118 protein-coding genes (1 of these 118 running past the window's edge) are annotated in these 113,618 nt (G+C 61.5%); 74 read left to right on the top strand and 44 right to left on the bottom strand.

The genetic code is table 11. The features are described 5' to 3' along the window. Nucleotides 1-46: 46 nt before the first annotated feature. Nucleotides 47-397, top strand: a complete 351-nt coding sequence (locus tag IF204_RS10600; protein WP_194096846.1) for an ArsR/SmtB family transcription factor — start codon at nt 47-49, stop codon at nt 395-397. Here IF204_RS10600 and IF204_RS10605 read toward each other — a convergent pair. Then, nucleotides 363-1,238 (bottom strand): DMT family transporter, encoded by an 876-nt coding sequence (locus IF204_RS10605; RefSeq protein ID WP_194098204.1) that lies wholly within the window; start codon nt 1,236-1,238, stop codon nt 363-365. The genes IF204_RS10600 and IF204_RS10605 overlap by 35 nt on opposite strands. Then, nucleotides 1,235-2,113, bottom strand: coding sequence for a LysR family transcriptional regulator (locus IF204_RS10610; protein ID WP_194096848.1), 879 nt, complete (start codon nt 2,111-2,113; stop codon nt 1,235-1,237). Before IF204_RS10610 ends, IF204_RS10605 begins: the two co-directional genes overlap by 4 nt. 272 nt (nt 2,114-2,385) lie before the next feature. Here IF204_RS10610 and ffh point away from each other — a divergent pair, with 272 nt between their 5' ends. From ffh to rpmE, 12 genes are all read left to right on the top strand, one after another. Next, nucleotides 2,386-3,900, top strand: a complete 1,515-nt coding sequence (ffh, locus tag IF204_RS10615) for a signal recognition particle protein (protein WP_194096850.1) — start codon at nt 2,386-2,388, stop codon at nt 3,898-3,900. A gap of 3 nt (nt 3,901-3,903) precedes the next feature. Next, entirely contained in the window at nt 3,904-4,419 is a 516-nt protein-coding gene (locus tag IF204_RS10620) for a GNAT family N-acetyltransferase (protein ID WP_194096852.1), read from the top strand. Continuing rightward, nucleotides 4,416-4,982 (top strand): GNAT family N-acetyltransferase, encoded by a 567-nt coding sequence (locus IF204_RS10625; RefSeq protein WP_194096854.1) that lies wholly within the window; start codon nt 4,416-4,418, stop codon nt 4,980-4,982. Before IF204_RS10620 ends, IF204_RS10625 begins: the two co-directional genes overlap by 4 nt. A 9-nt stretch (nt 4,983-4,991) precedes the next feature. Then, entirely contained in the window at nt 4,992-5,291 is a 300-nt protein-coding gene (locus tag IF204_RS10630; protein WP_167635843.1) for a chorismate mutase, read from the top strand. 41 nt (nt 5,292-5,332) lie between these two features. Continuing rightward, the gene (rpsP, locus tag IF204_RS10635; protein ID WP_167635842.1) at nt 5,333-5,692 is read left to right on the top strand and encodes a 30S ribosomal protein S16; all 360 of its coding nucleotides are present in this window, start codon (nt 5,333-5,335) and stop codon (nt 5,690-5,692) included. Nucleotides 5,693-5,791: 99 nt separating this feature from the next. Then, a complete protein-coding gene (gene bluB, locus IF204_RS10640; RefSeq protein ID WP_194096856.1) occupies nt 5,792-6,421 on the top strand; it encodes a 5,6-dimethylbenzimidazole synthase in 630 nt (209 codons plus the stop codon). 1 nt (nt 6,422) lies between these two features. Continuing rightward, on the top strand, nt 6,423-6,938 hold the full coding sequence (gene rimM, locus IF204_RS10645) for a ribosome maturation factor RimM (protein ID WP_167635840.1): 516 nt from the start codon (nt 6,423-6,425) through the stop codon (nt 6,936-6,938). Continuing rightward, nucleotides 6,931-7,728, top strand: coding sequence for a hypothetical protein (locus IF204_RS10650; protein WP_194096858.1), 798 nt, complete (start codon nt 6,931-6,933; stop codon nt 7,726-7,728). Before rimM ends, IF204_RS10650 begins: the two co-directional genes overlap by 8 nt. A gap of 36 nt (nt 7,729-7,764) precedes the next feature. Then, nucleotides 7,765-8,559 carry a tRNA (guanosine(37)-N1)-methyltransferase TrmD gene (gene trmD / locus IF204_RS10655; protein ID WP_194096859.1) on the top strand — a complete coding sequence of 265 codons (795 nt, stop codon included), beginning with the start codon at nt 7,765-7,767 and terminating at the stop codon, nt 8,557-8,559. A gap of 658 nt (nt 8,560-9,217) precedes the next feature. Then, entirely contained in the window at nt 9,218-9,589 is a 372-nt protein-coding gene (locus tag IF204_RS10660; RefSeq protein ID WP_194096860.1) for a hypothetical protein, read from the top strand. Between the two features lie 261 nt (nt 9,590-9,850). Continuing rightward, the gene (gene rplS / locus IF204_RS10665) at nt 9,851-10,228 is read left to right on the top strand and encodes a 50S ribosomal protein L19 (RefSeq protein WP_167635835.1); all 378 of its coding nucleotides are present in this window, start codon (nt 9,851-9,853) and stop codon (nt 10,226-10,228) included. 12 nt (nt 10,229-10,240) lie between these two features. Beyond that, nucleotides 10,241-10,462 carry a 50S ribosomal protein L31 gene (rpmE, locus tag IF204_RS10670; protein WP_194096861.1) on the top strand — a complete coding sequence of 74 codons (222 nt, stop codon included), beginning with the start codon at nt 10,241-10,243 and terminating at the stop codon, nt 10,460-10,462. A 552-nt stretch (nt 10,463-11,014) separates the two neighbouring features. Here the strand turns inward: rpmE and IF204_RS10675 are convergent. Next, a complete protein-coding gene (locus IF204_RS10675; protein WP_194096862.1) occupies nt 11,015-12,373 on the bottom strand; it encodes a DEAD/DEAH box helicase in 1,359 nt (452 codons plus the stop codon). Nucleotides 12,374-12,709: 336 nt separating this feature from the next. Between IF204_RS10675 and IF204_RS10680 the strand changes: the two genes are divergently transcribed. The 20 genes from IF204_RS10680 to hypE all read left to right on the top strand — a co-directional run bounded on the left by IF204_RS10680 (nt 12,710) and on the right by hypE (nt 32,632). Continuing rightward, nucleotides 12,710-13,519 carry a division plane positioning ATPase MipZ gene (locus tag IF204_RS10680; protein WP_167635832.1) on the top strand — a complete coding sequence of 270 codons (810 nt, stop codon included), beginning with the start codon at nt 12,710-12,712 and terminating at the stop codon, nt 13,517-13,519. Nucleotides 13,520-13,664: 145 nt separating this feature from the next. Continuing rightward, entirely contained in the window at nt 13,665-14,987 is a 1,323-nt protein-coding gene (locus tag IF204_RS10685; RefSeq protein ID WP_322743279.1) for a sensor histidine kinase, read from the top strand. Next, complete coding sequence (locus tag IF204_RS10690; protein ID WP_194096864.1) at nt 14,984-15,976, top strand: NADH-quinone oxidoreductase subunit B family protein; 993 nt, start codon at nt 14,984-14,986, stop codon at nt 15,974-15,976. Before IF204_RS10685 ends, IF204_RS10690 begins: the two co-directional genes overlap by 4 nt. After that, nucleotides 15,973-17,400, top strand: coding sequence for a nickel-dependent hydrogenase large subunit (locus IF204_RS10695; RefSeq protein WP_194096866.1), 1,428 nt, complete (start codon nt 15,973-15,975; stop codon nt 17,398-17,400). The genes IF204_RS10690 and IF204_RS10695 overlap by 4 nt, the downstream gene beginning before the upstream one ends. Before the next feature lie 45 nt (nt 17,401-17,445). Next, nucleotides 17,446-19,653, top strand: a complete 2,208-nt coding sequence (gene hypF / locus IF204_RS10700; RefSeq protein WP_194096868.1) for a carbamoyltransferase HypF — start codon at nt 17,446-17,448, stop codon at nt 19,651-19,653. Between the two features lie 196 nt (nt 19,654-19,849). After that, nucleotides 19,850-20,938, top strand: coding sequence for a hydrogenase small subunit (locus IF204_RS10705; protein ID WP_194096870.1), 1,089 nt, complete (start codon nt 19,850-19,852; stop codon nt 20,936-20,938). Nucleotides 20,939-20,941: 3 nt separating this feature from the next. Continuing rightward, entirely contained in the window at nt 20,942-22,732 is a 1,791-nt protein-coding gene (locus IF204_RS10710) for a nickel-dependent hydrogenase large subunit (RefSeq protein ID WP_194096872.1), read from the top strand. A 10-nt stretch (nt 22,733-22,742) separates the two neighbouring features. Then, entirely contained in the window at nt 22,743-23,519 is a 777-nt protein-coding gene (cybH, locus tag IF204_RS10715; RefSeq protein ID WP_194096874.1) for a Ni/Fe-hydrogenase, b-type cytochrome subunit, read from the top strand. Between the two features lie 287 nt (nt 23,520-23,806). Next, on the top strand, nt 23,807-24,418 hold the full coding sequence (locus IF204_RS10720) for a HyaD/HybD family hydrogenase maturation endopeptidase (protein ID WP_194096877.1): 612 nt from the start codon (nt 23,807-23,809) through the stop codon (nt 24,416-24,418). Next, nucleotides 24,418-24,738, top strand: coding sequence for a HypC/HybG/HupF family hydrogenase formation chaperone (locus IF204_RS10725; protein ID WP_194096879.1), 321 nt, complete (start codon nt 24,418-24,420; stop codon nt 24,736-24,738). Before IF204_RS10720 ends, IF204_RS10725 begins: the two co-directional genes overlap by 1 nt. A gap of 7 nt (nt 24,739-24,745) precedes the next feature. Continuing rightward, on the top strand, nt 24,746-25,129 hold the full coding sequence (locus IF204_RS10730; RefSeq protein ID WP_194096881.1) for a thioredoxin domain-containing protein: 384 nt from the start codon (nt 24,746-24,748) through the stop codon (nt 25,127-25,129). Nucleotides 25,130-25,131: 2 nt separating this feature from the next. Next, nucleotides 25,132-25,965, top strand: a complete 834-nt coding sequence (locus tag IF204_RS10735) for a hydrogenase expression/formation protein (RefSeq protein ID WP_194096883.1) — start codon at nt 25,132-25,134, stop codon at nt 25,963-25,965. Next, the gene (hybE, locus tag IF204_RS10740; protein ID WP_194096885.1) at nt 25,962-26,744 is read left to right on the top strand and encodes a [NiFe]-hydrogenase assembly chaperone HybE; all 783 of its coding nucleotides are present in this window, start codon (nt 25,962-25,964) and stop codon (nt 26,742-26,744) included. Before IF204_RS10735 ends, hybE begins: the two co-directional genes overlap by 4 nt. Next, nucleotides 26,744-27,589, top strand: a complete 846-nt coding sequence (locus tag IF204_RS10745; protein ID WP_194096887.1) for a hydrogenase expression/formation protein HupK — start codon at nt 26,744-26,746, stop codon at nt 27,587-27,589. Before hybE ends, IF204_RS10745 begins: the two co-directional genes overlap by 1 nt. Continuing rightward, nucleotides 27,582-27,911: a hydrogenase maturation nickel metallochaperone HypA gene (gene hypA, locus IF204_RS10750; RefSeq protein WP_194096889.1), complete on the top strand. Its 330-nt coding sequence runs from the start codon at nt 27,582-27,584 to the stop codon at nt 27,909-27,911. Before IF204_RS10745 ends, hypA begins: the two co-directional genes overlap by 8 nt. Beyond that, nucleotides 27,911-28,729, top strand: coding sequence for a hydrogenase nickel incorporation protein HypB (gene hypB, locus IF204_RS10755; RefSeq protein WP_194096891.1), 819 nt, complete (start codon nt 27,911-27,913; stop codon nt 28,727-28,729). The genes hypA and hypB overlap by 1 nt, the downstream gene beginning before the upstream one ends. After that, nucleotides 28,726-30,195 (top strand): sigma-54-dependent transcriptional regulator, encoded by a 1,470-nt coding sequence (locus IF204_RS10760; RefSeq protein ID WP_194096893.1) that lies wholly within the window; start codon nt 28,726-28,728, stop codon nt 30,193-30,195. Before hypB ends, IF204_RS10760 begins: the two co-directional genes overlap by 4 nt. Nucleotides 30,196-30,198: 3 nt before the next feature. Then, on the top strand, nt 30,199-30,480 hold the full coding sequence (gene hypC, locus IF204_RS10765) for a HypC/HybG/HupF family hydrogenase formation chaperone (RefSeq protein ID WP_194096895.1): 282 nt from the start codon (nt 30,199-30,201) through the stop codon (nt 30,478-30,480). Further along, the gene (gene hypD / locus IF204_RS10770; protein WP_194096896.1) at nt 30,477-31,619 is read left to right on the top strand and encodes a hydrogenase formation protein HypD; all 1,143 of its coding nucleotides are present in this window, start codon (nt 30,477-30,479) and stop codon (nt 31,617-31,619) included. Before hypC ends, hypD begins: the two co-directional genes overlap by 4 nt. After that, a complete protein-coding gene (gene hypE / locus IF204_RS10775; RefSeq protein WP_194096898.1) occupies nt 31,616-32,632 on the top strand; it encodes a hydrogenase expression/formation protein HypE in 1,017 nt (338 codons plus the stop codon). Before hypD ends, hypE begins: the two co-directional genes overlap by 4 nt. Here hypE and IF204_RS10780 read toward each other — a convergent pair. Genes IF204_RS10780 through IF204_RS10805 form a run of 6 tightly spaced genes read right to left on the bottom strand, consistent with a single transcriptional unit; the run spans nt 32,629 to nt 38,737 of the window. Continuing rightward, on the bottom strand, nt 32,629-32,844 hold the full coding sequence (locus tag IF204_RS10780) for a formate dehydrogenase subunit delta (protein WP_194096900.1): 216 nt from the start codon (nt 32,842-32,844) through the stop codon (nt 32,629-32,631). The two genes, hypE and IF204_RS10780, sit on opposite strands and share 4 nt — an antisense overlap. Continuing rightward, a complete protein-coding gene (gene fdhD / locus IF204_RS10785; protein ID WP_194096901.1) occupies nt 32,841-33,626 on the bottom strand; it encodes a formate dehydrogenase accessory sulfurtransferase FdhD in 786 nt (261 codons plus the stop codon). Before fdhD ends, IF204_RS10780 begins: the two co-directional genes overlap by 4 nt. Next, nucleotides 33,623-36,544, bottom strand: coding sequence for a formate dehydrogenase subunit alpha (gene fdhF / locus IF204_RS10790; protein ID WP_194096902.1), 2,922 nt, complete (start codon nt 36,542-36,544; stop codon nt 33,623-33,625). The genes fdhD and fdhF overlap by 4 nt, the downstream gene beginning before the upstream one ends. Next, nucleotides 36,541-36,750: a DUF4287 domain-containing protein gene (locus IF204_RS10795; RefSeq protein WP_194096903.1), complete on the bottom strand. Its 210-nt coding sequence runs from the start codon at nt 36,748-36,750 to the stop codon at nt 36,541-36,543. Before IF204_RS10795 ends, fdhF begins: the two co-directional genes overlap by 4 nt. After that, nucleotides 36,747-38,264, bottom strand: coding sequence for a formate dehydrogenase beta subunit (locus IF204_RS10800; protein ID WP_194096904.1), 1,518 nt, complete (start codon nt 38,262-38,264; stop codon nt 36,747-36,749). Before IF204_RS10800 ends, IF204_RS10795 begins: the two co-directional genes overlap by 4 nt. After that, nucleotides 38,261-38,737, bottom strand: coding sequence for a formate dehydrogenase subunit gamma (locus IF204_RS10805; protein WP_194096906.1), 477 nt, complete (start codon nt 38,735-38,737; stop codon nt 38,261-38,263). Before IF204_RS10805 ends, IF204_RS10800 begins: the two co-directional genes overlap by 4 nt. Nucleotides 38,738-39,067: 330 nt before the next feature. Between IF204_RS10805 and IF204_RS10810 the strand changes: the two genes are divergently transcribed. Then, nucleotides 39,068-39,274 (top strand): hypothetical protein, encoded by a 207-nt coding sequence (locus IF204_RS10810; RefSeq protein ID WP_194096908.1) that lies wholly within the window; start codon nt 39,068-39,070, stop codon nt 39,272-39,274. Here the strand turns inward: IF204_RS10810 and trxC are convergent, their stop codons facing one another. Beyond that, nucleotides 39,275-39,700: a thioredoxin TrxC gene (gene trxC, locus IF204_RS10815; RefSeq protein ID WP_194096909.1), complete on the bottom strand. Its 426-nt coding sequence runs from the start codon at nt 39,698-39,700 to the stop codon at nt 39,275-39,277. A gap of 281 nt (nt 39,701-39,981) precedes the next feature. Between trxC and IF204_RS10820 the strand changes: the two genes are divergently transcribed. Together IF204_RS10820 and IF204_RS10825 are read left to right on the top strand one after the other, a co-directional pair. After that, on the top strand, nt 39,982-40,188 hold the full coding sequence (locus tag IF204_RS10820) for a cold-shock protein (RefSeq protein ID WP_167635823.1): 207 nt from the start codon (nt 39,982-39,984) through the stop codon (nt 40,186-40,188). Nucleotides 40,189-40,231: 43 nt separating this feature from the next. Beyond that, nucleotides 40,232-40,771 carry a DUF4329 domain-containing protein gene (locus IF204_RS10825; protein ID WP_194096911.1) on the top strand — a complete coding sequence of 180 codons (540 nt, stop codon included), beginning with the start codon at nt 40,232-40,234 and terminating at the stop codon, nt 40,769-40,771. Here the strand turns inward: IF204_RS10825 and IF204_RS10830 are convergent. Beyond that, nucleotides 40,765-41,340 carry an arylesterase gene (locus IF204_RS10830; protein ID WP_228069157.1) on the bottom strand — a complete coding sequence of 192 codons (576 nt, stop codon included), beginning with the start codon at nt 41,338-41,340 and terminating at the stop codon, nt 40,765-40,767. The two genes, IF204_RS10825 and IF204_RS10830, sit on opposite strands and share 7 nt — an antisense overlap. A 100-nt stretch (nt 41,341-41,440) precedes the next feature. Here IF204_RS10830 and IF204_RS10835 point away from each other — a divergent pair, with 100 nt between their 5' ends. Genes IF204_RS10835 through IF204_RS10845 form a run of 3 tightly spaced genes read left to right on the top strand, consistent with a single transcriptional unit; the run spans nt 41,441 to nt 45,170 of the window. Further along, nucleotides 41,441-42,112, top strand: a complete 672-nt coding sequence (locus IF204_RS10835; RefSeq protein WP_194096915.1) for an ABC transporter ATP-binding protein — start codon at nt 41,441-41,443, stop codon at nt 42,110-42,112. Beyond that, complete coding sequence (locus IF204_RS10840) at nt 42,109-44,619, top strand: ABC transporter permease (RefSeq protein WP_194096917.1); 2,511 nt, start codon at nt 42,109-42,111, stop codon at nt 44,617-44,619. The genes IF204_RS10835 and IF204_RS10840 overlap by 4 nt, the downstream gene beginning before the upstream one ends. Further along, entirely contained in the window at nt 44,616-45,170 is a 555-nt protein-coding gene (locus tag IF204_RS10845; protein ID WP_194096919.1) for a gamma-glutamylcyclotransferase family protein, read from the top strand. The genes IF204_RS10840 and IF204_RS10845 overlap by 4 nt, the downstream gene beginning before the upstream one ends. Nucleotides 45,171-45,201: 31 nt before the next feature. Here IF204_RS10845 and gltX read toward each other — a convergent pair whose 3' ends face one another. Next, nucleotides 45,202-46,521 carry a glutamate--tRNA ligase gene (gene gltX, locus IF204_RS10850; protein WP_167635818.1) on the bottom strand — a complete coding sequence of 440 codons (1,320 nt, stop codon included), beginning with the start codon at nt 46,519-46,521 and terminating at the stop codon, nt 45,202-45,204. A 166-nt stretch (nt 46,522-46,687) separates the two neighbouring features. Between gltX and IF204_RS10855 the strand changes: the two genes are divergently transcribed. Together IF204_RS10855 and IF204_RS10860 are read left to right on the top strand one after the other, a co-directional pair. Next, nucleotides 46,688-47,605: an MBL fold metallo-hydrolase gene (locus IF204_RS10855; RefSeq protein ID WP_194096921.1), complete on the top strand. Its 918-nt coding sequence runs from the start codon at nt 46,688-46,690 to the stop codon at nt 47,603-47,605. Nucleotides 47,606-47,670: 65 nt separating this feature from the next. Then, on the top strand, nt 47,671-48,618 hold the full coding sequence (locus IF204_RS10860; RefSeq protein ID WP_194096923.1) for a 1-phosphofructokinase family hexose kinase: 948 nt from the start codon (nt 47,671-47,673) through the stop codon (nt 48,616-48,618). 34 nt (nt 48,619-48,652) lie between these two features. Here the strand turns inward: IF204_RS10860 and IF204_RS10865 are convergent, their stop codons facing one another. From IF204_RS10865 to IF204_RS10875, 3 genes are all read right to left on the bottom strand, one after another. Continuing rightward, the gene (locus IF204_RS10865; RefSeq protein ID WP_194096925.1) at nt 48,653-49,246 is read right to left on the bottom strand and encodes an NAD(P)H-dependent oxidoreductase; all 594 of its coding nucleotides are present in this window, start codon (nt 49,244-49,246) and stop codon (nt 48,653-48,655) included. Between the two features lie 138 nt (nt 49,247-49,384). Further along, complete coding sequence (locus IF204_RS10870; RefSeq protein ID WP_194096927.1) at nt 49,385-50,068, bottom strand: SH3 domain-containing protein; 684 nt, start codon at nt 50,066-50,068, stop codon at nt 49,385-49,387. A gap of 134 nt (nt 50,069-50,202) precedes the next feature. Then, entirely contained in the window at nt 50,203-51,864 is a 1,662-nt protein-coding gene (locus IF204_RS10875; protein ID WP_194096929.1) for an NAD+ synthase, read from the bottom strand. Between the two features lie 147 nt (nt 51,865-52,011). On the opposite strand from IF204_RS10875, the gene IF204_RS10880 reads away from it, so the two are divergent. Further along, nucleotides 52,012-53,475, top strand: coding sequence for an MORN repeat-containing protein (locus tag IF204_RS10880; RefSeq protein ID WP_194096930.1), 1,464 nt, complete (start codon nt 52,012-52,014; stop codon nt 53,473-53,475). Here the strand turns inward: IF204_RS10880 and IF204_RS10885 are convergent. After that, nucleotides 53,472-54,995: a cryptochrome/photolyase family protein gene (locus tag IF204_RS10885; RefSeq protein ID WP_194096932.1), complete on the bottom strand. Its 1,524-nt coding sequence runs from the start codon at nt 54,993-54,995 to the stop codon at nt 53,472-53,474. The genes IF204_RS10880 and IF204_RS10885 overlap by 4 nt on opposite strands. Continuing rightward, entirely contained in the window at nt 54,989-55,630 is a 642-nt protein-coding gene (locus IF204_RS10890; protein WP_194096934.1) for an SDR family NAD(P)-dependent oxidoreductase, read from the bottom strand. Before IF204_RS10890 ends, IF204_RS10885 begins: the two co-directional genes overlap by 7 nt. A 320-nt stretch (nt 55,631-55,950) precedes the next feature. On the opposite strand from IF204_RS10890, the gene IF204_RS10895 reads away from it, so the two are divergent. After that, the gene (locus IF204_RS10895) at nt 55,951-57,510 is read left to right on the top strand and encodes a 2-isopropylmalate synthase (protein ID WP_194096936.1); all 1,560 of its coding nucleotides are present in this window, start codon (nt 55,951-55,953) and stop codon (nt 57,508-57,510) included. Between the two features lie 123 nt (nt 57,511-57,633). Beyond that, nucleotides 57,634-58,512 carry a hypothetical protein gene (locus IF204_RS10900; RefSeq protein ID WP_194096938.1) on the top strand — a complete coding sequence of 293 codons (879 nt, stop codon included), beginning with the start codon at nt 57,634-57,636 and terminating at the stop codon, nt 58,510-58,512. A gap of 17 nt (nt 58,513-58,529) precedes the next feature. On the opposite strand, the gene IF204_RS10905 is transcribed toward IF204_RS10900, so the two are convergent. Genes IF204_RS10905 through flhA form a run of 3 tightly spaced genes read right to left on the bottom strand, consistent with a single transcriptional unit; the run spans nt 58,530 to nt 62,447 of the window. Further along, the gene (locus tag IF204_RS10905) at nt 58,530-59,249 is read right to left on the bottom strand and encodes a sigma-70 family RNA polymerase sigma factor (RefSeq protein WP_194096940.1); all 720 of its coding nucleotides are present in this window, start codon (nt 59,247-59,249) and stop codon (nt 58,530-58,532) included. A 43-nt stretch (nt 59,250-59,292) separates the two neighbouring features. After that, nucleotides 59,293-60,327 carry a P-loop NTPase family protein gene (locus tag IF204_RS10910; RefSeq protein ID WP_194096943.1) on the bottom strand — a complete coding sequence of 345 codons (1,035 nt, stop codon included), beginning with the start codon at nt 60,325-60,327 and terminating at the stop codon, nt 59,293-59,295. 8 nt (nt 60,328-60,335) lie between these two features. Next, nucleotides 60,336-62,447, bottom strand: a complete 2,112-nt coding sequence (gene flhA, locus IF204_RS10915) for a flagellar biosynthesis protein FlhA (protein WP_407658941.1) — start codon at nt 62,445-62,447, stop codon at nt 60,336-60,338. Between the two features lie 189 nt (nt 62,448-62,636). Between flhA and IF204_RS10920 the strand changes: the two genes are divergently transcribed. Genes IF204_RS10920 through IF204_RS10940 form a run of 5 tightly spaced genes read left to right on the top strand, consistent with a single transcriptional unit; the run spans nt 62,637 to nt 65,823 of the window. Then, nucleotides 62,637-63,236 (top strand): LPP20 family lipoprotein, encoded by a 600-nt coding sequence (locus IF204_RS10920; protein WP_194096947.1) that lies wholly within the window; start codon nt 62,637-62,639, stop codon nt 63,234-63,236. Then, nucleotides 63,233-64,333: a hypothetical protein gene (locus IF204_RS10925; protein WP_194096949.1), complete on the top strand. Its 1,101-nt coding sequence runs from the start codon at nt 63,233-63,235 to the stop codon at nt 64,331-64,333. Before IF204_RS10920 ends, IF204_RS10925 begins: the two co-directional genes overlap by 4 nt. 1 nt (nt 64,334) lies before the next feature. Further along, complete coding sequence (gene flgA / locus IF204_RS10930; protein WP_194096951.1) at nt 64,335-65,057, top strand: flagellar basal body P-ring formation chaperone FlgA; 723 nt, start codon at nt 64,335-64,337, stop codon at nt 65,055-65,057. 36 nt (nt 65,058-65,093) lie between these two features. Further along, entirely contained in the window at nt 65,094-65,408 is a 315-nt protein-coding gene (gene flgM / locus IF204_RS10935; protein ID WP_167635802.1) for a flagellar biosynthesis anti-sigma factor FlgM, read from the top strand. Nucleotides 65,409-65,427: 19 nt separating this feature from the next. After that, nucleotides 65,428-65,823 carry a hypothetical protein gene (locus IF204_RS10940; RefSeq protein ID WP_194096953.1) on the top strand — a complete coding sequence of 132 codons (396 nt, stop codon included), beginning with the start codon at nt 65,428-65,430 and terminating at the stop codon, nt 65,821-65,823. A 70-nt stretch (nt 65,824-65,893) separates the two neighbouring features. On the opposite strand, the gene IF204_RS10945 is transcribed toward IF204_RS10940, so the two are convergent. Together IF204_RS10945 and IF204_RS10950 are read right to left on the bottom strand one after the other, a co-directional pair. Further along, complete coding sequence (locus IF204_RS10945) at nt 65,894-66,523, bottom strand: SEL1-like repeat protein (RefSeq protein ID WP_194096955.1); 630 nt, start codon at nt 66,521-66,523, stop codon at nt 65,894-65,896. A 1-nt stretch (nt 66,524) separates the two neighbouring features. Continuing rightward, complete coding sequence (locus IF204_RS10950) at nt 66,525-66,941, bottom strand: hypothetical protein (protein ID WP_167635799.1); 417 nt, start codon at nt 66,939-66,941, stop codon at nt 66,525-66,527. A gap of 191 nt (nt 66,942-67,132) precedes the next feature. On the opposite strand from IF204_RS10950, the gene IF204_RS10955 reads away from it, so the two are divergent. Together IF204_RS10955 and IF204_RS10960 are read left to right on the top strand one after the other, a co-directional pair. Further along, a complete protein-coding gene (locus IF204_RS10955; RefSeq protein WP_194096957.1) occupies nt 67,133-67,600 on the top strand; it encodes a hypothetical protein in 468 nt (155 codons plus the stop codon). Between the two features lie 51 nt (nt 67,601-67,651). After that, nucleotides 67,652-67,819, top strand: a complete 168-nt coding sequence (locus IF204_RS10960) for a hypothetical protein (protein ID WP_194096959.1) — start codon at nt 67,652-67,654, stop codon at nt 67,817-67,819. Here the strand turns inward: IF204_RS10960 and IF204_RS10965 are convergent. The 11 genes from IF204_RS10965 to IF204_RS11015 all read right to left on the bottom strand — a co-directional run bounded on the left by IF204_RS10965 (nt 67,804) and on the right by IF204_RS11015 (nt 78,789). Continuing rightward, a complete protein-coding gene (locus IF204_RS10965; RefSeq protein WP_194096961.1) occupies nt 67,804-68,013 on the bottom strand; it encodes a hypothetical protein in 210 nt (69 codons plus the stop codon). The two genes, IF204_RS10960 and IF204_RS10965, sit on opposite strands and share 16 nt — an antisense overlap. Beyond that, nucleotides 68,010-68,342, bottom strand: a complete 333-nt coding sequence (locus tag IF204_RS10970; protein ID WP_194096963.1) for a hypothetical protein — start codon at nt 68,340-68,342, stop codon at nt 68,010-68,012. The genes IF204_RS10965 and IF204_RS10970 overlap by 4 nt, the downstream gene beginning before the upstream one ends. Next, nucleotides 68,339-68,725 (bottom strand): flagellar export chaperone FliS, encoded by a 387-nt coding sequence (locus IF204_RS10975; protein WP_194096965.1) that lies wholly within the window; start codon nt 68,723-68,725, stop codon nt 68,339-68,341. The genes IF204_RS10970 and IF204_RS10975 overlap by 4 nt, the downstream gene beginning before the upstream one ends. A 114-nt stretch (nt 68,726-68,839) precedes the next feature. Next, nucleotides 68,840-72,151, bottom strand: a complete 3,312-nt coding sequence (locus IF204_RS10980) for an Hpt domain-containing protein (protein ID WP_194096967.1) — start codon at nt 72,149-72,151, stop codon at nt 68,840-68,842. 56 nt (nt 72,152-72,207) lie between these two features. Then, nucleotides 72,208-72,615, bottom strand: a complete 408-nt coding sequence (locus IF204_RS10985) for a response regulator (RefSeq protein ID WP_167635793.1) — start codon at nt 72,613-72,615, stop codon at nt 72,208-72,210. Nucleotides 72,616-72,678: 63 nt separating this feature from the next. After that, on the bottom strand, nt 72,679-74,601 hold the full coding sequence (locus IF204_RS10990; RefSeq protein WP_228069159.1) for a methyl-accepting chemotaxis protein: 1,923 nt from the start codon (nt 74,599-74,601) through the stop codon (nt 72,679-72,681). Between the two features lie 120 nt (nt 74,602-74,721). Next, complete coding sequence (locus tag IF204_RS10995) at nt 74,722-75,252, bottom strand: chemotaxis protein CheW (RefSeq protein WP_194096969.1); 531 nt, start codon at nt 75,250-75,252, stop codon at nt 74,722-74,724. An 18-nt stretch (nt 75,253-75,270) separates the two neighbouring features. Continuing rightward, on the bottom strand, nt 75,271-76,362 hold the full coding sequence (locus IF204_RS11000) for a protein-glutamate methylesterase/protein-glutamine glutaminase (protein WP_194096971.1): 1,092 nt from the start codon (nt 76,360-76,362) through the stop codon (nt 75,271-75,273). Next, nucleotides 76,362-77,177 (bottom strand): CheR family methyltransferase, encoded by an 816-nt coding sequence (locus IF204_RS11005; protein WP_194096973.1) that lies wholly within the window; start codon nt 77,175-77,177, stop codon nt 76,362-76,364. Before IF204_RS11005 ends, IF204_RS11000 begins: the two co-directional genes overlap by 1 nt. Then, nucleotides 77,174-78,376, bottom strand: a complete 1,203-nt coding sequence (locus tag IF204_RS11010) for a chemotaxis protein CheA (RefSeq protein WP_194096975.1) — start codon at nt 78,374-78,376, stop codon at nt 77,174-77,176. The genes IF204_RS11005 and IF204_RS11010 overlap by 4 nt, the downstream gene beginning before the upstream one ends. Nucleotides 78,377-78,480: 104 nt before the next feature. Beyond that, nucleotides 78,481-78,789 (bottom strand): hypothetical protein, encoded by a 309-nt coding sequence (locus IF204_RS11015; protein WP_167635788.1) that lies wholly within the window; start codon nt 78,787-78,789, stop codon nt 78,481-78,483. Nucleotides 78,790-79,148: 359 nt separating this feature from the next. On the opposite strand from IF204_RS11015, the gene IF204_RS11020 reads away from it, so the two are divergent. The 19 genes from IF204_RS11020 to IF204_RS11110 all read left to right on the top strand — a co-directional run bounded on the left by IF204_RS11020 (nt 79,149) and on the right by IF204_RS11110 (nt 94,449). After that, entirely contained in the window at nt 79,149-80,285 is a 1,137-nt protein-coding gene (locus IF204_RS11020; protein ID WP_194096977.1) for a sigma-54 interaction domain-containing protein, read from the top strand. Nucleotides 80,286-80,339: 54 nt separating this feature from the next. Beyond that, entirely contained in the window at nt 80,340-80,630 is a 291-nt protein-coding gene (fliE, locus tag IF204_RS11025; RefSeq protein ID WP_228069161.1) for a flagellar hook-basal body complex protein FliE, read from the top strand. 27 nt (nt 80,631-80,657) lie between these two features. Continuing rightward, nucleotides 80,658-82,346 (top strand): flagellar basal-body MS-ring/collar protein FliF, encoded by a 1,689-nt coding sequence (fliF, locus tag IF204_RS11030; protein ID WP_194096979.1) that lies wholly within the window; start codon nt 80,658-80,660, stop codon nt 82,344-82,346. Nucleotide 82,347: 1 nt separating this feature from the next. After that, nucleotides 82,348-83,367 (top strand): flagellar motor switch protein FliG, encoded by a 1,020-nt coding sequence (fliG, locus tag IF204_RS11035; RefSeq protein ID WP_194096981.1) that lies wholly within the window; start codon nt 82,348-82,350, stop codon nt 83,365-83,367. Nucleotides 83,368-83,370: 3 nt separating this feature from the next. After that, entirely contained in the window at nt 83,371-84,126 is a 756-nt protein-coding gene (locus IF204_RS11040; protein WP_194096983.1) for a FliH/SctL family protein, read from the top strand. Continuing rightward, nucleotides 84,123-85,457 carry a FliI/YscN family ATPase gene (locus IF204_RS11045; RefSeq protein WP_194096985.1) on the top strand — a complete coding sequence of 445 codons (1,335 nt, stop codon included), beginning with the start codon at nt 84,123-84,125 and terminating at the stop codon, nt 85,455-85,457. Before IF204_RS11040 ends, IF204_RS11045 begins: the two co-directional genes overlap by 4 nt. After that, the gene (locus IF204_RS11050; RefSeq protein WP_194096987.1) at nt 85,450-85,854 is read left to right on the top strand and encodes a hypothetical protein; all 405 of its coding nucleotides are present in this window, start codon (nt 85,450-85,452) and stop codon (nt 85,852-85,854) included. Before IF204_RS11045 ends, IF204_RS11050 begins: the two co-directional genes overlap by 8 nt. 49 nt (nt 85,855-85,903) lie before the next feature. Further along, nucleotides 85,904-87,418: a flagellar hook-length control protein FliK gene (locus IF204_RS11055; RefSeq protein WP_194096989.1), complete on the top strand. Its 1,515-nt coding sequence runs from the start codon at nt 85,904-85,906 to the stop codon at nt 87,416-87,418. 7 nt (nt 87,419-87,425) lie between these two features. Then, entirely contained in the window at nt 87,426-88,010 is a 585-nt protein-coding gene (locus IF204_RS11060; RefSeq protein ID WP_194096991.1) for a flagellar basal body-associated FliL family protein, read from the top strand. Between the two features lie 12 nt (nt 88,011-88,022). After that, complete coding sequence (gene fliM / locus IF204_RS11065; RefSeq protein ID WP_194098207.1) at nt 88,023-89,018, top strand: flagellar motor switch protein FliM; 996 nt, start codon at nt 88,023-88,025, stop codon at nt 89,016-89,018. Then, the gene (gene fliN / locus IF204_RS11070) at nt 89,011-89,295 is read left to right on the top strand and encodes a flagellar motor switch protein FliN (protein WP_167635778.1); all 285 of its coding nucleotides are present in this window, start codon (nt 89,011-89,013) and stop codon (nt 89,293-89,295) included. The genes fliM and fliN overlap by 8 nt, the downstream gene beginning before the upstream one ends. Before the next feature lie 64 nt (nt 89,296-89,359). Then, entirely contained in the window at nt 89,360-89,629 is a 270-nt protein-coding gene (locus tag IF204_RS11075) for a flagellar biosynthetic protein FliO (RefSeq protein ID WP_194096993.1), read from the top strand. Then, a complete protein-coding gene (fliP, locus tag IF204_RS11080; protein WP_194096995.1) occupies nt 89,626-90,363 on the top strand; it encodes a flagellar type III secretion system pore protein FliP in 738 nt (245 codons plus the stop codon). The genes IF204_RS11075 and fliP overlap by 4 nt, the downstream gene beginning before the upstream one ends. A gap of 2 nt (nt 90,364-90,365) precedes the next feature. Then, the gene (gene fliQ / locus IF204_RS11085) at nt 90,366-90,632 is read left to right on the top strand and encodes a flagellar biosynthesis protein FliQ (protein WP_167635775.1); all 267 of its coding nucleotides are present in this window, start codon (nt 90,366-90,368) and stop codon (nt 90,630-90,632) included. A gap of 46 nt (nt 90,633-90,678) precedes the next feature. Further along, nucleotides 90,679-91,443 (top strand): flagellar biosynthetic protein FliR, encoded by a 765-nt coding sequence (gene fliR / locus IF204_RS11090; protein ID WP_322743280.1) that lies wholly within the window; start codon nt 90,679-90,681, stop codon nt 91,441-91,443. Further along, nucleotides 91,436-92,584: an EscU/YscU/HrcU family type III secretion system export apparatus switch protein gene (locus IF204_RS11095; protein WP_194096999.1), complete on the top strand. Its 1,149-nt coding sequence runs from the start codon at nt 91,436-91,438 to the stop codon at nt 92,582-92,584. Before fliR ends, IF204_RS11095 begins: the two co-directional genes overlap by 8 nt. Nucleotide 92,585: 1 nt before the next feature. Next, on the top strand, nt 92,586-92,792 hold the full coding sequence (locus IF204_RS11100) for a hypothetical protein (RefSeq protein ID WP_194097001.1): 207 nt from the start codon (nt 92,586-92,588) through the stop codon (nt 92,790-92,792). A gap of 50 nt (nt 92,793-92,842) precedes the next feature. Next, the gene (locus tag IF204_RS11105) at nt 92,843-93,679 is read left to right on the top strand and encodes a hypothetical protein (protein WP_194097003.1); all 837 of its coding nucleotides are present in this window, start codon (nt 92,843-92,845) and stop codon (nt 93,677-93,679) included. 20 nt (nt 93,680-93,699) lie between these two features. Beyond that, the gene (locus tag IF204_RS11110; protein ID WP_194097004.1) at nt 93,700-94,449 is read left to right on the top strand and encodes a hypothetical protein; all 750 of its coding nucleotides are present in this window, start codon (nt 93,700-93,702) and stop codon (nt 94,447-94,449) included. Nucleotides 94,450-94,456: 7 nt separating this feature from the next. Here IF204_RS11110 and rpoN read toward each other — a convergent pair whose 3' ends face one another. After that, nucleotides 94,457-95,776 carry an RNA polymerase factor sigma-54 gene (gene rpoN / locus IF204_RS11115; protein ID WP_194097006.1) on the bottom strand — a complete coding sequence of 440 codons (1,320 nt, stop codon included), beginning with the start codon at nt 95,774-95,776 and terminating at the stop codon, nt 94,457-94,459. 184 nt (nt 95,777-95,960) lie between these two features. Next, nucleotides 95,961-97,445 (bottom strand): flagellin N-terminal helical domain-containing protein, encoded by a 1,485-nt coding sequence (locus tag IF204_RS11120; RefSeq protein ID WP_194097008.1) that lies wholly within the window; start codon nt 97,443-97,445, stop codon nt 95,961-95,963. A gap of 266 nt (nt 97,446-97,711) precedes the next feature. On the opposite strand from IF204_RS11120, the gene IF204_RS11125 reads away from it, so the two are divergent. From IF204_RS11125 to fliD, 3 genes are read left to right on the top strand one after another with little or no spacing between them, the layout of a single operon-like run. After that, nucleotides 97,712-98,476, top strand: a complete 765-nt coding sequence (locus tag IF204_RS11125; protein ID WP_194097010.1) for a motility protein A — start codon at nt 97,712-97,714, stop codon at nt 98,474-98,476. Nucleotides 98,477-98,479: 3 nt separating this feature from the next. After that, nucleotides 98,480-99,649: an OmpA family protein gene (locus IF204_RS11130; RefSeq protein WP_194097012.1), complete on the top strand. Its 1,170-nt coding sequence runs from the start codon at nt 98,480-98,482 to the stop codon at nt 99,647-99,649. A gap of 15 nt (nt 99,650-99,664) precedes the next feature. Further along, entirely contained in the window at nt 99,665-101,296 is a 1,632-nt protein-coding gene (fliD, locus tag IF204_RS11135; protein WP_194097014.1) for a flagellar filament capping protein FliD, read from the top strand. Between the two features lie 24 nt (nt 101,297-101,320). Here fliD and IF204_RS11140 read toward each other — a convergent pair whose 3' ends face one another. Continuing rightward, nucleotides 101,321-102,418, bottom strand: a complete 1,098-nt coding sequence (locus IF204_RS11140; protein WP_194097015.1) for a sigma-54 interaction domain-containing protein — start codon at nt 102,416-102,418, stop codon at nt 101,321-101,323. A 359-nt stretch (nt 102,419-102,777) separates the two neighbouring features. Here IF204_RS11140 and IF204_RS11145 point away from each other — a divergent pair, with 359 nt between their 5' ends. Further along, the gene (locus IF204_RS11145; RefSeq protein ID WP_194097018.1) at nt 102,778-104,214 is read left to right on the top strand and encodes a sugar phosphate nucleotidyltransferase; all 1,437 of its coding nucleotides are present in this window, start codon (nt 102,778-102,780) and stop codon (nt 104,212-104,214) included. Here the strand turns inward: IF204_RS11145 and IF204_RS11150 are convergent, their stop codons facing one another. From IF204_RS11150 to IF204_RS11185, 8 genes are all read right to left on the bottom strand, one after another. Next, a complete protein-coding gene (locus IF204_RS11150; protein WP_194097019.1) occupies nt 104,215-105,087 on the bottom strand; it encodes a transglycosylase SLT domain-containing protein in 873 nt (290 codons plus the stop codon). 27 nt (nt 105,088-105,114) lie between these two features. Beyond that, entirely contained in the window at nt 105,115-106,377 is a 1,263-nt protein-coding gene (gene flgL / locus IF204_RS11155) for a flagellar hook-associated protein FlgL (RefSeq protein ID WP_194097022.1), read from the bottom strand. An 18-nt stretch (nt 106,378-106,395) separates the two neighbouring features. Further along, a complete protein-coding gene (gene flgK, locus IF204_RS11160) occupies nt 106,396-110,493 on the bottom strand; it encodes a flagellar hook-associated protein FlgK (RefSeq protein WP_194097024.1) in 4,098 nt (1,365 codons plus the stop codon). 5 nt (nt 110,494-110,498) lie between these two features. Beyond that, nucleotides 110,499-110,819 (bottom strand): rod-binding protein, encoded by a 321-nt coding sequence (locus tag IF204_RS11165; RefSeq protein ID WP_194097026.1) that lies wholly within the window; start codon nt 110,817-110,819, stop codon nt 110,499-110,501. Nucleotides 110,820-110,828: 9 nt separating this feature from the next. Continuing rightward, nucleotides 110,829-111,944, bottom strand: coding sequence for a flagellar basal body P-ring protein FlgI (locus IF204_RS11170; RefSeq protein ID WP_407658942.1), 1,116 nt, complete (start codon nt 111,942-111,944; stop codon nt 110,829-110,831). Continuing rightward, nucleotides 111,944-112,606 (bottom strand): flagellar basal body L-ring protein FlgH, encoded by a 663-nt coding sequence (locus IF204_RS11175; protein ID WP_194097030.1) that lies wholly within the window; start codon nt 112,604-112,606, stop codon nt 111,944-111,946. Before IF204_RS11175 ends, IF204_RS11170 begins: the two co-directional genes overlap by 1 nt. An 11-nt stretch (nt 112,607-112,617) precedes the next feature. Continuing rightward, entirely contained in the window at nt 112,618-113,406 is a 789-nt protein-coding gene (flgG, locus tag IF204_RS11180; RefSeq protein ID WP_194097032.1) for a flagellar basal-body rod protein FlgG, read from the bottom strand. Between the two features lie 75 nt (nt 113,407-113,481). Further along, nucleotides 113,482-113,618 carry the 3' end of a flagellar hook-basal body complex protein gene (locus IF204_RS11185; protein WP_194097034.1) on the bottom strand. The gene runs 622 nt beyond the window's last position, so only the last 137 of its 759 coding nucleotides appear in the window; its start codon lies off the right edge, out of view; its stop codon occupies nt 113,482-113,484.

The following is a 113,618-nucleotide window of genomic DNA, read 5'->3' on the forward strand; positions in this document are numbered from 1 at the left end:
AACCGATTGGTTGACCTTTATCTACCGCACACCTTAATCACTTTTCATGGCCGCTTCGCTCGACACGATTTTCACCGCACTTGCCGATCCGACCCGCCGCACGATCCTCTCGATGCTGCTGGAAGACGATATGGCCGTGACCGATGTGGCGGAGCCGTTCCACGTCTCGCTCGCTGCGATTTCCAAACACCTATCAGTGCTCGCCGATGCCGGTCTGATCAGTCAGGAAAAGCGCGGCCGCGTGAAGTGGTGCAAACTGGAACCGGACGCCCTACGCGAAGCGAGCGTCTGGATGCAGTCGTTCGGGCAGTTCGACCAGCTGGACTTCGACAGTTTTGAACGGTTCCTCGTGTCCGAAGGCGTCAGTCCCGAAGAAGCAGAAGAAGCGCCAGAATAGTCAAACCGATCCCGCCGATGATCGCCAGAGGCGGCACGGATTGACCAAGCGCCAGTTCCCATCCCAGCACCCACGTCGGCGCGAGGTAGGTGTAGGCCATCACCTTGGCCGCAGGCAGGCGCAGCGAAGCGAACTGCAACAGCACCGCAGTCACCGCCGTCGCGAAAATCGACGTATATAATATAGTCACCCACACCAGAGGCGGCAGGCTTCCCCAGTCGGTTGCGCCGATCGCTCTCGCCCCGAAGAACGTCAGCACGACAGCCGCCGCCACGACGACGCCAAAAGTGAAGACCACGGCAGGCTCGCCGCGGTTCAGCTTGCGGACCAGCGGGGTATAAATGGCGTGAGCCACGCATCCCCAGAAATAGATGAACTCGCCCTTTCCGATCTGGAACCGCAGGAACGCGTCCCAGTCAGCGCGGAAAATCACCCACAGCGCCCCTGCCCCACCAATGGCCAGCGCCAGTGCGATGCGCGCGGTCATCATCTGCCGCAAGAGGATGTAACCCGCGATGGCCGAGATGATGGGGGTGAGGGTAAAGACTGCCGAAGCGCTTACCGGCTCTGCGGTCTTCAGGCCCTCGAACATAAGGACGAAGTAAAACGCAAAGATCCCGCCGAGCAGCAGGTAGCGCCACGTTCCCTTATAGTCGGAAGCCTTGAAAGTGCCCGTCCACCAGACCATGCCACCGACGATGCCGGCGCCGATCCAGAAGCGGAGCGCGTTGAGGGCCATGGGAGCAATATCGTTTGCCACCATGGCGCCCAATGAAAAGCTCCCGGCGACGAGCGCCGAGAACGTGAGCATTGCCAAGTGGCCCGCGAGTGACGGGCTCAGTTTTCCCAATTGCGCGACTCTTCTTTCAGGTACTTGAGGAAAGCTTGGACCTTGGGCGTGCGGTGGAGGTCGACGTGAGTGACCAGCCACAGACGGCTCGACCATTCATCACGCGGGTCCATAACGCATTCCACATCGGGCATGGTGCTCAGTTCGCACTTCGGCAGGAAGCCCAGACCCGCACCCGCCGCAATCGCGTCGCGCATCGAACGGTTATCCATCGTGCGGTAGGAAATGCGGTCGTGCGGCAAGTTCGCGGTCAGCCAACGGTGGAACGGCGCGCGGCCATCCATATCGTCGTGGCTGACGAAGTGGTGGTTAATGAGGTCCGCGTCGTCTTTCGGACGGCCGAACCTTTCGATGTAGGACTTCGATGCGACCAGACAGACCTTCTGTTCAAGGAACGGCTGCACCACGTTGTCGGGCTGGTCCGGCGGATTGCCCGCACGGATCGCAACATGGGCTTCACCGTATTCCAGACGGAACAGACGGTCGCCGGTCAGATAACGGACGCGCAGCTTCGGGTGCTGCGCTTGGAAACCGACGAGGATCGGCGTCAACATGGTCGAGAACGAGGCCAGCGAGGTGACGGTGAGGTCGCCATCCACCGCGTCGCCGCGTCCTTTGATGCGTCCCTGCAGCTGCTGGAACTGGTCATCGGTCATCTTTGCGACGTTCAGCAGGTCGGTGCCTGCTTCGGTCGGGGTGTATCCACGCGCATGGCGCTGGAAGAGCTTGACGCCGAGGCGTCCTTCGAGGGCATCAATATGCCGGATCACCGTAGCGTGGTGCACGCCTAATACTTCTGCGGCACCACTCACGGTTCCTAAACGCGCCACCTGATATGCGGTGCGCACTTCATCCCAATTTTGCATGAGTAAAACCTTAAATAGTCTGCGAGCTACTTTAGTGGGCACACTCAGGACTGCAAGACCGCACAACAGGCTATGTGTACCTTGACTCTAGGTGCGCACGCGCGTAGACGGCCAGCCAACTATCCCGGGAGCATGAGTCTTCCGGTCCCTTCCCTATATGGGGGGATCGCCGTCCACCAGCGCGTTGCGCCCGTGGGCGCGATTGTGGTTTGAGCGGTCGGCACCTATGTAGTCGTCCAACGATTGGTAACTGGTCTAGGAGGACCGTCGGCATGTTTGAAAATCTATCCGAACGCCTTGGCGGAGTCTTCGACCGTCTGACCAAGCAAGGCGCCCTGTCCGCCGACGACGTCAAGATTGCCCTGCGCGAAGTGCGCGTTGCCCTGCTTGAGGCCGACGTTTCGCTCCCCGTCGTGCGCAACTTCATCAAGTCGGTCGAAACCAAAGCTACCGGCTCTGCCGTCACCAAGTCGATCACTCCCGGCCAGCAGGTCGTCAAGATCGTCCACGACGAACTGATCCGCGTTCTGGCTGGCGAAGAAGACGCCGGCGCCCTGAAAATCGACACCCCGCCCGCTCCGATCCTGATGGTCGGTTTGCAGGGTTCGGGTAAGACCACCACGACCGCGAAGCTCGCCAAGCGCCTGAAAGAGCGCGAAGGCAAGCGCGTCCTCATGGCTTCGCTCGACGTCAACCGTCCGGCTGCGATGGAACAGCTCGCGATCCTCGGCACCCAGATTGGCGTGGATACCCTGCCGATCGTGAAGGGCGAAGATCCCGTTGCCATCGCCAAACGCGCCAAGACCCAAGCGTCGCTCGGTGGTTATGACGTCTATATGCTCGATACCGCGGGCCGTCTGCACATTGACGCAGAGCTGATCCAGCAGGCTGCCGACGTCCGCGACGTTGTGAAGCCGCGCGAAACGCTGCTCGTCGTCGACGGTCTGACCGGTCAGGACGCTGTGAACGTCGCAACTGAATTCGACGACAAGATCGGCGTTTCGGGCGTTGTCCTCACCCGTATGGACGGTGACGGACGCGGCGGTGCTGCGCTGTCGATGCGCGCGATCACCGGTAAGCCGATCCGTTTCGTCGGTCTCGGCGAAAAGATGGACGCGATCGAAACCTTCGAGGCCGAACGCGTCGCTGGCCGTATCCTCGGCATGGGTGACATCGTTGCCCTCGTCGAAAAGGCTCAGGCCACGCTGGAGGTCGAACAGGCCGAACGCATGATGAAGCGCTTCCAGAAGGGCCGCTTCAACATGAACGACCTGAAGATGCAGCTCGAACAGATGATCAAAATGGGCGGCATGGACAGCCTCGTCGGCATGATGCCCGGCATGGCCAAGCACGCTGGCAAGATCAAAGAAGCCGGCTTCGACGACATCATGCTGCGCCGCCAGATCGCTCTCATCAACTCGATGACCAAGAAGGAGCGCGCCAACCCCGACCTGATGCAGGCTAGCCGCAAAAAGCGCGTGGCCAAGGGTGCCGGTCTGGAAGTGTCGGAACTGAACAAGCTGCTCAAGCAGCAGAAGCAGATGGCCGAGATGATGAAGAAGATGGGCAAGATGGGCAAAGGCGGCGCGCTCCGTCAGGCCGTCAAACAGATGTTCGGCAAGGACGGTATGCCCGAAGGCGGTATGCCCGACATGAACGATCCCAAGGCGATGCAGCAGGCTGCAAAAGCTCTGGGTCAGCAGATCCCCGGCGGAATGGGCGGTCTGGGCGGCATGGGCCTGCCCGGCGGTCTGAGCGGCCTCGGCGGTCTGGGTAAGAAAAAGTAACCGATGACCGAAACCCTCGAAACCCAGCGCTTGATCCTGCGCAAACCCAAGGCGTCCGACCTTGACGCGGCGATGGCATTCTTTGCCTCGGACCGCTCGGTCGGCGTTGGCGGTCCGTTGCAGGAAGGTCAGGCGTGGCGCGGTTTCGCGGCTGAAATCGGTCACTGGGAAATCCACGGCTACGGCATGTGGGTCGTCACCCGCAAAGGCGACGACACCGCACTGGGCATGATCGGCCCGTGGTATCCGGCTGGCTGGCCGGAAAAAGAAATCGGCTGGATGATCTGGGACGAGAGCGTCGAGGGCACGGGCATTGCGACCGAAGCCGCGAAGGCGATCATCGACCACACTTGGTCCGTGCTGAAGTGGGACACGATCGTGAATTACATCGGCCCCGACAACAACCGTTCGATCGCTCTGGCTGAAAAGCTGGGTGCGAAGCGCGACCCGAATGCGGCCGTTCCGGATGGTAAAGATTGCCTTGTTTACCGTCACACAAAACCGGAGCACCTGTCATGAATCGTCCGTGGGAAGCAGATCCTCAGGGTCAGGCCGCCGTTGCGACCGACCGTATCGCAGGCTCGCTGCCGCGCATTGCGCTGGCACGTGTCACCCTGCGCGCGCCGTATATCTCGGACTTCGAGGACTACGCGAAAATCGTCTGCACCGAGCGCGGCCAGTACGTCGACGGCCCGATGAGCCGCGATGATGCATGGCTCGACTTCAACCAGCTGGTTGCCGGTTGGCTGCTGCGCGGCGCTGGTCTCTGGACCGTTGTGCGCAACGACGACATGAAGACCCTCGGCTTCGTCATGCTCGACCACGAGTTCGGCGATCCGGAACCGGAACTGGGCTTCCTCTTCCTCGAAGAGTTCGAAGGTCAGGGCTACGCACTCGAAGCTGCCCGCAGCGCCCGCAACAACGCCTACAATGCGCTGAGCTGGGAAACGCTGGTCAGCTACATCCACCCCGACAACGCCCGCGCCATCAAACTGGCCGAGCGTTTGGGTGCGGAACGTGACGAAAGCGCCGACTTCGGCGGCTGCATCGCCTACCGCTACCCCCGTGAAATCCCCGAGTAAGAGGACGCCATGACTGACGACGCCGTCGCCCGCGCAGCCGAGCTTCTGAAAGGCCACCGTGAAAGCATCGACCGCCTTGATGCCATTCTGGTTTTCACGCTCGCCGAACGCTTCAAGCACACGCAATCCGTGGGCAAGCTGAAGGCTGAAAACGACCTTCCGCCAAGCGACCCTGCACGCGAAGAAATGCAGATCGCACGGCTGACAGACCTTGCGGACAAGGCCGATCTAGACCCCGAGTTCGCTAAGAAATTCCTGAATTTCATCATTCAGGAAGTGATCCAACACCACAAACAACACCAATCCTGACGGCCTCGCCGTCACACTGCCATTCGATCAGGAGAAACATCATGGCTATCAAAATCCGTCTCGCACGCGGTGGTTCCAAAAAGCGCCCCCACTACGCAATCGTTGCTGCTGACTCGCGCATGCCGCGCGACGGCCGCTTCAAAGAGAAGCTGGGCACCTACAACCCGCTCCTCGCCAAGGATTCGGAAGACCGCGTAAAGCTCGACCTCGAGCGCGCTCAGTACTGGCTCGACCACGGCGCACAGCCGACCGACCGCGTTGCACGCTTCCTCGAAGCAGCTGGCGTTGTTGCTAAGAAAGAGCGCAACAACCCGAAGAAAGCTGTTCCGGGCAAAGCTGCTCAGGAGCGCGCTGCTGCTAAAGCCGCTAAGGCCGAAGAAGCCGCTGCTGGCGAAGAGTAATCTTCACGCCCGCTGCCCGGAGGGAAACCTCCGGGCAGTTTCTTTTTCGGCTTTTTCGCCGCGACCGTTCCCGCTACGGTCACCGCAAAGGAGCCGCACATGACCGGATTTGACGCTGACTTTCGCGATGAACTCTGGCGCCTGCTGCGGATGCGGCGCGACGTTCGCCACTTCCGCACCGACCCTGTAGATCCCGATGTTATCGATGATTGCCTGCGGAGCTTTTCGCTCGCGCCCTCCGTCGGCCTGTCCGAGCCGTGGCGCGTCGTGCGCGTCAATGATCCCGCCCGCCGTATCGCCGCGCGCGAAAATTTCCGCGCCGCCAACGCCGATGCACTCGCCGGATATTCGGGCGACGATGCCAAAATCTACGCCGGTCTGAAACTGTCCGGCATGGACGACGCCCCCGTGCAGATCGCTGTGTTCAGCGAAGACAACACGACCAAGGGCAAGGGCCTCGGCGCTGGCACCATGCCAGAGATGAAGGCCTATTCCTGCGTATCCGCCATCATGCAATTCTGGCTGCTACTGCGCGCCCACGGGATTGGCCTCGGTTGGGTATCGATCCTCGACCCCGAGCAACTGACCCGCGATCTGGATGTGCCTTCCCACTGGCGCTTGATAGGTTACTTCTGTATCGGCTACCCGCTCACCGAAGAGGAAAGCCCCGAGCTCGAACGGCTCGGTTGGGAAAAACGGCAGGATCTGCCCGCACTGCTGGAGAGATAACATGACACAGGATCGAGTTGTCGTCGGAGCCATCGGCGGCGCGTTCGGCGTCCGCGGCGAAGTGCGCCTGAAATCGTACTGCGCAGAGCCCGACGCGATTGCCGACTACACCCCGCTGTATACTGCGGATGGCCGCACCTTCCCGACGATCGTCGTGACCGGCGTCGCGCAAAACGCGCTGATCGTCCGCATGGATGGCGTCGTATCAAAAGAGGACGCGGACAAGCTTAAAGGCACGCAGGTCTTCGCGGATCGTGACAAGATGCCACCGCCCGCCGACGACGAATACTACTACGCCGACCTCATCGGCCTTCAGGTGTTCGATACCGGCGGCAACGACCTCGGCACCGTGAAAACCGTGATGAACCACGGCGCGACCGACCTCTTGGAAATCCATAAGGCGGGCTACAAATCGACCGTGCTGCTGCCCTTCACGCAGGCGGCCGTTCCGACCGTGGACATCGCCGCAGGCCGCATCGTCGCCGACCCGCCGGAGGGCCTGTTCCCCGATGAATAAGATGCCACGGATCCTGCTGCACCCCGGTTTCCACAAGACCGGCACCAGCTCGATCCAGCATTTTCTCTGGGTGAACCGCGAGAAGCTGGAACCGCACGTCCAGCTTCTCATGCTCCGTCATCTCAAACCCGTCACCTCGCTGGTCCATAATTTCTCGCGCACCGGCAATCCGCTTGTGCTGCTGGACCTTAGCGAGCGGCTCGACACTCTGCTGTCGCAGCTTCCCTTCGATGGCCGCGATATTCTGGTCTCGTGCGAGGCGCTCTGCGGCCACCTTCCTGGCTGGCCGAATGTCGACACTTACGCCGCCGCGCCTGTCACCGTCTCCTATGTCGCCAACTATCTGGCCGAGCATTTCGGTGCGATCGAAACGAAGGTGGTGCTCACCACCCGCGAGCGGTCGTCGTGGCTGTTCTCGGCCTATCGCCATCACCTCAAAGGCCACCGGCTGCGGATGGACTTCGACGAATTCGCCGCCGCATATAGCCCTGCCGCCGACTTCGCGCCGATTGTCGACGCGCTTCGCTCCGAACTGGGCGATGTCGTCACGACGCTTCCGCTGGAGGACACGAAGTGCCACGCTCTCGGCCCCGGTGGTGCACTGCTGGACGCGTTCGGTATCGACCCGAGCGGCTTTACCCCCGTCGGCAAAGGCAACACCGGCCCCAACGAGGCACTCTGGCGCGAGTTCCTGACCATCAACCGCTCCGGCCTCTCCGACGAGGAGGTCATCGCGGCCAAAGATGCCCTCGCCGATGAAACCCAACTTGGCGGGTGGCGCACGGCCTGAGTTCCCTTCGTCCCCGCTTTGCCGTATGAGCCAGCCATGACCGAAGATACGTCCAACAAATCGAACGGCCGCCGCGTGATGCGGCCCACGCTGAAACCCCGCGATCTGCTCACCGAGCAGCCGGAGTGGCACGGCGTCTGGACCGCGCAGATCATCACCCTCCTCCCCGATGCGTTTCCGGGGATGCTGGGGCAAAGCCTCACGGGCAAGGCGCTGCGCGAAAACCTCTGGGCGCTGCGGACGATCAACCTGCGCGACTTCGGCATCGGCAAACACAAGAACGTCGACGACACCCCTGCGGGCGGCGGCGCGGGCATGGTCCTGCGGGCCGATGTGCTCGACGAGGCGATCCAGACCGCGGGCAGCACCGCGCGCGGCAACATGCCCCTGATCTACCTCTCGCCTCGCGGCAAACGGTTCGATCAGGCGATGGCGCGCGAGTGGGCATCCTACGACGGCGTCACCCTGCTCTGCGGCCGTTTTGAAGGTGTCGACCAGCGCGTGCTCGACGCCTACCGCATTCAGGAAGTCTCGCTCGGCGATTTCGTCATGACCGGCGGAGAACTTGCTGCCCAAGCCATGCTCGACGCCACCATTCGCCTCCTGCCGGGCGTGTTGGGCAATGCCGAAAGCATCGAGGAAGAAAGCCACTCCAACGGCCTCCTCGAACACCCCCAATACACCCGCCCCGCCGAATGGCGCGGTCGCACCATCCCCGAAGTGCTCATGTCAGGCCATCACGGCAACATCGAAAAATGGCGCCGCGAACAGGCCGAAGAGATCACGAAGGACAGACGGCCGGACATGTGGGAGAAGTTTGGGGGCTCTTAATTACGTCCCAAAGGTCCAAAACCAAGAACAAATAATGATTAGAACCCAACTAGTGCCTAACAGGAGCAAAGTTGCTACCGGAACAACGACAAACCAAGTTCTCAACCGGCCATGGCGCTCAATTATATCATCTAGAACATTGATGAATGATAGGGCTGTCCACAACAAGGCTGCAACAGCAAACCACACCTGATCGAGCTGGAGTACTAACGCAATCCACGACATTATAGCAGAGACAACACTCGCGAACTTCGTAATGCAATCGATCCGCTTTTTTGAGAGATCTTTGCTGACAAATTTCCAGATTTTTCTAAACACTTCTTCCCCGAGATTAGTTGTTGCCGATGTATAGTCACAACGAGGGGACATATAGTTAAGCAATCTAAAAAATCACAACCCATAGATGTAGATAAATTTTGTTTTAATGTGGTCCCATTTGAATTTGGCTTCCTGTTGCCAGGCCACCCGCTTCGCGCAAGCTCTCGCCTTAGTTGATATTCTTGGGTCAACACTCCTCGACAACAGTTGATTTTTGCGAAACTCCAAACTGAAATTGCCCCCTCTTCGTATAGCCAGTGAGCGGTCCGCATAGTTTTGCGCGCGCCGCTCGCCAAAGTGGTTATCAATGGTTTGGTGCATTGATGAAGGAGCCGCGAAGATGAAGAGAAGCGTTCTGTCGCTTGCGTTGATCGCGCTGTCCGTTCCGGTGAGTGCTCAGGTGGTCGAGTGCCGCGCGATCCCTGCGGACAAGGACACGGATCTGCTCGAGTCCATCATCCGGATCTACACCTTCGAAGAAGAAACGCACTCGATCTTTGTCGAGGCCCCGACCAACTGGGGCGACACGCTGCCCTATCTCTTCGACTGCTCGGACACCTGCGATATGCTGCTCGTCTATGACGAGGAATACGAGTATTCCATCGACGTGACCTACGGGACTGTCTGGCCGCGCCTCGCGGTGATGGAAACCGTCTCGACGATTGATGACTTCGAGATGATCGACACCTTTATATTAAAGGACTGCCGCTGACCGGCGGCCCTTGCCCCCCGCCTCCCTTTGGCCTATACGCGCGACTGTCTAGGGGATCCGTGATTCCGCTAGGCCCGTTTTGTATTGCCGCATCCCTTTTTCTTCGAGGGGACAAGGGCGGACAAGGTGGCACCAAGTAAAGTCGCACTGAACTCTGGCGGGCGCTCCCGAATGGGAAACCAGCGGACCCGGTTGAAGGCCAAGAGCTCTGAGGGCGCAAGCAACCTTTGTGGAATAACCACAAGCAGATAGGAGCATCAGATGAATCTGATCGCACAGATCGAGGCTGAACAAATCGCCTCGCTCGGGAAGGAAATTCCCGATTTCAAAGCCGGTGACACCATTCGCGTCGGCTACAAGGTGACCGAAGGCTCGCGTACCCGCGTACAGATGTACGAAGGCGTATGCATCAGCCGCAAGAACGGCAAAGGCATTGCCGGCTCGTTCACCGTTCGCAAAATCTCGTTCGGCGAAGGCGTGGAGCGTGTGTTCCCGCTGTTCTCGACCAACATCGACAGCATCGAAGTTGTACGTCGCGGTAAAGTCCGCCGCAGCAAGCTGTACTACCTCCGTACCCGCCGCGGTAAGTCGGCTCGTATCGCTGAGGTCACCAACTACAAGCCGCTGGCTGAGAAGTAAGGATAGCTCGAGATGCGTAAAGATATTCACCCCGAATACCACTTCATCGACGTTAAACTGGTCGACGGCACCATCGTAAAGATGCGCTCGACCTGGGGCAAAGAAGGCGACCAGATGTCGCTCGACGTCGACCCTTCGGTACACCCGGCATGGACCGGCGGCACCTCGCGCCTGATGGACACCGGTGGCCGTGTTTCGAAGTTCAAGAACAAGTACGCAGGTCTGGGCTTCTAATCCCTTTCCAAGCGGAAACAGAAAACGCCGTCCCTCGGGGCGGCGTTTTTCTTTGTGCGGTATGCTCTGCAAAAAGCAGGCGGGCGGATGCCGTTCCACGGGGTTAGGCACCCGGCCCACCCACAGTTGGGTTCGGCGTGTGTGAGACCGAACCATCCAGGTCAGCAACCATCCCGTCGCTGACCCGACCTCCTCCCCTCTTCCCTAGGGGACGGCGTGACCCGGCAAATGCGTCATGCGCTCCGCCATACACCGGGCCACACCATGCGACCTGTCGACTGGTCGCAACTTTCGCCGTGCGTTCCCTGCGCCGATCAATCGGTGGCAGGGTGTTGCGCGGCTGTAACTGTGTCGTGCAGAGAGCTAACGCGCGGCCAGCGCAATTCGATCAGGTTTTCTTTTGAAAAACGCAGGTGTGATCGCGGAAATGGCCGAGCTCCGCCGATCACCCGCAAAAGGGGTGGCGGATTGTTGCAACATGTCGGGAAAATCGTTCCGCGTCAGGGAACCGGATGACAGGTGCCGATTACGGCACCTGTCGCCAGTGTGGTCTTAGTTTGCCTTGCGGCGACGCGGCGACGCAGCGCCACCCTTCGATGCAGCGTTCGGGTTGCCACCAGCACGGCGCTGGGCCGGCTTGCCTGCACCGCCACCGCGATGCTGCGGTTTGCCGCCTTGCTTTGGTGCGCCACCGGCTTTCGGAGCGCCGCGACGCTGACCACCGCCACCGCCACCGCCACGCTTGTTGCGCTGCTGCGGCTCGGCTGCTTTTTCTTCACCCTTTTCCCACGGACGGCCCGAGGCAACGGGGATCTCGGTCTTGATGGTCTTCTGGATGTCGCGCAGATCGCCCATTTCGTCCGGTGCGCAGAACGCTACGGCCTTGCCGTCATTGCCCGCACGCGCGGTACGGCCGATGCGGTGAACGTACTGGTCCGGCACGTTCGGCAGTTCGTAGTTATAGACGTAGCGCACGTCCGGAATATCGATGCCGCGGGCAGCCACGTCGGTCGCGACCAGAACGCGGGTCTTACCTGCTTTGAAGTCGGCAATCGCGCGGTCACGCTGGCCTTGGCTCTTGTTGCCGTGGATCGCCGCAACGCCGAAGCCTTTGGCTTCCAGCGAACGTGCGAGCTTTTCCATGCCCCACTTGGTGCGGCCGAATACGAGCGCGCGGTCGTCGCGGTGCTGGTCCAGCAGCTCGACAAGCAGGTCGAACTTGGCGGCCTTGCCGACGTAGTGGATCGACTGCTCGATCTTGTCGGCAGTCTGACCCGGAGGATTCACCTGCACGCGCTGCGGCTTGTTGAGATAGCTCGACGCGATCTCTTCCATCTGCTTGGGCATGGTGGCCGAGAACAGCATGGTCTGACGGCCATGCGGTAGCAGGGTCGCAATGCGGCGCAGCTGGTGGATAAAGCCGAGGTCGAGCATCTGGTCCGCCTCATCAAGGACGAGGAACTCGGTCGCATCAAGACGCAGTGCATTACGGTCGATCAGGTCCAGCAGACGGCCCGGCGTTGCCACCAGCACAGACACGCCCTTTTCGAGCTTGCGCATCTGGCCAACGATACCCGCACCGCCAGTGACCAACGCCATTTTCAGGTGGGTGCCGGCACAGAACGTTTGCAGGTTCTCGAAAATCTGCTTCGCCAGTTCGCGGGTCGGGGCGAGGATCAGGGTCCGCACCACTTTGGATTCAACGCGGCGACCGTCTTTCATCATCGCGTGCAGGATCGGCAGACCGAACGCAGCGGTCTTACCCGTGCCGGTTTGCGCCAGACCCATCACGTCATGGCCTTCCATGGCGAGCGGGATCGCTTTTTCCTGGATCGGGGTCGGAGTGGTGATGCCGTTTTCGGCAAGGTTTTCCAGTAGACGGGCCTGAAGCCCGAATTCTTCAAAAGTCATAGAATATCTTTCTGCCCGCAACACACGGGCTCCCTCAGGACGCCGAAGCCATCCTACAGGTGGTGACGCAGACTCGCGATCTGGCCGCATGCCAGACTGCCGTTACGCCACGGCCCCCTGCGTGAATGTGGGTCCGAAGTTTTTGTGGTATCCCCTTGCGTCTGTCTTATCGACGCGCTGCTCACGCCACAGGTGACGGATACCGATAGGCGTCACATGCGGATTCATCAGACAAATGTCAAGTGAATGAAGATTAAGCACACTATCCGCTTTACCTTTTCCTCTCTTCCGCGTGATCGTATAACCGGAGCCAAGCAAACTACGCGGGGAATGAACGTGGCGCATATTATTGTTGTCGGGAACGAAAAAGGCGGTGCAGGCAAGTCGACGGTGTCGATGCACGTTGCAACCGCGCTGGCCCGCATGGGTCACTCTATCGGCGTTATCGACCTCGACCTGCGTCAGAAATCACTCGGCCGCTACCTGCTGAACCGCAAGGAATTCTGCGCGAGCGAAGGCATCGATCTCGCCACGCCGAACTACTACGAACTGCCGGAGGTCGATCAGGAAGCCCTCAAGCCCGGCGAGAACGCTTTCGACCAGCGCCTCTCTAACGCCGTGAGCAAGATGGAGTCCGAGAACGAATTCGTTCTGATCGACTGCCCCGGCTCGCACACCCGCCTGTCGCAGGTCGCCCACTCGCTCGCCGACACCCTGATCACCCCGCTCAACGACAGCTTCGTCGACTTCGACCTTCTCGCGCATATCGACAGCGACGGCGAGAATATCACCGGCCCCTCCGTCTATTCCGAAATGGTGTGGAGCGCCCGCCAGCTTCGCGCGCAGGCCGGTCTGAAGCCGATCGACTGGCTCGTCGTCCGCAACCGCATGGGTGCGCAGGCGATGGTCAACAAACAGAAGATGGAAAATGCGCTCGACAAACTGTCCCGCCGCATCGGTTTCCGCACCGCGCCGGGCTTCAATGAACGCGTTATCTTCCGCGAACTGTTCCCGCGCGGTCTGACCCTGCTCGACCTGCGCGATATCGGCGTCACCCAGCTGAATATCTCCAACGTCGCCGCCCGTCAGGAACTGCGCGATCTGGTGAAGGCTCTGGACCTGCCGGGCGTTACGCCGGACTTCTGATTATCGGCCTTCCAGCCGACCAGCCGATTGCAAACGGTGCTGCCAAAACGGGTGCATCCCGATGCGGCAGCGCCGTTTTTCGTGACAGGAGGCGCTTTGACGCGGGGCGCGAAATGGATAATCTCTCCCTCAAGGGGAGAGCCGCGTGACCAACACCATCGCAAATACCGACAGCCTCGCGGCGAACGTCTCGGACGAGGCGTGGGTCGACGTGCTCAAGGCGATGGACCAGACTTACAACGAACTGGTCGAATACCAGAGCCAGCTTGAGGAACGGAACGCAGAGCTCGATGAGATGCGCGGCTTCATGTCCTCGGTCATGGCTTCGGTTTCGGACGTTCTCATCGTCGTCAGCCGTGACGGGATGATCGAACAGGCCGCGGGGTCTTTTGCTGCCCAGCTTGGCCGCGATCCGGAGACGGTGACGGGACAATCGCTTGCCTCGATCACGGGCGAGGAAGCCTTCAGCACCCTCAGCACAGCGCTCAGCCAAGTCATCACGACCCGTCGCCCGATGAGGTTCGAGGTCGAACTCGATACTGCTGGCGGCGCTGAACCGTTCGACGTGTCACTCGCGCCCCGCCTCGGCGAACGCGGCAAATCGGTCGGCGCAGTGCTCATTGGCCGCCCCGTGGGCGAGCTGCGCCGCGCCTATTCGGAACTCGAAGAAAGCCATCAGGCGCTGCAAGAAGCGCAGAGCCACCTCGTCCGCAACGAAAAGCTGGCGTCCCTCGGTCGCCTCCTTGCGGGCGTCGCGCACGAACTGAACAACCCGATTTCCTTCGTCTACGCCAACACCCACGCGCTCGAAAAATACGTTGGCCGCTTCGTGACCTATTTCGAACAGGTGCAGGCCGGCGCGAGCCGTGACCAGTTGATCGCGCTACGCAAAGACCTCCGCCTCGACCGCGAACTGTCAAACATGCGCATGGCTATCGACGGCGCCCGCGACGGTGCCGAACGCGTCCGCGATATTGTCGAGGATCTGCGTCGCCTGTCCTCCGACGGCACCGGCGAAATGACCGACTTCGATCTGGTGGAAACCACCCGCGTCGCCACCCACTGGGTCGCGCGCGGCACCAAGAAAGAAGCCCCTATCCGCACCGAGGCCCCGCTCTCGCTCATCGCGCGCGGTCGAAACGGGCATATCCAGCAGGTCATTATGAACCTCGTCCAGAACGCGCTGGACGCCATCGAACCCGCCGAAAATCCCGAAGTCCTGATCCGCATCGGCGAAGACGGCGACATGGCCTTTATCGAAGTTGCCGACAACGGCGCGGGCATCACCGAAGAGATCGCGCAGTCGATCTTCGATCCCTTCTTCACCACCAAACCCGTGGGCAAAGGCACCGGCCTCGGCCTCTCGATTTCCCACAAAATCGCAGAGGAACACGGCGGCAGCCTCCGCCTCATCCCCTCGGACCAAGGCGCGACATTCCGGCTCTCGCTCCCGAAAGGCGGCGCATGAATATCCTCTGGCTTCAGGCATCCGGCTGCGGCGGGTGCACCATGTCCCTGCTCTGCGCGGAAAAGCCCGACCTGTTCGACACGCTAGGCGGCGCTGGCATCGAATTCCTCTGGCACCCTGCATTTTCCGAAGCGACGGGAGACGAGGCCCGCCGCCTGCTCGCCGCTGTGGAAAGCGGAAAGCAACCGCTCGACATCCTCTGCGTCGAAGGCGCCATCGCGCGCGGGCCCCGCGACACGGGCCGCTACCAGATGCTGTCGGGCACGGGCCGTTCGATGATGGACTGGGTGCAATCGCTCGCCCCCCTCGCCCGCCATGTCATCGCCGTGGGAAGCTGTGCGGCCTTCGGCGGCGTCACGACCGCTGGCGGCAACCCCTCCGACGCGGTCGGCCTGCAATTCGACGGCACGCACGAAGGCGGCATCCTCAGTGCCGATTTCCGCGACCCAACCGGCCTGCCCGTCATCAACATCTCCGGCTGTCCGATGCACCCCGACTGGGTGACGGAAACGCTGCTCATGCTGGCCGGAGACGCGCTGACGCCCGCCGACCTCGACAGCTACGCCCGCCCGAGGTTCTTTGCCGACCACCTCGTCCATCACGGCTGCACGAAGAACGAATTTTACGAATACAAAGCCTCCGCCCGCGAACTGAGCGAGATCGGCTGCATGATGGAGCACCTCGGCTGCATCGGCACGCAAGCCGTCGGCGACTGCAACATCCGCCCGTGGAACGGTTCGGGGTCGTGCACACGTGGCGGCTATCCGTGCATCGCCTGCACCGCGCCCGAATTCGAAGAACCGCGCCACACCTTTACCGAGACGCCGAAAATCGCGGGCATTCCCGTGGGTCTGCCGTCCGACATGCCCAAAGCGTGGTTCATGGCGCTCGCGTCCTTGTCCAAAGCCGCCACGCCCGACCGCATCGCCAAGAACGCGACAAGCGACCGCGTGGCCATCCCGCCGACCCTGAGAAAGCCCAAGACATGACGGATCGCAACCTGCTGGTCGGTCCTTTCAACCGCGTCGAAGGCGACCTCGAAATCCGTCTGGACGTGAAAGACGGCGCGGTCGCCGCCGCCTACACAAACTCGCCGCTGTTTCGCGGGTTCGAGATGATGATGCTCGGCAAAGACCCCCGCGATGCGCTGACGATCACGCCGCGCATTTGCGGCATCTGCTCGATCAGCCAGTCCGCCGCCGCAGCCTTCGCGCTCGCCGATGCGGCGGGGGCCGAGATGCCGCCGCAGGGAATGCTGGTCGCTGCGCTGCTCCATGCGGTCGAGAATATGAACGACCACATCACGCATTTTAACCTCTTTTTCATGCCGGACTTCGCCCGTCCGATCTATGCGGGCGAGCCATGGCACGACGAGGCCGTGAACCGTTTCACCGCCACCCAAGGCTCCGCCACCCGCGCCGCTGTCGCCGCCCGCGCCGAATTGTTCAACATCGTCGGGCTCTTGGGCGGCAAATGGCCCCACACCCTCGCCATCCAGCCCGCTGGCGTCACCAAATCGCCCAGCACCTCGGACAAGGTGCGCATCCAGACCACGCTGCGCAGCTTCCGCCGTTATCTTGAGAGCGAGCTTCTGGGCGGTAAGGTCGAAGATTTCGCAGCGATTTCGACCAAGGAACAGCTTCAGAATTGGACCGCCGGAGATGCAGGCCGCTTCCTCCGCATCGGGCAGGCCGTTGGCCTCGATGACATGGGCTTCGGTCCGGGGCGTTTCATGTCCTTCGGCGCCTACCCTCTCCCCGGCAAGCGGGCGTTCAAGGCGGGCGTCTGGGACGGCGGCCTAAAGCCGCTGGACACCGCTTCCATCACCGAAGACCTGTCTCACGCATGGATGATCGGCCCCGACGCCCATCCTACGGGCGGCCAGACCATGCCCGACGAGGACATGCGCGACGACGCATATAGCTGGTGTAAGGCCCCCCGCCTCGCGGGCCAGACGATCGAGACAGGCGCCCTCGCCCGCCAGATCGTCGATGGACATCCGCTGGCGCTCGCGCTGGCTGACCACCCCTCCGCTTGGGCGCGGGTCGCCGGACGACTGTTGGAGATTGCCCGCACGCAGATGCTACTCGAAGACCTCGCCGCCCAGATCGACCCGAAAGAGCGTTTCATGGGCCACCGGGACTTGCCGAAAAACGGCGAAGGCGCAGGCATGATCGAGGCCGCCCGAGGTGCGCTCGGTCACTGGACGCGGTTCGAGAACGGCAAGATCACCGGCTACCAGATCATCGCCCCGACCACGTGGAATTTCGGCCCGCGCGACCGTAATGGCGTGGCCGGTCCCGTCGAGGCGGCCTTGGTTGGCGCGCCGGTGCGGGACGGCGAGGAAACCCCGATTGCCGTGCAGCATATCGTGCGCAGTTTTGACCCCTGTATGGTCTGTACCGTCCACTGAAGCAGCGGGGGCCAGCCCCCGCACCCCCGAGGTATTTCTATCAGAATGAAGACAGACGGCTTCGAGATACGCGTGCGGGGACAAGTGCAGGGCGTGGGGTTCCGGCCCTTCGTCTGGCAGCTGGCGCAGCGCTTCGGGCTGCGTGGCGAGGTGCTGAACGACGCCGAGGGGGTGCTAATCCGCTGTGACCGTCTGGATGACGGGTTCGTGCGGGCTGTTTCAGCGGAAAAGCCATTGCTGGCGCGGGTCGATACTGTGGAGGTTTCTGCCGCTGAGGTTGAGGTTGGTGAGGGGTTCGTCATCGCGGCGAGCGGCGCGGCGGGGGCCGAGACGCGGGTGACGCCCGATGCCGCCACCTGTGCCGACTGCGCTGCGGAGGTTTACGAGGACGGGCGGCGGCGGGGCTATGCGTTCACCAACTGCACGCATTGCGGGCCGCGGTTTACCATTCTGAAAGCGCTGCCCTATGACCGTGGGCAGACCACAATGGCTCCGTTCGAGATGTGTGTGGACTGCGCCGCCGAGTATGCCGACCCTGCCGACCGCCGTTTCCATGCGCAGCCTGTGGCCTGTCCTGTTTGCGGGCCGAAGGTCTGGATGGAGCCATCTAGTGGTAGCGAGCCGATTGCCGAAGCGGCGGAAAGGTTGCTCGTGGGTGAGATTATAGCTGTAAAGGGGCTTGGCGGGTTTCATCTTTGCTGTGACGCGACGAATGCCGATGCCGTGGCAGAGTTGCGGCGGAGGAAGCATAGACCGACGAAGCCGCTGGCGCTGATGGCTTCGATGGAGATCGTTGAGCGGTTTGCGGTAGTGGACGCGGCTAGCGAGGCGCTACTCAGCGATCCCGCTGCGCCGGTTGTGTTGCTCCCCAAGGCGGGCGACTTGCCGGATGCCGTTGCCCCAGACCAGAACCGTCTGGGCTGGATGCTGCCTTACACGCCGCTGCACCATCTTCTCTTGGATGCCGTCGAGCGACCGCTCGTGATGACCTCGGGCAATCTGTCGGGGGAGCCGCAGGTGATTGGCAATGATGAAGCGCGGGAGAAGCTGGGGCGCTTTGCCGATGCGTTTCTCATGCATGACCGCGATATCGCGCGGCGGCTGGATGACAGTGTCGAGCGCGCCGATCCGCCAATGATCCTGCGCCGTGCGCGTGGGCGCGTGCCGGAGACGTTGCCCCTACCCGGGGGTTTTAGAGATGCGCCGCAGGTCATCGCCTACGGGGCGCATGTAAAATCCGCGATTTGCCTCATCAAGAACGGGCAAGCGCTCCTGTCGCACCACCTTGGTGATCTCGATGATGCGCTGACGTGGGAGGAGTTCGTGGAGGCGGACGCCGATTATGCGGAGCTGTTCGATCACAAACCGCAGGTCGCCGCTTGTGACCTGCACCCCGATTACCGTTCGTCGCGCCATGCGGCGGGCAAGGGCCTGCCGTTGGTCGAGGTGCAGCACCATCACGCCCACCTCGCCGCCTGTCTGGGCGAAAACGGCTGGCCGCTGGATGGCGGCCATGTCGCGGCGATCATTCTGGACGGGATGGGCCTTGGGCCTGACCAGACGGTCTGGGGCGGTGAGGTTCTGCTGGGGGACTATCGCGAATACGAGCGCGCGGCGTGGCTACGCCCGACGCCGCTGGTCGGTGGGGACATGACCCAGAAGGAACCGTGGCGGAACGCGTTGGCGCAGCTTGATCTGGCGGGGCTACCCCTCGCCGACGACCTGTTCCCCGACAAACCGCTCGCGATGGCGCGGATGGCGATGGAGAAGGGGCTGAACTGTCCGCTGTCTTCTTCTGCCGGACGGCTGTTTGACGCGATGGCCGCTTGCCTTGGCATCTGCGCGGGCGGGCAAAGTTTCGAGGGCGAGGCTGCCATGACGCTCGAAGCGCTGGCGGAAAACGCCGCGCCCGCGACGCCCTACCCCTTTGGCGGCGCGCATGAAATCGACCCGACCCCGCTCTGGCACGCGGTGGCCGAAGACGTCAGCCTGAATACGCCCCGCGAAACGATGGCGCTGCGCTTCCACCTCGGGCTCGCCAAGGCCTTCGCCGATCAGGCCAAAAGGCTGATCGCAGAGGGGAAGGCGGACACCGTGGCGCTTTCGGGTGGGTGTATGCAGAATGGTCTCCTCCTCGGGCTTCTTCAGCGCGAACTGGATGGTATTCGAGTCATCCATCACACCAAGACGCCCGCCAACGACGGCTCCATCGCGCTGGGCCAAGCCCTGATCGCAGCGGCGCAAAGCATGTGACCACCTGAGCGGCAAGGCGGTTAGCATCGTGCCGCTCGCACCGGCAGCACAAACCGCCTAAGCCTATGTGAGCATTGCGGTATTCCGTTGTATGCACAAAAGAGAAACGCGCGGTACACACGCATCCCCTTCCCGTGAATCCTAGACCGATCATGCCCGCGACCCGTGGGCAGTGTCATAGTTCGGGGAGGGACAATTGCCGAATATCGAAACCTTTTACGAGGTGATGCGGAAGCAAGGGATCACGCGCCGCAGCTTCATGAAATACTGCTCGCTGACCGCGTCGGCGCTGGGTCTTGGCCCTGCGTTCGTGCCGCAGATCGCGCACGCCATGGAAACCAAGCCGCGTACGCCGGTCATCTGGGTTAACGGCCTTGAGTGCACCTGCTGCTCGGAATCCTTCATTCGCGGCGCGCATCCGCTGGCCAAGGACGTGGTCCTGTCGATGATCTCGCTCGACTACTCGGAAACGCTGATGGCCGCCGCAGGTCACCACGCCGAAGCAGCGCTGGAAGAGACCATCGAGAAGTACAAGGGCAACTACATCCTCGCCGTTGAAGGCAACCCGCCCCTGAACGAGGACGGCATGTTCTGCATCGTCGGCGGCAAGCCATTCGTCGAGCAGCTCAAGCACGCCGCCAAGCACGCCAAGGCCGTGATCAGCTGGGGCGCCTGTGCGTCCTACGGCTGTGTGCAGGCCGCCAAGCCGAACCCGACGCAGGCGACGCCGGTCCACAAGGTGATCACCGACAAGCCCATCATCAAGGTGCCGGGCTGCCCGCCGATCGCCGAAGTCATGACCGGCGTCATAACCTACATGCTGACCTTCGACCGTCTGCCCGAGCTCGACCGTCAGGGTCGTCCGGCGATGTTCTACGGCCAGCGTATCCACGACAAATGCTACCGCCGTCCGCACTTCGACGCCGGTCAGTTCGTCGAACACTGGGATGACGAGAACGCACGTAAGGGCTTCTGCCTCTACAAGATGGGCTGCAAGGGCCCGACCACCTATAACGCCTGTTCGACCGTCCGCTGGAACGAAGGCGTGTCCTTCCCGATCCAATCGGGCCACGGCTGTATCGGGTGTTCCGAAGACGGCTTCTGGGATCAGGGCAGCTTCTACAACCGCGTGACCGACCTGACCCAGTTCGGCATCGAAGCGAACGCCGACAAAGTCGGTCTGGCCGCTGCCGGTGTCGTCGGTGCGGGCGTTGCCGCACATGCCGCTGTGTCCGCTCTCAAGGCCGCTCAGCGCAAAGTCCAAGACAAGAAAGAGGAGGCGTAAGCCATGGTCGCAACTCCGAACGGCTTTGACCTCGACAATACCGGTCAGCGTATCGTCGTTGACCCTGTGACCCGTATCGAAGGTCACATGCGCTGCGAGGTGAACGTGGACGAGAACGGCGTTATCCGCAACGCAGTTTCCACCGGCACGATGTGGCGCGGTCTCGAAGTGATCCTCAAGGGCCGCGATCCGCGCGATGCGTGGGCATTCACCGAACGGATCTGCGGCGTTTGCACCGGCACCCACGCGCTGACCTCGGTCCGCGCTGTGGAAGACGCCCTCGGCATCGAAATTCCGGAAAACGCGAACTCGATCCGTAACATCATGCAGCTGAACCTCGAAATCCACGACCACGTCGTGCATTTCTATCACCTGCACGCGCTTGACTGGGTGAACCCCGTCAACGCCCTCCGCGCCGATCCGAAGGCCACGTCTGAACTGCAACAGATGGTCGGCCCGAACCACCCGCTCTCATCACCGGGATATTTCCGCGACGTGCAGAACCGCCTCAAGCAGTTCGTCGAAAGCGGTCAGCTCGGCATCTTCAAGAACGGTTACTGGGACAATCCCGCCTACAAACTGCCGCCCGAAGCGGACCTGATGGCGACGACCCACTACCTCGAAGCGCTCGATCTCCAGAAGGAAATCGTGAAGGTCCACACGATCTTCGGCGGTAAGAACCCGCACCCGAACTGGCTGGTGGGTGGCGTGCCCTGCCCGATCAACGTCCACTCGACGGGCGCTGTCGGCGCGATCAATATGGAGCGTCTGAACCTCGTGTCGTCGATCATCGACAAGTGCATCGAGTTCAACAAGAACGTCTACCTGCCCGACGTCATCGCCATCGGCGGCTTCTACAAGAACTGGCTCTATGGCGGCGGTCTGTCCTCGCAGGCGTGCCTTGCCTATGGTGACATCCCCGAGAACGCCAACGATTTCTCGCCCGAGCAGCTTCACCTGCCGCGCGGCGCGATCATCAACGGCGATCTGTCGACCGTTCACGATGTGGACGTGCGCGACCCCGAGCAGGTACAGGAATTCGTCGACCACTCGTGGTACGAATACGCCGAACCGGGCATGGGTTTGCACCCATGGGACGGCGTGACCCAGCCAAAGTACGAGCTTGGCCCGAACGCCAAGGGTACCCGCACCAACATCGAACAGCTCGATGAAGCGGCGAAGTATTCGTGGATCAAGGCCCCCCGCTGGCGCGGTCACGCGATGGAAGTCGGCCCGCTGGCCCGCTACGTCGTCGGCTACGCCAAGGGTCACGAGGACATCAAGGATCAGGTCGACGGCCTGCTGCGCACGATGGACCTGCCGTTCGAGGCGATCTTCTCGACGCTGGGCCGCACCGCTGCCCGCGCGCTTGAGTCCGAATACTGCGGCCGCCTGCAAAAGCACTTCTTCGATAAGCTGGTGACCAACATCAAGAATGGCGACGAAAGCACGGCGAACGTCGCCAAGTGGGACCCGTCGACCTGGCCGAAGGAAGCCATCGGCGTCGGCATGACCGAAGCACCGCGCGGCGCTCTGGGTCACTGGATCAAGGTGAAGGACGGCCGGATCGAAAACTACCAGTGCGTCGTCCCGACCACGTGGAACGGCTCGCCTCGCGACACCCAAGGCAACATCGGCGCGTTCGAGGCCAGCCTCATGAACACCAAGATGGAGCGCCCCGAAGAGCCGGTAGAAATCCTGCGCACCCTGCACAGCTTCGACCCCTGCCTCGCTTGTTCGACCCACGTTATGTCGCCGGATGGTGAAGAACTGACCACCGTCAAAGTCCGCTAAGGAGGAGACGATGTCAGAGAAATCAATTCACCGTCCAAATCCGGAGGTCGATCCGCTTCCCACTGCCCGTCTGACGGGCGACGCCACTGCGGCGGACATCGAAAGTGTCCGCCACCGCACCTCGGTGTTTGTCTACGAATGGCCCGTCCGCCTCTGGCACTGGGTCAATGCGCTCTGCATCCTGGTCCTGATTGTTACGGGCTGGTTTATCGCCAGCCCCCTGCCGACCATGACCTTTGCAGAGGCAACGCACCAGTTCGTCATGGGCTACAACCGCTTCGCACACTTCGCGGCGGCGCAAATCCTGACAGTCGGCTTCTTCGGCCGCATTTACTGGGCCATCGTCGGCAATCACCATGCCAAGCAGCTGTTCTATGTGCCCGTGCTGAACCGACACTGGTGGAAAGAAGTCTTCTTCGAACTCCGCTGGTATCTGTTCCTCGAAAGCGAGCCCAAGAAGTACGTGGGTCACAACCCGCTAGCACAGATCGCCATGTTCTTCTTCATGACGATCGGCCTGACGTTCATGATCCTGACGGGCTGGGCGCTCTATGCCGAAGGCGCGCAGGCGGGATCGTTCTCGCATGACGTGATGGGCTGGCTCATCGGCTGGATCGGCAACACGCAGCTTCTGCACTCGCTGCATCACCTCGGCATGTGGTTCATCGTGATCTTCATGATCATCCATATCTACGCCGCGATCCGCGAGGACATCATGTCTCGCCAGTCCATGGTGTCGACCATGATCTCGGGCACGCGGACCTTTAAGGACGACCGTCCGGACTAAGAGACTCCCCTTGATGAACGGACAGTCAGCGGGCGCTTCGGCGCCCGCTTTTCTTTTGCGGACACTGAGCGTCCAAACACCCGACCAATTGGCAACTTACTGACCACCATCCTACCCTTTAGAATACATCGGCATACCGAAATACCGCGATCTGTCAGGCACTTAACCAGTCAGCCCCGTTTGAACGAAATTCATGCACCAGCAAAACCGGAAGCCGTACTCTCAGTTCTGCGAACAGTCGGACAACACGATTCCGACACGAGGGGACAATTCAGGGGAGGAGCGAGATGGCACAACGTGTGCTCATCCTTGGCATCGGCAATGTGCTGTGGGCCGACGAAGGCTTCGGCGTGCGCTGCGTCGAGCGTATGGCTGACCAGTGGTCATTTCCGGAAAACGTACGTCTGCTGGACGGGGGAACGCAGGGTCTCTACCTGCTGCCGTTCCTCGAAGAAGCCGATGTGCTGATCGTGTTCGACGCGGTCGATTACGGCCTTGAGCCGGGCACGATGAAGATCGTCGAGGGCAACGAGGTTCCGGCGTTCATGGGCGCGAAAAAGATGTCGCTCCACCAGACCGGTTTTCAGGACGTCATCGCGACCGCCCGCCTGATGGGTTACTGCCCGCCCGACCTGCTGCTCATCGGTTGCCAGCCGGAAGAGCTTGAAGACTACGGCGGCGGCCTGCGCGACATCGTTGCGGCCCAGATCGAACCGTCGATCAAAATCGCGCTGGAAAAGCTCGCCTCGCTCCAGATCACGCCCGTGGCTGGCGAAGGCGACAAATCCCTGCTCGCCGACAAATCCATCCTGCGCAGCGCCTACGAGGACGGCCGCCCGTCGGAAGAAGACGCCTACCGCTACGGCGACGAACGCTTCCTGCCCGTCGAGGCCGAATAATGTGCGTCGGCGTTCCCATGCAGGTGCTGGCTGTCGACGGCATCACGGCGACGTGCTCTGACGGCAAGACCCGCGAAACCGTGGACCTCTCGCTCGTCGGCGAGGTTCCGGTCGGCACTTGGATCCTGACGTTCCTCGGTGCTGCGCGCGAAGTCATCTCTGCCGATGAGGCCGCCAAAATCACTGCCGCTCTCGACGGCCTCCGTTCGCTGATGAACGGCGGCGAACTTGGCGACGCCTTCGCTGATCTCGAAGCGCGCGGCCCCCAACTTCCACCCCATCTCGCTGCGGCACTCGCCGACGGCAAGACAACTGCCTGAGGCTGCAATGACACGACCACTCATCGACCGCCTGACCACAGAGTTCGGCTACCCCGTCCTGAGCAACGAACACGACATGGCAGAGTTCCTGTCGCGTGACGGCCACCACTGCCTGTTCATCACCGGCGATCCCGTCCGCAATCTGGAAACAAACGACGTCGCGGTGATCCTGCCCGAACTCAAGATGACCTTCCAAGGCGCCTTCGACTGCGCCGTCATCGCGCCCGAGTTCGAAGACAAAGCCAAGGAAATGACCGAAGTCTACAAGACCCCCGCGCTGGTCTTCACCCGCAAGGGCCAAGTCCTCGGCTCGATCCCGAAAGTCCGCGATTGGGACGAATACATGGGCCGCATTCCCCAACTTCTTGCACTGCAAACCGAAGGAGCCTGATGATGAGCAATTTTGTAATGCCCCCCACCGGCTTCGGCCCCGGATCGCAGCCTCTGGGAGAGGATGACGAGCTTCAGTACACCGTCATGCCGCAGGACATGCGCACCTACAGCCCGCACACCCCCGAGGTGGACGACGCATCGAAGGTCGCCGCAGGCACCGCGCTGATGCATGAGGTTGCCGCCGCCTGTGCTGCCTCGGCCAAGGATTTCCAGTCGCGCAGCTTCGATCTGTCGGGCATGGACGACGAAAACCGCCGTTTCATCGCCGACACGCTGGGCGAAGGTGAAGTGTCCATCCGTATGCGCGGCATTCCTGCCCTGCGCGCGCAGGAAACCTTCTTTGCAGGTGTCTGGCTGATCCGCGGCGAAGGCGTCGACCGTGTCGAGGTCGCCCCGATCCCCGCGCTCGCCATCGAACGCGCCTTCAACCCTGTGCGCCCCGCTGAACTGACCGCGGCGGTCAAACCCGCCGGCCTCGCCAATGCGCCCGCACTGCTGTCGGAACTGATCGACAAGTCGACCAGCTTTGACGGCGGCCCGATCCCGCACGTGATCAACCTCACGCTTCTGCCCCACACCGAACCGGACCTCGAATGGCTCGACGTGGCGCTGGGCGAAGGCTCCGTCACCATCCTGTCGCGCGGCTACGGCAACTGCCGCGTCACCGCGACCGCACTGCCGCATGTCTGGCGCGTGCAGTTCTTCAACTCGATGGACACACTGATCCTCGACACGTTCGAGGTGACCACCATGCCCGAAGTCGCGCTCGCCGCTGACGAGGACCTGCGCGACAGCGACGCGCGCATCCGCGACGTGATGGAGACCCTGAAATGAGCGGGTTCGAAGGCAGCTTCCTCGGCGCGAGCGACAAGATCAGCCGCGCCGCGATCATGGAGTGCAAGATCTGCTGGACCCCTTACGATCCGGCAGATGGCGACGATTACCGTCAGGTCGAAGCGGGCACCGCCTTCATCGACCTGCCCGAAGACTGGTCCTGCCCGAACTGTTCGGCGCCCAAGGAACAGTTCATGGTCCTCGAAGATCCGGGCGCGGAAAGCGTTGCCGAAGCCAACACGCTCGCCGCCGTCACCGCAAAACTGGAGGCCGACTTCCGCGAGGTCTGGCACGCCAAGATGCGTGACGTGCCGCTGGTCAACAAAGTGCTCCACGTTCAGGCCGTAGCCTTCCGTTTCCACGAAGGCCGCCCGCTCGGCATCCTTATCACCCCGTGGTTCATGAACCTGTTCCTCCTCCCTCAAGAGGGCGAGGACTGGTCCGGTCTGACCGTCGGCCACAAGGAGGTCATCGACTTCCCGTCGGGCGCCTATGAGTTCATCCACAACGTCCGCGAACAGTCGGGCGGCTACAAGGCCTGCTCGCTCTTCTCGCCGATGGGTGATTTCAACACGCAGGCCCAAGCCGTCGACGTCGCCCACGCCGTGATGAACGAGCTGTTCAAGGAAGAGAACCGCGCCGAAACGGACCGCCGCGAGGATATCCGCGCCGCCCGCGAAGCCGAACTCGCGCCCAAGGAAGAAGCCGAAGCGCCGGTCGATCCGACCCCGAGCCGCCGCAAGGTCATCACCGCCGGCATGGCGAGCGAGGCCGAATAATGACCCACTCCCGCGCAAAATTCGAAGCCGTCCCTGCACCGGAACTTCCGGTGGGCGAGCTCGTGCGCGGGAAGCCCGTGGCAGAGGTCGCCGACCTCCTGCCGCGTCTGTTCAATATCTGCCGCGCGGCCCAGACCGTTGCCGTGAAACGCGCGCTCGGCCAGACAGTCAGCGCCGAATGGCGAGACGCCGCCGCGAAAGAAGCCCGCCGCGATCACGCGCTGAAGCTTTGTATCACGCTGCCCGCCCGCCTCGGCATCGCGCCCTTGGCGTTCCGCCCCGCGTGGCTGGAAGAGCCGCGAACGCTCGTGGATGCGCTCGGCGGTCTGCCAGCCGACATCGAAGCATTCGACGCGCTCATGGCCTCGAACGCCGACATCGCGCCTGTCCTGCGCGGCGTCCACAAAGCATTCCCCGACCGTGCCTGCGCCACGGGCCAGTTGCCGCCTGTCACCGCCGAAACCTTTTTCGACGGCGTGCCGGTGGAAAACTCGCTCGCCGGTCGCCATGCGTCGCACCCGCTGATGGAGCAAATCGCGGTGCGCTACGGACACGGCCCGCTCTGGCGGACGGTCGCGCGGCTCGTCGCGCTAGCCGCCGACCCCGCCAAACCCCAAGGCCCGCTCAGCCCCGCCCCACGCGGTGACTACGGCCTAAAAATCCAGACAGAAAACGGCATCGTCACCGATGTGGTCCGCGTCACGCCGACCGATCACCTGACACTTCGCGGCGGCATCCTTGACCGCGCGCTCGAAACCCTGCCCCATGCGGATATGGCTCCGCTTCTGCTCGATATTCTCGACCCTTGCACGCCCGTCCAGATCAAGGAGACCGTTGATGCATGAAATGTCGCTCTGCGAAGGCATCCGCACTGTCATCGAAGGCGCCACGGATCGCCCCGTGACCAAAGTCCGCGTCGAAATCGGCAAGTTCGCGGGCGTCGAAAAGGACGCGCTGTCCTTTGCGTTCGATGTGGTGATGCGCGGCTCCGTAGCCGAGGGCGCGGAGCTCATCATGATCGACCTGCCGGGACGCGCGCTCTGCTACGACTGCGTGAAGGAAGTGGAAATCGAGCACCGATTGGACCCCTGCCCTGACTGCGGCGGCGGGAAACTCATGCCCCAAGGGGGCGACGAAATGCGGATCAAAGATTTGGAGGTGAAGTAATGTGCACAGTATGCGGTTGCGGTGACGCAAAACTCGAAGGTCACAGCCACGACCATTCCCATGGTCACGATCACCACCATCATTACCACGGCGACATCCATTTCGGCCAAGGCCCCGCTGGTGTCGAAGTTCCAGGCATGTCGCAAGAACGCCTGATCGAGATCGAGACCGACATCCTCGCCAAGAACGACCGCTACGCCGATGTGAACCGCGCAAAGCTGACTGCCCTGGGCGCTTTCGCGATCAACCTCGTCAGTTCCCCTGGTTCGGGCAAGACCACGCTGCTGTGCAAGACGATCGAGGCGTTGGGCGACGCCCCTCTCGCCGTGATCGAAGGCGACCAGCAGACCGCCAACGACGCCGACCGCATCCGTGCGACTGGCGCACCCGCCATTCAGGTCAACACCGGGAAGGGCTGCCACCTCGACGGTCACATGGTCGGTCACGCGATGGAGCACCTGAACCTGCCGCAAGGCGCGTTCCTCTTCATCGAAAACGTCGGCAATCTCGTGTGCCCCGCGTCCTTTGACCTTGGCGAGGACTGCAAGGTCGCGATCCTCTCCGTCACCGAGGGCGAGGACAAGCCGCTGAAATACCCCGATATGTTCACCGCCGCCCGCGTCGCGATCCTGAACAAGGTCGACCTCGCGCCCTACTGCGACGTTGACCTCGATCTTTACGAGGCGAACCTTCGCCGTGTGAACCCGACCATCGAAATCCTCCGCGTCTCGGCCCGCACCGGCGAAGGTATGCAGCAATGGATCGGCTGGCTGAAATCCCGCATTGCCGCGAAAACCGTGACCGAGGCTGCGGAATGACTTTGGCCACTGTCCTGCTTGTCGATGACGAGGTGCACAGCCTCGCTTCCATGCGCATGGCGCTGGAGGACGACTTCGACTGTCTGACGGCGGCCAACGCCGAAGAAGCCGTGAAGCTGATGGACGAGAACTACGTGCAGGTGATCTTCTGCGACCAGCGTATGCCGGGTCGCACGGGGGTCGAATTCCTGACCGAGGTCCGCGACCGCTGGCCCGAAACCGTCCGCATTATCATCACTGGCTACACCGAAACCAACGACATGATCTCCGCTATCAACGAGGCGGGCATCTACCAGTTCATGACGAAGCCGTGGCATCCCGACCAGCTTCTGATGACCGCCAAGAACGCCAGCCAGTTGTTCGAGCTCGCCCGCGAAAACGACCGCATGTCGCTCGAACAGAAGTACCTCCATCACACGATGGAGACGAAGCTGGAGCAGCAGCGTAAGGCCCTCCGCGAAGGGCTCGGCTTCGAGAACGTCCTGCGCGCACCCAATTCGCCGCTGAATTCCGTGCTTACCGCCGCGCGTCAGTATGCTTCCTTCGACGTGCCTGTCCTGCTGACGGGCGAAGCGGGCGTCGGCAAAACCCAGATCGCGCGGGCGATGCACTACACCTCGCTCCGCTCCGACCGCTCGTTCTATGAACTGAATTGCGCGGGCATGTCGGCAGAGATGATCGAACTGGAGCTCTTCGGCGCCAAGCGCGGCGCGATCCCCGGTCTTCAGACGAACAAGATCGGCCTCCTGCAAAAGGCCGACCGTGGGACACTGTTCCTCAACGGGGTCGAAAGCCTGTCGCCCGAGTTGCAACTGACGCTTCTGCGCGTTGTGACCGAAGGCGCGTTCCAGCCCGTCGGCGGCTATGAGACCGTCAGCACCAACATGCGCCTCCTCGCCGGTAGCCATGTCGATCTGCGTGCCCGCGTGGCCGACGGCCTGTTCCGCGCCGACCTCTACTACGCGCTGTCCGTGACAGAACTCAACATCCCGCCGCTCCGCGCGCGCAGCACAGATATCGCCGTGCTCGCCCAGAACCTGCTGTTCGAAGCGGCACAAGCCCACGGCAAACCAGTGCACGGCCTTTCGGATAACGCGCTGGATTTCCTTGAGAACTACGACTGGCCCGGCAACATCAAAGAGCTGGAAAACGAAGTCACGCGAATGCTGATCTTTGCGCAGGAGCCGATCCTCGGGCCGGAACTGATCTCGCGCCACATCCTTCAGGCCGACCCGTCCGAAGACGGTGCGGACCGCCGCGCCGAGGAAGTGCTGACCTCCGAAGGCACGCTCAAGGACCGCGTCGAACTGATCGAAATGCGCATCCTGCGCGAAACCCTGACCCGCCTGAAGTGGAACAAAAGCCGCGCTGCCGCCGAACTGGGCCTGTCCCGCGTCGGCCTGCGCGCCAAGCTCGACCGATACGGCATCACCCCGCCCCGCCGCGCTCCGGCAACAGAGGAATAACCCATGTGCCTTGGTATCCCCGGCCAGATCGTGGCCATTACCGATGAAGCCCGCATGATGGCGATGGCCGATGTGTCCGGCGTCAAACGCGAGGTGTCCTACGCCCCCGTTCTGACAGGTGACCCCGCCGATCTTGTCGGGCAGTACGCCCTGATCCACGTCGGCTTTGCCATGGCGCTGATCGACGAGGACGAAGCCGCCAAAACGCTCGAAGCCCTGCGCGACCTCGGAGAAGCGCAAGAAGAGCTCGAAGCGATGGCCCGCACCGAGGAGGCGCTGCAATGAGATACGTCGAGGAATTCCGCGATCCGAAAGCCGCAAAGGTTCTGCTGGCCGAGATCGAAAAGGTCACGAACGAGATCGGCGCGACCAAGGAAAAACCGGTCCACATCATGGAGATCTGCGGCGGCCACACCCACGCAATCTTCCGCTACGGTCTTGATCGCCTGACGCCCGAAGGTATCGAATTCATCCACGGCCCTGGCTGCCCCGTTTGCGTGCTACCTATGTCCCGAGTTGATGAATGCGTTGAAATAGCGGAGCTTGAGAATGTTATTTTTACCACCTTCGGTGACGCTATGCGCGTCCCCGGTACCCGTAAATCGCTGCTGCAAGCCAAGGCGGACGGCGCGGACATCCGCATGGTCTATTCCCCGCTAGACGCGCTGGAACTGGCCCGACGCAACCCTGACAGAGAAGTCGTATTCTTCGGCCTAGGGTTCGAAACCACTACGCCGTCGACCGCTCTGTCGATCCAGCAGGCCGCGCGTGAAGGACTGAACAACTTCAGCATCTTCTGCAACCACATCACCGTGCCTGAGCCGATCAAGGCGCTGCTCGACGACCCGCATATGGTGCTCGACGGTTTCGTTGGACCGGGCCACGTGTCGATGGTCATCGGCGTGCATCCCTATGACTTCATCGCCGAGGACTACGGCAAGCCGCTGGTCGTCGCGGGCTTCGAGCCGCTCGATCTGCTGCAATCGGTGCTGATGGTGCTCCGCCAGATCCGCGACGGCCGCGCCGAGATCGAAAACCAGTACGCCCGCATCGTGCCCGAGCACGGCAACCCCGTGTCCATCGCCGCGATGGCCGACGTCTACCAACGCCGTCCGTCCTTCGAATGGCGCGGCCTTGGCGAGATCGACGCTTCCGGCCTGCGCATCCGCGACCAATACAAAGCCTTCGACGCCGAAGAGAAATTCGGCATCGGCTACGCCGCCGGCCCCCGCAATGTTCAGGAACCCGAAGGCTGCGAATGCGGCGCCGTCATGACCGGCCGCATCAAACCCACCGCCTGCCCGCAGTTCGGCAAGGGTTGCACGCCCGAAATGCCGCTCGGCGCGCTCATGGTCAGCTCCGAAGGTGCCTGCGCGGCCTACTGGCAATACGGTGGACGCCGCGCTGTGGAGGCTGCCGAATGACGCTCCGCGATACCAAGGTCACGCTGTCACACGGCGGCGGCGGCAAAGCGATGCGCGACCTCATTTCCGAGGTGTTCACCTGCGCGTTTGAGCCGGAGAGCAAAGAAGACCAAGCTCGCCTGATGCACGACGCGCTCCTCCAGCCTGGTGCGCAACTGGCCTTCACCACCGACAGCTATGTCGTCACGCCCGTTGAATTTCCGGGCGGTGACATCGGCAAGATCGCGGTCTGCGGCACGGTCAATGACCTTGCTGTGGGCGGTGCGAAACCGCTCTGGCTCTCTGCCGCGTTCATCATCGAGGAAGGCACCGACATCGCCCTCCTTCGACGGATCGTGGCGAGCATGAAGGCCGAGGCGGACAAGGCTGGCGTGAAAATTGTGACGGGCGACACCAAGGTCGTCGGGCGCGGCTCTGCCGATCAGGTCTTCATCACCACATCGGGCGTGGGTGTCATCCCTGCGGATCGCAATCTGCGGGCGGACAACATCCAGCCGGGCGACGTTGCGATCGTCAACGGCGTCTTGGGCGATCACGGCGCGACGATCCTCGCGGCGCGGGGCGACATGATGCTGACCTCGGACCTCAAATCCGACTGCGCCGCGCTGGGGCATCTGATGGAGGCGACCTGCAACGCCGTTCCTGTGCGTGCCTGCCGTGACGCGACGCGCGGCGGGATTGCTTCTGCGCTGAATGAAATGGCCGAAGCCGCAGGCTGCGCCATCGAGATCATTGAGGAGGCCCTGCCCCTGCGCGCCGAGGTCAAAGGCACCTGCGAAATCCTCGGCCTCGATCCGCTCTACCTCGCGAACGAAGGCACACTGGTGCTGTTTGTCGCCGAAGAGCACGCCGAAGCCGCACTCGCGGCCATGCAATCGGTCGACACTGGCAAAGAGGCCCGCATCATCGGGCGGGCCAAGGCGGGCAATCCGCTCGTCACGATGCGCACCGCGTTCGGCGGCAGCCGCATCGTCGACATGCTCGTGGGCGAGCAGCTTCCGCGGATCTGTTAAGCGGGCTGCTTCACCAGTTTGCAGGCATCAAGCGCGAGGTCCGAAAGGCCCTCGCCGCCTGCCTCGCAATGGGCCAGCAGTTGCTCGCGCATCCGCGGCTCCCAGAAATCATTGATGTGCGCCGCGACGCCTTCGGCCTTCTGGTCCGTCGGCTGCGAGGAAAAGAACGTGGCGATCTGGTTCGCCATGTAGACCATCTTTTCGGTTTTCATGCGGTTATCCGTTCGGGATGGGTGTAAACGTCGAAACCGTCCCCGCGCGCGAGCGCAACGACGGTCAGGTTGGCTTGGTCCGCGACGCGCACCGCGTGGGCGGTCGGGGCGGAAACGGCAATCAGGATCGGCGCGCCAGCGATCACGGTCTTCTGGACCATATCGACCGACACGCGGGAGGTCAGGACAATCGCGCCGTCCGCAGGGTCGATACTCTCCTGGATCAGAGTCCCGATGAGTTTGTCGAGCGCATTGTGGCGGCCCACATCCTCGCACACAGCAACAATGCCATCACGCCAGAAACCGGCAGCATGAACCGCGCGGGTTTGGTCGTGGAGCGGCTGATGTTTGCGGAGTTCTTCGGTCGCGCGATTGACCTCCTCCGCTGTTAACACTTTGTTATTTTTGACAGTTGTCAACTCCCGGAGCGCCTGCTCCAGACTGTCGATCCCGCACAGCCCGCAGCCCACAGGCCCGAGCATCGAGCGGCGGCGGTCTTCCATCCGCTTGGCCGCGTCATCGCTGATCCACATGCGGACCTCAAAGCCCTGCGCGTGTTCGATGACCTCAAGGCTTTCGATTTCATCGACGGATTTCACCGTGCCTTCGGTCAGCGCAAAGCCTGTCCCGAAAGCCTCCAGCTTGTCGGGGGTCGCCATCATCACGGCTTGGGTGGTGCCGTTGAACACGATGGCCACGGGCGCTTCTTCGGGCAAAGCGCGCTGCATGTCCTGCAACGCGCCCTGCCATCTCTGGCCTGCTATGGATTTGCTCGGCGTCACTCTGCCGCCGGAAGGATACGGCGCGAGGCGGCGGCCTGCGCGTTGTAATCTTCCTGCCAGTCGGTCGGACCGTTCGACGGAGACACCTGAACCGCCGTCACCTTGTATTCGGGACAGTTGGTCGCCCAGTCGCTGAAGTCCGTGGTGATCACGTTGGCCTGCGTGTCGGGGTGGTGGAAGGTCGTGTAGACCACACCTGGCGATACGCGGTCGGTGATCGTGGCGCGCAGCGTGGTTTCGCCCGAACGGGACGCGAGCTTGACGAAGTCGCCTTCTTTGATGCCGCGCACCTCTGCGTCGTGCGGGTGAACCTCCAGCAGATCCTCGCCGTGCCAGACCGAGTTCTCCGTGCGGCGTGTCTGCGCACCCACGTTGTACTGCGACAGGATACGGCCCGTGGTGAGCAGCAGCGGGAAGCGCGGGCCGGTTTTTTCATCGGTCGCGACGTATTCGGTCACGATCAGACGGCCCTTGCCGCGTACGAAACCGTCGACGTGCATCAGCGGGGTGCCATCGGGGTTGTCGTCGTTGCACGGCCACTGGATGGAGCCGCGCTCTTCCAGCAGTTCGTAGTTCACGTTGGCGAACGACGGGGTGGTTGCTGCGATTTCGTCCATGATCTGGCTCGGGTGGGTATAGGTCCAGCCCGCGCCCATCGCGTTGGCGAGCAGCTGAGTGACTTCCCAGTCCGCATAGCCGTTCATCGGCGCCATGACCTTGCGCACGCGGTTGATACGGCGCTCGGCGTTGGTAAAGGTGCCGTCCTTTTCGAGGAAAGACGATCCCGGCAGGAAGACGTGCGCGTAGTTCGCGGTCTCGTTCAGGAACAGGTCGTGGACGATCACGCACTCCATCGCGGCGAGACCCGCAGCGACGTGTTTGGTGTCGGGGTCGGACTGGAGGATGTCCTCGCCCTGACAGTAGAGGCCCTTGAAGGTGCCATCGACAGCCGCATCGAGCATGTTGGGAATGCGCAGACCCGGTTCGGGATCAATCGGCACGCCCCATGCGTTCTCGAAGACTTCACGCACATCGGCGTTTTTGACGTGGCGGTAGCCCGGCAGTTCGTGCGGGAACGAGCCCATATCGCACGAGCCCTGCACATTGTTCTGACCGCGCAGCGGGTTCACGCCAGCGCCGTTGATACCGACGTTGCCCGTCAGCATGGCGAGGTTGGCGATACCGATGACGGTGGTCGAACCTTGGCTGTGCTCGGTCACGCCGAGGCCGTAGTAGATCGAGGACTTGCCAGCGGTCGCATAGGTGCGGGCCGCAGCGCGAACATCAGCCGCCGGAACGCCGGTGAGCATCTCGACCGCTTCAGGCGAATGGCGCTTATCGCTGACGAAATCGGCGTAGGCCAGATATTCGTCCCAGTCGCAGCGGGTGCGGATGTACGCCTCATCAATCAGGTTCTCGGTGACGATGACGTGGGCCAGCGCGGTGACAATGGCAACGTTCGTACCCGGACGCAGCGGCAGGTGGTGGTCCGCTTCGATGTGGTTCGATTTCACCATGTCAGTGCGGCGCGGGTCGATGACGATCAGCTTGGCGCCCTGACGGATGCGCTTTTTCAGGCGCGAGGCAAAGACGGGGTGACCGTCGGTCGGGTTGGCACCGATGATCAGCGCGCAATCCGTTTCCTCAACCGAGTCGAAGTCCTGCGTACCTGCCGAGGTGCCGTAGGTCTGGCCGAGGCCGTAACCCGTGGGCGAGTGGCAGACGCGGGCGCAGGTGTCGGTGTTGTTGTTGCCAAACACAGCGCGGGTCAGCTTCTGCACGAGGTAGGTTTCCTCGTTCGTGCAACGCGACGAGGTGATCACGCCGATCGACTTCTTGCCGTACTTCTCCTGAAGGCCGCGCATCTTGTTCGCGGCAAAGGTCAGCGCCTCGTCCCACGACACTTCCTGCCACGGCAGATCGACGCTTTCGCGGATCATCGGGCTCAGGATGCGGTCCTGGTGGGTAGCGTAGCCGTAGGCGAAACGACCCTTCACGCACGAATGGCCGCGGTTGGCCTTGCCGTGCTTGTATGGGGTCATGCGGATCAGCTGGTCGCCCTTCATCTCTGCCTTGAACGAACAACCAACGCCGCAATAGGCGCAGGTGGTGATGACGGAGCGGGTCGGAGTGCCCATCTCGATTACCGACTTTTCCTGAAGCGTCGCGGTCGGGCAGGCCTGAACGCAGGCACCGCAGGACACGCAGTCCGAGGTCAGGAAGGTGTCGTCTACAGCACCGGCGGACACGCGGCTTTCGAAGCCGCGCCCCTCGATGGTCAGCGCGAAGGTGCCCTGCACTTCTTCGCAGGCACGGACGCAGCGCGAGCAGACGATGCACTTCGCCGGATCGTAGGTGAAGTAAGGGTTGCTGTCGTCCTTGGGGATGTAGTGGTGGTTCCCCGGACCTTCGCGGCGCTTGGCGTCTGCCATCGACAGCGCGCCCGTTCCGGTCGGGTCGTAGTGGTTTTCGCCCGTGGTGTAACGCACATCGCGCAGACCGACGGCGCCTGCCTGATCTTGCAGTTCGCAGTCACCGTTGGCGGCGCAGGTCAGACAGTCGAGCGGGTGGTCGGAGATATAGAGCTCCATCACGCCCTTGCGGATCTTGGCGACCTTTTTCGACTGGGTATGCACGACCATGCCTTCGGCAACGGGCGTGGTGCAGGACGCGGGCGTGCCGCGGCGGCCCTCGATTTCCACGACGCACAGACGGCAGGAGCCGAATGCTTCGAGGTTGTCGGACGCACAGAGTTTGGGAATGTCGATGCCCGCCAGCGCCGAGGCACGCATGACGCTGGTGCCTTCGGGAACGGTGACGTCAAAGCCGTCGATGCTCAGGGTGACGGTCTTGTCCGACTTCGACGCAGGGGTACCGAGGTCACGGTCATCGCCCCACGGGATGATAAAGTCCTTCATTCGGCGCCTCCTTTGAGGACATAGGCCACAATCGCGTTGGCGTGCCCGTGACCCATGGCATGTTCGGTTTTCAGTTTCGACACGATCTCCATATGCTTGAGATCGCGGTTGGCTTTGACGATGTCGAACCAGTGATTCATCGGCTGGCCGTACTTCTTTTCGATCGACGGAAAGTAGGACGCAGGCCCTTTGACGGCATCGGTCATTCGGCTGCTTCCTTCACGCCCTGAAACTCTTCGGGGAAGTTCTGGAGTGCGGACATCACCGGATAGGGGGTGAACCCGCCGAGCGCGCAGAGCGAGCCGTCTTTCATGGTCTCGCACAGGTCGGTCAGCAGTTCGACAGCCTCGCCGTCGCCCTTGGCGATACGGTCGATGGTTTCAACGCCGCGTACTGCACCGATGCGGCACGGGGTGCACTTGCCGCAGCTTTCGACCGCGCAGAACTCCATCGCGAAACGGGCCATGCCGAGCATATCGGCGGAGTCGTCGAACACCACGATACCTGCGTGACCGATCAGACCGCCCTGCCCGTCGAATTCCTCGTATCCGAAGGGAGTGTCGAACTTGGACACGGGCATGTAGGCGCCGAGCGGGCCGCCGACCTGAACCGCCTTTACGGGGCGACCCGAGGCGGTACCGCCGCCGATTTTGTTCACGAGATCACCGAGCGGCATCCCGAAGGCGGTTTCGAACAGGCCGCCGAATTTGACGTTGCCCGCGATCTGGATCGGCATGGTGCCTTTGGAACGGCCGAGGCCGAAGTCGGCGTAGTGCTGGCCGCCCTTTTCAAAGATCACCGGAACGGTCGCGAGCGAGATCACGTTGTTGACCACCGTCGGGCGACCCATGAAGCCTTGGAGAGCCGGAAGCGGCGGTTTGGCCCGGACGGTGCCGCGCTTGCCTTCGAGGCTGTTGAGGAGGGAGGTTTCCTCGCCGCAGACATAAGCACCGGCACCGACCCGAACCTCGATGTCGAAGGTGTTGCCCGAACCCACGACATTGCCCAGCAGACCGTGGTCGCGGGCGATGGCGCAGGCGGAGGACATCACTTCGATAGCGTCGGGATATTCGGAACGGATGTAGACGTAACCCTTGGTCGCGCCGACGGTCAGACCGGCGATCACCATGCCTTCGATCAGGGTGAAGGGGTCGCCCTCCATGATCATGCGGTCAGCAAAGGTGCCGCTGTCGCCTTCGTCAGCGTTGCAGACAATGTACTTCTGTTCGGCCTGAGCGAGGCGAACGGTGTCCCACTTGATGCCTGTCGGGAAGCCCGCACCGCCGCGACCGCGCAGTCCGGAGGTTTTCATTTCGTCGATGAGTTGGTCGCCATTCAGGGTCAGCGCGCGGCGCAGGCCAGAGAGACCGCCGTGGGCTTCGTAGTCGGCCATGGAAAGCGGATCGATCTTGCCGACGCGGGCAAAGGTAAGGCGGTTCTGCTGGGCGAAGAACGGGATCTCTTCGACATTGCCGAGCCCCTTGTCGCTGTCGCCTTCGAAGATGGCTTTGACGTCCGCAGGGGTCACGGGGCCATAGCCGATGCGGCCTTCGGAGGTTTCGATCTCGACCAGCGGCTCCAGCCAGATCATACCGCGGGTGCCGTTGCGCACGATGGTGGCGTCGATGCCGCGCTCTGCGATTTCGGCTTCGATAGCTTTGACGACGCGGTCTGCGCCGAGCGCCTTTGCAGCGGCATCACGGGGGACGTAGATTTTCATGCGCCGCACTCCGTCAGGATTTCGTCGATACGTTCATTGTCCACGCGGCCCTCAAGCTGGCCATCGACCATGACAGCCGGACCGCAGGCACAGAGGCCGAGGCAGTAGACGGGCTCGACGGTGATGTTGCCGTTCGGCGTGGTCATGTGCCACTCGCCGCCGAGTTTGTTCAGGGCGTGATCGGCGAGCGCGTTGGCACCGACGGACTGACAGGCTTCTGCGCGGCAGATTTTCACAACGTGGCGGCCAGCGGGAGCTTCGCGGAAGTCGTGGTAGAAACTGATGACGCCGTGCACTTCGGCGCGGCCGATATTCAGAGCGTCCGCGATCACCTGCACCGCCATTTGCGGGACATGGCCGAACTGGCTCTGGATGTCATGGAGGATGGGCAGCAGCGGCCCTTCAAGCTGGCTGTGGCGCGCGATGATATCCTTGATATCGTCCTGCGACGGCATTGGCGTGACAACGTTCATACGAGACTCCCTGATCGGGTCTCAATGAACCTGAGTTATCTTCAAATCAATATCGTTTTTCCGTGCTTTGATAGGTGCAAACTATCATAACGAATCGTTTCGCGGCGGGTTCGGCTGCATTCCTACAATTTTAAGTAGTAATTCATCCCCAGCAGGCGCTCTGCACGTCATTTGCACAATTCCAAGAGGATAGGTGCACGGCCACAGCGGATAAGGCGGGGTGAACGGTGAGTGGCACTAACAGTAAATAAACTTCGTGATGTCAAAAAACGGTAACGAAAGCCCAGTACATCTTAAGCTGTATCGTTATCGTTGAGTGGAGTTTTTGAAATGGCCCTAGTAACTTTCCTTGCAGGTAGCTTTCTCGGACTTTGTCTGGCTGTTGCCGGAATCGTTTTCCTGAACCTCGGCGTCGTCGCCGCGTTCTCGATCTACCTGATCGCGGGTATCACTGCGCCTCTGAGCATGTTGATCATGCAGGCGCGCGGCCGCCGCGTTCGCGCAACGGCCAGTGTTCTTGCCCGCATCAACGGCTGATCAGGTCCCAGCCCAATCCGTGATTGCGCGGGACGGCATGGCGCCGGACTGACGCTTCACCTCGCGGCCACCCTTGAACTGGACCATCGTCGGGATGCCGCGGATATTGTACTTCGCGCCAGCTTTGGGTTCTGCCTCGGTGTTGACTTTGACCAGTCGCGCCTTGCCCGTTAGTGCCTGAGCGGACTTTGAAAATTCGGGAGCCATCATGCGGCACGGGCCGCACCACGGCGCCCAGAAATCCACCACCAGCGGAAGATCGTCGTTACGCGCTGCTTTTTGCAGCGTGTCGAAGTCGATCTCGACCGCTTTGTCGCTGATCAGTTTGGTCCCGCAGGTCGCGCATTTGGGTCCTGCCCCGAGTTTCTCGGACGGAACGCGGTTCACCTGACCGCAGTCCAGACACGTCACTTTCAATCCGGCCATTGTTGCCTCCGTCATACATTTCACATTTCATATGTGTATTCGGCGGAAAAGCGCAAGTGTGCCCCGCCGAAAGCGGCAAATACCCAACACCTACAGGAGAAACGCGAGACTGCCCACGCAAGCCCGCTTGATTGTGGAATAAACAATCATCATAGTACCCCGTGCGAGTTGCCTATTTCTACCTGCCTCCGACACGGCTTCAGTTAGACGCAAGGACTGACGAGCCGACCTTTCTGCATACTGCGAGAGAGGGTTACTAAACGTTTTAAGGAGAAATCACGATGGCAACCGGCACCGTGAAATGGTTCAACCAAACCAAGGGCTACGGCTTCATTGCTCCCGATGGTGGCGCGAAGGACATCTTCGTTCACATCTCGGCTATCCAGCGCTCGGGCCTGGAAGAGCTGAAGGACAACCAGAAAGTCAGCTTCGAACTGCAGACCGGCCGTGATGGTCGCGAGTCGGCAATCAACCTCGAACTGATCTGATTAGCTCTTGATAAAATTTATGGGCCCGTCACAATTCGGGCCCATGAAACGCCTCGCGACACTGACGTCCCTGCTGATTATCGGCCTTGGAATTACATTCAGCCAAGCCGACGATACCCCGCGCAGCGAAATCCAGCTGTTCGCAAGAAAAGTCTTCCAGAAAATCCAGCAGCAGTCCTTCGACCTCGAACGCGAGCTCTGCGCGTACATTGGCTATGGGCCTGACGGTCGGCTGATGTTGACCCGTGTCGCGGTCGGCACGGAAGCGACCTGCATTCTGCCAGTGCGGTCAGCGAAGATGGACGTGATCGCGTCGCTCCACACACACAGCACCTATAGCCCTGACTACCACAGTGAAGTGCCCTCGGCGCTCGATATGGAGTCAGACGAAGCATCGGGGACAGACGGCTGGATCGCAACGCCGGGCGGGCGGATGTGGTTTGTGGATTCGTCCGAAATGCGGGCCTATCAGGTCTGCGGCGCGGGGTGCCTACCGCAGGACCCGAACTTCATCGACGAACCTGTCGGCTCCATCAAACAGAGCTACACCTACAGCGCGCTAGTGAAGATGGAACGTCACTGAACGGTCTCGAGCCATTCGAGCACCTTCGGCCCCAAGTCCTCTACCGTGATCGCGACGCCCTTTGCCGACGGATGGATGCCGTCGCGTTGCATCAGGTCTTCGCGCGGCAGGCCGGATGCATTCATTGCGGCGAAGTAGTCGGGATAAAGCGGCACGTCGAATTCGGCGGCGAGGTCGGTGTACATGCCTTCGAACTGCTCTTTGTAATCCGGCCCGTAGTTGTTGGAAATCGCCAGCCCGACGAGCATCACGTCAACGTCCGCTTCCTGAGCCGCTTCGAGAATGCCGCGCAGGTTTTGGCGGCTGTTCGCCGGATCAAGCGCACGCAGGAAATCGTTACCGCCGAGGTTCACGATCATCGCGTCGACGTCATCGGTTAGCGTCCACGCCACACGGCGGAGACCGCCTGCGGTGGTATCGCCCGATACGCCCGCGTTCAGCACTTCGACATCCGCGCCGTGCGCGGTGAGCCACTCCTGCATCTGGGGAACGAAGCCTTCGTCACGCGGCAGGCCGTAACCTTGGGTCAGGCTGTCGCCCAATGCCGCAACGGTGATCGTGTCGGCCATCACAGGCGCTGTGCACAGGGCCAAAACTACAGCCGCGCCATTGCGTAGCCAACGAGCCGCCCCATATGCTTTAACAGCCATTACCGACCGGACATTTTCCATGACAGTTCTTTCCCTTCAGGACGCCTCGCTTTCGCTTTCGTCGAACGCGGGCAGAGTAGATATTCTCCACGGGATTACCCTTTCGGTATCCGCGGGCGAGAGCGTCGGCCTGATCGGACCGAGCGGATCGGGCAAGTCCTCGCTGCTCATGGTCATGGGCGGCTTGGAACAGGCCACGGGCGGCAAGGTGACTGCGCTGGACCAAGACCTGACCCGCATGGACGAAGACGCGCTTGCCCGCTTTCGTAGAAACAATATGGGGGTGGTGTTCCAGTCCTTCCACCTCATTCCGACGATGACAGCTGTTGAAAATATCGCGACCCCGCTGGAACTGGCCGGCGAAGCGGACGCATTCGACCGCGCAAGGGCGGAGCTTGAGGCCGTGGGCCTCGGCCACCGCGCGGACCACTACCCCAGCCAGCTTTCGGGCGGCGAGCAGCAGCGTGTAGCACTTGCCCGCGCCGCCGCGCCGCGCCCGCGCATCCTGCTGGCGGACGAGCCGACGGGGAACCTTGATGAAAGCACGGGCGCTGCGATTATGGACCTGCTGTTCGGCCTGCGCGACCGCCACGGCGCGACGCTGGTGATGGTGACGCACGCCCCCGATCTGGCGGCGCGGTGCGACCGCGTGGTGCGCCTGCGTGACGGGCGGATCGAGGACGCGGCATGAGCCTCGCGTATCGTCTGGCCCGCCGCGACCTGCGGGGGAGCCTGAAATCGTTTCGTATTTTCCTTGCGTGTCTGATCCTTGGCGTCGCGGCGATTGCCGCCGTCGGGACGGTGCGCAGTGCGATTACGGCTGGTCTGAAAGAACAAGGTGCGGCGCTGCTGGGTGGTGATGCGGAGGCGGAGTTCACCTACCGCTTCGCCCGCCCAGAAGAGCTGGCATATTTGCAGAGCATTTCCGAGCAGGTCTCTGAAACCGTCGATTTCCGGTCGATGGTCGTGGTGCAGCGCGAAGAGGCAGAGCGCGCATTGACGCAGGTGCGGGCCGTTGATGACCTTTATCCGCTGATAGGCGAGGTGACGTTGTCGCCCGAAATGCCGCTGGCGGATGCGTTTGCGGGGAACGGCGATTTGCCCGGCGGTGTGATGGAGCGCGTGCTCGCCGACCGTCTGGGGCTGAGCGCGGGGGATACGTTCCGCCTTGGCACACAGGATTTCGTGCTGTCGGCGGTGCTGGACACCTACCCTGACAATGCTGCTGGGGGCTTTGGTCTGGGGCCGAGGACACTGGTGCTGACCGAGGATCTGGCCGATGCGGGGCTGATTGCCGAGGGCACGCTGTTCAATACGCAGTACCGTCTGGACCTGCCAGATGGAGCTGACCTAGCCGCGCTGGAGCGGCAGACCGAGGGTCAGTGGCGCGATAGCGGGCTGCGCTGGCGCGATGCGCGGCGCGGTGCTGGCGGGACCGAACGGTTCGTGCAGCAGATCGGATCGTTCCTGATTTTGGTCGGTCTCGCGGGCCTCGCCGTCGGCGGTGTGGGCGTGTCGGCAGCGGTGCGGTCGTACCTCGCGGGCAAGCGCGACACCATCGCGACGCTGAAGACATTGGGCGCAGAGCGGCGGACCATTCTGGCCGTCTACGCCATCCAGATCGCGGTTCTGTCGGCCATCGGGATCGTCGCGGGGCTGGTGCTGGGGCTGTTGTTGCCGCTGGTGTTCTCGCCTTTGATCGCGGCGCAACTGCCTGTTCCAGCGAGCTTCCGCATCTACCCGATGCCGCTGATCGAGGCAGCGATTTACGGCGCGCTGACGGCGGCGATCTTTACCCTTTTGCCGATTGCGCGGACAGAGAACATTCGCGCGGCGGCACTGTTCCGCAATCAGGGCAGCGGGCGCTTACCGTTCCGCCATGTGCTCTACACGGGCATCCTCGTGGCGGCGCTGGTCACGCTAGCGGCGTGGTTCACGGATGCGGTGCGGCTGACGCTCTATACCTTTGGCGGGATCGCGGGGGCGCTGCTAGTGCTGGCGATTGCGGCGTGGCTCATCGGCTGGATCGCTGGTCGTTTGAATCCGATGGCGCGTGGCCGCCCTGCCCTCCGCGCGGCGCTGGCGGCCATCGCGGCGCAGAAGGGCGAGACGCTTTCGGTCGTGCTGTCGCTGGGCCTCGGCCTGTCGGTATTGGCCTCGGTCGGGCAGATCGACGGCAACCTGCGGGCGGCGTTTACGGACGAGTTGCCTTCGGTCGCGCCGAGCTACTTCTTCGTCGACATTCAGCCGGACCAGATGGAGGGCTTCCGCGAAAGGCTGGACACCGACCCTGCGGTCTCCAAGGTCGAAGCCGCGCCGATGCTGCGCGGGATCATCACGACGATCAATGGACAACCCGCCGAGAAATTTGCGAACGGACACTGGGTGGTGCGCGGGGATCGCGGCGTGACCTATTCAGAAGCGTTGCCTGAAGGCACGCGCCTGACCGCTGGCGAGTGGTGGCCTGAAGGCTATGACGGCGAGCCGCTGGTCAGTTTCTCTGCCGAAGAAGCGGCGGAGATCGGACTGCAATTGGGCGACACGCTGACGGTCAACATTCTGGGGCGGGACATTACAGCGACGGTCGCGAGCTTCCGCAAGGTGGAGTTCGACACGGCGGCCATCGGCTTTGTCATGTCGATGAACCCCAGCGCGCTGGCGGGCGCGCCGCATAGCTGGATCAGCACGGTCTACGCCGAAGAGGATGCCGAGGCGGCGATCCTGCGCGATCTGGCGAACGCCTACCCCAACATCACGGCGATCCGCGTGCGCGACGCGATCGACCAAGCGCTCGTGCTGATCGACGGGATCGCGGCGGGTGTGCGCTATGGCGCGCTGGCCACGTTGGTCACAGGGTTCCTCGTGCTGATCGGAGCAGCGGCGGCGGGGCAGCGGGCGCGGGTCTATGAGGCGTCGATCCTCAAAACGCTCGGTGCGACGCGCGGCACTATTTTGCGCAGCTTTGCCCTGCGCGCGGCATTCGTTGGGTTTGCGGCGGGCGTAGTGGCGCTGTTCGCGGGGATCGGTGGCGGCTGGACAGTCACGACGTATATTATGGATACAGATTTCCAGATCATCTGGTCCAATGCGCTGTGGATTATCGCCGGAGGGATCGTGGCAACACTTCTTGCCAACTTGACCTTCGCGCTCAGAGCCCTCAGCGTGCGGCCAGCCCGCAATCTAAGAGACCGTGAATGAACCATCCCCGCTTTTTCGGCTATGGCAGCCTCGTCAACTTTGACACCCATAGCTACCCCGAGCCGAAAGCAGCCAAACTGCAAGGGTGGCGCCGTGTCTGGCGTCATACCAATATCCGAGACTTCGCTTTTCTGTCGGTCGAGCCGCATGAGGGCACCGTTCTGCTGGGCGCGACCGCGCTGGTGCCGAACGCCGATTTCGAGGCGCTGGACGAACGCGAGTTTGCCTATGCCCGCCGCCCCGTCGCCCATCAGGTGACGCCGGAGCATGACGAGGTTGTCGTTTACGAGGTTGAAGAGGGCTACTTTGCCGAGCCGTCGACCGCGCATCCGGTGCTGCTAAGCTACCTTGACGTGGTCGTGCAGGGCTATCACCGCCTGTTCGGTGACGACGGGGTGAAGCATTTCTTTGACACGACGATGGGCTGGGAGTCGCTGCCGGTTCTGGATGACCGCGATGCGCCGCTTTATCCGCGCGCTTGTCTGCTGACGGACAAAGAAACCGCGCTGGTGGATGCCTACCTCAAAGAAAGAGGCCAGCCGCAAGGCTGACCTCTGATCGTTTTCGCGGTGGCCTTACGTTTTAGACGTAGGGCTTTACCTGCATCAACTGCATCACATCGCCCATGTCGGGGCCGTTTGTACGGCCGGTGACGAGCTTGCGCAGCGGCATGAAGAGACCCTTGCCCTTGCGGCCGGTCGCGTCCTTCACAGCGGTGGTCCAGTCTTTCCACGCATCGGGGCCGTAGGGCGCGTCGCCCAAGAGACCCAGCGCGGTGTCGACCATTTCCTTGTCTTCGTCAGCGACGAGACCCGGCGTGCCGTTCTGGAACAGGTTCCACCAGTCCTTCATGTCGGACATGAAGGTGATGTTTTCGCGAACGACATCCCAGAATTTCTCTGCCAGATCAGCCGGAACGCCGAGCGCCAGAACCTCGTCCTTCACATCGGCGAAGGGCTTGGCGGCGTTGATGCGTGCGGTGAGCGGCAGCAGGTCTTCAGTATCGAACTTGGTCGGGGCGGCGCCGAATTTGGTGACGTCGAAACCGTCGATGACTTCCTGAACGTTGGCGCGCAGTTCGACCGGATCGGCGGAACCGAGGCGGGCCATCAGCGACATGATCGCCATCGGCTCGATGCCCTTTTCGCGCAGGTCTTTCAGCGACAGGGTGCCGAGGCGCTTGGACAGCGCTTCGCCCTGCGGGCCGGTCAGCAGCGAGTGGTGGGCAAATGCCGGAACCGTGCCGCCGAGTGCTTTGATCATCTGGATCTGGGTCGCAGTGTTGGTGACGTGGTCGGAGCCGCGCACAACGTTGGTGATACCCATTTCCACGTCATCGACGACCGATGCCATGGTGTAGAGGAACTGGCCGCTTTCCTTGATGAGAACGGGATCGGACACCGACGCGGCGTCGATCGAGATATCGCCGAGGATACCGTCGTTCCATTCGATACGCTCGCGGTCGAGCTTGAAGCGCCAGTGGCTGCCGCGTTCGGCGCGCAGCTTGTCCTTTTCCTCTTCGCTGAGGTCGAGGGCAGCGCGGTCGTACACGGGCGGCTTGCCCATGTTCAGCTGCTTCTTGCGCTTGAGGTCCAGTTCGGTCGGGGTTTCGAAGCACTCGTACAGACGGCCCATTTCGATGAGCTTCTGCTTGGCGGCCTCGTAACGCTCAAGGCGCTTGGACTGGTACTCGATACGGTCCCACGAGATGCCGAGCCAGGTCAGCGCATCCTTGATGCCGTCGACGTATTCCTGCTTCGAACGCTCCTGGTCGGTGTCATCGATACGCAGGATGAATTCACCGCCGTTCTGTCGGGCGATGGCAAAGTTCATCAGGGCAGCGCGCAGGTTGCCGATGTGCATCCAACCGGTGGGCGAGGGGGCAAAACGGGTCGTGGTCATGACAATCTCCTATTGCGCCAAGGCCATTTCATATCGGCCCCCTTTTGTCCATATCAGCCTTATGCAGTTCGGCTTTGCGCGCCCAGATAACATCGGCGTCAGGTTTGTGGGCCGCAGCGGGGTTCGGGCTATCTTGCGGATCATCCAACCTTTGGGAGACCCCGCCATGAAACTTTCACGACGTCAGGCTCTCGGAGCCGCCGCAGCCGCACCCGCAGCCCTTGCCATGCCGCAAATCGTTCGCGCACAATCGGCTGAAACCGAACAAGAGGTGCCGATGATCGCTCCTTATCGCAGTGTGAATGTCGGTGACTTCAAAGTCACGACACTCCTTGCTGCCCACCGCCCGATGGACGACCCGCACGGCACGTTCGGCCTGAATGCCTCGGACGAGGATTTCGCGGCAGCCGCCGAAGCCAATTTCATTCCCGCCGATAGTTCGGTGAACTTCTTCACGCCCGTGCTGGTCGAAACCCGCAGCGACAAGATCCTGTTCGACACGGGACTTTCGCCGGAAGGTGTGACCGCTGCGCTCAAGGCCGCGGGACACGCGCCCGAAGACATTTCGACCGTGGTTCTGACCCACATGCACCCCGACCACATCGGCGGCCTGATGGGTGACAGCGCGACGTTCACCAATGCGCAGTACGTCACTGGCAAGACCGAGTTCGACTATTGGGCAGGTGCCGAGAACGAGACCTTCGAGACCAAGATGCGCCCGCTGGAAAGCAAGACGACCTTTGTCTCCGAAGGCGACAGCGTGGCCAGCGGCATCACCGCGCATGATGCGTTCGGCCACACGCCGGGTCACATGGTGTTCCGTCTGGAATCGGCAGGTCAGGCGCTGCTGCTCGCGGCTGATACGACGAACCACTACGTCTTCTCGCTTCAGCATCCCGATTGGGAAGTGCGCTTCGACATGGACAAGGCCAAGGCTGCCGAAACGCGCCGCCGTATCCTTGATATGGTGGCAGTCGATCGCATCCCGATGATCGGCTACCACATGCCCTTCCCCGGCATCGGTTACGTCGAGCAGAACGGCAGCGGTTACCGCTTCGTGCCTGTGTCCTACCAGTTGATGTAAGACATTTGCGGACACGGCAGGCTGCGCTAGGCTGACGGTATCGTCACTGCTGCGAGGAGGCCGCCGTGTCCGCTATACTCACCGTTACTCTGAACCCCGCGCTGGATATCGCGACCTCTGTCGACAAGGTCATCGCGGGTCACAAGCTGCGCTGCGCCCTGCCCGTCATCGATCCTGGCGGCGGCGGCATCAACGTTGCACGGGCGATCCGCCAGCTTGGCGGCGATGCGACTGCTTTCGTGGCTTTGGGCGGAAATACAGGCCGCCAGCTTGGCGAGCTGCTTGAGGCTGCGGGGCTTCCGCTGATCGTTCACGCCGCCCCCGGTGATACGCGGCAGAGCGTGGCCGTCACCGACCTTTCCATCAACGACCAGTTCCGCTTCATGCTGCCCGGCCCCGATTGGTCGGATGCGGATGTGGACGGCGCTTGCGCGGGTATCAAAGCCAACGCGCCCGATAGCGGCTTCGTCGTGCTGTCAGGCTCCGGCCCCTCGGGATCGCGAGCGGATTTGTATGCGCGGATCTGCAAAGACCTCAGCAACACGAGCACAAAGGTGATCGTCGATACTTCCGGCCCTGCCCTGACGATGATGGCGCTTGGGCAACCCGAAAGGCCCTATGTGCTGCGGATGGACCAGCAGGAGGCCGAGAGCCTGACGCGCTACGCCCTGCCCCGCCGCGGAGATACCGCTGATTTTGCAAGCAAATTGGTCGAACGTGGCGCGGGCGAGATTGTCATCATCGCGCGCGGATCGGACGGAAACGTGCTGGCGACGAAGGACGGGCGCTGGTTCTGCCCTGCGGTGAATACGGTGGTGAAATCGAAGGTCGGCGCGGGTGATAGTTTCGTCGGCGGGCTGACCTTGGCGCTGCAGAACGGGTGCGACCTGCAAACGGCGTTGTGCCATGGGTCGGCAGCGGCGTCGGCGGCCTGCATGACCGAAGGCACGCAGTTGTGCCTTCGCCATGACTTCGACGAATGCCTCGCGAGGTCGGAGGCGACCGCCCTATGAAAAACGGCCCCGCAAAGGGGCCGTTTCCAGAAACTTAGGCATTGAGTTTCGCGGTGATGTCCACGAGGCGCTTAGCCTGGTGGGCAACCGAACGGTGGCCGACTTCCGACAGCTCGCCCGGCTGGGACGAGAAGCCGTAGGGGTTGCCGCCGTCTTCGAACTTGACGCCATCGGTGTAACCCGGAGCGACGGGGATCATGCCGAAGTGCATGGCCGACACGTAGGTCTGCTGGATCGCGCCTTCGGTGCCGCCGTTTACGTTCTGGGCCGAAGCGGTGACGGTGATGGTCTTGTTGGCGAGAGCGCCTTCCATCCACAGCGGGCCGAGCGTGTCGAGCCAAGCGCGGGTCTGGCTAGCCATGCCGCCATAGCGGGTCGGCGACGACAGGAAGTATCCGTCAGCCCACTTCAGATCGTCCGGAGTGACGACCGGCAGCTCGGAAACGCGCTCTGCCTGAGCTTTCCATGCTTCCTGACCTTCGACAACTTCCGGCGGAGCGGTTTCGGCGATGCGGAGGACACGGACCTCTGCGCCTGCTTCTTCAGCGGCTTTGGCAGCGGCGGATGCGATGCCATAGTTCGTGCCATAGGTGGAGTAGAAAATTACTGCAATTTTCGGCGTAGCCATGATGAATTCCTCTTTGTGAGTTCTAAGCCAGAGTTAGGCCCGCCCGCGGTTCTTGTCGTCAGATATTACCGCTCGGACCCTGTGCGAAAATGCAAAACGACCCGCCAATGGCGGGCCGTTCGGTGCAATTTTGCTGAATTAGCCAGCAATGCGCACAATGGCGTTCGTTTCTGCGTCAATGGCAACATACTGGCCATTGATGTTCAGATAACGCAGACCTTCCTGCGGGGTCTCGTAGGTCACGATCTCGGCCGGAATACCTGCGCCGACAACGATCTCACCCGAAAGGTTTACCGGCTCGACCGGGTTGCTTTCGATGTAGGTCATGGTCTCGGTGGTCGGCTCTACAACTTCAGCCGCGCCAGCCGAACCCAGCAGACCGCTGGCAACGATGGCAGTGGTCGGGCCGCCCAGTGCGTAGGCGATCAGAGCACCGGCAGTACCGCCAGCGATGGCAGCGACGCCTTTATCTTCGTCGGTTTCTTCTTCGTTCACGTAGGTGACGGTCTTGATTTCGACCTGCTCGGGCTGCGTGTCGATGGTGGCGACGTTGTCACCTGCCTGTACGGTCAGGTACGGCGCATACGACCAGCCTTCGGTGCCGTCGTAGCTGACTTCGCACCATTCGTAGCCGTCGAGGCAGCCTTCAATGGTGGCCATTTCACCGGCGGGGATCACGCCGACCGATTCATACCATGCACCCGGGCCGCTACGTACGTTCAGATCGGTCGCAGCCGTTGCGTCAGCAGCTTGTGCCATTGCCGGAGCGGCTACGGCCAGAGCGATTGCGGAACCTGCGAGGGTGCGTTTGATGATAGTCATAATAGTCTCCAATTCTCTGTGGCAGCGGTGCGCCGCCGGATTGGAGAGAGAACAACTATCCCCCGAAAACCGTTCCTATGTCCTTAACAAGTTTCCTTCACGCCTCTGTCAGATCGGCGTGAGATCGCTCATTCTTAGGAGTTGTCGCGGAAGCGGTTTGCGATCGGGTAGCGACGGTCGAGCCAGAACGCACGCTTTGTCAGGCGGGTGCCGGGTGCCGATTGGAAACGCTTGTATTCGCTGATGTACAGCAGATGCTCCACCCGCTTGACCGTTTCACGCTCGAAGCCCAGCGCCACGCATTCCGCCACGCTCGCCTCGCGGTCAACGAGGAGTTCGAGGATCGCGTCGAGGATTTCGTAGGGCGGCAAGCTGTCTTCGTCCTTCTGGTCGGGACGCAGTTCGGCTGAGGGCGGCTTTTCGATGATCGAGACGGGGATGACCTCGCCTTCGGGGCCGCTCATCCAGTCGCGATGGTTGGCGTTGCGCCAGCGGCAGGTCTCGAACACGCGCGTCTTGTAGAGATCCTTGATCGGGTTGTAGCCGCCGTTCATGTCGCCATAGATCGTGGCGTATCCCACAGCGACCTCGGATTTGTTGCCGGTCGTCAGCAGCATTTCCCCGAACTTGTTCGACATCGCCATCAGCAGCAGACCGCGCAGGCGGGACTGGATGTTTTCTTCGGTGATGTCGGGCTTGGTGCCTTCGAAGATCGGCGCGAGCGTATTCGTGATCGCGTTGCGACCCTCGGAGATCGGCACGAAGTCGTAGTGGACGCCAAGGCGCTTTGCGATGTCTTCGGCGTCGTCGAGCGAGCCTTGCGAGGTGTATTCCGACGGCAGCATCACGCAGCGCACTTTCTCGGCGCCCAGCGCGTCAACGGCGATAGTGGCGACGAGCGCAGAGTCGATCCCGCCCGACAGACCGAGCAGAACTTTCTTGAAGCCCGTCTTGCGCAGGTAGTCGCGCAGGGTGAGGACCATCGCGTGGTAGTCCTGTTCCCACTCGGTCGGGAAAGTAATCATGTTGCCGGGGAGCGCTTCCCAGCCGCCATCTTCGGTGCGCTCGAAATCGACGTGAGCGATGGCCTCGACGAACAGTGGAAGCTGCACGGCAAGTTTGCCGCCACGGTTCAGCACAAAAGAGCCGCCGTCGAACGCCTGATCGTCCTGACCGCCGATGGTGTTCACGTAAACCATGGGCACATCGTTTTCGATGACGCGGGCGACCATGGTGCTCAGGCGGCGGTCGAATTTACCGCGATAATAGGGCGAGCCGTTCGGGACGACGAGCATCTCCGCGCCGCTTTCGACCATGGCTTCGGCCACGTCGGGATACCAAGCGTCCTCGCAAATCGGGGAGCCGATGCGAAGCTGACCGACGTCATAGGGGCCTTGGATGGCACCACGATTGAACTGACGGACTTCGTCGAACACGTTGTAGTTCGGCAGGAAGTGCTTGAGCTGACGCGCTGCGACGACACCGTTCTTGCAGATGAAGTAGGCGTTATAGAGACGTCCCTCTTCCGCGTAGGGGCCGCCGATTGCGAGGATGGGGCCGTCCGCGCATTCCTGCGCAAGCTGTTCGATGCGGGCCATGCAGGCGCGGTGGAACGCGGGCTTCATCACGAGGTCCTGCGCCGAATAGCCAGCGATGAACATCTCGGGCAGAGCCACCATTTCGGAGCCCGCCTCTTTGGCCTGCTTCCATGCCTCGACAGCTTTTGCGGCGTTGCCCTCGATATCCCCGACGGTGGGATTGAGCTGGGCAATAGACATACGGAACGTATCGGTCATCGGCTTCCTGCGCATCGTTGTTGTGGCAGATTTAGCAGAACACGCGCCAAGGGAAAGCCGAATGCGGCAGTAAACACTCCGCTAGGGCGTTGTAGGAATTGTTCTGGTCAATTAGCATCGCCCCGAGAAAACAGGGAAAAGACCATCATGAACCTGAAACAGGCGCTCCTTGGCAGTGTGGCGTTTCTGCTTGTCGGCCAGATGGCAGTGGCACAACAAGTCCAGACCAAACAATACGAAGACGGCGGGGTCTACGAAGGCCAGTTCGAAAACGGAAAGCAGAACGGGCAAGGCACTTACCGCCTGCCGAACGGCTATGAATATACCGGCGAATGGGTCAACGGCGAAATCCGCGGCGAGGGCACGGCGCGTTTTCCCAACGGTTCTGTCTATGTCGGTGAGTTCACCGCAGGAAAGCCCGACGGCAAAGGCAAGATCACCTTTGCCGATGGCGGCACCTACGAGGGCGACTGGCTCGAAGGCAACATCACCGGTATGGGCAAGGCGACCTATGCCAACGGCGTCGTCTATGAGGGTCAGTTCCGCAATGCCATGCACCACGGTGAAGGCACCATGACCAGCTCGGACGGGTATACCTACACCGGCACTTGGATGAACGGCGTTAAAGAGGGCGAAGGCATCATCACCTACCCCGACGGCACCGTCTATGAGGGCGAGCTGGCGCATGACGAACGCGACGGTTCGGGAATGCTGACGATGCCAGACGGCACGATCTACGAAGGCACTTGGGTCGACGGCCAGATCGAAGGCAACGGCAAGCTGGTCCAAGCCAACGGCGATATCTACGAAGGCACTCTTGTCGCGGGCAAACGCGACGGCATCGGCACTGTGACCTACGCCAACGGCGACGTGTATCAGGGCGGCTTTGACGCCGATCTGCGCCACGGTCAGGGCACGTTCCGCGGCGTCGACGGCTATATCTACATCGGCAACTGGGATCAGGGCGAGATTTCGGGCCGTGGTCAGGTCACCTACCCCGACGGCTCGGTCTACATTGGCCAGTTCGCGGCGGGCCTCGCCGATGGCACGGGCAAGATCACCTATCCCGACGGCTCGACCTACGACGGCCAGTGGACCCAAGGCGTCATCAACGGTACGGGCCGCGCGACCTACCCCAACGGTCTGGTTTACGAGGGCGAGTTCAAGAACGCCAAGAACCATGGTCAGGGCGTCATGACGGACTCGCACGGCTATTCGTATAACGGCGCGTGGGTTGACGGTCAGCGCGAAGGCGAAGGCAAAGCCACCTATGCCGACGGTTCGGTCTACGCAGGCACGTTCGTGGCAGGCCAGCGCGACGGCAAAGGCACGATCACCATTCCGGACAACCCCGCCACCGAAACCGACGAGACCTTCACCTACGAAGGCGAATGGAAAAACGGCGAGATTTCGGGCCAAGGCGTTGCGACCTACTCGAACGGTGACATCTACACCGGCACCTTCGTGGCTGGTCGCCGTCAGGGTGATGGCCGGATGCAATACGCCGACGGCGAGGTCGAACAGGGCGAATGGGAAGACAACGTGTTCGTCGACAGCGTCCTGCCCGTGACGCCCGAGGAAACCGAAACCGAGGAAGAGACCGCGAACTAAACGGTCTCCCCATCCTCCATCCGTTTCAGCCACGCATTGGCATCTGACAGGACCGTCTTGCGGCGGTCCTCGTCCATACGGTCCCACGTGCGGTACATATTGCCCATGCGCGGATTGTTTTCGAACCGCTGGCGGTGACGGTCGAGGAAATACCAGTAGAGCAGATTGAACGGGCAGGCATCCTCGCCCGTTTTTTCTTTGACCTTGTAGGCGCAACCCTTGCAGTAGTCGGACATGCGGTCGATGTAGGCCCCGCTGCTGACATAGGGCTTTGACGCGATGATCCCGCCGTCGGCGAACTGGCTCATGCCGATCGTGTTGGGCGCCTCGACCCACTCGAACGCATCGGCGTAGACCGACAGATACCATTCGTGGACCTGATGCGGGTCGATCCCCGCGATCAGGGCAAAATTCCCCGTGACCATCAGGCGCTGGATGTGGTGGGCGTAGGCTTCTTCCTTGGTCTGTTCGACCGCCTTGGAAATGCAGCGCATCTTCGTCTCGCCGCCCCAGTAGAACCACGGCAGATCGCGGTCGTGGCGCAGCGTGTTGTGGCTGGTGTAGTCGGGACCGTTCAGGAAATAGATACCCCTCATATACTCGCGCCAGCCGATGATCTGGCGGATGTAGCCTTCGGCGGAATTGAGCGGCACGTCACCGTTACGATACGCCTCCTCGACCCGCTTGCAGACCTCCAGCGCGTCCAGCAAGCCGATGTTGATGTACATCGAAATGATGGAGTGCCAGAGGAACCGCTCGTCCGCGAGCATGGCGTCCTGATAATCACCGAACTTCGGCAGCCCGCCCTTGAGCCAGTAGGTCAACTGCCGCCGCGCGCCCTCCTGATCGGTGGCATAGCGGAACGGACGAAGGTCGCCGAAGTTGTCGGGGAACTCCTTTTCGACGAGGGCCAGAACCTCTTCGGTAATTTCGTCAGGCGTGAATTCCATCGGGCCGTTGAAGTCGACATCATCCGGCGCCGCTTTGCGGTTGTCGTGGTCGTAGTTCCACTTGCCGCCCTCGGGATCGTCGCCGTCCATCAGAAGGCCCGTCTTGCGGCGCATCTCGCGATAGAAATACTCCATCCGCAGCGCCTTGCGCCCATCGGCCCATTCCTCGAACTCACGGTGCGAGGCAACAAAACGGTCATCGGGGAACTGGTGGATATCGAGCGGCGCATCCTCCAGCGCCGAAATCAGCCGCCATTCCCCAGGTTCGGTGGCGAGCACTTCGGACGCGCCGTATTCATCAGCGCGGCGCAGCAATTCACCGACGATGCTGCCGGAGTTCTCCTTGTCGTCGTAGCGCGTGTAGGCAACGGTGCGCCCGCCCTCCTCCAGCCGTTTCGCGAACTTGCGCATCGCGGCAAAGATCAAGGCGACCTTTTTGGGGTGATGTTTGACGTAGGACGCTTCGTCCCGCACTTCGGCCATGACGATGACATCGCCCTCGGCGGCCTCGCGCAGGGCCGACAGATCTTCGGTCAGCTGGTCCCCCAGCACGAGCACCAGCTTCACCACGGGATGGCCTTTCCTGCGTAGTCAAAGAACATCCCCGTCTGGTCCGGCGTCGCGCCCTCCAGAACTGCAGTCAGCTTCGCGGCAGCCTCCGCAGGGGTTAGCTTGTTCGCCTTGTAACCGGCGGTAAATTCCGTCTCGACCGTCCCCGGATGCAGCGCCAGAACCACCGAGCCTTTGTGCGTGCGTTTGAGTTCAATCGACGCCCCGCGAATAATCTGGTTCACAGCAGCTTTGGACGCACGATACGCGTGCCAACCGCCCAGCCCGTTGTCGCCAATTGACCCGACCCGCGCCGATAGCACTCCTACGCGTCCACCGCTCGCCAGCAATCGCGGCACATGACGCATCAACAGCGCAACGCCGATGGTGTTCACCGCCATCACATCCGCCATTTCCTGCGCGTCGATCTGCGATAGCGATTTCTCCGGCCCCTGCCCCGCGCTCAAAATGCCGACGGCGATCCAGATGACATCGAACGGCCCCGAAACACTGCCTAAGACCCGCTCAACAGATGCCGGATCGGTCACGTCCAAACCGTCGCCCGACCGCGACAGGCCGACAACCTCGCCGCCTGCTACCGCACAGAGCGCGGCACCGATACCGCCCGAAGCGCCTATGACTAGAATACGTTTCATAAATCCGAAGATAACCCGCAGCGCGCGCCGCTCCACCCTTCACTTTGACGAAAATACCTCGGGGGAGGCCGCCGCAGGCGGACGGGGGCAGAGCCCCTCTGATACCAAAGGCAAAAATCCCCCTTTCCCTCGGGTGAATCATAGGTATAGTCCCGCCCTATGACGCGCTTGGATCATATCATTGTTGCTGCCCGCACCTGCGGTGCCCTGCCCACGCGCGCCCTTCTACTCCTTAGCAGCCTCTGAGCGTGCCTGCCGGCGCGACCGCTCAGGGGTGTCCCAGCGCCGGGTAATGCTAAGGACAGACAAGGATTTATGACATGACCCAAGACCGCGTGTTGATTTTCGACACTACCCTCCGTGATGGCGAACAGTCGCCGGGGGCCACCATGACCCACGAAGAAAAGCTCGAGATTGCAGAGCTGCTCGACGATATGGGTGTCGACATCATCGAAGCCGGTTTCCCGATCGCTTCCGAAGGTGATTTCCGCGCCGTTTCCGAGATCGCCAAGCGGTCCAAGAACTCGACGATCTGCGGCCTCGCCCGTGCGAACTTCAAGGATATCGAGCGCTGCGCCGAAGCCGTGAAGCACGCCAAATCCGGCCGTATCCACACCTTCATCGGCACCTCGCCGCTGCACCGCGCCATTCCGAACCTCGACATGGACCAGATGGCCGAGCGCATCCACGAGACCGTGACCCATGCGCGTAACCTTTGCGACAACGTCCAGTGGTCGCCGATGGACGCCACCCGCACAGAGTGGGACTACCTCTGCCGCGTGATCGAGATCGCCATCAAAGCGGGCGCGACCACGATCAACATCCCCGATACCGTCGGCTACACCGCCCCGCGCGAGTCTGCCGACCTGATCCGCCGCCTGATCGAAACGGTTCCGGGCGCGGATGACGTTGTCTTTGCAACGCACTGCCACAACGACCTTGGCATGGCGACGGCGAACAGCCTCGCCGCTGTCGAAGCCGGTGCGCGCCAGATCGAATGCACCATCAACGGTCTGGGCGAACGTGCGGGTAACACCGCTCTCGAAGAAGTGGTCATGGCGCTGAAGGTCCGCAACGACATCATGCCGTTCCAGACCGGTATCGACACCACCAAGATCATGAACATCTCGCGCCGTGTTGCGACTGCGTCGGGCTTCCCCGTCCAGTTCAACAAGGCGATCGTCGGCAAGAATGCCTTTGCCCACGAGTCCGGCATCCACCAGGACGGCATGCTCAAGAACAAGGAAACGTTCGAGATCATGCGCCCCGAAGACGTGGGTCTGGCTGGCACGTCGCTGCCGCTTGGCAAGCACTCGGGCCGCGCTGCGCTGCGCGCCAAGCTGGAAAGCCTCGGCTACGAGCTGGCCGACAACCAGCTGAAGGACCTGTTCGTCCGCTTCAAGGACCTCGCCGACCGCAAAAAGGAAGTCTACGACGACGACCTGATCGCGCTGATCCGTCAGAACGACACCGTCGAAGACCACATCAAGCTGAAGTCGCTTCAGGTTGTTTGCGGCACCGAAGGTCCGCAGACTGCGGAAATGACGCTGGAGATCGACGGCGAAGAGAAGTCGGTCAAAGCAACCGGTGACGGCCCTGTCGACGCGACCTTCAACGCGATCAAGGAACTGTTCGCACATGGTGGCCGCCTGCAACTCTATCAGGTTCACGCTGTAACCGAAGGTACCGACGCGCAGGCCACCGTTTCGGTGCGCCTCGAAGAGGACGGCAAGATCGCGACCGGCCAGTCGGCAGACACTGACACCGTGGTTGCTTCGGCAAAGGCATATATCAATGCAATCAACCGCTTGATCGTCCGCCGCGAGAAATCGGCACCCGGTGAAGATACGAAGATCGTGAATTACAAAGATACGGTTTAATACGGATGGGGCGGCTTACGGGCCGCCCCTCTGCTTTTGAGACTGACCGGCAACCTAAACATGCCGCGCTGCCGTACGTTCTAGTGCAAAGAGTTTACGTTCAGCAGCGAAAGGCACTTTGCTATGCAAACGACATCCGAGACGGCCGCCCGTCCGTCGGCGGTCCCGCACCGTTTCTACACGACTAGCGACCTTCTGGATCTGGTCATTGCCCTGCGCGAGTATGATCCGAGCGCGGCGTCCCACACGCTGGTCGGTCTGCTGCGCCTTGCCAGCGAAGGCAAAGCCACCCCGTCCGAGCAGACCGCGCTGCGCATCGCCGGCCTCGCCGACCTTGAAGGTGGCCGCGACGTGGTCCTAAGCCAGATCGCACTCGATCTGCTCCACGATTTCTCGACCGGTGAGTACGAAGGCAAAGCCCGTCCGCGCCGCACCCGTCATATGGAAGAGGCCAAGCCGAGCGCAGGCATGGTCGAAGAAGAGAAGCCCAAGGCCGAAATCGAGCCTGTGGCGAAGCTCTGCATCGGTGGCACCAACTATATGATCGGCGAGATGTCCGACATCAACGTGCTGGTCTTCCGTCTGGACGCCGATAACACCGCCGAATGGGTGCAGCTGAAAAACAGTGTGGAAGAAGGCTGGTCGTCGGTTGCGGCCGAGATCATCTCTCTCACCCGCGATCCGGTGTTCGAATACATCCGTATGCATATGATCCATCGCCGCCACGTCAATGCGGGTCCGGACATCATGCTTTTCGACCTTTACGGCTACGAGTGGTTCCTCCGTATGAACGACGAAGGCTGCGCGGTGCGTATTGAGGGCATGGACTGGACACCGGTCGATGTCAGCGGATTCGATCCCGAAACCGAACTGGGCAAGATCGCTGTGACCGCGCTGATGGAAGCTGTACCGGACACCCGCGAAAGCTTTGCCGAAGATACCCAGAGCTGGGCCCGCCGTATCGCCGCTGGTGCGTCGATCATGCCGGCCTTCACTATCTGATAGGCGGAGGGGAGGGCTTAGTCCTCCCCTTCCATTTCCGCGATGAACTTGCGCAGGCGTTCGACCGCGGCTTTCTTGATCTGCGACACACGTCCTGTCGTTACGCCAAGCACCTTGGCGATTTCGTAGACGTTCAGTTCCTCGACATAATAGAGCTGTAGCAGCAGCGCCTCGCGTTCAGGCAACTGGCCCAATGCACGGCGGAGCATGGCCTTCATCTGCTGTTGTTGCAGATTATCCTCGACCGATTTGCTGTTGTCGGAGAACAGTTTGGACTGGTCAGTGTAAAGCTCGTCGAGCGATTTGACCTGTCCCGCAGCAAAGCGGGTTTCCCAGTCCTCGTATTCAGCGACGGGCAGCCCCATTTCGGCGGCCACTTCTTCCTTGGTCGGAGCCCGCATGAGCGCCTGTTCAAGCTTGGCCGTCGCAGCACGCGCCTTTTGTTGCATCAGGATCGTACTACGGCAGACGCTGGCGTTGTCCCGCAGGAAATCCACGATTGATCCGCGCACACGAATGGCGGCGTAAGAGGCGAACGACGCACCGGCTTTGGGCTGGTAGCGACGGCTGGCGTCGATCAGGCCCATATAGCCGACTTGCAGCAGGTCATCGATTTCCACCATGCGCCCGACGCGCCCGAACATGTGCCAGGCAATCTTGCGCACGATGTGCATATGGTCCGACACGAGCTTGTCGGGATCGACCTGCTGTTCGGCATATCCTTTCGTCAGCAGCATAACAGCTTCCTTTCACATTCAGTCAGCAGGTGAATTGCAAGTGTCATGCCCAACCCCTCGAAATCGGTGACAACCACCCCTCGGCAAGCTTGCGAATGTCATTTCGCTGCGGACGAGTGAGAGTATCGATCAAACCAGCCCCTGTTCCAAAGAAGGCAAGCGTACAGTTTGACGACGCGATTGCGCTGAGCTCCTCGGCGGTGAGGGCCCAATCATCGGTGCGGGTCAGACAAATACGCGGCGAAAGGGCCGCCCATTTTTCCGTCTGGCGCGCGATCATTCCCGGATGCAGACCGGCAGGCAGACACAGGATCACTTCGGCTCCACCGGCGATGGCCGCGACCTGTTCGGGGTCCATGCAATCGGGGATGTCGATGATCTGCGGCGCGTGGGCGTCGGCAGCGGAAAGTGTAGCGAGGAGCGTCGAGACGATCGGACGATCAATGTCGAGCCCCATGAGGCGGGACCAGCCCGCGAGGATATCACTGCCGAGCAGGCGTTCGCTGCGGGGTGCGATGATCCGCGGGCGCAGTCCGGCCCGTTCGGTCATCATCAACGCAGCCATACGTGCGGCGGTCAGCGATTTTCCGGCACCTTGCGGCCCCACGATAATGGTGCGAGCCGCCTGCCCTGCGGGTTGATCCGTCAGCAGACGCTGGCAGAGGTCGTTGAAGAAACCGTCCTCCTTGCCCTCGCCCTTACCCAGTTCGACCCAAAGCTCGGCGATGAAATTTGGCGTCAGCCCCGGCCAACCGCCCATGGGGGCGACGGGGCTTGCTTTGAACGCCGGTTGCTGCGGAGCTTCCACCCGTTCAGCCGTCACCACATGCTGCGGCTTTTCGGGCGTCACGGGGGGCTGGGTACGCGCGGCGAGAACCTCACCAAAGGTGCGGCCCTTGGTTTCAGGCTGGCGCGGCGGCGGAGGCGTTTTGGGTTTCGGCGCCTCGGTGGTCGCTCGCACCTCGACCTGCCCGTTCTTTTTCTTGGTCGAAATAATGTAGGCATCAAGGCCGAGGCGACGTTTCACCTCTTCCATAGCCAGAGCCGTATCGGATGCGCGGACAACAATCGTCGACATAGCTTACCTCACTGTTTCGGGCGCGGCAGAGTGGATTGACCGCCGATCACGGCGACCACTTCGACCTTGCGCATTTCGGGCAGTTCATTGATCCCGATGATGATGGCATCGGGCATGTGCGGGCGGATGAAGGCCGAGAAGGCGCGGCGCAGCACATTGGCGACAACCACGACCGAAGTCTTGCCTTCGCCTGCGGCCTTGTCCTGCGCTTCGGCCAGCGACGTGATGATCGTCTGGGCAAGGCCGCTGTCGATCACGAGGCCACCGTCGATATCGCCGGACTGGCGGGCGCGGATCAGAATCTGTTCCAGCTCTGGGTCCAGAGTGATGAGCGGCAGCGGCGAATTGATCGGACCTAGCTGCTGGAGCAGAAGCGGGGTCAGTTGCGGACGCATCGCCTCGGCCATGTCTTGGGCAGCGAGGTTGCGGCTCGACAGTTCGGCCAGACCTTCGAGAATGCGGCGCAGATCGCTGATCGGAATACGGCCCGACAGCAGGTGACGCAGCACGGCCGTCAGCGTGTGAAGCGGCACCAGTTTCGGGACAACGCTTTCCACAAGCGTCGGCGCGGTGTTGGCAAGGTTGTCGAGCAGCGCCTGCACATCGTCCGGACCGATAAGGTCGGCAGCGTGCGAGGAAATCGCCTGAGACATATGGGTGGCGATCACGGACTCGGGCTCGACGACCACATAATCGTCGGCCTCGGCCTCGGTGACCTGCTGCGGCAGAATCCAGATCGCGTCCATGCCGAAGGACGGGTCTTTGACCTCGATGCCGCGCAGTTTGCGGGTCGAGCTACCACCCGGCAGGGCCAGCTTGCGGTCGGGATACACGACGTCTTCGCCCACAATGCGGTGGCCGATGCGGATGCGGTACTGGTTGGGCGGCAGGCTGAGGTCGTCGCGGATGCGCACACCTGGAACAACGAAGCCCATCGCTTTGGACATTTCCTTGCGGATGCCGGTGATGCGGGACACGAGTGCGCCGTTTTCGCCGCCTGCCATCTGGATCAGGCCGTAACCGATCTGGAGCGAGATGGGCGCGTTGTCGGCCACGTCTTCGGGCACGATGCCTTCGCTCTCTTCGCCTTCGCCGCCAGCTGCGTCGCCTTGTTCGGGAGGCAGGACTTCACCGTCCTCGCCTTCGGCAAGATCGCGATTAAAGTAGGCCATCGCACCCGCACCGGCGGCAGCAATAATGAACAGCAGGTTCGGCATTCCCGGCACGATACCGAGCAGTGCCATAACGCCCGCCACAGGCACCCAAGCGCGGCGTAGGTTCATCTGCTTGCCGATCAGCTTGCCCATGTCGTGGCTGGAGGACACGCGGGTCACGATGACCGCGGTCGCGATGGACAGCAGCAGCGACGGGATCTGGGCGACGAGGCCGTCACCAATGGACAGAAGGATATAGGTCTGGGCCGCTTCGCCTGCCGAAAGGCTGTGCTGGATCGTTCCGATCAGGATGCCGCCAATCACGTTGATCGCGAGGATCAGGATACCGGCGATGGCATCGCCCTTCACAAATTTCGACGCACCGTCCATCGCACCGTAGAAATCTGCCTCAGCAGCAACGTCGGTACGACGACGTTTTGCCTCTTCGGGTGTCAAAAGTCCGGCATTCAGGTCGGCATCGATAGCCATCTGCTTGCCCGGCATCGCGTCGAGGGTGAAGCGTGCGGAGACTTCGGAAACGCGACCAGCACCCTTGGTAATGACGACGAGGTTGATAATCACGAGGATCGCGAACACCAGAAGACCGACAAGAAAGTTGCCCGCAATCACGAACTCGCCGAACGCTTGGATGACACGCCCCGCAGCGCCCGCACCGGTATGACCATCGGTCAGAACGATACGTGTCGAAGCGACGTTAAGCGCAAGGCGCAGGATCGTGGCGATCAGCAACACACTGGGAAAGCTGGAGAAATCGAGCGGGCGGTAGCTATGCAGCGCCACCATCAGCACCATCAGGGCGAGCACGATGTTCCCGACAAAGAAAGCATCCAGCAGCGTGACCGGCAGCGGCAGAACCATCATCGCCATCACAGCGAGGATGCCGACCGGAAGGGTCATGTCGCCAATACGGCCGATCATGGTGGGACGGGCTTCGGCGGCCATCAGTTCGTCCCCTGCTGCATTTTACCATTAAACATATTCATCAGTGCGTCGTTCCTGTGAGCGGCGTATCGGGGCTTGGCTTGCAAGAAGGATGCCACCGCAGGGTTGTGCGGCTTTCCCGACCCTCCCCGATTTCATGGCATGGCGTTTGCAGAGAACCGGCGAACCAAACCTCTGCCTATGGAGCACGCCTTGACCCGCTCGTTTCTGAAAATGCCCACGCTGATGGCCTCGCTTGGCCTGATGGGCGTGGCCGCTTGTACGGCCCCTATGTCCACGACCGTTCACCTGCCCGAAGACCCATCGGTCCGCGCAGCGACGGTCGCCCAGATCAAAGAAGACATCGACGCGATGGAAGGTGCCGGACATGGTGCGCCGGCGCGGACTGTTGCCAGCACCACCACCGTTTCGACGGGCGGTGGCGATATGGCGACGCCTGCACCCGTCGTCGTCGCAGAGCCCGCGATGATTACCGCCATCGGTTTCGCGCAGGTCTCCGGCCAGCCGGGCCGTACGCTGAATGAAAAGCGCCTTCTGGCGCTCCGCGCGGCCCGCGTCGATGCGATCCGCATTCTGACCGAGCAGGTGCACGGCATCTACGTTACCTCGACCACCACGGTTTCGCAGGCGCGTGTCGGCAACGACTCCATGTCGGCGATGGTCGAAGGCACCATTCGGGGCGCGCGCACCGTTCGCATCACGCCCAAAGGCACCGACGGTTACGAAGTCGAGCTGGCGCTTGATGCGTCGACCGTGGCTTACATCGTCAGCGCATTCCGGGGCGCACTGTGATCCGGCGGGCGCTGATCATCGTCGCTGCGCTGCTGTTTGCCACTACGGCGGCAGCGGAACGGACCGTCTGGGTCGAGGCCGAAGGCATCGGCTTTGTCAGCGCCCCCAATGACACCGACAGCGCCCGCCGCCGTGCGGTGGCGGATGCTTTGCTGAACGCAGCCCTGATGGGCGGCGCTTCGGTGCACGGCCATACGGTCGTCAACATGACCCGCGTGGAGCGTGACCTGACCATCGTTCAGGCGCTTGGCCGCGTGCTGCGTCACGAACAGATCAGCGCCGTGCTGAACGGCAATATGTGGCAGGTGCGGATCAAGGCACTGGTTGGAGACGAGGCGCAGACGATGTGCCGCGCGGCCAACCTGCTGCACGTTATTACCTACCGCCCCGAGGTTCGCGTATCCCCCAACGCGCCTGCATTTACTCAGGTCGTTGCGCAGGATGTGTTGCAGACGCTCTACGGCGTGCTCGACCGTCATCCGCAGACCGCGAGCCTGCGCATCACCGACCGCACCATGCCGCGCGGCCTTAGCGATATGCGTGCCCGCCGCGACTACACCGTGCTCACCCAAGGCGATGTGCGCCTGACAACGGGCGATTGGGGCTTCATCCCCGCGCTGGAGATTTACACCGTTGCCGATGGGCGCGGTCAGGCGATCGAGATGCGCCTGACACTCGACCTTGTCTCTTCAGATAATCAGGTCCATCGCCAGGAAATCATCCGCCGCACGAAGCTGCCCGGACCGACGCTGATCAGCGGGCTGGGTACGCTGACACAGAACACCCGCGCCCAGATGGTAGCGGAGCTGACGAGCGGCGTTGGCGCGGCCTTCGACGAACTTCTCGACATTCAAGCCTGCACTCCGCTGCAAGCGACCGTTACCATGTCCGGTAACGAACTCATCACCAACCTCGGCTCCCGTCAGGGTCTGAGCCGTGGTGCGATTGCCTTTACCATGGATCGCGGGAATAGCATCGAAATGCTGGAGATCGTGCAGATCACCGACCGCTACACCACGCTGCGCCCGATGGACCCGACCCGCCCTGCGAGCGCGTTTGTCGGCCGTCCGGTGCAGTTCGTGGAAACGGGGCTCTAAGATGCGCTGGCTCTGCGCCCTTGCCGTTATCGCCTCGCCCGCCTTTGCCGAAGGTGAGTATGCCGATGGCGTCAGCGGCATCGAAGCGGCAGAACTGGTCACGCTTGCGCTGACCGAGGCGGGCGTTTCGGGGGCCGAACCGACCGTGCCCGTTCGCCCGTTTCCGGCCTGCGATCATGCGCCGACGGTCAGCCCGAAATTTGATGGGTGGGAGACGGCGGAACTGCGCTGCGACAGCCCGTCGTGGTCCCGAAATATCCGCACCCGCGCGAGCGTTTCGCAGATGACGCCGCTCCGGCTCGAAATCACGAACAACGATGTTCCCGACGACCTCGGCCCGATGGTCGTGGCGCTGGCCCGCACAATGGGACGCGGCGAAATGGTGACGGCGGGCGATGTGCGTCTGCTGCCCCGCACCGCTCAAACGCCGCGCGATACTTTTAGCGAAATAGAACAAGTAGTTGGCCGCCGCCTGCGCTCCAGCATCGGTGAAGATCAATTTTTGCTCACAAGGCATCTTGATCCCGATTGGGCCGTCAGAGTCGGCACGCCAATTGCACTACAGATACAAGTTGGCCCGATTAATGTGATTGCCCCAGGCGAAGCACTACAAGACGGCCGCATTGGTGACGTTATAGAGCTTAGAAACATGTCTTCGGGCAAGATAGTTCGCGGCGTTGTAACCGGTGACAATATAGTGGCTTTACGGCCTAACATTATTTGACCAGCGGTCGTTACTAACGTCGAATGGAGGTCTGAAATGGTTGACTCAATCTCTCAATCCGGGGGCGCACAAATCAAGCGCACCGCCGATGACGCGGCCGCCCGCCTGCAAAAGGCGAAGGGCGGACCGACAGTGGGCCAGCCGGCTGCACCCGCGGCGCCGGCTGGAGAGAACGTGGAAATCAGCGCGCCAGTGGCGCAGCCGATGCCGGCCGAGCTGAAGTCGGGACCGCCCGTGGAAATGGAGCTGGTCACCCGCATACAGGAGGCGATTGCCAACGGCAGCTATCCTATCGATCTGGAAAAGATCACGGAGAGCCTGTTCCAAAGCTACCTCGAACTGAACAACTGACTACACCGGAGAGAACGGCATGACCTTGCCTGGCCCACAGACCCTCATGATCATCTCCGGCGGCGTTGCCCTCTTCGTGGTTTTGCTGACTGCAATTACCATCCGCCGTGTCCGCGCGAAGGCGGCTGCCGCCTCAGCAAAGGCGCAAGCCCGCGAGGAGCAGCTGATCGAACAGATTGACGTCCGCCTCGCCGCGTATGCAGGCCGCATCGAAGCGATGCAGGCACAGACAGCGGATCGCATCCACGACGATATCCGCGGCCTCCAGTCGGATATGGACTGGCTCGCCGGCGAGCGCATGATTGACGAAGCGATCAACATGGCCCGCACGGGTCAGCAAGCCAAAGACATCAGTGTGGAACTGGGACTTCCGCTCGATGCTGCCGAAGCCATCAGCCGCTTCCGCAAACACTAAGCAGACCACTCACGGGAACAGGAAAAGCCCCGCCGGTTTCGGCGGGGCTTTTTTTTGTGCTGTCGTTTTGTCAGTTGATAATGAGCCCGCAAGCCGGAGATCCGACGGGCGCAGCTGCACACCATTCGGCATATTTCTCGCGCAGCGCCAATTGCGCTTTGGTCTGGTCACGAGCGGACAGGCTTTCGAAGGTCGAGGCACGAACGGGCACAGCGCGCTCCATCCCCATGGCAACGGCCAGCGATTGCCAGACGTAGGTACTGACCATATCGGGGCGCGGCAGAAGCTCCGACTGGATGAGGGACATCTGGATCATGGCGCGGGCGTCGCCCTCGGCCACTTTGTCCGCAAGCTCGGCGGTCAGAACCTCGGCCAGCGCGGTGCGTTCGCCAGCAGTGATCGGAGCGGCAACGCGTGCGAGCAGAGCCTCGGCCTGCTGGACGCCGTTCAGTTTCGCGCGCCACGCCCAAGCGAAAGCGTCGCTCCAGCTTTGGGGGACACCCTCGCCCGCGTAGAACATCAGGGCGAGGTTGAACTGTGCGCGGCCATCACCAGAGCGGGCCAGATCACCGTAGATCGCCGCCGCTTCGGCAGCGCGGCCCGACGCGTAAGCATCAAGCGCCTCTTGCAGACCGGCACCTGCCATGGCGGGCGCGCTTAGGCTCATAACGACTGCGGTGGTGGCGAAAAACCGTTTCATCTTATTGCCCTGCCATCATCATCAGGCGCAGAGACATCAGACGGCGACGCTGGAGGCCCATGCGTTTGGTTTCATAGACAACGATCTGCGGGCGCGGAGTGCCTTCGGTCACGAAGTCGATCGAGATCGTGCGCGGCAGGTAGACGCCGTAAGCCGCGAGCGTTTCGACGGGGCTATGCGCAAACCGTTGGCGGAACTGATCGTCGATCCAGATGCGCGCGAGGGCGCGGCCCAGAATATCGGGAAGATACTTTTCGACTTCGCTCGCGTCATTGAGGTACGTCTCGTTCCGGACCAGATCGTAGTCGCGGGCGGCTTGCTCCGCTGCCTTTTCTTTCTTCCGAGCGTTCTGCGCAGCCACGCGCGCAGGAAGGTTCCGCGGCACGGGCACGAGCGATTTGTTCACTGGAATATTCATCGAAAAATCCGGTCGGGTGTAGGTGTCAGGAGGAATAACGGCGCAATCCCCGCCGATGTTAGGCGCAAAAGGATATTTTTTTGCGTTTTGACTATCCCATTGAATATGTGCGCATACCTGAGCGCGGGACCAACAGTTTTCCGATTTATGCCGTTATTGAGATAGAACCCAGATCTAACCAACGCGGACTGATGGACAGCAGCAAACTCCTAGGCTTTCTCGGCTTTGCCCTCATCATGGGGCCGTTCAGCTTCGGCATGGCGACGACACTCGCCCCTGCCGCGAAGCCCGAGCCGGTCGTGGTCGTTGCGCCGACGCCGTCCAAGCGGCCCGAGCCGATCTATGTGCCCTACGTGATGCCGCTCACGGTGACGCTGCCCAAATTCAATCGCAGTGTGTCGGTGAAGATCTCGTTCATGATGGACAGCGGAAGCCCCGCGATCGACGAGCTACAGGCACAGATGGACGCGTTCGACGGACGTGTGGATGCGGTACTGACCGGCGCGATAAACGAAGCCGAGGATGCGGTGAACGATATCGACCGCCTGAGGTCCGCTATTCCGCAGCTGATCCGTCACGCGATAAACGTCCAGCTGGGAACCGAAGAAGACCCCCAGCCGGTGCGGGAAGTGCTGCTGACCTCTTACGCGCACCAATAAACGGCACGCTTCTTGCTCCGGTTGGGTAACGCCAAACCGAGGAGCAAGACCATGCACCACCAGCCAAGCATTATTCCCGCCGAAAAGGCCGACCGTCCGCTGGCGAAGCAGGACGTTACCGAAGGCACGATGTATGTGGAGATCACTGTGAACGATGCGAAGGGCCGTCCGTCGACCCGCTACGTTCCGGTTGCCGAACTGGCTCAGCCTTTGCGCTGAGCCTTGTAGCGGCGATATTTGATGATGAAGCTGGGGATTCCGATCGCCGGCACCGCAAGACCGAATGCCATAGGTCCGGGAAGCCGGACCGCGGGCTCGTCACCTGCCCACGCGAAATAGGCCATCATAATCAGAAGGCCGCCCGCGAGGAGCAGGAACCCCCTGATGAAATTACAGATCCTGCAGGAGGTCATCGTTGTGACCCCGCCGTTTGCGCACGCCCGTAGGCGCTGTGCTTGCGTCCCTGAAGGCGGGACTGGCGCAGGGTGGCCTCGATGCGGGTGGAAGCATCACGCAGTGCTGAGCCGGTCTGTTTGAGGGTCGCGCGGACGAGCTGGTCGTCCTTATCTGATGCACACTGGACGAGCTGGTCGGACATGGCGCGAATACGATGGCTGAGGGATTGGACTTCAGCATGGTCGCCGTCGGTGGCGGCCGCCAGAAGAGTGTCGGTCAGGCCCGACAACAGCACCGCAAGCGCCGCAGGATTTTCGGCGTTGCGAGGTGCTACGCGCGGGGTCATTGGCTGTTGCTGCCGATCTGGTCCCACGCGGTCAGAATGCCGCCGATGTGTTCTGCGCAAGCGGCGAGGTTCACGCCTTCCTTGCGGGCGAACGCGTCCGCGACCTGCAAGCGGCAGTACTCGTAGACCTGGAACAGGTTGGTTGCGATGTCACCGCCTTGGTTGAAATCAAGGCTGCTTTGCAGGATGTAGATCGCAGTGAAAGCACGGTTCAGATGCTGGCTCGGAAACGGACGGCCAGCCTCTTGAGCGGTCGCCAGAATACGCAGGGACTTTTCAAGCTCACGAAGAGTTACGCCAATGATTTCATGGGGATCAGTGGGCTCGACCTGCTTCGCGGTCTCGATGCGTCGGTAGGACGACCGGGCGTTTTCGAATGTCATACGACACTCCTCCTGTTACCTGTGCTTTGCGACTGGCGCTTGCATACCTCAACGTCAGAAAGGCGATTTTGTTAAGCAAATGACGCCGTTCTTTCACGACGTCATTTGCAAAAATCATGCCGCTTCGGACGCGTCGGACAGCAGGGAATTTGTCGACAGAACCATGCCAACCTCACCGCCTGCCAGAAGGGCAATGCCATTGAGATTACGCATCTGGCGCAGGACTCCGCGCAGCGGACGGAGAAGAACAAGCTGCTGTCCGAGAAGGTCATCGACGGGGATCGCAAGGCGGCGTTCACCGACGCCGAGCACTACGAAGACACGGCGCTGACCGTTTTCGTCCTCTTCCTTCAGCGCCCGAACGGAGCTGTCGTTAAGGTGATGCACGGACACCATCGAGCCGTCCTCCATCCGCAGCATCACGCGGCCATTGGCGGCCGAGATCGGACGCAGCGCCTTGGGTTGCGGCTGGATGATGGTCTGGATCGTATCGACCGGAATGACATAGCGGATACCGCCGACGCCAACGACCATACCTTCGAGGACCACCATCGAAAGCGGCATCGAGATGTGGAACCGCAGGCCCTTGTTCCCCGGAAGAACGATCTTGCGCAGCTCTGCCGAGGTGGCTTTGAGCATCGGCGCCAGTTCGGCTTCGAGGTTGGTGGTGTCGGACGATTTTCCATCGTCGTCGATGGTCACCAGAACGCGTTCGTCGTCGCGCTGGAAGGCCATGTGGATCGCGTTCGGCGCAACGTCGTCGCCTGCGGACAGACGATCCGTTAGCATGGTGCGGAGCATCTTGCGCAGGTGCTCCATCAGGGTGACGTCGATCGACATCTCGCCGCCGGAGCTGGTCATGTTGGCCTGACCGCGGTTGCGGCGGGACAGCGTTTCCACGAGCGCTTCGAGCGGACGGATCAGAAGTTCGAGCGGTCGCGAACGGATCGCGACGGTCTGTTCCTGAAGGTGGGCAAGCTGACCGACGAGCTGGCTTTCGACCTGCACGGTTTCCTGCAGACGGGCCGAGAAATCGCCGACGATCTTGCGAACCATATCGCGGCTCTGCGCGGGGTTCTGGTCGGCGACACGGAGCGCGACTTCGATGCTTTCAGCAAGGCCGGTTTCGGCCAGATCAGAGAGCATGTGGTTGACCATCGCCTGGCTGGCAGCGACTTCGCTGATCGCTTCGAGCATTTCCGAGCTGAGGCCCGGCCCCTGCCCGATCGGTTGGTCGCCATCCTTGGAGGCGGGCCTATCCGCGCCGCCATCTTCTCCGCGCTGCTGGTCTTCGAGAGTATGCAGCAGTTCGAGATACTTGCCCGACGGGTCCATCTCGGTCAGCGCGGTGATGACCGACGCATTGTCCATCGGGGTCGAGACGAGGAAGTCGAACAGCGTTTCCGCATCACGGAACACCGTGACGTTGGTGATCGATTCAACGTTGTCGCCGCTGATCCATTCGAGGAAGCGTTCCGCAAGGGTCTCGTCGTTGTTGATGTCGGTGCGGATCACATAGAAATGGTGACCGGCCTCGATCGCCTTCGACGCGGCGCGTACGCTGTCGGGCGACAAAACGCGGTGGAATTCGTCGGGCAGCTGGAGGCGGCGTTCGATCGCGGTTGCGGTCAGGACACCTTCCTGGCTGAACGCGGCGGTCGATGCCTGTTCGAACAGGATATCGAGGTTCTGGGTGTCGGGGATCTCGCCCTGCTCCAGCGCGTCGAACACAAGCTCGATGGTGTCGATGAAACCACGCGCGATGTGCATGAGAATGCCGTCGAGCCCGATGCCCGAAGTCTGCACACGGCCGAAGAGGTCGATGAGCGACATCGCAAGCTGACCGGCAGTGCCAAGCTTGTGGTATTCGCAAGCGTGGAACACGAGGCGCATCTGGCGGGCAAATGCGCTGTACTGTTCGTCGACGTTCTCGCCCTTCTTGATGCCGTCGAGTGCGTGATCGACAGCCGACAGCGTGTCGAAGGCATGTTCGGCACACCAATGGCGCAGCAGTTCGGACGGGCTGACGGACGAAGCCGCAGCTTCCTCGGTCAGAACGCGCTCGACAGCGGCCAGTTCTTCGTAAAGACGCAGTTCGGCTGAACGGAACGCTTTGGCGCTGTTGACCTCGGTCAGGCGCTTTGCAGCGTCGGCAACACGGACGAGACCACGCTCGTCGGCCAGACCGACGACGAATTTCACTTCTTCGGAGTAAGAGCCGACTTCCGGTGCATCGCCGGTGGTCCAGTCGAGAGCGACCTTGGCCAGCTTGTGGAGAACATCCTTCAGACGGTCGAAGAAGGTCTCTTCGCCCTCTGCCGGAGCCGCAATGGGCTGCGGTTCGTCCGACAGGTCGAGGATGGTCAGTTCTTCGATCTTGAGAACCAGCGCGGCGATCTGTTCGATGCCGGTATCAGCGTCGGCTTCGGGTTGGTCCATGAACAGCTTGAGGACGTCGCACCAGTTGCTCAGGCCCATCTGGCCCGCAGCGTGGTGGAGGTCATCGGCCTGACGCTTGGCCAGTGCATAGGTGCCAGAGACGTCGCCTGCGTAGTCGCCCATGTACTGGCGGAACTTCGTCAGCGCGCCTTCGGCCATGCCGCGGAAAATGTCTTTGTAGGTCGGATCGTCGATCAGACGCTTCGGCGTGGACGGAGCGGCAGGCGCAGGTGCGGCTACGGCGGGTTCTTCGGCCGCGGGCTCTACGACGGGTGCTTCTGCGGCAGGTTCCGGTGCAGGGTCTTCAGCAACCACGGGGTCCGCGACGTCAGGCACGTCAGCGATGGTATCGTTCAGGTCGTCGGTCTGGGCGGCTTCGTCTTCGAAGAAGTCGTCGTCACCGAAATTGCTGTCCACATCACCCAGCGACGCCATCGCGTCCGAGATATCGGGCATCTTGGAAACAGGCGCGGCTGTTTCTTCGGGCTCTGCGACAGGCGCTTCTTCAACCACAGCTTCTTCAGCCGGAGCCTCAGCTGCAGGTTCTTCAGCGGCAGGCTCTTCGCCGATCGGTTCGTCCTCGCCCTTGCAGCGCGCAATCTTGCTCTTGAGCTGCTGCATCAGGTCTTCGGACGACGCGGGATCGACGTCCGAACGGCTGGCCGAGGTCTGTTCGAGCATATCGCGCAGAACGTCGGAGGCGAGCAGCAGGATGTCGATGATCTCTTCATCCAGCGGAACGCCGTCGTCGCGGACCAGACCGATGAGGTCTTCGGAGTAGTGCGCCCGGCTTTCTACAACCGCGAGCCCCAGGACGCGGCTATTACCTTTGAACGTATGGACAGCACGGAAGAGCGCACTGACGTGCTCGCCTGCTGTGGCTGCATCGCCGTCTTGGAGCGCGAGAAGTGCGGCTTCCATCTGGTCAAGGGATTGCGTCCCGTCGTCCAGATAGAGTGCCCAGATTTCGTCCATTTCGTCAGACATGACAGTCTCTCGTCAAAGGTTGCAGTAGAAAGTTCGGCGGGCGCACGCGCGCCCGATCAGGCTGTCGCGAATTGCGCGCGCATCACCCTTGCAAGTTCGTCGCCAGCCTTCTCTTCGAGGTCGTGCGAAACGGTACCAGAGGGCTTCGCCACGACGCCGTCGGCACCGAGTTCACGGGCTTTGGCAGCGTGTGCCGAGCCGGAAACGGCCACGGACGAGAGCATGACGATCTTGGCGCGGGTCTTGAGTTTTGCGTGACGCAGGAACTCGAGGCCGTCCATGACGGGCATTTCGATGTCGAGAAGGATCAGGTCGACGTTCGGCATGTCAGCCAGTTTGTCGAGTGCTTCCTGACCGTTACCGGCTTGGGCGATCACTTTGAAATCAGGCAGCGTCTTGATGAAGCTGGCAATGTAGAGACGCATCATCGCTGCGTCGTCGACGATCATTACGTTATGGGGCATTTACGTTCTCCTGTGGAAGATGACCGGCGGGATAGGAGGCCCGCCGACCGAGCTCGTTATTCGTTAGAAGTGTCCGAAACCGCGTTCGTCACGATCACTGTTGCGGTTGCCGCCGGTGCCGGTCTTTGCAGCCGGAGCCGGAGCCATGTTGGCGTTGCCCTGATTGGCGAGCATTGCCTGGATCTGGGCCATCATTTCCGGCGGAAGACCTTCGAGGCCCGCAGGGATGGCGGTCGACGTGTTCATGGCGCGCAGCGAGAAGCGTGCGATCTCGGAGCGGACATTTTCGGTTGCGGCCTGCATCTGGGCTGCCGAAGCGGCCAGTTCGTCCGCCTGCTGGCTGGTCGAGAGTGCCGACTTGGCGATCTCGCCCACTGCGACGTTGATTTGCGCCACACCGCGGGACTGTTCGTCCGAAGCGGTCGCGATGTCGCCGACCAGAGTGCGGACCTTTTCGATGTCATCCGCGATCGAGGTGAACGCGCTGGAAGTTTCGTCCGCGATGCGAACACCTTCCTGCACGCGGCTGGATGCGCTTTCGATCAGTTCGCTGGTTTCGCGGGCTGCCTTGGCGGAGCGGCCTGCGAGGTTGCGGACTTCCTGAGCGACGACTGCGAAACCGCGACCGTGCTGACCTGCGCGGGCTGCTTCAACAGCGGCGTTGAGCGCAAGCAGGTTGGTCTGGAACGCGATCTCGTCGATGACCTTGATGATCTTGGCGATGTCCTGGCTCGATGCGCGGATACCGTCCATTGCGTTGACCATCTCGCCGATCTTGACCTTGCCGTCCGACGCGACAACCGAAGCACCAACGACCAGATCGCGGGCCGAACCGGCTGCGGTGGCGTTGGATTTGACTTGGCTTTCGGTCTCTTCGGTCGAGGACGAAACCTCGTCTACCGAGGACGATTGGATCTGCGAGTTCGTCGCGAGCGCTTGGCTGGCGCGGCTCATCTGATCCACGGTCGAAACGATCTGGCCGACCTGCGTGTTGATGGTGTTGAAGGCGGAGTTCAGCGAACCGAACGACCCTTCGAAGGCACGCATGATCGAACCGTAGGCACCTTCGAAGCGGCGGGTATCGACATTCACGTCGAGGCGGCCCTGAACGATGCTGTTCGACAGGTTCTCGATCTCTTCGATGACGGCGCTGACGTGGTTGCTGATGCCGTCCAGTGTACCGAGAAGGGTGCGGAATTCGCCGCTGAAGCCTTCGGTGTTCGCCTGAACGTCGAGGTCACCGCGCAGGATGCTCTGACCCATGCGATCGGCTTCGCGCACGACACTGCGGAAGCGTTCACGAACGCTTTCCAGCGCTTCGTTGATGAAGGACTTTTCTCCGGGGAACTTCTCTAGGTCCGCATCAAAGTTGCCGTTCGCCAGTTCGGTCACGAAGCCGATTGCTTTCTTCTTCGTGTCAATGTGAGCGGTGACCATTTCGTTGACCGCATCGACAACGCGCGAGAATTCTTCGCCGAACTTCGTGCTGTCAGCAGAAACCGAGATGAAGCCTTCGGTGTGCTTGCGGGCCATCATTTCGAATTCGGCAGCAAGTGCTTTGCCTTCGTTCGCGTTGTTCACAACCGAGGTCTGGTCCTGCCATTCCACGAAGACACCGATGAGCTTGCCGTCGGCATTGAAGCGCGGCGTGCCCATGAATGCGTAGTGGTGACCACCGACGGACAGACCGCCGTGATAGGTCTCTTTCAGACCGCCAATCATGCGGCGCTGGTGAGCGGGGTTCTTGTGGAAGTCATCGACACAAGTGCCCACGAGTTTGTCGGCCGAGAAGTTCGGCAGATCCTTGCGGATGTCTTGTTCGACGTCTTTAAACAGCTTGGTCGCGGACGAGTTCACATAGCGGATGACCATGTTTTCGTCGGCGATGGTGACCGGCGTACCGATAAGGTCGAGCAGGTTCTGCGCCGACATGTCGCCGATGATGTTATCCAGTTCAGGAGTCATAGTCGGAGATTTCTCAGTCATTTCATCATTCCTAGGGGCGGGCTCGGGAGCAGGCTGCTTGGGGGAAGCCTTCGCCGTGCGAGTGATCTTGGAGGGGCTACTGCTGCTCTTTTTTTCAGTTTCGTCCGTCATGGTGCCTCGTCAGAGCATTTCTGCTGGCAACGAGATGTCGCTGTCCGAAACGAGGACCTGTACATCCAAGAGGATCGATACGCGCTCTCCGATCTTGCCGATGCCGGAGATGACCGAACGCCCGCCTTTTCCGAACTGGCCGTGTGCATCGACCTGGCTCGGCGGGATTTCGAGTACTTCGCTCACGCCGTCGACGATGAGGCCGATCAGGGCGTCAGCAACATCCATGACGATCACAACAGTGCGGTCATCGTAGGGACGTTCTTCCATGCCGAAACGCAGGCGTGCGTCCATCAGCGGAATGACTTTGCCGCGCAGGTTGATCACGCCCTTCACGTAGTGGGGCATGTCCGGCACGGACATGATGCGTTGCATACCGACGATCTCGGTCACAACGCCGATGCCGACGCCGTATTCTTCGTCCGCCAGCGCGAACGTGAGGTACATATCATCGACGTTATCTGCATCCGCGAATGCGGCGTCTCCCCGCGCGGCGGCCGCGTTCAGGGCATCTTCGGTGAGTTGAGCTGCTTCGGTCATAGCGGGGTTCCTTCAGCTTCAGGGTTGTTTCAGTGAGGGGCGCACAGGTGCCCCCATCGCGTGGGTCATGGCGGCGGGGATATCTTCGAGCGGCAACATCTTTGACGCGGCCCCCATCTGGTGAGCAGCCTGAGGCATGCCGTAGACGACACAGGTTGCTTCATTCTGTGCAAACGTCGCGCCGCCTGCGCGACGAATGGACAGCATTCCTTCGGCACCGTCGCGGCCCATGCCGGTCAGGATCGACGCCGAACACCGTCGGCCGCATTCTTTGGCGACCGAGTGGAAAAGTACGTCGACCGACGGACGCGAATAGCAGACCGGATCGCCGTCGATCAGCGAAACGCGGTAGCCCATCGAGAACCGGACGAGCATCATGTGGCGCGTCCCGCCAGGAGCCAGCAGAATGCGGCCCGGCTGGACGATATCGCCGTCTTTCGCTTCGCGGACATCCATCGGGCAGATGGTGTTCAGACGCGCGGCGAACGACGCGGTGAAACCTTCGGGCATGTGCTGCACGATCACGACGCCAGGCGAGTTCGCGGGGAACAGCGGCAACATGGTCGACAGCGCCTGAATGCCGCCCGTCGAAGCTCCGATCGCATGAACCCACGACGCAGCGCGGCCCGCAGGCACTTGGATCGGCGCAGCGCCGAGTGCTTCGGCAATCACGCGGCTCTTATTCGACGCCAGACCGGTCTTGGCCGTGGCAGCTTCGCGGATGCGCTGGCAGACATCGACCATCATGCTCGCGAGGCCGATGTTGGTGCCGCCCTGTGGTTTCGAGATGATATCGACCGCACCGGCTTCGACCGCTTGCAGCGCAACGCTGCGGTTGCCCGTGGTCGCCGACGAAATCACGATCGTCGGGATCGGCGTGGATTTCATATAGCTGCGCATGAACGTCAGCCCGTCCATGCTCGGCATTTCGAGGTCGAGCGTAATCACATCCGGACGCATCCGTTGCATCAGGTCGAGCGCTTGCTCGCCATTCGACGCAAAGCCGACCACTTCGAGGTCCGGCTCGCGATCAATGCCCATGGCCAGCACGCGACGGATCATGGCGCTGTCATCGACAATCAATACACGGATGGGCTGGGAAGACGGCATTATGCGGCACTCCCCAGAGGTTTACGGCTGATGCTGGTCGCGACGTTTTCCCAGCGGTTCGACAGTTCGCGAACGCTTTCGGTCACCGAAGTGATTAGGAAACCATCGGGCTCCGTCACATCGTAGATCGCATTGATAGTCGCCTTTTGATCAGCGACATCAAAGTAATAGAGGATGTTACGGCAGAACACGACTTGGAACGGCTGCTTGAACGGGTACGGCTGCGTCTTCAGGTTCAGACGGCGGAACGTGCAGCGGCTGCGGATCGCGTCGTTGACCTGATACTGGCCCATACCGACCGGCGTGAAGTATTTGTTCAGCAGTCCCGGCGGCACCTGTTCGAGCTGGCGCTGACCGAAGATACCGGCCTCCGCACGCTCGACGACCGGCGCACTGATGTCGGTGCCGAGGATCGACACGCGGCGCAGCGCATCCATGCCCAGCGCCTCGGCGATGATGATCGCGAGCGTGTAGGCTTCGTCGCCAGTGGAGCAAGCGGCGCTCCAGATGCGGATGTCCTGACGCTTTGCCAGCTTGGGCAGGATCATGTCGCGGAATTTGTCGAGCACATCCATTTCGCGGAAGAAATAGGTGTGGTTGGTCGATGCGGCGTGCATGACGGCCAGCTGGAGGTCGTGCTCCGCGCTGTCACCAAGGCGACGCGACATTTCGGCAAGACGCTCGATGTTGAACGCCCTCTGAACGCGGTTCAGGCGCTGAAGAAGGAGGTCCTTCTTCTGGTCGGTGTAGTGGATGCCACACCGTTGGCCGAGCCACGACCGGATTTGTTCGAAACCGGCTTCTTCGTTAATCATTTCGCTGCTCCTGCTGCCAAGCGCTCGCAATCGAGAACCAGCGCAACTTCGCCGGTGCCGAGCAGAGCGCAGCCCCAGCTCGCGCGGACGGAAGCGAGTTTGCCGACAAGCGGCTTCATGACGACCTGTTGGCGGTCGAGCACTTCATCCACCGGAATGGCGATCGGGCCGGTTGCGGTGTTGAAGACGACGAGGATCGGCGGCACCGGCTTCCGGCCCTCACCATGCGTTGCCTCGTTGAAGAACTCGTCCAGACGCACGATGGGGATCATCGTGCCCCGCAGCTTGAGAAGCTCACGGTTCTGGTCGGCCGAGACGTGCATCAGCTCTTCGCGGTCGGGACGGGCGATCTCGGAAACAACGTCGATCGGAACCGCAAACAGCGTCGCGCCGAGGCGCAGGATGATACAGTCGAGGAAGGCCAGCGACACAGGAATGAAGAGCGACACACGCGTGCCGTGTCCTGCCGTACTGTCGACAGCGATGCGGCCACGCAGTGCCACCATCGTTGCGTTCAGAACGTCCATGCCGACACCGCGCCCCGACAGGTTGCTGACGACTTCCGCCGTCGAGAAACCGGGCTCGAAGATCACGCGCCAGAGCACGGAGGGTTCGGGTTCTTCTTCTGGGCCAAAGAAGCCACGCTTGCGGGCGATGGCAAGGATCTTGTCCCGTGCAAGGCCGCGACCGTCATCTTCGACGACGATACGGACTTCGCTGCCGACCTGGCTCGCGGCCAGACGGATCTGCCCCCGTTCGCCCTTTCCGGCTGCGATACGTTCTTCGGTGCCTTCAAGACCGTGGTCTGCCGCGTTCCGCAGAACGTGCAGCAGAGGGTCATAGAGTTTATCGGCAACGAGTTTGTCGATGGCGGTATCACCGCCTTCGATGACGAGGTCGATCTTCTTCTTCGTCTGACGCTCAAGTTCCCGCACCATGCGGCGCAGACGCTTGAAGACATCATCCATAGGAACAAGACGGAGTTCGGTAGCGACGTCCTGGACTTCTCGGACAATCATGGTGAGGCGGTGGACAGCTGCATCGAAGGACGCCAGATCCAGACCCTGTAGGTCAGGCGAATGCACGGTTTCGGAAACGCTGAGAGAAAGCTCTCCAACGAGGTCCATCAACCGGCTGATTTTTTCTGACGACACCCGGACGAGACCGGTATCTGTCGATGTTTCTGGTTGTGCGCTCATCAATTAAGTCCTTGATACAGAAGCCGGAACTTGTCCGTTGTGGCGAGCCCGCCTCTGTCATTCATCTGCGGTCTGCAAGCTTCAGGCCAATTCGGAACAGCTTTTTACGCTGCTTCGTCGTCGCCACGCTCGTAGTTGTAGATGCACACCCCGTCGAAGCCCGTAGACTTGAACAGGAAGGTCTTCTTCATTGAATCCAGGAAGCCGCCGTGCTTCTTTTCATAGTTCTTGAGATCATTGACGTTCTGGAAGAACACATTGATCGAAACATCCCCCTCTTTGCTAATCACGACATTCAACCCTGTGAGGTTGCAGGACGGGATAGCATTGCCGAGCGCCTCGATGACAAACGGGGCAGCGATTTGCGCGGCATCGAGATTGGGGAACTTCAGGTGATAGGTTTTTGATAGCATTTGGCCCAGGTCCCTTGATCTGTCACGGGCCTAGAAACGGTGCATTCAACCGAAATGTGATATACCCGAAAGTATGGGGTGGGGCAGTTTTATACGGTTACTTCGGGTTAACTGCACCTTCGAGGCCCTAAAGACTCCTGTCGCGCTTGGGCCTTACCCTTTGGGAGTGTCAAGAAACCGGACTCTGACTTTTTACCGACAGCGCGGAGCCGACAGCTCGACACGCTTTTCTTCACAGTTCCTGCTTATCGGCACGGGAATTCCCCGTTTTAGGGCAATTTGCAAAAAAATTTGCGGCAAAATTCGGACGTGGCACGGTCTGTGCTTTTCCAACTGCGTACACCAACGCGGAGGGAGCCATGCCCCAGATCCATATCGTAGACGTCGAATTCACCGCAGCAGCTCAGATTGCAGAGCTTCTGGAACGCCGCCGCATTCAGATCGGGAAAGGAACCGTACAAGAGTGTGACAGTGAAGTTATCGTCGTCTCGTCCAAGGTGGAAGCTGCATCGGGCGGCACCCGCGGTCTGATCGACGCCGTCCGCAAGGTAGGCGCCAAGACCGTCATCATCGTGACCGAGGGCGCGACCCACTACGAGGAGGCCCCCGAACTGGGCGGACGTCTCGTACGTGTCAGCATCCCGACCATCGACGCGCCGCTTCTCCAGAACGCTGCGCTTCTGACACTGGGCAACATGTTGGGCGGCATCGTTGGTGCCATGGCCGCCGCAACGCCGTCGACCGCAAAGCTCATCGACCTGAGCCGCCGCGTCGCCCGCTCGGACGTCACCGTGTTCATCAACGGCCCGACCGGCTCGGGCAAAGAAGTCCTCGCCCGCCAGATCCACAGCGCATCGCGCCGCGCCGACAAGCCGTTCGTTGCCATCAACTGCGCCGCGATCCCCGAAAACATGCTCGAAGCGATCCTGTTCGGTCACGAAAAAGGTGCCTTCACCGGCGCATCGACCGGCAACAAGGGCATCATCCGCGCAGCCGACGGCGGCACGCTGCTGCTCGACGAAGTGTCTGAAATGCCGATGGGTTTGCAGTCGAAACTGCTCCGCGTGCTTCAGGAACGCGCCGTCACCCCGATCGGCTCGCAGACCGAAGTCGCCGTCGATATCCGCATCGTCGCCACCTCCAACCGCAACATGCCCGAAGAGGTTCGCGCAGGCCGTTTCCGCGAAGACCTTTTCTACCGTCTCAATGTGTTCCCGCTCGCCACGCAGGCACTGAACATGCGTAACGAAGACGTTCCGGTGCTTGCTGCGGTTCTGACCGCCCGTCACTGCCCCGCCGACATGAAGCTGCCGCTGCTGACTGCCGAAGCGCTCTGCGCACTTCAGGCGCACCACTGGCCGGGCAACGTCCGTGAGCTGGAAAACGTCATCCAGCGCGCGCTGGTTCTTTGTGAAAACGACCGCATCACGCCCGACGATCTGGTGATCGACGCCGGCGAGACCCTCAGCCTGCCCGACATGGCAGAGGCCATCTAAACCCCTCCTTAATAAAGGTATCGAGCAATGAGTATCGGAGGAATTTCCAGCAACATGTCTCCACTTCAGCTGCTGCAGGAAGCACAGCGCGAAGTGAAGAACCCAGCGGTACAGGCACCGCAGGGCGAGGATTTCCAGTCACGGGTGAAGGGGGCGTTCGAAGACCTCCACGCCGCACAGACACAAGCGCGCTCAAGCGCGACCGCATTCGAAATGGGCCAAGAACAGGACTTGGCCGGCGTGATGATCGACCAGCAGGTCGCGTCCCTTTCGATGCAGCTGACTTTGCAGGTCCGGAACAAGGCGCTGACTGCCTACCGCGACATCATGAACATGCCCGTCTGATCGGGACGGACAAACAGGAACTGAACTATGGCACTTGCTCCTACCCAGCAGCCCGCACAAGGCGGATCGCTTGTTTCGCAAGCTGGCGGAATGCTTTCGAACGTGTTCGCCATGACACGGCAACCCGCCATCCAGCGTGCGATGCCTGCCATCATGATCGTCGTGGTCATGGTCGCAGGTCTGCTGGCGTGGTCGCTGCTGTCCGCCCCTGCCCGTACCACGCTGTACCCCGGCATGGCCGAAGGCGATAAGGCGCAGGTGATGGAGACGCTGACGACCAACGGTATCAACGCCGTAGTCGACACAGCTACCGGCGACATTCAGGTTCCTTCTGCCGATTACTACCGTGCCCGTATGCTGCTGGCCTCTGCTGGTCTGCCGCAGAGCGTTCCTGCCGGTAGCGACGTGATCTCCGATTTGCCGATGGGCGCATCGAAGTCGGTCGAGAGCGCGCGTCTGCGTCAGGCGCAGGAATTCGACCTCGCCCGTTCGATCACCGAGATCGCTGCCGTCACCGGCGCCCGTGTTCACCTCGCGCTTTCCGAACGCTCGGCGTTCCTGCGTGACAGCCAGCCGCCGCGTGCCTCGGTATTCCTGCAACTGGCACAGGGTCGTGCGCTGGATCGTGGTCAGGTCGACGCCATCGTAAACCTTGTTTCGTCTTCGGTTCCGGGCATGGCCCGTGAAGACGTGACTGTCGTCGACCAGATGGGCCGTCTGCTGTCGCGCGGCTCGGACGATGCCTCGCTCATCCTGTCGGATCGCGAACTGGAGCACCGCGTCCAGATTGAGAACCTCTATCGTCAGCGTATCGAAGCGATCCTCGCCCCGATCGTCGGTGTCGATAACCTGTCGGTGCAGGTGACCGTGGACATGGACTTTACCCGCACCGAAACCACGGCAGAGATGCTGGACCCCAACGGCTCGGTCGTGCTGTCGGAACAGTCGTCCGAAAGCGAAAGCAGCCAGGGAAGCGCACGCGGCATTCCTGGCGCGATCTCCAACGCGCCGCCGCCCGATCCGACGCTGGCCGACGCCAACACCGCAGAAGCTGCTGCGGCCGCCGAAAGCTCGCCGACCAACCGCAGCTCGTCCTCGACCCGTAACTACGAAATCAGCCGCACCGTGACCGCGACCCAAGCACCGGGCGCGAAAGTGACCCGCATTAGTGCCGCTATCGTGCTGCGTCAGGAGCCGGTTGCCGAAGGTGAGGAAGGCGCGTCCGGTCCGGATGTCGAAGGGCTCGAACGTCTGGCGCGTAACGCCATCGGGTTCAGCGAAGACCGCGGTGACAGCCTGACCATCGTCGCGCAAGAATTCCAACCCATCGAAGTTGCCACCGTTTCGTCGGTGCGCGGCATGACCTGGCTGCCGGACCTGTTGCGTCAGGGTGCGATCATCCTCGCCCTCGCCATTGTCGGCCTCGGCGTTGTTCGCCCGCTGCTGGACCGTGTTCTGGTTCCGGCCAGCGATACGCTCGAAGTTGCACACGCTATGCAGGCCGCTGCTGTTGAAGTCGGCGAAGGCGAGACACTGACCGAAGTGCAAAAGCGCCTCGATAGCCGCCGCCGCGAGATGGCCGAAAGCGTAATGGGTGCCGAAGTCAGCCGCGAGGACAAGTTCGCCGCGATCCGCCAGCTGGCCTCCGACGACCCCGCACGTATCGCTTCGGTCCTTCATCGCATGATGGCCGATGAAATCGATCAGGTGAACTAAGATGGCTGACCTGCAAGAAAGACTGAAGAACGTCACGCGCACGCAAAAGGCCGCCGTTCTCATGATGTTGTTCGGCGAACAGGCTGCGGCATCGATCCTGCGCAACCTATCGCCGCGAGAGGTCCAGCATCTTGGCGCCGCGATGTACGGTGTCGGCGATATCGACAGCGATACGCTCGATGCCGTGGTCGAAGAATTCCTCGGTGCAGTGCGCGCCGAGACGGGTATCGGCCTTGGCGCAGCGGACTATGTGAAGACCGTGATGACCGATGCGCTGGGTGACGAAAAGGCCCAGTCGGTTATTTCCCGCATCAACCCGATGGACACGCAAAAGCCGATCGAAATCCTCGACTGGATGGACGCGCGCGCGATTGCGGAACTGATTTCGGACGAACATCCGCAGATCATGGCGCTTGTCATCGCTTGCCTCGATTATGCGCTGGCTGCAGAGGTTCTGACCCTCCTGCCAGACGACGTGCAAGGCGATCTGGTGAAGCGTATTGCATCGCTCAATACCGTCCAACCCGAGCCGCTGAAGGACCTCGAGCAGGTCATGCAGCGCAAATTCAAGCAGTCCTCGACCATGCGTGCCAGCCAGATCGGCGGCATCAAGGCGGCTGCTCGTATCCTCAACTTCACCCGCACCGACATGGAACAGCGCATCATGCGTGACCTGCGTAAGGGCGATAAGGATATGCAACAGTCCATCGAAGAAAGCATGTTCGTCTTCGATAACCTCATCAAATCGGACGACCGTTCGATGCAGACCCTCATGCGCTCGGTCGAAACCGAACTGCTGGTCCTCGCACTCAAGGGTGCGGACGAGGCGCTCAAGGAAAAGCTGCTGGCCTGTATGTCCACCCGCGCCGCCGCGAATATCCGCGACGAGATGGAGGCCATGGGTCCGGTACGTCTGACCGAAGTTCAGAACGCCCAGAAGGAAATTGTCGCAGTAGCCCGCCGTATGGCCGACGAAGGCACGATCGTGCTCGCCGGCCGTGGCGGCGAACAGATGGTGTAAAACATGGCAGATCAGGCAGAACGCACAATCCGTCCCGTCGATATCCTCGCGATGATCCGCGCCACGAACGGCGACGGGTTCAAGAAAAAGGATTATACCGACGGCACCAGCGGCGGCGCCTTTGCGCCCCGCTCGGCCCAGCAGACCGCCGTTGTCGTCGAAGATCCGTCCATCGCGCCTGTCACGCCGGAGCCGGTGATCGAACAGGTCAGCGGGATCAGCGAAGCCGAGGTCGGGCACCGCGTCGAAGCCGCCCGCGCCGCCGCTAAGGCCGAAGGGATCGCGGAAGAACGTGCGCGCCTGAATGCGGAAATCGCAGACGAACGCGCCCAGATGGCAGTGCTGCGCGCGACGATGCAAAATGTCATCAACCGCCTGTCCGAAGTGCACCCCGACGACAGCGCGAACCTCGCCGCGAGCATCGACCAAGCGGTTCGGCGCCTCGCCAGCGAACGCGCGGGCGTGCAAATTGAAGAGACGCCAGATGCGTTCCTCAAGCGGATCGAAACCCTCGCCGACCGCGTGAGCCAAGGCATCCGCGCCGTGAAAATCCGCCTGAACCCCGAAGATCACGCGGCGATCCTGCCCGAAGTCGCGGGGAGCGAAACAATTGATACGGCCATGATCTCGGTCGATGCCACGCTGGGCCGTGGCGACGTGATCGTACGCTGCGAAGCGATCCGCCTCGAAGATGTCATCGCGCCCAACAAGGCCGCCGACAAACCGATCCGCCCGCCGCAACCGGATGAAACCGAATGAACCCGCTTGTCGCCGATATCTCGGCCCGCGTGGGCCAGCCGCAGATCGCGCCGCCTACCATTACGGGCCGCGTGCTCAAATACGACGGCCTCATCGTGCAGACATCAGGCTTCCCTGCAACGCCCGGTGCGCTGTGCGAAATCGACACTGAAGCAGGCGATACCGTGAACGGAGAGATCATCGGCTTTGCCGACGGTCGGAACATGGTTTTCCTCGACACTCCCGGCGCGCCGATCATGGCGGGCGCGTCTGTACGGCTGCGCAATGGTGGCCGGATGGTGCCTGTCGGGCCGTCGCTGCTGGGCCGCGTCATCGACGCTGAGGGCCAGCCGCTCGACGGTCGCGCGCTTCCGTTCTGCGCAGACGAATGGCCGCTGGCGGGCAAACAGATGAACCCCCTCACCCGCACTGGGGTCGAAAAACCGCTGGACGTGGGTGTACGGATCATCAACGCCTGCCTGACTGTCGGTCAGGGTCAGCGTATCGGTATCGTCGCAGGCTCCGGCGTCGGTAAATCCGTGCTGATCGAGATGATGACCAAGTTCACTTCAGCAGATGTCGTGGTCGTGGGCCTGATCGGCGAACGTGCCCGTGAAGTCGGCGCTTTTGCCCGCTCGATCATGAAGGGCGAGGCTGCGAAGAAGCTCTGTATGGTTGCCGTGCCTGCCGACCGCTCGCCGCTGCTGCGTTTGCGGGCAGCACGTCGCGCCACCGCGATTGCCGAATACTTCCGCGATCAGGGCAAGCAGGTTCTGCTCATCATGGACAGTCTTACCCGCGTCGCCCACGCCCAGCGCGAAATCGGTCTGGCCTTGGGTGAACAGCCGACCGCCAAGGGCTATCCGCCTTCGGTCGTGTCGCTGATCCCGAACCTCATCGAACGCACCGGACCGGGCGAGCCTGGGCAAGGCGCAATCACTGCGATTTACACCGTTCTGGCAGATGGTGACGACACCACGAACGATCCAGTCGTCGACACGGCTCGAGCGATCCTTGACGGGCACCTCGTGCTCTCGCGCCGCCAGACGCAGATGGGCATCTACCCTGCGGTCGATATTCCGCAATCGGTCAGCCGCGTCATGAACGACGTTGTCAGCAAAGAACACAACGTCGCCGCGCTGCGCCTGCGCCAGCTGGTTTCGCTTTACATGGACAACCGCGACCTCATGCTGATGGGCGGGTATCAGGCGGGACAGGATGCCGACCTCGATGCCGCCGTACAGCTTTGGCCGCAGATCCAGGACCTCATCAAACAATCGCACGACGAACCTGCGCCCTTTGCGCAGAGCGTCGAACAGTTAATCAAAGTAGTCGGAGCACAGAATGCGTAACCGTAGCGATCTCTATTCGTTGATGGCCAAGAAAGAAGAGGCCGCCAAAGCCGCTGTTCTGTCCGAGGTCCGCAATCTGCAAGCCGCGCATTCGCGTGCCAGCGAACTGACGGAAAAGCTCCGCGATATTCTGAACGAACGTCAGGTCTCCGGCCCCGTGACTGCGGCGGAGCTTCGTTCGAACGCGCATCTGAACACCAAGCTGGCTGCTGAAGCCGCGAACCAGAGCGCGCGGGCAACCGAGCTTGCCTCGGCGCTCGACGCCACACGCCAATCGCTGGCCGCACAGAGCCAAAAGGCGCGTTTCTTGAACGATGCAGCCCAGCAAGCCCGCCGCGCCGAAGAAGAAGAGCGCGAAAAGCGGATGGAAGCATCGCGCATCACGCCGCGCCGCTGAGTGGCACGCTCATTGCAGTAACCGAGCAAAGATCAAACGGGATTTGCCGATGGAACCGATTTCGACAAGCGAACAGACCGTGACGCACACTCACGGGCGAGCCCATAAAGCTGCGGGTCGCTCCGCCGAGTCCGCGCTTTTCGACAAACTGTTCGTCCAGATCATGCCGACCACTGAGGGCGAAGCTGTTGAGGCCGGCGTGGCCGAGCTGCTGACCAATGGCGATGCGACCCAATCGGAGTTTGCCGAGCTTCTGCTGACCGATAGCGATGCAGGTACGGCTGGCGATGGCGACGAGACGTCGATCCTTGCCCTCCTCGCCCAGCAGACCGGAACGCCTATCATTGAGGGCGAAGGCGAAACGACCGAAATGCCCGTCGAGGTCGCCGCCGTTGCGGGCGAAATGGCTGTACGCGAAGCGACCGTCGGCGAAGAAATCATGCCGGAAATGGTCGCGGTGAGCGAGGAAGGTGAAGCCGTTGCCGATCCGCTGGTCGAACAGCTTGTCGGGTTGACGGATGAAGCGACCGAAGAAGTTGCGCCTGAAGTCGCCGTGACCGAGGTCGCTGTGGAAGCCGAGGTCGAGGTCGCTCCGGAAACCGCTGTCGCGGTCGCACCCGAGGTGAAAGCTCAGATAACGGAAACCGCTGAACCCACGAGCGAGACGGTTGAGGCGCCAGACGTCGCCGCCGCTCCGGAAGCCGAAACCGCTGATGCGCCTGAACAGGTCATCGCGGCCGCCGTTCAGGCTCCGCAGCAAGCCGCGCGCCGCACTGATGCGCCTGTCGCCGCGCAGACCTCAGCCCAGCAGGTTGCGGCCCCTCAGGTCAAACAGGCCGCGACCTCTCGCGTCGAACAAGCCAAACCGGCCACCGCGAACGCCGTCACTACCGATGAGTTCGTCACCGACGAGCTGGGAGAGACAACCCAAACCGCCGAAGTCGCTGCACCGAAGGCACCTCAGCGCCCGTCACGTTTTGCACAGATGATGGAAACGGCAACACCGGTTGCGCAGAAGGCCGCGACGACCGAGCAGCCTAAAGCTCAGCCGATGCCTGCCGTTCAAGTAGATGTGGGTAACACCGCAGCCGCTGAACCGACCAGCATGACGGACACGACACAGACAGAAAATTCGGACGTCCAGCCGCTCGATATGACCGCGCCTGGCTGGGAAGACCAACTGGCAACGCAGATCGAAGCCGAGTTCACAGAGGACGGCGGCAATATCGATATTGCCCTGACGCCTGATAACCTCGGCGCGCTGCGCATCCGCCTTGAGATGCGCGACGGCGCGGCCCATGTGACCGTCCTGACCGACAACGAACAGGCCGCACGGCTGTTCAACCAGTCCGAAGGCCGACTGAGCGAACTTCTGTCGAAATCGGGCCTCAGCCTGACAGGACAGAACGCCAGCGCCGATCCGCGCGGCGGACAAAACAACGCAGGACAACGCGGCCAGAATGGCCCGTCCGGCAATTATGACAATGGTAACGGCCAACAGACCGACGACGCGGGACAAGCCCAGCGTCAACAGGTCCGCGGCCTTGTGAACTTGGTGGCTTGAGGCACTCATGGCAGACGAAAACGAAGAAGAAAAGAAACCGGGGATCGTCGGAAAGATCGTCAAACTGCTGACGCGGCTTGTGATGGCCGCCGTGCTGCTGGGCGCCGGTTTCGCAGGCGGCTGGTTCTATTTCGCCAACCCGATGTCGCCTGCGCAAAGCGCGCTTTCATTGCTCGCACCCGAGCCGATCGACGAAGGTGCCGAAGGTGACGGCGAAGGCGAAGGGGACGGAGAGCCCGCTCGTATCCCGCGCGAGATGCCGGAAACGCCGCTGTTCGTGACGTCCTACTACCAGATGGACGAAGCGCTCACGACGAACCTGCACAACTCGCGTCAGTACCTCCAGATCGGCGTCGGCATGTCGACGCAGTACGGCGAACAGGTCACGGCGAACGTGGAAACCCACAAGGTCGCGATCCGCTCGGATATCCTCGGCGTGATGAGTAACTTTACCGAAGAGCAGGTTGCGGGCGCCGATGGTCGTACCGAGCTTGCATCCGCGATCAAAGATACCGTGAACCATCGTCTTGAGCAGCTCGAAGGGTTCGGGGGCGTCGAAGACGTGTTCTTTACCAGTTTCGTTCTTCAGTAAGTCGGAGCATCAATCGTGAAGTCACCTCGTAAACTGTCATCCAATGAAGTCGCGGCGCTTGTCGGCGGCCTCATGGATATGGACGGCGGCGGCGACGAAAACGGCGTCTCCTACCGCAGTTACCAGTTCGGTTCCGACGACCTTTCCCTGCTGGGTGAATTCCACGCCCTGCGTATGATCAACGACCGTTTCTGCCGGATCGCCCGCTCGGTCTTCATGCCGATGCTGCGTTTCCAGCCGCGTATTTCGTCGTTCCCGCCAGAAATCCGGAATTTCGACGACTACCGCGACAGTCAGGACCCTTTCCTATCGCTGACCAACAGCCGGATCGAAGAACTGCGCGGCAACCAGCTGATCGTCATTCCGCCGCAGTTCATCTCGCTGCTGACGGATGCCTACTACGGCGGCTCGATCACCGCGTTGCGCCCGGCCCGCTCGGAATTCACCGCGACCGAGCATCGCGTGATCGAGATCGTGACGGATAACCTCAATCAGGCGCTGCGACTGGCGTGGCGCGATCTGATGCCGCTCAACTTCTCGCTCGTCAGCCGCGAGGAAAACCTCCAGTTCGCGGCTTTCGTGGACGGTGACGAGATGGTCGTGAACTGTTCGTTCATGGTCCAGCTTCCCGACCTTGAGCCGGCGAGCTTCGATATTCTGTACCCGCTGCAAACGCTGAAGCCGATCTCCAGCCAACTGCGCAGCCGGATGCAGTCCGACTACGTGGCTGACGACAAATCGTGGCGCGAGCGGTTGACCCGCGCGATCCTGTCGATCCCGCTCAACGTGACCGCCGAACTGGTGGAGCCGACGATCTCGCTCGGCAAACTGAAGACCTTGAACAACGGCGATATCGTTCCGGCGAACCTGAGCGACAGCGTCACTATGCGTGTCGAGGGGATGCCGCTCTTCGAAGCGCACGCAGGCGAAATCAGCGGCAAATCCGCATTGAATCTGAGCAAGCGGCTGGACCCGACCAAGCTCAAGAAAGGGCGCACCTATGACTGAAGAAGCGACCAAGGAAACCGCTGAAAGCCTGCGTATGCTCGAAAGCATTCAGGTGAAGCTCACCGTCGAGGTTGGCCGGACCGAACTGACGATCCGCGACCTGCTGCGCCTTGCCGAAGGGTCGATCGTGGAACTGGACCGGCTGGCGGGTGATCCGCTCGACGTGCTGGTCAACGGCACCCCGATTGCCAAGGGCGAGGTTGTCGTGGTCGGTGAACGCTTCGGCATTCGCGTAGGCGAGATCATCGATCCGGAGAAACGCGCCGAAAGCGTCTGATCCCGCCTTCAGGCTGGCACAACTTTTGCACGTATCACGGCAGTAACCGTCATGGAGTCTGCCGATGAACGTCGTTCGCCCCGACCAGATCATCATTGTTGTCTTGTTTCTGGCCCTTCTGGGGCTGGCCTGGTTTGTTGTCCGGATGAAAGGTGCGGGTCTTGGCGCGAAAGTGCGTCAGGGTCGTCGGATCTCCGTGGCGGAAGTAACGGCGCTGTCCCCGACGGACCGCGCCATGATCATCAACGTCGATGGCGCTGATTTTCTTGTCTTGAAATCAAAGGGATCGCCCGCTTCACTGACCCGCCTCGACACGAAGGAGGTGGCGGAATGAAGCGCGTTCTCCTCGCTCTCGGCCTCGTTCTACTGGCATCGCAAACCCACGCGCAGGGGCTTCCGGCCCTGACTGCAACCGGTGATGGCGGCGATACAAGCTACTCGCTTTCCTATCAGATTCTGATCCTGATGACGGCCCTGACGGTGCTGCCGTCGCTAGTACTGGGAATGACGGCTTTCACACGCATCATCATCGTACTGTCGATTCTCCGACAGGCACTCGGCACCCAGCAGACCCCGCCGAACCAGGTTCTGATCGGTTTGGCACTTTTTCTGACGTTCTACGTCATGAACCCCACGCTGACCGAGGTCTACAACACCGCGCTGTCGCCTTACCTCGACGGGGCGCTCCCCGCGACCGAAGCGATCGAGCGCGGCGGTGCGATCATGCGCGGCTTCCTTATCGCGAACACCCGCGAAACCGACCTGCTGATGTTTTCGGACATGGCGAACCTCGGCCCCTACGAGAGCCCCAATGACGTGCCATGGTCGGTGCTGCTGCCGTCCTACATGACGTCCGAACTCAAGTCCGCCTTCCAGATCGGCTTCCTTCTGTTCCTGCCGTTCCTCGTCATCGACATGGTTATCGCTTCGATCCTGATGAGCCTCGGTATGATGATGCTTTCGCCTGTTCTGGTCTCTCTCCCTTTCAAACTGCTGCTCTTCGTTCTGGTTGACGGCTGGGCGCTGACGCTCGGCTCGCTGGCAGCAACCTACTCCGTTGGAGGTTAACAATGGATTTCGACGCGAATATCGAACACCTGCGCATTGCGTACTGGAAAATCCTGATGACGGCTGGGCCTGTGCTCGGCGTGGCGCTGGCCGTCGGTCTCGTCATTGGCATCCTTCAGGCAGCGACCTCGATCAACGAACAAACACTATCGTTCGTACCGAAGCTGGCGATTGTCATGCTGACGATGGCGCTGGCGTCGGGCTTCATGCTGACCACGATCACGGACTACTTCGCGTTCGTGTTCGAAACCATTCGCACGATGGACTGACGCGATGGAGGGTGGTGCATTCCTTCCCGGCGCGGAGTTGACTGACGTGGTCTTTTGGATCACGCAGTTCTTCTTCCTGTCGCTGCGGATCGGAGCGTTCCTCCTCGCTGGCCCCGGTTTCGGCGGCCGCTATGTCCCCTTGCCCGTCCGCATCGTCGCGACCATCGTGATGACGCTTCCGCTGGTCGGCAATGTGCCCGTCCCGACGATCGACCAGCTTTCGCAACTGTCGATGTTCAAGCTCGTCGGGATGGAGATCGCTATCGGCCTTGGCGCGGGTATTCTGCTGACCACACTGTTCGGTGCCGCCGCGATTGCGGGCGACCGGATCGCGAACACGGCGGGCCTTGGCTTTGCTGCGCAGCTTGACCCTTCTGCTGGCGGACAAACCCCTGTTGTGGCGCAGATTTTCGGCATCCTGCTACTGCTGATCTTCATCGGCACGAACGGTCATCTGACCGCGTTCCGCATCATCCTCGAAAGCTACACGCTGGTGCCGCCGATGGGGTCGTTCAATCCCTACGCGATGATCGACGCGATCATCATGGCGGGCGGCCAGATGTTCGCGCTTGCCGCGCGGATCATGATGCCGGTCGTCGCGGCGCTTTTGCTGATCAACATCATGATTGGCGTCTTCACCCGTTCGGCACCGCAGCTGAACGTTTTCTCTTTTGGTTTTCCGGTCACGATGACCGCCACGATTGTCCTGTTGTTCCTTACGGTTCCGGGCACGGCGGCGGCGTTTGACGTGCTGATCCACGACGCACTATCGCTCATGTCGGAAATGATTTTGGAGGTCGGCCGTGGCTGAGGACGATAGCGGCGAAAAGTCAAACGAACCAACCCCGCGGAAAAAGGAAAAAGCGCGGGAAGAAGGTAAGGTTGTTACCTCCAAAGAAATGTTCGTCTTTGCCTGCATCGCAACTGGCACGCTGCTGCTGGCGATGGTGCAGTCGATGTCCACCACCGTAGGCGGCATGTGGTCGAATTACTTCGTCATCCGCTCGGGCACCGATCTGGATCAACATCTGCTCATCATGCTTGGCCAAGCGTGGAAGCACGTTCTGGTCGTCGGTTTGATGGCGGCGGTGCCTATTGGTTTGGTCGTGCTTGGCCTGCAAGCCGCGATGGGCGGCATCCAGTTCGCACCGAAGGCCCTTGGCTTCAAACCCGAAAAGCTGGACCCGCTCAAAGGTCTGGCGCGGATGGTGTCGAAGCAGGCATTGGTCGAGCTGGTCAAAGGCATCCTGAAAGTGTCGATGCTCGCTGTCGTGGCGGGATATCTGCTTTACGGGATGCTGCCGCGCCTTGACCGTCTTTGGGCAACCGACGTGTCGACCAGCCTCAACGTGGTTCTGAGCGATACGGTCCTGATGCTCGGCGGGTTGTCTGTGGTGCTTCTGGTCATCGGGGCGATTGACCTGATCTGGCAGATGTATTCGATGAAGCAGCAGCTGATGATGACCTTCAAGGAAGTCCGCGACGAAGCTAAGGAAACCAACGGCTCGCCCGAACTGAAAGGCAAGATCCGCCAGAAGCAGTTCGAAATGTCCCGCCGAGGCGCGCAGGAACGTGCCGCGCTCAAGGACGTGCCGAAGGCTACCGCGATCGTCACGAACCCGACCCACTTCGCCATCGCGCTACGCTATGTTCCGGGCGAGATGCCCGCCCCTGTCGTGCTTGCCTCGGGCAAGGGTCACATGGCGCACGAGATCATCAAACTCGGCAAGAAGAAGGGCATCCACACCGTCCGTGTCCCGCTGCTTGCCCGTGCGCTCTACTTCACCACACAGATCGGACAGGAAATCGACGAGCGCCTCTTTACCGCCGTCGCTGTGCTGCTGGGTTACGTCTACCACGTCGACCGCGGCTACATGGGCGAAATGCCCGACATCGACCTGCCTGACGAACTGCACCTGAACGAATTCGGACGCCGGATGGACGAGGAATAATATGGGTACCAGTCGCAATTCACGCTCGACCGGAGAGATGATCTCTACTTTTGCCTTCGCAGGGATGGCGGCAAAGCTGACGTATAATGCGCTCGAATGGGATGGCGGGTTGTTGGCGCATACGGCCCTTTGGCTGAGCGCGATTGCCTGCTTTCTCGGCGCTTTGCGCTTCCCGCTTCAGGCAATCAAGGACCGCAGGCGCCGCTAGGTGGCACGGCCCTTGCAAGCCACTGACAAGCTCGATTTTCGGAGAACACCATGCCACCGCGTAAGCCCAAGCGTACAAGCTCGAAGCCTGACGACGAAGAAGAAATGACCGAAGCCGAACAGCTGACGGATTCGATCAATCGCGCGCTGGAATCGGCGCGTCTTGCTGACGACGCCGCACAGGATATCGAGACGATCAAAAAGGCGCACGACGCATTCGTGGTCAAAGTCCAGCAGTCGCAAAAGAAGCTCGGCGCGATGGCGATCGGTGCTCTGGTCGGCGGTCTTTTGGCCACGACCATTGCGGGCCTGATCTATTTCCGCAGTGTGAATGACCTGCGCGAGAATGCAGAACTTCAGGCAGAGGCGCTGGCGGCCATCGTCGCACAGACCGCCGCCCTGCAAGAGGTCGTCACCCAAGCGGGCAACCAGCAAGGCGCGATGCAGACCGTTCTGACCTCGCACATTGACGAGGCGACCGAACGTCTGTCCGCCGAAATGGCGCTGATGGCGACGCAGGCTCCTGTGCCCGAGCCGGAGGAAGCCGGAACGGACGACAACATGGTTCCGCAGATGATGAGCGGCGTGAATGACACCATCACGGCCAAGATCGATGAAGTGCACGAAGACCTTCTGGGCGCGATCACGGACCTTGATCTGTCGCTGACCAACATCATCACGGAAACCTCTGGCGGCATGGGTGACGAGACCCGCGCCCAGATGACGGAGATGATTGGCGAGCTGCGCACCGCGATTGCGGCGGCACAGACTGCGGCGGCCCGTCCGGCTCCGGCACCAACGCCGACACCGACGCGCGCGGCCACGACGACACGCCCCGCGCCGCGTCCGGCACCCGCGCCGGCACCAAACCCTTTCAGCATTCCGTAACACTGTCGTAAAGTCAGCACATGGCGGATGATCAGGTCGATGACGAAGCACCGGCCGCCGGCGCAGCGCCTCAAACAAAGGCTGCGCCGACGGGGACGGTGAAGCTTGCGAACCGCAAGCTGACGGCAGCGGGCAGTATGCTTGGGCTGCGCCCCGGCGATGTGCTGGCGGGCGTGAATGGCGCGCCTTTCATTGGCACTGTCCAGGACCTCAACGCGCGTTTCAAACAGAGCGGCGGCAAGCCTTTGGCGCTGAGCTTCAGGCGGGGGAAGATCGACCTGACCGTTCTTGCGGACCATCCGAACCTTGGCAAATGGGAAGCAACCGATCCCGTATCGGGATGGACGGGTGACGGTGATGATCCCGTGATGATGCGCAATTGGGAAGTGCTACGCGCCAGCGATGGCAGCTACGACCTCCATTCGCTTTCGCCCGATAACCTCGCGCTGTTCTTGCCGCCTGTCTGGCTGCTCAAGAGCCGCCTGTGGGTCGCGACCGCTGCGATTATCGCGGCACTGGTCACGGCGGGGATGATCTGGATCCCGCTGGCTGCCGTTGTCTACATTCTCGCGGGCCTGACGCTGCGCAAATCCGGCGCAACGCTCTATCGTCTGGACAGGATCAACATGGGCATGGCGCCCTACGCCATCGTTGCCGCCACGACCGAAGCAGGCGCGCACGCCGCCTACGGCAAGATCGATCCGAAGGGCAGATTCATGTTCGCCGCCCCCAAGGAGGAGACGGCGGAACACGAACTAACAGAGGACTAGGTAAAAATCAGGCAGCGCCCGCAACGACCGCGCGGCGGCGGCGCTGGACCGAGCTGGGGATGTTCAGCATCTCGCGATACTTGGCGACGGTGCGGCGGGCCAGTTCGGTGCCTTCGTCTGCCAGAGTTTTGACGATCGCGTCGTCGCTCAGTGGGCTTTCCGGATTTTCGTTCGACACGAGCTGCTTGATGCGGTGACGCACAGCGGCTGCCGAACCCGAGCTATCGCCCTTCGCACCCAGAGCCGCATTGAAGAACGCCTTGAGAGGCAGCGTGCCCTGCGGGGTCTGGATCAGCATACCGTTGGTGACGCGGCTGACGGTGCTTTCGTGTACGCCAACAGCATCCGCGATTTCGCGCAGGATCATCGGACGCAGGTGCGACGGGCCGTTTTCAAGGAACTCTGCCTGACGCTTTACGACTTCGGCGCCGACCTTCAGCGTGGTCATGTTGCGGTGCTCAACAGCGCGCTGGAGCCAGCGTGCGACGTTGACGCGATCCTCCGCCCACGCCTTGCCGTCAGCGGTGCGGCGGAGGCTCTTGATGGTGTCGTTGGTACGCACCTGTACGGTGGGAAGAGTCGAGCGGTTAAGGTCGATGTTCCAGCCATCCTCGCCCTTCGTCACAATAAGATCCGGCGGGCGCTGCGGGGAGACGGAACCTTCGTATACGGCACCCGGCTTAGGGTTGAGTCCGCGCAGTTGGCGCAGCACAGGACGAAGGGTTTCAAGGTCGGTGCGGCAAGCCTTCGACAGACCCTTGAGGTCGGCGTTGGCGAGCAGCCCGAGGTTGTTCAGTACACCTTCGAACACCGGCGACATGATGTCGAGGTCGATCGCTTGAAGGCGCAAACACTCGGCAAGGTCGCGAGCGAAGAAACCCGCAGGCTCAATGGCTTGCAACTTCGTGAGCAGTTCTTCGGCGTCCTCAATGGTCATGTTGCCAGTCATGGCAATCACTTCCAGAGGTTGACCCAGCCAGCCCGACGGCTCCAGCGCATCAAGGAAAGCTTCGGCACGCTGGCGGCAGGTGGCGCACAGATCAAGGCGGTCGATCTCTGCGGTTGCATGGGCGTAGATCGACGGACCCGGATCAGCGGCCAGATTGCCGATGCGATCCCAGTCGTCCGAGGCATTGCGCGACGACGACGGCAGAGCCGGCGCGGCGGGCAGTTTCACTTCGACGAACGGGTTTTCTTCTGCCTGTTCTTCGATGAACGAAGCGAGATCCTGGTTGCCGAGTTGAAGAAGATGAATTGCCTGTTGCAGCTGCGCGGTAACAACAAGCGACTGTCTCTGACTAACAATTTGGGACGTATTGAGCTGCATGGTTCTGACCTCCGATGAACCCAAACTGCAGCGATTCTGGAGAAATTTAAAAAAATCTATTTGACAGCCCTAAAATGACGGAAAACCGGTGTCGGAATAATGGCGTACACCAAATAAGTAATTGAAATAAAAGAAACCCCGGCGAACCAGTCGCCGAGGCTTTTTTTGAGGTGTCGGTTTTCCGTCAGCCGCGGAGCAGCTGGAGAACACCCTGCTTCGAGGAGTTCGCCTGAGCGAGCATCGCGGTCGCAGCCTGGCTGAGGATCTGGCCGCGGGCCAGGTTGGTCGATTCCTGAGCGAAGTCTGCGTCCATAACCTGCGACTTAGCGGCCTGAACCGAAGTCGAGATGTTGGTCAGGTTCGAGATAACCGAGTCGAGGCGGTTCGAAACTGCACCGAGGTCAGCACGGCTATCCGAAATCTTCGAGAGTGCGACGTCGATCACCTTCAGCGCGTCGTTGGCGCCTTCAGCGGTGGTGATGTCGACTTCCGAAACCGCGCTCAGCGACGATCCGAAGTGCAGGTTGGCTGCGGTGGTGTTGAGGAACGATTCCGAAGTGTTCGCAACGTCGGCAACGTCGGTAGCGACCGAGAAGGTGTTGGTCGACGTCATGTTGACCGAACCCTTCATGTTGACCGTGTCGGTGGTGCCGGCAGTGGTCGGGTCGAGGTCGAAGGTCGCAGCACCGTCACCCGAGGTGATGGTCATGGTCGACGAAGCGGTCGACGAAGCGAAGTTCTCGATCTTGATGTCGTCGCCGTCGACGTCCGACAGGACGATGTTGCCGTCGTCGTTGATCTCTGCGGTAACACCGGTCTGCGAGGACAGGTCGTTGATCGCGTCACGCAGCGATTCCAGACGCTCGCCGCCGTTCGGGTCTGCTGCCGGTACTGCAACTGCCTTGGTCGAGACACCGTTGATGTCGAACTGGACGGTCGAAGCGACAGCCGAACCTGCGGCTTCCGGACCTTCGAGAACTGCGGTGGTCTTTGCAGTAGCCGAGACGCCGGTCGACGACGAGATGCCGTTGATGCGGGCAGCGATGTCCTTGGCGGAGTCGGTTGCGGTGGTGGTCAGCGTTTCCGAACCGCGGTGGCCCGAGATGGTGACGGTTTCAGCGTCGAACGAGGTGGTCGACTGTTCCGAGGTCAGCTCGTGTGCACCGATGTCGGTCGCTTTCGCGCTGTCGACGTCGATCTGCATGGTGGTGCCAGCGTCGGCGCCGATCTGCAGCTGCTTACCTTTGAACGAACCGTCGAGGATGTTCATGCCGTTGAAGGTGGTGGTTTCAGCAACGCGGTCGACTTCTGCAATGAGCTGCTTGGCTTCTGCCATCAGCGAGCCACGGTCCGAAGCAGTGTTGGTGTCGTTTGCCGACTGAACTGCGAGTTCACGCAGACGCTGCAGCATGTTCGAGACTTCCACGTGTGCACCTTCAGTGGTGTCTACGAGGTTCTTACCGTCCGAAGCGTTACGAATTGCCTGGTTCAGACCCATGACCTGTGCAGTCATCTTTTCGCCGATGGCCATACCGGCGGCGTCGTCCTTAGCAGCGTTGACGCGCAGACCGGTCGAAAGGCGGGTCATTGCGGTGTTAAACTCGTCATTCACGCGAGCCATGTTGGACTGTGCGTTGATGGCGCCGATGTTAGTATTAATCGTAGTCATAGGTGCCTCCGATAGGGTTGGCGGGTTGTTGGTGACGCGCCGTGCAGCGCTTGTCATCCTCAACGGCTCCCTGAGAATTTGTTTAGCACGAAATGAAAAATTGTGCCGCGGCAGGACCTTACCGCTCTACTGACTCTATACGCACGTAAGCGGCACGGTTTTTGCCCACGTATCCGGCACCCGTTGCGCGTGGATTTTCGCGTGTCTGCTGAAATTCTTCAGCCACATGCCGTTAACCCATAAGCAACCGGAACCGGAGTTAGACTATGGATCTTGCATCGCTTATTGGCCTTATCGGCGCGATCGGAATGATCGTCGGCGCTATGATCAGCGGTGGCGGCGTTGGGCCGTTCATCGATGTACCTTCGATCCTCATCGTTTTCGGCGGGACGCTCTTTGCGGTAATGTATCTGCTGCCGATGGGTGTGTTCCTCGGACACTTCGGTGCGATGGCCAAATGCTTCATGCCGTCCACATTCAAGACCGATCAGCTGATCGAGAAGATGGTGGAACTATCGAACCTCGCCCGCAAGGACGGGATGATGGCCCTCGAAGGTCAGCAGGTCACCGACAAGTTCTTCGAGAAAGGCCTCCAGATGCTTGTCGACGGTGCGGACGAGCAGAAGATGGCCAAGCAGCTCAAGCAGGAAATCGAAGCGATGAAGCGTCGCCATGCCGCCAATCAGTCCGGCGTCAAAGCGTGGATCGACATCGGTCCTGCGATGGGCATGATCGGTACGCTGATCGGCCTCGTTCTGATGCTTGGCAACATGGCCGACCCCAAGGCCATCGGCCCCGCGATGGCGGTGGCACTTCTGACGACTCTATATGGCGCGTTCCTTGCGAACGTGCTTTTCGGTCCGATGCTGGCCAAGCTCGAAGGGTATTCGGCTGATGAAGTCGTCTACCGCGAACTCGTCATCGAAGGCCTTCGCGGCATCGCCAAAGGCGACAGTGGCCGCAACATTCAGGATCAGCTCGTCACTGCCCTTGCGCCGAAAGAGCAGCAGAAAATGGCAGAGGCTGCGTAAGCCATGGCAAAGCTCAAGGTCGTCCCCCCGCCTCCTCCCGAAGAGGAAGAAGAGCAGGAAGAATGCCCGAAGTGCCCACCTGTGGGTGCTCCTGCATGGATGGCGACCTTCGCCGATATGGCAACGCTGCTAATGGCGTTCTTCGTTCTCATTCTGTCATTCGCGGAATTCAACCAGCCGCGCTTCAAGATGATCGCAGGCTCGCTGCGTGAATCCTTCGGTGTGCAGCGCCTCGTGCCTGTCGTCGAAAGCCCCAAGGGCACGACCGTGATCTCTCAGACGTTCTCTCCGTCTCCGCAACCGTCGGTCACGCAGGAAATGACGCAGGACACCACCCAGCAGGACCAGCGCGAGGTGAAAACCGACGAGCCGACCGAAAACACCGAAAAAGAAACCGACCCGCAGGAACAGACCGAAGAGCAACAGCAAGAGCAGCAAGAGAAAGAGCAGCTCATGGAAGAGCTTCAGGACGCGCTGGAAGGCACGGACCTGTCGGTCGAGATGGATGGCGATCAGGTCACTGTAACCTTCCCAGAAGCATCGTCGGACCAGCCGATGGCAGAGCGCGCAGAACAGATGCAGCAGCTCGCCGACGCGCTGGAACAAACGGGCGCTACGGGTGAAGACGTCCAGATCAGCGGCCTCGCCAACGATCTGGGCCGTATCGCGGACTCAATGGGCGGCGCGGGTGAAGGCACGGGAACAGGCGATAGCCAAGCGGCGCAGCGCCGTGCGGGTGTGGCCGAGGCAAAGCTTGAAGTCGCACTGCAAGAACAGATCGATCAGGGTCTCGTCGCGGTGGAACGCGAGGACGACAAGATCTTTGTCACTGTCGGTGCTGGCGGCGCGTTCTCTTCGGGTTCTGCCGATCTTACCCCCGAAGCGCAGGAAATCATGCAGCGCCTCGCGCTTACCGCTGCGGGCAACGATGGCACGATCACTGTGACCGGTCATACTGACGACGTTCCTCTTTCGGGCGGTCAGTTCACAGATAACTGGGGCCTCGCCTCGGGCCGTGCCTCGGCTGTGGTGCGTGAACTTGGCGCCACTGGACTGATCGCTCCGGACCGTCTTTCGGCTGTCTCCAAAGGCGAAAGCGAGCCTGTGGCCAGCAACGACACACCCGAAGGGCGCGAGCAGAACCGCCGCATCGAAATCGAAATCGACTTCTAACAAGGAGCCATCGCAATGGCCGTCGATTATATTAGCACGCTGAACAAGAATGGCTCGGGCCTTAATCTGTCCGAGCTGGCAGGCAGCATCGCCGCCGCCGAAACCGCACCCAAGATCTATGCGGCCGAAAAGAAGAAAGCCGAAGCCGAGGTCGCAATCTCTGCCTACGCCCAGCTTCGCGCGGCTTTCGAGGATTTTGACGGCTCGCTCGCATACATGCAGGGCGCATCGGTGCTCAGCGCTCAGTCGGCCAGCTCCGCGATTTCGGTCGAAGTCACCGAACGTTCTGCCGTGACAGAGGCCACATCGAGCGTTGACGTAATTCAGACCGCAAAACGTCAGGTGCTCGAATTCACAGGCTTCACTGGGCCGGATGATATCATCGGGACTGGCGACATCTCCGTCGAATTCGGCGTGTGGACGGACGACAATACGACCTTCACCGCAAACCCGAGCTACCCCGGTAGCACCATCACCATTGGTGAGGGCGCGACGCTTCAGGACTTCGCCAACGCCCTTTCATCGCTCGACGGCGTCACGGCCAAAGTACTCGACCGCGGTGACGGCACCTATACGCTCGGCATCGTATCCGAAGAAGGCGCGGGCCGCGCCATGCGGTTCGAGACGACCAACGCCACCGGCGCACTCGTCGACTTCGACACCACGACCACCAACGTGGACAAACAGGTTCAGGCGGCGCAGAACGCCCTGCTGACGGTCGACGGGGTCACGATCTTTCGCGACACGAATGTCATTGATGATGCCATCGACGGGCTAACGCTCACGCTTAACGGTACGACCGAATTTCCGACCGGCGTGACGGTGAAGCGCGATGCGGAACTGGCATCCCAGATGCTTCAGACCTTCGTGTCGCAGATCAACACGACCATTCGCACGATCAAGGACATGACCGTCTACGGCACCGCCGACAACGACGCCGGCGACCTTGCCGGTGATCGCACCGCGCAGAAACTGCTCAAGGATTTCACCGACGTTCTGAAACAGCCGCTCACGGGCCACCGCGATGATCCTGTCTATATGGCCGACCTTGGCGTTGCGACCAATCGTGACGGGACGCTGTATCTGAACACTGCGCTTTTCGAGCGGGCATTCACCAACGACCCAGATGCGTTCGATCAGGTATTTCAGGACACGTTCCGTTCGGACAACGATGGTATCACGGTCAGCGGCACCGCGAACTCGTCCACCAAGTCAGGTTCGTACGATTTCAGCTTCGATCCTGATGCGGGCACCGTCCGCATGGGCAATTCATCCATGTTCGCGACCGCGCTGGACGACAACATGATCCGTTTCGTGGCAACGTCCGGCGATATGGCTGGCGTGGTCATGCTGATGGAGAACACCGCCACCACAGGAACGATCAGCTATGGCCGCAGCCTTGTGTCGAGCCTTCGCGAAGTGCTGGATGATGCGCTGAGGGTCAACGGCACGTTCGACAGCCGTGACACCTACTTCAACAACATCATGACGGAGCAGGACGCGGAGCTGAAAGAGGCCGAGGAGCGTACCGAGACGATCGAGACGCGTTACCTCAAGCGTTTCGCAGCTATGGAAACCGCAATTTCCTCGCTGAATGCGACGGGCGAATACCTCAGCAATCTCGTGGATAGCTGGAACAAAAGCTAAGCGCGTTCGGGACGGAGGTCGCTGTTATGCGACCTCGCGGTTCAGACCGTACTTCTTCATCTTTTCGATGAGGGTCGTACGGCGCAGGCGCAGCTGGGTGGCCGCACGGCTGACGCAATAGCTGGTCTTTTCCAGCGCCGTCTCGATCAGAGCCACTTCGATATCACGCAGGTAGACGCGCAGGTCGAGGTCTTGCCCCTCCGCATCGTTCAGGTAGCGGAACTGGTCCGGCGACGGTAGATCGTGGGTCTCCGGCATGACCGGATCGGACTGCGGCGCACAGCCGTCGATGTAGGGCATACCGGCGTTCAGCAGGAAATTCTTCACCATATCGGCGGTGACAACCTGACCAGGGAACATGACGGACGCGCGGATAAGCGTGTTGCGCAGTTCGCGGATGTTGCCGCGCCACGTGTGCGACTGAAGTGCGCGCATACCGGTGTCGTCGAACAGCGGCTCGTCAAAGGTGACGTCCTTCGCTTTGTAATCCTTAATCATGCGATCCAGGATGAGCGGGATGTCTGTGACCCGCTTTGCCAGCGACGGCAGACCGATCTGGAACAGGGCGACGCGGAAATAGAGGTCTTCGCGGAACTGGACTTCTTCCTGAGAGGTCAGATCGCGGTGGGTCGCGGTGACGAGGCGAAAATCGACGTCGATTTCCTGCATCGAGCCAAGGCGGCGGATTTTGCGGGTTTCGAGAACGCGGAGCAGCTTTACCTGAAGCGCGGGCGGCATGTCACCGATCTCGTCGAGGAATAGCGTACCGCCGCAGGCTTGCTCGAAACGGCCGATCTTGCGACCCTCAGCACCAGTAAACGCACCCTTCTCGTGGCCGAAGAGTTCGCTCTCCAGAAGCTCGGCGGGGATGGCGGCACAGTTTACAGCAACAAGCTCGCCTTTGCGGCCCGAAACGGCGTGCAGTGCTTCTGCAACCAGTTCCTTGCCCGTACCGGTTTCGCCCTGCACCAGCACCGGAGCCACCGAAGCACCGACCAGTGCGATGTGCTGCTTGACCTGCTGCATGACAGGGGACGTCCCTGCAATGATACCGTCGACGACAGCGATAGCGCTATCATTGCTGGGCGCGCCGAATTGTACGTTTGTCCAATGCTGTGTCATGGTACCGTCCTTACTTATTGAATTTCCGACAGAGTGTCGGGCCACTGACACATCATCCCACAACCGCAGAGTTATTTAGACTCTGCATCAGAGGGACTAAAAACCGCGTCGGACTAGGCTTTCATCTCATCGAATACCGCAAATTAACCTTACGGATAGTTTGACACTGCGCTTACCTGAAATTCAGGTGTGATTCAGCCTTGGCCGTGGCAGCGATGCCAACTGCACCTGTCGAGAATCGGACGACCGTCGATTCGGCGTGGAATAGGTATCCTATCCCTCTGTAAATTGGACAGTTTTGCAAAATAAGCGCATGAATCGCGGCCAAGCCGTGAAACCCGCCTACGAAGGAGGAACGGATGTCGCTTCGCTCTGTATGTCCCGTCATTCTCTGTAGTGGCCGCGACCAGAACTTCTGGCCGGTATCGAGCGACGCCTTGCCTCAGCAGTTCGCAAAAACAGGCGATGCGCCCAGTGCTTTCCAGCAATCGTTGAAGGCTGCGTTCGAATTGGGCCTCGGACCCGCAGTGGTTGTAGCATTGTCGGATCACCGTCACCTCGTCGATGACCAAATCGCGGAATACGGCATTCCGGTCCGTGCGGTCGTTGGCCTGCCCGAAGATCGCGGCACATCAGCGGCGGCTTGCGCGGCGACGGAAATCGTCGCGGCAGAAAACCCTGATACGTCGATGCTGCTGATGCTGGCCGACCGTCAAGTGATCCAACAGCGGTCCATCGCGGATGCTATTTCCGCCGGTTATCACCTGTCGGACAGCGGGCAGTTCGTGTCCTTCGGCTTCCCGCCGGGTGCCGGGGTACCGCGATCCATTGCGATCGAACTGGCGCAGGGAACGTCTCTCTCGACCTCTCCGCAGCCAGTCGCTCAGTTCCTGCCAACCTCGGATACCGCCGTGGCAGGAGAGATCGCCGCGACGGGTCGCTACATGTGGGGAATGCAGCTCGTGCTCGTGGCGGCTAAAACACTGCGCGGCATTTACGGTCGCCACGCCGCCCCGATCCGCGCCACTGTCCGCCGCGCTGTCCGCGAAGGTCAGGTGAATGGCAAATCCCATACTCTCGGGGCGTGCTACAGCGCCGCCGATGAGACGAGTTTCTTCACCTCGATCATGCAACACCAGCAGGGCACCGTCGTGCCGCTGGCGTCGGGGACTTCGACGGTCGGCAACTGGCGTGAGGTTTGGCAAAGCGCCGAGAAGGATCGCAAGGGCGTGCGCGTCGAAGGCAATGCTCAGGCGCACGGGTGCAACGATACCTACCTCGCCAGCCAGTCGGACGGGATGCAGGTTCTCGGCATCGGGCTGAGCAACATCGCCGTGGTCGCCACACGCGACGCCGTGCTCGTGATGGATATGGACAAGACCGAGGAACTGCCGACCGTGGTCAGGCAGATGGAGGCGCGACACTCGTCCAAGTCACAAGGCCCTGTGCTCCAGCTTCATCCGTGGGGCAGGACCGAGATGCTACAAACCGGCCCGACCCATCGCCTGCGCTGGGTTATTATCAAACCCGGTTGCCGCATTCCCACCCGCTCTCACCTCAACCGCAAAGAGAACTGGGTTGTGGTCGAGGGGACAGGCCGCGTCGTCCGTAATGGCGTCACGGAACTTATCTGCGAAAACGACTCTGTGCTGATCGACAAGGGTCAGGAATACAGCATCGAAAATCCGGGCAAGGCGACGCTGAAACTGGTCGAGGTCCAGACGGGACCGTACCTTGGCGATGACGATCAGGAAGTGCTCGACACCGTCTACGAGACCGCCGACGCCGAAGAATAACTACTGCGCAGAGCCGAAGAGTTCGCGGAACGCTTCGATCTTGTCCCAGTCGCGTTGAAGGCGCGGCGGCAGGCTTTCGCGGCTGGCCAACACGCGGTTATCGGTGACACGCCAACGACCCTCGGTGCGCGTCTCTTCGGTCGGCGCACTCAGCACCACAGCAATCGGCGCGGCCTCGTCATAGGTGCCACGCGCACGCGGGCGCGGAGCATGTTCGGGCGCGCCTGATTGCGGCGCATCGTCTTGGCTGTCGTCTTCGCTGGCGAGATAGACCTCGACCGTCGGCGCCATAGCGACGAGCGGCATTGGGCTGCGGGTCAGGAAACCGCGCTGCGGCTCGGGGAGCGGCACGGGATCTTCCTGCCGGATTTCAGCGATGATCTGATAGACCCGCTCGCGATACGCGCCGCCGCGATCCGTGTTGCGGGAATGGTAACTGGCTGTCGCGGCATCCCATCCGCCAAGCTGATTGTAGAGCTCGGCCATGAACTGCGCCCCGTATCGGGTGTTCAGATCGGGATCGAGCATATCGGCCAGCGACGGGAAATTATCGTGGTGCCAGCGATAGTTAATCTGCATACAGCCCACGTCGATGTTCGTCACACCCTCGGCCACGGCTTGTTCCAGATAAGCCAGCGCCTCGGCTCGGGTATCGAAATACATGCTCCGCCCGCCTTGGTTCAGCGTCCAAGGCCACGCGCGGCGATCAACGCCGTCTATGGCGTAACCGCTTTCCATACGCGCCACAGCGGGGAGCAAGGTTTCGGGCAGTCCTGCCTCCTGCCCCGCAACGGCGGCCAGTCCCTCGCAATCGGGAAGGTTGGCCAGCGCGGGCGTTGCCACAAGGGCAAAGAGGGGAACAAGAAATCTCATGCCCCTGCCCTGCAAGTCCCGCGCCACTCAGCGCAGGAAGTCAAAGAGCGACGTCTGCGTGATTTTTACATAGGTCTGCTGCGAGGCATCGCGTGTCAGAAGCAGCGTCTGCAATTCCGTCACAGCCTTCGCGATGTCGAGGTCTTCGAGGCCCGCGACGGCTTCGTCGATGCGCAACTGGCGGAAGTCGAGCGCTTCCTGCTGCGCGTCTACGGTGGCGCCCATCGCACCAACTTCGGCGCGCATGGCAGCGAAGTGACCGACAGCTGCCTGAACCTGCAAGAGCATTGCATCCGATGACATCGTCACCGCCTTAAGCAGGATCGGGTTCTTTCCTGGCTGGCCACGGAATTCGAGCTGCTGGAACGAACCGATCGGCCGCTGCGGGTTGTCGGAGCGTTTGAAATTCGCCAGTTCAAACTCGCTTTCCGAATTCAGGATGATGTCTTTGCCGTCGGCCGACACCTCTGCGGTGACGCCTGTCGTGGCGCTGTGCGCGTTGATCACGTCAACCATAGGCTGCGGCAAGCCTGCCACCAACTCCGCCTCGATATCGACCGAACCCTCCGGCCCGTTGATGGTCATGGAGATCGTCTTGGTCGTGCGGTCCGCATCCAGAACCAGCTTGCCGCGGCCCGTCACAGCCACCGCGTCGTCGGCCTCGTACATAGTGGTGTCCATGCTATCGACCAGCTTGTCTACGATGCCGAACACACTCGTACGGTCGCCTGCGAGTGGCGCGGTCATGAACAGTTCATCGCCATTGAGACCGACCGCCATCGTCAGCGTTTCTGACAGCCGCTGGGACGGACGCCCGCCGTCCCCGACGTATTGCACACCGTCGTTCGTCTCCACGAACGCGGGCGCGGCGGAGTATCCGGCGAAAAGCGGCTGGCCAAGCGCGTCGGTGCGGTTCGCGATCTCGACCAGCGAGGTGCGGAGTGTTTGCGCCTCGGCCCTGATACCTTGGATACCTTCGGCGGGCAGCGTGCTGTTACCCGCTTGGATCGCCAGTTCGGTCAGGCGGCGCATGATGGTTGCGGCATCTCCGATGGCTTGGTCCGACAGGCTGATCCTGCTCGCGGCCTGATCGGCGGCGTTAGTGAAATGATCAAGCGCCGCGCGTTCCTCTTTCAGCGCGGAAAGCTGTGAGGCGCGCATCTGGTCGGCAGAGGCTCGCGGGTCGTTCTTGCCCGACGAAATCTGTGCCTGAAGATCCGACACCTTCGCCTGCACGCGGCTGAACGAGCGGGTGGCGAGGTCGGTGAAAAGCTGGTTACTGACCGTCATGGCGTCCTCTTTCCGGTATTAAACGCGGATCGTGCTGAGAAGGGTGTCGAAGAGATCGTTGGCGACCGCGAGGATCTGCGCGGAGGCCTGATAGGCTTGCTGGTTCTCGACCAGACGCGCGGCCTCGACGTCGAGGTTTACGGAGGTCCGGTCGTCATAGACGCGCTCGGCGCTTTCGCGGGCCACATCGGTGACGGAGACACGCGCCTTGGCTGCAGCCACGACTGCGCCCTTTTGGGCCTGAAGCGCGGCGAGGATACGGCCAAAGCCGCCCTTGCCCGTGGTCGGGTCTGCGCTGCGCAGGTCGGACATCGCGTTGATGTTGCGGCTGTCACCGACAAAGCCGGAGTTGGCGACGAGCGAAAAGCTATCACCGTTTTCAGGCTGACCCGTCATCGCGAACTGGATGTCGTTCAGGATCGCCGAATTGTTCGCGTCGAGCGATTTCTGCGCAATCGTGTGTCCGGTTTCATCGTCCACGAGGCGCACGGTGCCCGCGACGCCGTCCACCACTTCAACACGGACAGACGACGGGAATTCCGAAACTTCGCCAGCCTCATATCCGCCTGCGAGGCGTAGCGGCGGGGCGCCGGTGATGAAGACGATCAGGTCTTCGTCAGGCAGGTCGGAAAGGCTGATGCGTTGGGATGACAGCGCCGAAACGGACATATCAGCGTCGATCGCCGCGCCATCCGTCGCGGTAAAGGTCAGGCTGTCGCCATCCACCTTCGCGCGCATACCGAGCGTAGCAAAACCTGCCGCCGTGCCGCCTGCCGTTTGCGGAATACTGACAGGGCCGACGCTGGCTTCGAATTCAAAGCTCAACTGCCCTGCGTTCATGCTCGCCGTGCCGGGGAAACCTGCGGGCAAAGTCGCGCCTGCGGTGGAAACGCCGACCGTGTAGATCGTGCCGTCGACGTCGATGTCCAACGTGGACGGCAGGCCGCCCGCGTCCATCGCGCCGCCTTGGATGGTGGTCGTCGCGCCAAGGCCAGCCAAGAGGCCGAACGCCGCTGCGCCCGAGGCTCCGGCAGGAACGCGCAGCGCCTCGCCGTTCAACGTGCCGTCGTTCACGGTGATCTGCAGCTGGTTGGATGCATCGAAGCTGGCCGACAGGCGACCCTCTTCAGGGCCAGTAATAGTGATCGCACCGCTCGCGCCCATGCGCAGAACATAGGCCTCCTCGCCCAGCATGACCGTTGTGCCAGCGCCCGTTACGGGAAGCGAGGCAACAGCTGCGCCCGTCAGCGACGACTGCGGCGCGGTCGCCCGCATTTCGGCGGCGAGTCCGGCGGCTCCGCTCGCGCCGGTGTAGCTGACCGAAAGCCCGCGTACGTCGACGCTGTACTTCGCGTTCGGCGCCATCGCCGCGAGCCCGTCGAGGCTGCTCGCCCCGCCATCCAGCGCGTCATCACCCGCAAAGGTGAAAGTCTGGATCGATCCGGCTTGGCCGTAGGATTGGGTGACAAGACCGCCCACCAGCGGATCGACGTTGGACGCGTACATCGTAGCGCCATAGCCAACACCAAAAGCGCTCGGCGCTTCGATGGTGACGTGGCCGGTGAAGTTGACCGCATCATTCCCAGCGCCCAGCGTCACGGCATTACCGGCGGGAAGGCCCTGACTATCGGCCTCCTGAATGGTCATGGTGCCGCCGCCTGAGTGGGCGAATTGCTCAATCTTGATGTTTTCGCCGCCCTCGTGGACCAGCACGATGCGATCACCGTTCGGCGAAAGCTGCGCGGAAATACCTGTCGAGCCGAGGCGGTCGTTGATCTCGTAGGCGAGCGTGTTCAGATCACCGTTCACCACAAGCGCAGAGATGTTCAGCGCGGCGGTGTTGTCTCCCTCAAGACGGAACGCAACGGTGCCGTCGCCGGTAATTTGCAGATCCAGCGTGGTGCGGGCCGAGGCGTTCATTCCTTCGACACTATCATTGAGCATCACGGCAGCACGGGCCGCGGACATACCTGCCGACAGGTCGATGGCGAGGTCTTCGCCTTCAACATAGGACAGGGTCAAGGTTTCGGGCGAAGATGCGCTCCCGACGGCAGGTGACGCCCAAGTTTGCGGGGCGGCCAGCGGGACTTCGACAACGTGCGCACCCGGCAGGGTTTGCTGGGACACGGTCGCGCCGCGATAGCCGGTCGCGCCTTCGGGGTAGAGGTAATCGTCGATATAGCTGGCACCAGCAAGGAAGCCGTTGGCTTCGGTGAGCATGTTCGCCGCCGTTGCCGCATCAAGCGCCGTGCCCGCAATCTGCACGCCGTTGCGGGTGAAGACCTGAACGGTGCCGCCCGACGGTTCGGACAGTTGGAGCAGGCCGGAGACATTGCCCATCCCGCCCGACAGCGTTGCCGCCGCGCCAAAGTCGCCATCGCCGAGCGCGAGGGTCAGAACGCCATCGGTGCCTGCTGCGTGAACGCCGAAATCGGCGAGCGTTTCGCCAGATGCGGTCGTCAGCGTGCCATTGTTCAGGGCAGCCGCGAGGTCGGCCACGGTCGCTTGGCCTGCGAGGGTAAATGTCTGCGTCGTGCCGCCTGATGTGAAGCTGAGTGAAGACACCCCGCCGGCATCCGCGTCGTTCAGAACGAAGTCCATCGTCGACTGTTGGCCGAGCGCCGAGAGGTTCAGGCTCTTCGCGCCCGCAGGAACGTAGCCAACGACTCCAGCAGACAGGAGGCTCACCGCATCCGCGCCGTTCGACGTGGCGGTCAGAGTCGCAGCAAGGTCATCGACGGCGGGCGTTGCGACCGGAACGCGGGCCATCACGGCGGAGCCAGAGCCGAGGTTGGACGCATCGGCGACAACCAGCGAAGACGCCGCCGCCGCGAACTGCTGCGGCTCGGTCAGGACCATCGCCATGTCGACGGCACGCCCCGAAACAGGCGTAATTGTGTAGCGGTCACCGTTCGCAGGCGTACCGCTAATCGTCAGCGTCAGACCGTCCATCACGAGGATATTGGCACCGCTGGCCAGCACATTGCCATCCGCGTCCTGCGCCGTCCAAGTGCCTGCGGCATTGTCGCGAACCAGTTCGAACTGCGGAAGCTCCGCCGCCTGATCGCGGCTCGTGATGGTGAATTCGATATAGGCCGTGCCGCGATTACCGGCGGAGGCATCGGCGGTGAAGCCGATCATATTGAACATCTCTCCACCGACATTGCCCTGCTGGTCGATGCCGCTGGCGTGGAGTGCGTTGATATCCCGCGTCACGCGCCGCGCGAAGGCATCGAGCTGGATCATCGCTTCGTCCAGCGCGCCGATGGCATTGCGGTAGCCCTGAATCAGACCGCCGGAAATCTGGGTGCTCTGCTTGGTCTCGCCGTCACGGGTGATGTTGAGGCGCAGGTCGGTGTCGGCCTCGACCGCGACGGTGGAGGCTTCTTCGTTGTCGGCCAGCATCGGCCCGCCCAGCGTATCGCCAAGGCGCACAACGGCGCGGCCGAACTGGTCGATCTGGGTGTTGGTGCCGGTGATCTCGGAGATGTCGTTGAGCAGACGGTCGCGCTCGTCAAACATCGGGTTAAGGCCGCCGTTTTCGTTGGTGGCGCCCGACAGTTCGAGTTGTAATTTGGTCAGCTGGCTGAGCTTCTCGTTGAGCATCCCCACCGCTGTGTGCGCTTGAACCACAACGTCCTCGCGCAGCTTCAACAGGCCCGTTGCAACATCTGCGATCGAGGTCGCCATCGCGCGGCCCGCTTCAAGGGACGACTGGCGCAATGCGATGTCGGACGGATTGCCCGAAAGGGTCGAAAGAGAACTGAAGAACCCGTCGAGGCCCTTTGCGATGCCGCCCGTGGTCGGCATGAAGAGGTCTTCGATGGCGAAGGTCACATCCGCGAACGCCTCGGCAGAGCTGAACGCGCTCGCAGTTGAACGCACGCGCTCGGACAGGAACGCGTCGTAAGAGCGGCGCACGTCATCAACGATGACGCCTTGCCCGCCAGAGTTCTTGGACACGGCAGACATCTTGCCGCCGCGCACTTCGTGGATCTGGATGTCGCGGCGGGTGTAGCCGTCGGTGTCCGCGTTCGCGATGTTCTCACCGGTGGTGGTGAGAGCCGCGCGATATGCCATGACAGCGCTGGTGCCGATATCGAGGAGGTTAGGCATCTACATCACCCCTTGTAACGCACGAGCGGCGACAGCTGGCGGACGACGGCATCTGCGATGCCGAGGTTCGAACTGCCCGAAACGGCTTCGGAAATTTTCATGTCGAACAGGCTCTGCGCAGAGCGCACCGCGCTGCTGCTGGTGAGGTCGTCAGAGTAAGCCTCGGTGCGCGCCGATTTCAGCATCGTGTTGATGAAGATGGCTTCGAAGCCTTCAGCTGCGGCGCGGAGTTCATCCCGCGCCGCAGCCTCCCCATCCTGCGCGCTCTGCACGGAGCGGCCGGAATCTGCTGAAACCATGAACTGACGGACTGCACTGACTTCCATGATACTACCTCAGATGACGACGAGTTCTGCCCGTAGGGCCCCTGCTTCGCGCAGGGCTTCGAGGATCGCGACCAGATCACCGGGTGCGGCGCCAACTGCGTTTATGGCATCCACGAGCGAGGCCAGCGAAACGCCCGGATCAAAGAGGAACGCCTTGGCCGGATCCTGATTGAGGTAAAGCTGGCTATCGGGGGTGATGGTCGGCTGCCCGGGAGCGATGACCGTCTGATTATCGTTCATTGTGACGGTGGCGTTCTGATCGACGTTGAAGTCTTCGTTGATCTGTACCGTCAGACCGCCATGCGTTACGGCGGCGGGTGTGACGAGGACTTCGCCACCGATGACAACCGTGCCTGTACGGCTGTTCACCACAACCTTCGCCGCCGGAGCGTCGGGGGTCACTTGGATATTCTCGATCAGGCCCATGAAGGAAACGCGTTGATCAAGGTCGACAGGCGCACGCACCTGAATGGATGTGCCGTCGAGCGCGACAGCCACACCGCCGCCGAACACATTGTTGATCGCTTCGGCCACGTTTGCGGCGGTCGAAAAGTCACTGCGGTTCAGGTTCAGGATGAGGCTTTCGGAGTTCTGGAACGGGCTCTCGACCATACGTTCGACCGTACCGCCGTTCGGCACGCGGCCCACGGTCGGGATATTCACGGTGAGCGACGAGCCGTCCTCTGCCGACAGACCCATGCCGCCGACGATGAGGTTGCCCTGCGCGATGGCGTAGATTTCGCCATCGGCACCCATGAGCGGGGTCATCAAAAGCGTGCCGCCCTTGAGCGACTCCGCTGCGCCGACGGTGGACACGGTGACGTCGATTTCCTGGCCCTCCTTGAGGAAAGCGCCAAGTTCAGCAGTCACCATCACGGCGGCTGCGTTGGATGCGTCGATGTCACCGACTTCGACCGCGAGGCCCATGCGGGACAGCATCGACTGCATGGATTGCAGCGTCAGACCGCTGTCGCCGTCGCCCGTGCCGGAGAGGCCCACGACAACGCCGTAGCCGACCAGCGGGTTGGAACGGACGCCGGCCACCGTGGCCATGTCCTTGATCCGGTCAGCCGTGGCCGTCGTCGCTGCGACCAGAAGGCCGAGGGACAGGAGGACCGCACGGATCATAGCGGGGAGACCGTGTTCAAGCCGCGGCGCAGCCAGCCCGGACGGGCAGCATCGGCGCTATCGCCTGCGCCAACGTATTCGATGCGGGCATTCGCGATGCGGTCGGACGGAACAACGTTATCAGGGCCGATATCTTCGGGACGGACAACGCCTGTGATACGGATGAATTCTGCGCCCGAGTTCAGTGTCAGACGCTTTTCGCCCATGATTTCCAGCATACCGCCGGGAAGTTGGCGGACGACCTGAACGGTCATGCGGCCACGGAGCGAATTCGACTGGTTGGCCGAGCCGTTGCCGTTGAAGCTTTGCGTCGTGCCGTTGGTCAGCAGCGCATCGTCAAAACCGCCGGTGAGGATGTTCGGCAGGTCCATCTGGTAGCTGGAGCTGCGCGCCGACGTGGCGGTCAACGACTGCGATGCGGTGAAGCGTTCGCTGAGTTCGACGGTCAGCACATCGCCGATCTGGGCGGCGCGGCGGTCCTGAACGAACAGGCCTTGCGCGTTGGTCGAATAGATGCTGCCGGTCGGCTGACGCTCGGCCTGATACATCGGTTCTTGCAGGTACACCGGCTCGTAGTTCTGGGACTCGACTTCCTGAACGTAGGTCGAGCATGCCGTGGTGAGAGAGAGTGCCGCGAGAATGGGGAGAGCTTTTTTCATCGTGTGTCCTATCAGAGCTTGTTGGACATGAAGCGCAGCATTTCGTCCGCTGCGGAGATGGACTTGGAATTGATTTCGTAGGCGCGCTGGGTCTCGATCATGTCGACGAGTTCCTGCACGACGTTCACGTTCGAGCTTTCGAGCATGCCTTGCGCGATAGACCCCGTGCCGTCCTCGATGGGGGCGGTCACGATCGGCTGGCCCGATGCGACAGTTTCAACGAGGAAGTTTTCACCGATCGGCTCAAGGCCGCGCGGGTTGGCGAAGTTCGCCAGAGTGATCTGGCCGATTTCATCCATTTCGGTCTCGCCCGGCATCAGCACTTTGACGACGCCGTCGTTAGCAACGCTGATCTGGGTAACACCGACAGGGATCTGGATTTCGGGCTGGACGACATAACCGCTCGCGGTGGTCAGCGTACCTTCGGAGTTCATCGAGAACGCACCGTCGCGGGTGTAACCGATACGGCCATCCGGCATCAGAACCTGGAAAAAGCCCGTGCCTTGAACAGCGAGGTCGAGGGCATTGCCCGTGTCGGCAAGCGCGCCTTGGGTGTAGAGTTTATCGGTCGAAACGACGCGGACACCGGTACCGACGGCAAGTGCGCTGGTCAGCTGTGTGTCTGTGGATGTCTGGTCGCCGCCAGGTCGTGAAACCTGATAAAGCAGGGTTTCGAAGTTGGCTCGGTCCCGCTTGAAACCGGTCGTGTTCACGTTCGCGAGGTTGTTCGCGATGACCTGAAGACGGGTTTGTTGTGCGTTCAAGCCTGTCTTGGCAACGTGCATTGCGCTGGTGGACATTTGCGGCTCCTTCCGGGGTTCCTTATTCACCCGTTAAGCTGCAAACCCCGTGCCACCTCGGGGATCAGGCCAAGATTATTCGGGCGCGCGCATCAGCGTCGCACCAGCCTCGTCGAGCGTCTTGGCCGTTTCGATCATCTTGGTGTTCATTTCGAACCCGCGTTGTTGATCGATGAGGGCAATCAGTTCCTCGGTCGGGTTGACGTTGGAGC

The sequence above is a fragment of the Marivivens aquimaris genome (assembly GCF_015220045.1).
In the GTDB taxonomy this organism is placed as follows: Bacteria; Pseudomonadota; Alphaproteobacteria; order Rhodobacterales; family Rhodobacteraceae; genus Marivivens; species Marivivens aquimaris.

Coding starts and splice junctions, on each gene's coding strand:
- fliN (WP_167635778.1), top strand. CDS start 89,011: ATGACTGAAGAAGCGACCAAGGAAACCGCTGAAAGCCTGCGTATGCTC.
- IF204_RS10675 (WP_194096862.1), bottom strand. CDS start 12,373: ATGACTTTTGAAGAATTCGGGCTTCAGGCCCGTCTACTGGAAAACCTT.
- IF204_RS10825 (WP_194096911.1), top strand. CDS start 40,232: ATGAAACGCCTCGCGACACTGACGTCCCTGCTGATTATCGGCCTTGGA.
- IF204_RS10910 (WP_194096943.1), bottom strand. CDS start 60,327: ATGTCGACGATTGTTGTCCGCGCATCCGATACGGCTCTGGCTATGGAA.
- IF204_RS10905 (WP_194096940.1), bottom strand. CDS start 59,249: ATGCTGCTGACGAAAGGATATGCCGAACAGCAGGTCGATCCCGACAAG.
- IF204_RS11150 (WP_194097019.1), bottom strand. CDS start 105,087: ATGAGATTTCTTGTTCCCCTCTTTGCCCTTGTGGCAACGCCCGCGCTG.
- IF204_RS11020 (WP_194096977.1), top strand. CDS start 79,149: ATGCCCCAGATCCATATCGTAGACGTCGAATTCACCGCAGCAGCTCAG.
- IF204_RS11060 (WP_194096991.1), top strand. CDS start 87,426: ATGGCAGACGAAAACGAAGAAGAAAAGAAACCGGGGATCGTCGGAAAG.
- IF204_RS11125 (WP_194097010.1), top strand. CDS start 97,712: ATGGATCTTGCATCGCTTATTGGCCTTATCGGCGCGATCGGAATGATC.
- IF204_RS10630 (WP_167635843.1), top strand. CDS start 4,992: ATGACTGACGACGCCGTCGCCCGCGCAGCCGAGCTTCTGAAAGGCCAC.
- bluB (WP_194096856.1), top strand. CDS start 5,792: ATGACCGGATTTGACGCTGACTTTCGCGATGAACTCTGGCGCCTGCTG.
- IF204_RS10650 (WP_194096858.1), top strand. CDS start 6,931: ATGAATAAGATGCCACGGATCCTGCTGCACCCCGGTTTCCACAAGACC.
- IF204_RS11005 (WP_194096973.1), bottom strand. CDS start 77,177: ATGATTAACGAAGAAGCCGGTTTCGAACAAATCCGGTCGTGGCTCGGC.
- IF204_RS10620 (WP_194096852.1), top strand. CDS start 3,904: ATGACCGAAACCCTCGAAACCCAGCGCTTGATCCTGCGCAAACCCAAG.
- IF204_RS10745 (WP_194096887.1), top strand. CDS start 26,744: ATGACCCACTCCCGCGCAAAATTCGAAGCCGTCCCTGCACCGGAACTT.
- IF204_RS10800 (WP_194096904.1), bottom strand. CDS start 38,264: ATGAAAATCTACGTCCCCCGTGATGCCGCTGCAAAGGCGCTCGGCGCA.
- hypE (WP_194096898.1), top strand. CDS start 31,616: ATGACGCTCCGCGATACCAAGGTCACGCTGTCACACGGCGGCGGCGGC.
- IF204_RS10820 (WP_167635823.1), top strand. CDS start 39,982: ATGGCAACCGGCACCGTGAAATGGTTCAACCAAACCAAGGGCTACGGC.
- fliP (WP_194096995.1), top strand. CDS start 89,626: ATGAAGCGCGTTCTCCTCGCTCTCGGCCTCGTTCTACTGGCATCGCAA.
- IF204_RS10845 (WP_194096919.1), top strand. CDS start 44,616: ATGAACCATCCCCGCTTTTTCGGCTATGGCAGCCTCGTCAACTTTGAC.
- gltX (WP_167635818.1), bottom strand. CDS start 46,521: ATGACCACGACCCGTTTTGCCCCCTCGCCCACCGGTTGGATGCACATC.
- fliD (WP_194097014.1), top strand. CDS start 99,665: ATGGCCGTCGATTATATTAGCACGCTGAACAAGAATGGCTCGGGCCTT.
- flgK (WP_194097024.1), bottom strand. CDS start 110,493: ATGCCTAACCTCCTCGATATCGGCACCAGCGCTGTCATGGCATATCGC.
- IF204_RS10840 (WP_194096917.1), top strand. CDS start 42,109: ATGAGCCTCGCGTATCGTCTGGCCCGCCGCGACCTGCGGGGGAGCCTG.
- IF204_RS10725 (WP_194096879.1), top strand. CDS start 24,418: ATGTGCGTCGGCGTTCCCATGCAGGTGCTGGCTGTCGACGGCATCACG.
- IF204_RS10795 (WP_194096903.1), bottom strand. CDS start 36,750: ATGACCGATGCCGTCAAAGGGCCTGCGTCCTACTTTCCGTCGATCGAA.
- fliE (WP_228069161.1), top strand. CDS start 80,340: ATGTCTCCACTTCAGCTGCTGCAGGAAGCACAGCGCGAAGTGAAGAAC.
- ffh (WP_194096850.1), top strand. CDS start 2,386: ATGTTTGAAAATCTATCCGAACGCCTTGGCGGAGTCTTCGACCGTCTG.
- IF204_RS10895 (WP_194096936.1), top strand. CDS start 55,951: ATGACCCAAGACCGCGTGTTGATTTTCGACACTACCCTCCGTGATGGC.
- IF204_RS10600 (WP_194096846.1), top strand. CDS start 47: ATGGCCGCTTCGCTCGACACGATTTTCACCGCACTTGCCGATCCGACC.
- trmD (WP_194096859.1), top strand. CDS start 7,765: ATGACCGAAGATACGTCCAACAAATCGAACGGCCGCCGCGTGATGCGG.
- IF204_RS11075 (WP_194096993.1), top strand. CDS start 89,360: ATGAACGTCGTTCGCCCCGACCAGATCATCATTGTTGTCTTGTTTCTG.
- IF204_RS10975 (WP_194096965.1), bottom strand. CDS start 68,725: ATGACATTCGAAAACGCCCGGTCGTCCTACCGACGCATCGAGACCGCG.
- IF204_RS10900 (WP_194096938.1), top strand. CDS start 57,634: ATGCAAACGACATCCGAGACGGCCGCCCGTCCGTCGGCGGTCCCGCAC.
- IF204_RS11145 (WP_194097018.1), top strand. CDS start 102,778: ATGTCGCTTCGCTCTGTATGTCCCGTCATTCTCTGTAGTGGCCGCGAC.
- hypF (WP_194096868.1), top strand. CDS start 17,446: ATGAAGACAGACGGCTTCGAGATACGCGTGCGGGGACAAGTGCAGGGC.
- IF204_RS10735 (WP_194096883.1), top strand. CDS start 25,132: ATGAGCAATTTTGTAATGCCCCCCACCGGCTTCGGCCCCGGATCGCAG.
- fliF (WP_194096979.1), top strand. CDS start 80,658: ATGGCACTTGCTCCTACCCAGCAGCCCGCACAAGGCGGATCGCTTGTT.
- hypA (WP_194096889.1), top strand. CDS start 27,582: ATGCATGAAATGTCGCTCTGCGAAGGCATCCGCACTGTCATCGAAGGC.
- IF204_RS11050 (WP_194096987.1), top strand. CDS start 85,450: ATGCGTAACCGTAGCGATCTCTATTCGTTGATGGCCAAGAAAGAAGAG.
- rplS (WP_167635835.1), top strand. CDS start 9,851: ATGAATCTGATCGCACAGATCGAGGCTGAACAAATCGCCTCGCTCGGG.
- IF204_RS10880 (WP_194096930.1), top strand. CDS start 52,012: ATGAACCTGAAACAGGCGCTCCTTGGCAGTGTGGCGTTTCTGCTTGTC.
- cybH (WP_194096874.1), top strand. CDS start 22,743: ATGTCAGAGAAATCAATTCACCGTCCAAATCCGGAGGTCGATCCGCTT.
- IF204_RS11130 (WP_194097012.1), top strand. CDS start 98,480: ATGGCAAAGCTCAAGGTCGTCCCCCCGCCTCCTCCCGAAGAGGAAGAA.
- IF204_RS10610 (WP_194096848.1), bottom strand. CDS start 2,113: ATGCAAAATTGGGATGAAGTGCGCACCGCATATCAGGTGGCGCGTTTA.
- flgA (WP_194096951.1), top strand. CDS start 64,335: ATGCGCTGGCTCTGCGCCCTTGCCGTTATCGCCTCGCCCGCCTTTGCC.
- fliQ (WP_167635775.1), top strand. CDS start 90,366: ATGGATTTCGACGCGAATATCGAACACCTGCGCATTGCGTACTGGAAA.
- fliG (WP_194096981.1), top strand. CDS start 82,348: ATGGCTGACCTGCAAGAAAGACTGAAGAACGTCACGCGCACGCAAAAG.
- rimM (WP_167635840.1), top strand. CDS start 6,423: ATGACACAGGATCGAGTTGTCGTCGGAGCCATCGGCGGCGCGTTCGGC.
- IF204_RS10870 (WP_194096927.1), bottom strand. CDS start 50,068: ATGACTATCATCAAACGCACCCTCGCAGGTTCCGCAATCGCTCTGGCC.
- flgL (WP_194097022.1), bottom strand. CDS start 106,377: ATGACGGTCAGTAACCAGCTTTTCACCGACCTCGCCACCCGCTCGTTC.
- rpmE (WP_194096861.1), top strand. CDS start 10,241: ATGCGTAAAGATATTCACCCCGAATACCACTTCATCGACGTTAAACTG.
- IF204_RS10805 (WP_194096906.1), bottom strand. CDS start 38,737: ATGAACGTTGTCACGCCAATGCCGTCGCAGGACGATATCAAGGATATC.
- IF204_RS11110 (WP_194097004.1), top strand. CDS start 93,700: ATGGCGGATGATCAGGTCGATGACGAAGCACCGGCCGCCGGCGCAGCG.
- IF204_RS11045 (WP_194096985.1), top strand. CDS start 84,123: ATGAACCCGCTTGTCGCCGATATCTCGGCCCGCGTGGGCCAGCCGCAG.
- IF204_RS10865 (WP_194096925.1), bottom strand. CDS start 49,246: ATGGCTACGCCGAAAATTGCAGTAATTTTCTACTCCACCTATGGCACG.
- IF204_RS10960 (WP_194096959.1), top strand. CDS start 67,652: ATGCACCACCAGCCAAGCATTATTCCCGCCGAAAAGGCCGACCGTCCG.
- IF204_RS10760 (WP_194096893.1), top strand. CDS start 28,726: ATGACTTTGGCCACTGTCCTGCTTGTCGATGACGAGGTGCACAGCCTC.
- IF204_RS10720 (WP_194096877.1), top strand. CDS start 23,807: ATGGCACAACGTGTGCTCATCCTTGGCATCGGCAATGTGCTGTGGGCC.
- IF204_RS10625 (WP_194096854.1), top strand. CDS start 4,416: ATGAATCGTCCGTGGGAAGCAGATCCTCAGGGTCAGGCCGCCGTTGCG.
- IF204_RS10810 (WP_194096908.1), top strand. CDS start 39,068: ATGGCCCTAGTAACTTTCCTTGCAGGTAGCTTTCTCGGACTTTGTCTG.
- rpoN (WP_194097006.1), bottom strand. CDS start 95,776: ATGCAGCTCAATACGTCCCAAATTGTTAGTCAGAGACAGTCGCTTGTT.
- IF204_RS10940 (WP_194096953.1), top strand. CDS start 65,428: ATGACCTTGCCTGGCCCACAGACCCTCATGATCATCTCCGGCGGCGTT.
- IF204_RS10830 (WP_228069157.1), bottom strand. CDS start 41,340: ATGGCCGACACGATCACCGTTGCGGCATTGGGCGACAGCCTGACCCAA.
- IF204_RS10875 (WP_194096929.1), bottom strand. CDS start 51,864: ATGACCGATACGTTCCGTATGTCTATTGCCCAGCTCAATCCCACCGTC.
- IF204_RS11140 (WP_194097015.1), bottom strand. CDS start 102,418: ATGACACAGCATTGGACAAACGTACAATTCGGCGCGCCCAGCAATGAT.
- hypB (WP_194096891.1), top strand. CDS start 27,911: ATGTGCACAGTATGCGGTTGCGGTGACGCAAAACTCGAAGGTCACAGC.
- IF204_RS10985 (WP_167635793.1), bottom strand. CDS start 72,615: ATGCCCCATAACGTAATGATCGTCGACGACGCAGCGATGATGCGTCTC.
- IF204_RS10710 (WP_194096872.1), top strand. CDS start 20,942: ATGGTCGCAACTCCGAACGGCTTTGACCTCGACAATACCGGTCAGCGT.
- IF204_RS11100 (WP_194097001.1), top strand. CDS start 92,586: ATGGGTACCAGTCGCAATTCACGCTCGACCGGAGAGATGATCTCTACT.
- IF204_RS10955 (WP_194096957.1), top strand. CDS start 67,133: ATGGACAGCAGCAAACTCCTAGGCTTTCTCGGCTTTGCCCTCATCATG.
- flgM (WP_167635802.1), top strand. CDS start 65,094: ATGGTTGACTCAATCTCTCAATCCGGGGGCGCACAAATCAAGCGCACC.
- IF204_RS11055 (WP_194096989.1), top strand. CDS start 85,904: ATGGAACCGATTTCGACAAGCGAACAGACCGTGACGCACACTCACGGG.
- IF204_RS10890 (WP_194096934.1), bottom strand. CDS start 55,630: ATGAAACGTATTCTAGTCATAGGCGCTTCGGGCGGTATCGGTGCCGCG.
- IF204_RS10945 (WP_194096955.1), bottom strand. CDS start 66,523: ATGAAACGGTTTTTCGCCACCACCGCAGTCGTTATGAGCCTAAGCGCG.
- IF204_RS10660 (WP_194096860.1), top strand. CDS start 9,218: ATGAAGAGAAGCGTTCTGTCGCTTGCGTTGATCGCGCTGTCCGTTCCG.
- IF204_RS10950 (WP_167635799.1), bottom strand. CDS start 66,941: ATGAATATTCCAGTGAACAAATCGCTCGTGCCCGTGCCGCGGAACCTT.
- hypD (WP_194096896.1), top strand. CDS start 30,477: ATGAGATACGTCGAGGAATTCCGCGATCCGAAAGCCGCAAAGGTTCTG.
- hypC (WP_194096895.1), top strand. CDS start 30,199: ATGTGCCTTGGTATCCCCGGCCAGATCGTGGCCATTACCGATGAAGCC.
- IF204_RS11105 (WP_194097003.1), top strand. CDS start 92,843: ATGCCACCGCGTAAGCCCAAGCGTACAAGCTCGAAGCCTGACGACGAA.
- fdhF (WP_194096902.1), bottom strand. CDS start 36,544: ATGAAGGACTTTATCATCCCGTGGGGCGATGACCGTGACCTCGGTACC.
- flgG (WP_194097032.1), bottom strand. CDS start 113,406: ATGTCCACCAGCGCAATGCACGTTGCCAAGACAGGCTTGAACGCACAA.
- trxC (WP_194096909.1), bottom strand. CDS start 39,700: ATGGCCGGATTGAAAGTGACGTGTCTGGACTGCGGTCAGGTGAACCGC.
- IF204_RS11165 (WP_194097026.1), bottom strand. CDS start 110,819: ATGGAAGTCAGTGCAGTCCGTCAGTTCATGGTTTCAGCAGATTCCGGC.
- rpsP (WP_167635842.1), top strand. CDS start 5,333: ATGGCTATCAAAATCCGTCTCGCACGCGGTGGTTCCAAAAAGCGCCCC.
- IF204_RS10980 (WP_194096967.1), bottom strand. CDS start 72,151: ATGTCTGACGAAATGGACGAAATCTGGGCACTCTATCTGGACGACGGG.
- IF204_RS10835 (WP_194096915.1), top strand. CDS start 41,441: ATGACAGTTCTTTCCCTTCAGGACGCCTCGCTTTCGCTTTCGTCGAAC.
- IF204_RS11120 (WP_194097008.1), bottom strand. CDS start 97,445: ATGACTACGATTAATACTAACATCGGCGCCATCAACGCACAGTCCAAC.
- IF204_RS10690 (WP_194096864.1), top strand. CDS start 14,984: ATGAATATCCTCTGGCTTCAGGCATCCGGCTGCGGCGGGTGCACCATG.
- hybE (WP_194096885.1), top strand. CDS start 25,962: ATGAGCGGGTTCGAAGGCAGCTTCCTCGGCGCGAGCGACAAGATCAGC.
- IF204_RS11175 (WP_194097030.1), bottom strand. CDS start 112,606: ATGAAAAAAGCTCTCCCCATTCTCGCGGCACTCTCTCTCACCACGGCA.
- IF204_RS11010 (WP_194096975.1), bottom strand. CDS start 78,376: ATGAGCGCACAACCAGAAACATCGACAGATACCGGTCTCGTCCGGGTG.
- IF204_RS10990 (WP_228069159.1), bottom strand. CDS start 74,601: ATGACTGAGAAATCTCCGACTATGACTCCTGAACTGGATAACATCATC.
- IF204_RS10970 (WP_194096963.1), bottom strand. CDS start 68,342: ATGACCCCGCGCGTAGCACCTCGCAACGCCGAAAATCCTGCGGCGCTT.
- IF204_RS10855 (WP_194096921.1), top strand. CDS start 46,688: ATGAAACTTTCACGACGTCAGGCTCTCGGAGCCGCCGCAGCCGCACCC.
- IF204_RS11015 (WP_167635788.1), bottom strand. CDS start 78,789: ATGCTATCAAAAACCTATCACCTGAAGTTCCCCAATCTCGATGCCGCG.
- IF204_RS10965 (WP_194096961.1), bottom strand. CDS start 68,013: ATGACCTCCTGCAGGATCTGTAATTTCATCAGGGGGTTCCTGCTCCTC.
- IF204_RS10730 (WP_194096881.1), top strand. CDS start 24,746: ATGACACGACCACTCATCGACCGCCTGACCACAGAGTTCGGCTACCCC.
- IF204_RS10995 (WP_194096969.1), bottom strand. CDS start 75,252: ATGACCGAAGCAGCTCAACTCACCGAAGATGCCCTGAACGCGGCCGCC.
- IF204_RS10695 (WP_194096866.1), top strand. CDS start 15,973: ATGACGGATCGCAACCTGCTGGTCGGTCCTTTCAACCGCGTCGAAGGC.
- IF204_RS10780 (WP_194096900.1), bottom strand. CDS start 32,844: ATGAAAACCGAAAAGATGGTCTACATGGCGAACCAGATCGCCACGTTC.
- IF204_RS11040 (WP_194096983.1), top strand. CDS start 83,371: ATGGCAGATCAGGCAGAACGCACAATCCGTCCCGTCGATATCCTCGCG.
- IF204_RS11000 (WP_194096971.1), bottom strand. CDS start 76,362: ATGCCGTCTTCCCAGCCCATCCGTGTATTGATTGTCGATGACAGCGCC.